This window comes from Cupriavidus sp. SW-Y-13, assembly GCF_009793345.1.
In the GTDB taxonomy this organism is placed as follows: Bacteria; Pseudomonadota; Gammaproteobacteria; order Burkholderiales; family Burkholderiaceae; genus Cupriavidus.
Genome location: NZ_WHLX01000002.1, coordinates 1,553,208 through 1,668,550 on the forward strand (window position 1 = coordinate 1,553,208; position 115,343 = coordinate 1,668,550).

The 115,343-nt window shown below is 64.3% G+C and carries 104 protein-coding genes (2 of these 104 cut by a window edge); 62 read left to right on the forward strand and 42 right to left on the reverse strand.

The window, feature by feature from the left end:
• The 3 genes in view from GA566_RS22510 to GA566_RS22520 are tightly spaced (at most 35 nt apart) and all read right to left on the reverse strand, a layout consistent with a single transcriptional unit that may run on beyond the window.
• Nucleotides 1-956, reverse strand: partial view of a tripartite tricarboxylate transporter substrate binding protein gene (locus GA566_RS22510; protein ID WP_160474064.1) — the 5' portion only. Its footprint begins 64 nt before the window's first position; 956 of the gene's 1,020 nt are visible here — the first part of the coding sequence; it begins with the start codon at nt 954-956; its stop codon lies beyond the left edge, outside the window.
• A gap of 34 nt (nt 957-990) precedes the next feature.
• Nucleotides 991-1,452, reverse strand: coding sequence for a MaoC family dehydratase (locus GA566_RS22515; protein ID WP_160474065.1), 462 nt, complete (start codon nt 1,450-1,452; stop codon nt 991-993).
• 35 nt (nt 1,453-1,487) lie between these two features.
• Entirely contained in the window at nt 1,488-2,657 is a 1,170-nt protein-coding gene (locus tag GA566_RS22520) for a CaiB/BaiF CoA-transferase family protein (RefSeq protein ID WP_160474066.1), read from the reverse strand.
• 109 nt (nt 2,658-2,766) lie between these two features.
• Between GA566_RS22520 and GA566_RS22525 the strand changes: the two genes are divergently transcribed.
• The 15 genes from GA566_RS22525 to GA566_RS22595 all read left to right on the forward strand — a co-directional run bounded on the left by GA566_RS22525 (nt 2,767) and on the right by GA566_RS22595 (nt 15,027).
• Nucleotides 2,767-3,666, forward strand: coding sequence for a LysR family transcriptional regulator (locus GA566_RS22525; protein WP_160474067.1), 900 nt, complete (start codon nt 2,767-2,769; stop codon nt 3,664-3,666).
• A gap of 302 nt (nt 3,667-3,968) precedes the next feature.
• Nucleotides 3,969-4,151, forward strand: coding sequence for a periplasmic nitrate reductase, NapE protein (gene napE / locus GA566_RS22530; RefSeq protein ID WP_137926519.1), 183 nt, complete (start codon nt 3,969-3,971; stop codon nt 4,149-4,151).
• Nucleotides 4,152-4,248: 97 nt separating this feature from the next.
• Entirely contained in the window at nt 4,249-4,575 is a 327-nt protein-coding gene (locus GA566_RS22535) for a chaperone NapD (RefSeq protein WP_160474068.1), read from the forward strand.
• Nucleotides 4,556-7,051: a periplasmic nitrate reductase subunit alpha gene (napA, locus tag GA566_RS22540; RefSeq protein WP_160474069.1), complete on the forward strand. Its 2,496-nt coding sequence runs from the start codon at nt 4,556-4,558 to the stop codon at nt 7,049-7,051. The genes GA566_RS22535 and napA overlap by 20 nt, the downstream gene beginning before the upstream one ends.
• Before the next feature lie 9 nt (nt 7,052-7,060).
• The gene (locus GA566_RS22545; protein ID WP_249359508.1) at nt 7,061-7,612 is read left to right on the forward strand and encodes a nitrate reductase cytochrome c-type subunit; all 552 of its coding nucleotides are present in this window, start codon (nt 7,061-7,063) and stop codon (nt 7,610-7,612) included.
• A gap of 21 nt (nt 7,613-7,633) precedes the next feature.
• Nucleotides 7,634-8,233 (forward strand): NapC/NirT family cytochrome c, encoded by a 600-nt coding sequence (locus tag GA566_RS22550; protein ID WP_137926515.1) that lies wholly within the window; start codon nt 7,634-7,636, stop codon nt 8,231-8,233.
• Nucleotides 8,234-8,237: 4 nt separating this feature from the next.
• Nucleotides 8,238-8,879: a cytochrome c biogenesis heme-transporting ATPase CcmA gene (gene ccmA, locus GA566_RS22555; protein ID WP_137926514.1), complete on the forward strand. Its 642-nt coding sequence runs from the start codon at nt 8,238-8,240 to the stop codon at nt 8,877-8,879.
• A complete protein-coding gene (gene ccmB / locus GA566_RS22560; protein WP_137926513.1) occupies nt 8,876-9,544 on the forward strand; it encodes a heme exporter protein CcmB in 669 nt (222 codons plus the stop codon). Before ccmA ends, ccmB begins: the two co-directional genes overlap by 4 nt.
• A 4-nt stretch (nt 9,545-9,548) precedes the next feature.
• On the forward strand, nt 9,549-10,307 hold the full coding sequence (locus GA566_RS22565) for a heme ABC transporter permease (RefSeq protein ID WP_160474070.1): 759 nt from the start codon (nt 9,549-9,551) through the stop codon (nt 10,305-10,307).
• Complete coding sequence (locus GA566_RS33570; protein WP_160474071.1) at nt 10,304-10,429, forward strand: heme exporter protein CcmD; 126 nt, start codon at nt 10,304-10,306, stop codon at nt 10,427-10,429. Before GA566_RS22565 ends, GA566_RS33570 begins: the two co-directional genes overlap by 4 nt.
• Nucleotides 10,426-10,881, forward strand: coding sequence for a cytochrome c maturation protein CcmE (gene ccmE / locus GA566_RS22575; protein ID WP_137926511.1), 456 nt, complete (start codon nt 10,426-10,428; stop codon nt 10,879-10,881). Before GA566_RS33570 ends, ccmE begins: the two co-directional genes overlap by 4 nt.
• Nucleotides 10,878-12,863 (forward strand): heme lyase CcmF/NrfE family subunit, encoded by a 1,986-nt coding sequence (locus GA566_RS22580; RefSeq protein ID WP_160474072.1) that lies wholly within the window; start codon nt 10,878-10,880, stop codon nt 12,861-12,863. The genes ccmE and GA566_RS22580 overlap by 4 nt, the downstream gene beginning before the upstream one ends.
• Nucleotides 12,860-13,390 (forward strand): DsbE family thiol:disulfide interchange protein, encoded by a 531-nt coding sequence (locus GA566_RS22585; RefSeq protein ID WP_160474073.1) that lies wholly within the window; start codon nt 12,860-12,862, stop codon nt 13,388-13,390. Before GA566_RS22580 ends, GA566_RS22585 begins: the two co-directional genes overlap by 4 nt.
• On the forward strand, nt 13,383-14,483 hold the full coding sequence (locus GA566_RS22590; RefSeq protein ID WP_160474074.1) for a cytochrome c-type biogenesis protein CcmH: 1,101 nt from the start codon (nt 13,383-13,385) through the stop codon (nt 14,481-14,483). Before GA566_RS22585 ends, GA566_RS22590 begins: the two co-directional genes overlap by 8 nt.
• Before the next feature lie 205 nt (nt 14,484-14,688).
• Nucleotides 14,689-15,027, forward strand: coding sequence for a LysR family transcriptional regulator (locus GA566_RS22595; RefSeq protein ID WP_137926507.1), 339 nt, complete (start codon nt 14,689-14,691; stop codon nt 15,025-15,027).
• A 16-nt stretch (nt 15,028-15,043) separates the two neighbouring features.
• On the opposite strand, the gene GA566_RS22600 is transcribed toward GA566_RS22595, so the two are convergent.
• Complete coding sequence (locus tag GA566_RS22600; RefSeq protein WP_160474075.1) at nt 15,044-17,170, reverse strand: TonB-dependent siderophore receptor; 2,127 nt, start codon at nt 17,168-17,170, stop codon at nt 15,044-15,046.
• Between the two features lie 307 nt (nt 17,171-17,477).
• Between GA566_RS22600 and GA566_RS22605 the strand changes: the two genes are divergently transcribed.
• From GA566_RS22605 to GA566_RS22625, 5 genes are all read left to right on the forward strand, one after another.
• Nucleotides 17,478-18,557 carry an AI-2E family transporter gene (locus GA566_RS22605; RefSeq protein WP_160474076.1) on the forward strand — a complete coding sequence of 360 codons (1,080 nt, stop codon included), beginning with the start codon at nt 17,478-17,480 and terminating at the stop codon, nt 18,555-18,557.
• Between the two features lie 10 nt (nt 18,558-18,567).
• A complete protein-coding gene (locus GA566_RS22610; RefSeq protein ID WP_160474077.1) occupies nt 18,568-19,476 on the forward strand; it encodes a LysR family transcriptional regulator in 909 nt (302 codons plus the stop codon).
• A gap of 137 nt (nt 19,477-19,613) precedes the next feature.
• A complete protein-coding gene (locus GA566_RS22615; RefSeq protein WP_160474078.1) occupies nt 19,614-20,225 on the forward strand; it encodes a glutathione S-transferase family protein in 612 nt (203 codons plus the stop codon).
• A 61-nt stretch (nt 20,226-20,286) separates the two neighbouring features.
• Nucleotides 20,287-21,279, forward strand: coding sequence for a pyridoxamine 5'-phosphate oxidase family protein (locus tag GA566_RS22620; protein ID WP_160474079.1), 993 nt, complete (start codon nt 20,287-20,289; stop codon nt 21,277-21,279).
• Between the two features lie 74 nt (nt 21,280-21,353).
• Nucleotides 21,354-22,076 (forward strand): MgtC/SapB family protein, encoded by a 723-nt coding sequence (locus GA566_RS22625; protein ID WP_160474080.1) that lies wholly within the window; start codon nt 21,354-21,356, stop codon nt 22,074-22,076.
• Between the two features lie 195 nt (nt 22,077-22,271).
• Here the strand turns inward: GA566_RS22625 and GA566_RS22630 are convergent, their stop codons facing one another.
• The 3 genes from GA566_RS22630 to GA566_RS22640 are packed head-to-tail and all read right to left on the reverse strand — an operon-like array spanning nt 22,272 to nt 25,619.
• Nucleotides 22,272-22,775 (reverse strand): GAF domain-containing protein, encoded by a 504-nt coding sequence (locus GA566_RS22630; protein ID WP_160474081.1) that lies wholly within the window; start codon nt 22,773-22,775, stop codon nt 22,272-22,274.
• Nucleotides 22,772-23,749 (reverse strand): tripartite tricarboxylate transporter substrate binding protein, encoded by a 978-nt coding sequence (locus GA566_RS22635; protein ID WP_160474082.1) that lies wholly within the window; start codon nt 23,747-23,749, stop codon nt 22,772-22,774. Before GA566_RS22635 ends, GA566_RS22630 begins: the two co-directional genes overlap by 4 nt.
• 40 nt (nt 23,750-23,789) lie before the next feature.
• On the reverse strand, nt 23,790-25,619 hold the full coding sequence (locus tag GA566_RS22640) for a gamma-glutamyltransferase family protein (RefSeq protein WP_160474083.1): 1,830 nt from the start codon (nt 25,617-25,619) through the stop codon (nt 23,790-23,792).
• Between the two features lie 129 nt (nt 25,620-25,748).
• Between GA566_RS22640 and GA566_RS22645 the strand changes: the two genes are divergently transcribed.
• From GA566_RS22645 to GA566_RS33330, 3 genes are all read left to right on the forward strand, one after another.
• On the forward strand, nt 25,749-26,702 hold the full coding sequence (locus GA566_RS22645; RefSeq protein WP_160474084.1) for a LysR family transcriptional regulator: 954 nt from the start codon (nt 25,749-25,751) through the stop codon (nt 26,700-26,702).
• A gap of 204 nt (nt 26,703-26,906) precedes the next feature.
• Nucleotides 26,907-27,224 (forward strand): YnfA family protein, encoded by a 318-nt coding sequence (locus GA566_RS22650; RefSeq protein WP_160474085.1) that lies wholly within the window; start codon nt 26,907-26,909, stop codon nt 27,222-27,224.
• A 260-nt stretch (nt 27,225-27,484) separates the two neighbouring features.
• Nucleotides 27,485-27,940, forward strand: a complete 456-nt coding sequence (locus GA566_RS33330; protein WP_160474086.1) for a pilin — start codon at nt 27,485-27,487, stop codon at nt 27,938-27,940.
• Nucleotides 27,941-28,006: 66 nt separating this feature from the next.
• Here the strand turns inward: GA566_RS33330 and GA566_RS22660 are convergent, their stop codons facing one another.
• Genes GA566_RS22660 through GA566_RS22670 form a run of 3 tightly spaced genes read right to left on the reverse strand, consistent with a single transcriptional unit; the run spans nt 28,007 to nt 31,802 of the window.
• Nucleotides 28,007-29,002 carry a tripartite tricarboxylate transporter substrate-binding protein gene (locus GA566_RS22660; RefSeq protein WP_160474087.1) on the reverse strand — a complete coding sequence of 332 codons (996 nt, stop codon included), beginning with the start codon at nt 29,000-29,002 and terminating at the stop codon, nt 28,007-28,009.
• Nucleotides 29,003-29,060: 58 nt separating this feature from the next.
• Nucleotides 29,061-30,236: an acyl-CoA dehydrogenase family protein gene (locus tag GA566_RS22665; RefSeq protein WP_160474088.1), complete on the reverse strand. Its 1,176-nt coding sequence runs from the start codon at nt 30,234-30,236 to the stop codon at nt 29,061-29,063.
• A 12-nt stretch (nt 30,237-30,248) separates the two neighbouring features.
• Nucleotides 30,249-31,802: an AMP-binding protein gene (locus GA566_RS22670; RefSeq protein WP_160474089.1), complete on the reverse strand. Its 1,554-nt coding sequence runs from the start codon at nt 31,800-31,802 to the stop codon at nt 30,249-30,251.
• A 108-nt stretch (nt 31,803-31,910) separates the two neighbouring features.
• Between GA566_RS22670 and GA566_RS22675 the strand changes: the two genes are divergently transcribed.
• Nucleotides 31,911-32,801 (forward strand): LysR family transcriptional regulator, encoded by an 891-nt coding sequence (locus tag GA566_RS22675; protein ID WP_160474090.1) that lies wholly within the window; start codon nt 31,911-31,913, stop codon nt 32,799-32,801.
• Here the strand turns inward: GA566_RS22675 and GA566_RS22680 are convergent, their stop codons facing one another.
• Nucleotides 32,802-33,143: a cytochrome c family protein gene (locus tag GA566_RS22680; protein WP_370459370.1), complete on the reverse strand. Its 342-nt coding sequence runs from the start codon at nt 33,141-33,143 to the stop codon at nt 32,802-32,804.
• 296 nt (nt 33,144-33,439) lie between these two features.
• Here GA566_RS22680 and GA566_RS22685 point away from each other — a divergent pair, with 296 nt between their 5' ends.
• On the forward strand, nt 33,440-35,866 hold the full coding sequence (locus GA566_RS22685; protein ID WP_160474092.1) for a DUF3772 domain-containing protein: 2,427 nt from the start codon (nt 33,440-33,442) through the stop codon (nt 35,864-35,866).
• A gap of 374 nt (nt 35,867-36,240) precedes the next feature.
• Here GA566_RS22685 and pip read toward each other — a convergent pair whose 3' ends face one another.
• The gene (gene pip / locus GA566_RS22690; protein ID WP_160474093.1) at nt 36,241-37,203 is read right to left on the reverse strand and encodes a prolyl aminopeptidase; all 963 of its coding nucleotides are present in this window, start codon (nt 37,201-37,203) and stop codon (nt 36,241-36,243) included.
• 137 nt (nt 37,204-37,340) lie between these two features.
• On the opposite strand from pip, the gene GA566_RS22695 reads away from it, so the two are divergent.
• Together GA566_RS22695 and GA566_RS22700 are read left to right on the forward strand one after the other, a co-directional pair.
• Nucleotides 37,341-38,072 carry a DUF2076 domain-containing protein gene (locus GA566_RS22695; protein WP_160474094.1) on the forward strand — a complete coding sequence of 244 codons (732 nt, stop codon included), beginning with the start codon at nt 37,341-37,343 and terminating at the stop codon, nt 38,070-38,072.
• A gap of 102 nt (nt 38,073-38,174) precedes the next feature.
• Nucleotides 38,175-39,296, forward strand: a complete 1,122-nt coding sequence (locus GA566_RS22700; protein ID WP_160474095.1) for a putative zinc-binding metallopeptidase — start codon at nt 38,175-38,177, stop codon at nt 39,294-39,296.
• On the opposite strand, the gene GA566_RS22705 is transcribed toward GA566_RS22700, so the two are convergent.
• The gene (locus GA566_RS22705) at nt 39,280-40,521 is read right to left on the reverse strand and encodes an MFS transporter (protein WP_171020355.1); all 1,242 of its coding nucleotides are present in this window, start codon (nt 40,519-40,521) and stop codon (nt 39,280-39,282) included. The genes GA566_RS22700 and GA566_RS22705 overlap by 17 nt on opposite strands.
• A gap of 320 nt (nt 40,522-40,841) precedes the next feature.
• Here GA566_RS22705 and GA566_RS22710 point away from each other — a divergent pair, with 320 nt between their 5' ends.
• The 3 genes from GA566_RS22710 to GA566_RS22720 all read left to right on the forward strand — a co-directional run bounded on the left by GA566_RS22710 (nt 40,842) and on the right by GA566_RS22720 (nt 42,626).
• Complete coding sequence (locus GA566_RS22710) at nt 40,842-41,279, forward strand: hypothetical protein (RefSeq protein WP_137924510.1); 438 nt, start codon at nt 40,842-40,844, stop codon at nt 41,277-41,279.
• Between the two features lie 106 nt (nt 41,280-41,385).
• Complete coding sequence (locus GA566_RS22715; RefSeq protein ID WP_160474096.1) at nt 41,386-41,628, forward strand: DUF3820 family protein; 243 nt, start codon at nt 41,386-41,388, stop codon at nt 41,626-41,628.
• Entirely contained in the window at nt 41,625-42,626 is a 1,002-nt protein-coding gene (locus tag GA566_RS22720) for a 2-dehydropantoate 2-reductase (RefSeq protein ID WP_160474097.1), read from the forward strand. Before GA566_RS22715 ends, GA566_RS22720 begins: the two co-directional genes overlap by 4 nt.
• Nucleotides 42,627-42,634: 8 nt before the next feature.
• On the opposite strand, the gene GA566_RS22725 is transcribed toward GA566_RS22720, so the two are convergent.
• Nucleotides 42,635-44,197, reverse strand: a complete 1,563-nt coding sequence (locus GA566_RS22725; protein ID WP_202126853.1) for a glucan biosynthesis protein G — start codon at nt 44,195-44,197, stop codon at nt 42,635-42,637.
• 271 nt (nt 44,198-44,468) lie between these two features.
• On the opposite strand from GA566_RS22725, the gene bglX reads away from it, so the two are divergent.
• On the forward strand, nt 44,469-46,793 hold the full coding sequence (gene bglX, locus GA566_RS22730) for a beta-glucosidase BglX (RefSeq protein ID WP_202126854.1): 2,325 nt from the start codon (nt 44,469-44,471) through the stop codon (nt 46,791-46,793).
• A gap of 180 nt (nt 46,794-46,973) precedes the next feature.
• Here bglX and GA566_RS22735 read toward each other — a convergent pair whose 3' ends face one another.
• Complete coding sequence (locus GA566_RS22735) at nt 46,974-47,207, reverse strand: hypothetical protein (protein ID WP_160474099.1); 234 nt, start codon at nt 47,205-47,207, stop codon at nt 46,974-46,976.
• Between the two features lie 136 nt (nt 47,208-47,343).
• Between GA566_RS22735 and GA566_RS22740 the strand changes: the two genes are divergently transcribed.
• The 5 genes from GA566_RS22740 to GA566_RS22760 all read left to right on the forward strand — a co-directional run bounded on the left by GA566_RS22740 (nt 47,344) and on the right by GA566_RS22760 (nt 52,877).
• The gene (locus tag GA566_RS22740; protein ID WP_137924515.1) at nt 47,344-48,237 is read left to right on the forward strand and encodes an alpha/beta hydrolase; all 894 of its coding nucleotides are present in this window, start codon (nt 47,344-47,346) and stop codon (nt 48,235-48,237) included.
• 10 nt (nt 48,238-48,247) lie between these two features.
• A complete protein-coding gene (locus GA566_RS22745) occupies nt 48,248-50,296 on the forward strand; it encodes a penicillin-binding protein 1A (RefSeq protein ID WP_370459340.1) in 2,049 nt (682 codons plus the stop codon).
• A gap of 29 nt (nt 50,297-50,325) precedes the next feature.
• On the forward strand, nt 50,326-51,585 hold the full coding sequence (locus tag GA566_RS22750; protein ID WP_160474715.1) for an arsenic transporter: 1,260 nt from the start codon (nt 50,326-50,328) through the stop codon (nt 51,583-51,585).
• 99 nt (nt 51,586-51,684) lie between these two features.
• Nucleotides 51,685-52,407, forward strand: coding sequence for a GTP cyclohydrolase I (folE, locus tag GA566_RS22755; protein WP_137924517.1), 723 nt, complete (start codon nt 51,685-51,687; stop codon nt 52,405-52,407).
• A 26-nt stretch (nt 52,408-52,433) separates the two neighbouring features.
• Complete coding sequence (locus tag GA566_RS22760) at nt 52,434-52,877, forward strand: BLUF domain-containing protein (protein ID WP_137924518.1); 444 nt, start codon at nt 52,434-52,436, stop codon at nt 52,875-52,877.
• Nucleotides 52,878-52,899: 22 nt separating this feature from the next.
• On the opposite strand, the gene GA566_RS22765 is transcribed toward GA566_RS22760, so the two are convergent.
• Complete coding sequence (locus GA566_RS22765) at nt 52,900-53,151, reverse strand: hypothetical protein (protein ID WP_137924519.1); 252 nt, start codon at nt 53,149-53,151, stop codon at nt 52,900-52,902.
• A 498-nt stretch (nt 53,152-53,649) separates the two neighbouring features.
• Between GA566_RS22765 and GA566_RS22770 the strand changes: the two genes are divergently transcribed.
• The 4 genes from GA566_RS22770 (at nt 53,650) to GA566_RS22785 (ending at nt 60,546) form a co-directional block, all read left to right on the forward strand.
• Entirely contained in the window at nt 53,650-54,579 is a 930-nt protein-coding gene (locus GA566_RS22770; RefSeq protein WP_237380590.1) for a hypothetical protein, read from the forward strand.
• Nucleotides 54,580-55,010: 431 nt separating this feature from the next.
• Nucleotides 55,011-55,658, forward strand: coding sequence for a response regulator transcription factor (locus GA566_RS22775; RefSeq protein ID WP_137924520.1), 648 nt, complete (start codon nt 55,011-55,013; stop codon nt 55,656-55,658).
• A 9-nt stretch (nt 55,659-55,667) separates the two neighbouring features.
• Nucleotides 55,668-59,078 carry an ATP-binding protein gene (locus GA566_RS22780; RefSeq protein ID WP_160474101.1) on the forward strand — a complete coding sequence of 1,137 codons (3,411 nt, stop codon included), beginning with the start codon at nt 55,668-55,670 and terminating at the stop codon, nt 59,076-59,078.
• Between the two features lie 103 nt (nt 59,079-59,181).
• Complete coding sequence (locus GA566_RS22785; protein ID WP_160474102.1) at nt 59,182-60,546, forward strand: MFS transporter; 1,365 nt, start codon at nt 59,182-59,184, stop codon at nt 60,544-60,546.
• A 9-nt stretch (nt 60,547-60,555) separates the two neighbouring features.
• On the opposite strand, the gene GA566_RS22790 is transcribed toward GA566_RS22785, so the two are convergent.
• Nucleotides 60,556-60,789, reverse strand: coding sequence for a hypothetical protein (locus tag GA566_RS22790; RefSeq protein ID WP_160474103.1), 234 nt, complete (start codon nt 60,787-60,789; stop codon nt 60,556-60,558).
• A 121-nt stretch (nt 60,790-60,910) separates the two neighbouring features.
• A complete protein-coding gene (locus GA566_RS22795; protein ID WP_137924524.1) occupies nt 60,911-63,616 on the reverse strand; it encodes a glycoside hydrolase family 18 protein in 2,706 nt (901 codons plus the stop codon).
• 11 nt (nt 63,617-63,627) lie between these two features.
• Between GA566_RS22795 and GA566_RS22800 the strand changes: the two genes are divergently transcribed.
• Together GA566_RS22800 and GA566_RS22805 are read left to right on the forward strand one after the other, a co-directional pair.
• Nucleotides 63,628-63,882, forward strand: a complete 255-nt coding sequence (locus tag GA566_RS22800; RefSeq protein ID WP_160474104.1) for a hypothetical protein — start codon at nt 63,628-63,630, stop codon at nt 63,880-63,882.
• 326 nt (nt 63,883-64,208) lie between these two features.
• Nucleotides 64,209-64,970 carry a transcriptional regulator gene (locus GA566_RS22805; protein ID WP_160474105.1) on the forward strand — a complete coding sequence of 254 codons (762 nt, stop codon included), beginning with the start codon at nt 64,209-64,211 and terminating at the stop codon, nt 64,968-64,970.
• Between the two features lie 100 nt (nt 64,971-65,070).
• Here the strand turns inward: GA566_RS22805 and GA566_RS22810 are convergent, their stop codons facing one another.
• Genes GA566_RS22810 through GA566_RS22820 form a run of 3 tightly spaced genes read right to left on the reverse strand, consistent with a single transcriptional unit; the run spans nt 65,071 to nt 67,808 of the window.
• A complete protein-coding gene (locus GA566_RS22810) occupies nt 65,071-66,069 on the reverse strand; it encodes a tripartite tricarboxylate transporter substrate binding protein (protein WP_137924526.1) in 999 nt (332 codons plus the stop codon).
• A 50-nt stretch (nt 66,070-66,119) separates the two neighbouring features.
• Nucleotides 66,120-66,932 carry an SDR family oxidoreductase gene (locus GA566_RS22815; protein ID WP_160474106.1) on the reverse strand — a complete coding sequence of 271 codons (813 nt, stop codon included), beginning with the start codon at nt 66,930-66,932 and terminating at the stop codon, nt 66,120-66,122.
• A gap of 36 nt (nt 66,933-66,968) precedes the next feature.
• Entirely contained in the window at nt 66,969-67,808 is an 840-nt protein-coding gene (locus GA566_RS22820; protein WP_137924527.1) for an IclR family transcriptional regulator, read from the reverse strand.
• 330 nt (nt 67,809-68,138) lie between these two features.
• On the opposite strand from GA566_RS22820, the gene GA566_RS22825 reads away from it, so the two are divergent.
• The 5 genes from GA566_RS22825 (at nt 68,139) to GA566_RS22845 (ending at nt 72,855) form a co-directional block, all read left to right on the forward strand.
• Complete coding sequence (locus tag GA566_RS22825; protein WP_137924528.1) at nt 68,139-69,002, forward strand: branched-chain amino acid ABC transporter permease; 864 nt, start codon at nt 68,139-68,141, stop codon at nt 69,000-69,002.
• An 11-nt stretch (nt 69,003-69,013) separates the two neighbouring features.
• Nucleotides 69,014-70,042, forward strand: a complete 1,029-nt coding sequence (locus GA566_RS22830; RefSeq protein ID WP_137924529.1) for a branched-chain amino acid ABC transporter permease — start codon at nt 69,014-69,016, stop codon at nt 70,040-70,042.
• The gene (locus GA566_RS22835) at nt 70,035-70,799 is read left to right on the forward strand and encodes an ABC transporter ATP-binding protein (protein WP_160474107.1); all 765 of its coding nucleotides are present in this window, start codon (nt 70,035-70,037) and stop codon (nt 70,797-70,799) included. The genes GA566_RS22830 and GA566_RS22835 overlap by 8 nt, the downstream gene beginning before the upstream one ends.
• Nucleotides 70,786-71,493, forward strand: a complete 708-nt coding sequence (locus GA566_RS22840) for an ABC transporter ATP-binding protein (protein WP_160474108.1) — start codon at nt 70,786-70,788, stop codon at nt 71,491-71,493. The genes GA566_RS22835 and GA566_RS22840 overlap by 14 nt, the downstream gene beginning before the upstream one ends.
• Before the next feature lie 189 nt (nt 71,494-71,682).
• Entirely contained in the window at nt 71,683-72,855 is a 1,173-nt protein-coding gene (locus tag GA566_RS22845) for an ABC transporter substrate-binding protein (RefSeq protein WP_160474109.1), read from the forward strand.
• Between the two features lie 191 nt (nt 72,856-73,046).
• Here the strand turns inward: GA566_RS22845 and GA566_RS22850 are convergent, their stop codons facing one another.
• Both GA566_RS22850 and GA566_RS22855 read right to left on the reverse strand, forming a co-directional pair.
• Complete coding sequence (locus tag GA566_RS22850) at nt 73,047-75,485, reverse strand: DUF6600 domain-containing protein (RefSeq protein WP_160474110.1); 2,439 nt, start codon at nt 75,483-75,485, stop codon at nt 73,047-73,049.
• Between the two features lie 274 nt (nt 75,486-75,759).
• Nucleotides 75,760-77,085, reverse strand: coding sequence for a bifunctional diguanylate cyclase/phosphodiesterase (locus GA566_RS22855; RefSeq protein WP_137924573.1), 1,326 nt, complete (start codon nt 77,083-77,085; stop codon nt 75,760-75,762).
• 289 nt (nt 77,086-77,374) lie between these two features.
• On the opposite strand from GA566_RS22855, the gene GA566_RS22860 reads away from it, so the two are divergent.
• The 8 genes from GA566_RS22860 to GA566_RS22895 all read left to right on the forward strand — a co-directional run bounded on the left by GA566_RS22860 (nt 77,375) and on the right by GA566_RS22895 (nt 86,952).
• The gene (locus GA566_RS22860; RefSeq protein WP_212745226.1) at nt 77,375-78,994 is read left to right on the forward strand and encodes a methyl-accepting chemotaxis protein; all 1,620 of its coding nucleotides are present in this window, start codon (nt 77,375-77,377) and stop codon (nt 78,992-78,994) included.
• Between the two features lie 18 nt (nt 78,995-79,012).
• Nucleotides 79,013-79,492, forward strand: a complete 480-nt coding sequence (locus GA566_RS22865; RefSeq protein WP_160474111.1) for a chemotaxis protein CheW — start codon at nt 79,013-79,015, stop codon at nt 79,490-79,492.
• Nucleotides 79,489-80,760, forward strand: coding sequence for a protein-glutamate O-methyltransferase CheR (locus GA566_RS22870; RefSeq protein ID WP_160474112.1), 1,272 nt, complete (start codon nt 79,489-79,491; stop codon nt 80,758-80,760). The genes GA566_RS22865 and GA566_RS22870 overlap by 4 nt, the downstream gene beginning before the upstream one ends.
• Complete coding sequence (locus GA566_RS22875) at nt 80,753-81,451, forward strand: chemotaxis protein CheW (RefSeq protein ID WP_160474113.1); 699 nt, start codon at nt 80,753-80,755, stop codon at nt 81,449-81,451. Before GA566_RS22870 ends, GA566_RS22875 begins: the two co-directional genes overlap by 8 nt.
• Nucleotides 81,448-83,760 carry a hybrid sensor histidine kinase/response regulator gene (locus tag GA566_RS22880; protein ID WP_160474114.1) on the forward strand — a complete coding sequence of 771 codons (2,313 nt, stop codon included), beginning with the start codon at nt 81,448-81,450 and terminating at the stop codon, nt 83,758-83,760. Before GA566_RS22875 ends, GA566_RS22880 begins: the two co-directional genes overlap by 4 nt.
• Nucleotides 83,757-84,791 (forward strand): chemotaxis response regulator protein-glutamate methylesterase, encoded by a 1,035-nt coding sequence (locus tag GA566_RS22885; protein WP_160474115.1) that lies wholly within the window; start codon nt 83,757-83,759, stop codon nt 84,789-84,791. The genes GA566_RS22880 and GA566_RS22885 overlap by 4 nt, the downstream gene beginning before the upstream one ends.
• A gap of 38 nt (nt 84,792-84,829) precedes the next feature.
• The gene (locus GA566_RS22890) at nt 84,830-85,846 is read left to right on the forward strand and encodes a PleD family two-component system response regulator (RefSeq protein WP_160474116.1); all 1,017 of its coding nucleotides are present in this window, start codon (nt 84,830-84,832) and stop codon (nt 85,844-85,846) included.
• 311 nt (nt 85,847-86,157) lie between these two features.
• A complete protein-coding gene (locus GA566_RS22895; RefSeq protein ID WP_137924541.1) occupies nt 86,158-86,952 on the forward strand; it encodes a DUF4397 domain-containing protein in 795 nt (264 codons plus the stop codon).
• 70 nt (nt 86,953-87,022) lie between these two features.
• Here the strand turns inward: GA566_RS22895 and GA566_RS22900 are convergent, their stop codons facing one another.
• From GA566_RS22900 to GA566_RS22915, 4 genes are all read right to left on the reverse strand, one after another.
• Entirely contained in the window at nt 87,023-87,322 is a 300-nt protein-coding gene (locus GA566_RS22900) for a PadR family transcriptional regulator (protein ID WP_137924542.1), read from the reverse strand.
• Between the two features lie 195 nt (nt 87,323-87,517).
• Entirely contained in the window at nt 87,518-89,020 is a 1,503-nt protein-coding gene (locus GA566_RS22905) for a tripartite tricarboxylate transporter permease (RefSeq protein ID WP_137924543.1), read from the reverse strand.
• 13 nt (nt 89,021-89,033) lie between these two features.
• Nucleotides 89,034-89,495, reverse strand: coding sequence for a tripartite tricarboxylate transporter TctB family protein (locus GA566_RS22910; protein ID WP_137924544.1), 462 nt, complete (start codon nt 89,493-89,495; stop codon nt 89,034-89,036).
• A gap of 454 nt (nt 89,496-89,949) precedes the next feature.
• A complete protein-coding gene (locus tag GA566_RS22915; RefSeq protein WP_160474117.1) occupies nt 89,950-91,401 on the reverse strand; it encodes an MATE family efflux transporter in 1,452 nt (483 codons plus the stop codon).
• A gap of 243 nt (nt 91,402-91,644) precedes the next feature.
• Between GA566_RS22915 and GA566_RS22920 the strand changes: the two genes are divergently transcribed.
• A complete protein-coding gene (locus GA566_RS22920) occupies nt 91,645-93,072 on the forward strand; it encodes an NAD-dependent succinate-semialdehyde dehydrogenase (protein WP_137924574.1) in 1,428 nt (475 codons plus the stop codon).
• A 39-nt stretch (nt 93,073-93,111) separates the two neighbouring features.
• On the opposite strand, the gene GA566_RS22925 is transcribed toward GA566_RS22920, so the two are convergent.
• From GA566_RS22925 to GA566_RS22950, 6 genes are all read right to left on the reverse strand, one after another.
• Nucleotides 93,112-93,477 (reverse strand): cytochrome C oxidase subunit IV family protein, encoded by a 366-nt coding sequence (locus GA566_RS22925; RefSeq protein ID WP_160474118.1) that lies wholly within the window; start codon nt 93,475-93,477, stop codon nt 93,112-93,114.
• Between the two features lie 9 nt (nt 93,478-93,486).
• Entirely contained in the window at nt 93,487-94,179 is a 693-nt protein-coding gene (locus GA566_RS22930; protein ID WP_137924547.1) for a heme-copper oxidase subunit III family protein, read from the reverse strand.
• Nucleotides 94,180-94,192: 13 nt separating this feature from the next.
• On the reverse strand, nt 94,193-94,858 hold the full coding sequence (locus GA566_RS22935) for a cytochrome c oxidase subunit 3 (protein ID WP_137924548.1): 666 nt from the start codon (nt 94,856-94,858) through the stop codon (nt 94,193-94,195).
• Nucleotides 94,855-96,618: a cytochrome c oxidase subunit I gene (gene ctaD / locus GA566_RS22940; RefSeq protein WP_160474119.1), complete on the reverse strand. Its 1,764-nt coding sequence runs from the start codon at nt 96,616-96,618 to the stop codon at nt 94,855-94,857. The genes GA566_RS22935 and ctaD overlap by 4 nt, the downstream gene beginning before the upstream one ends.
• A 13-nt stretch (nt 96,619-96,631) precedes the next feature.
• The gene (locus GA566_RS22945; RefSeq protein ID WP_137924550.1) at nt 96,632-97,780 is read right to left on the reverse strand and encodes a cytochrome c oxidase subunit II; all 1,149 of its coding nucleotides are present in this window, start codon (nt 97,778-97,780) and stop codon (nt 96,632-96,634) included.
• Between the two features lie 230 nt (nt 97,781-98,010).
• Nucleotides 98,011-98,514: a hypothetical protein gene (locus tag GA566_RS22950; protein ID WP_137924551.1), complete on the reverse strand. Its 504-nt coding sequence runs from the start codon at nt 98,512-98,514 to the stop codon at nt 98,011-98,013.
• A gap of 259 nt (nt 98,515-98,773) precedes the next feature.
• On the opposite strand from GA566_RS22950, the gene GA566_RS22955 reads away from it, so the two are divergent.
• Nucleotides 98,774-98,956: a hypothetical protein gene (locus GA566_RS22955; protein ID WP_137924552.1), complete on the forward strand. Its 183-nt coding sequence runs from the start codon at nt 98,774-98,776 to the stop codon at nt 98,954-98,956.
• 29 nt (nt 98,957-98,985) lie between these two features.
• Nucleotides 98,986-99,150, forward strand: a complete 165-nt coding sequence (locus GA566_RS32975) for a hypothetical protein (RefSeq protein WP_171020357.1) — start codon at nt 98,986-98,988, stop codon at nt 99,148-99,150.
• Between the two features lies 1 nt (nt 99,151).
• On the opposite strand, the gene GA566_RS22960 is transcribed toward GA566_RS32975, so the two are convergent.
• Both GA566_RS22960 and GA566_RS22965 read right to left on the reverse strand, forming a co-directional pair.
• Nucleotides 99,152-99,337: a rubredoxin gene (locus tag GA566_RS22960; RefSeq protein WP_137924553.1), complete on the reverse strand. Its 186-nt coding sequence runs from the start codon at nt 99,335-99,337 to the stop codon at nt 99,152-99,154.
• Between the two features lie 123 nt (nt 99,338-99,460).
• Nucleotides 99,461-103,417 carry a DUF748 domain-containing protein gene (locus GA566_RS22965; RefSeq protein ID WP_160474120.1) on the reverse strand — a complete coding sequence of 1,319 codons (3,957 nt, stop codon included), beginning with the start codon at nt 103,415-103,417 and terminating at the stop codon, nt 99,461-99,463.
• Nucleotides 103,418-103,729: 312 nt separating this feature from the next.
• Here GA566_RS22965 and GA566_RS22970 point away from each other — a divergent pair, with 312 nt between their 5' ends.
• Nucleotides 103,730-105,040, forward strand: coding sequence for an MFS transporter (locus GA566_RS22970; RefSeq protein WP_160474121.1), 1,311 nt, complete (start codon nt 103,730-103,732; stop codon nt 105,038-105,040).
• Between the two features lie 80 nt (nt 105,041-105,120).
• Here GA566_RS22970 and GA566_RS22975 read toward each other — a convergent pair whose 3' ends face one another.
• The 5 genes from GA566_RS22975 to GA566_RS22995 form a co-directional block, all read right to left on the reverse strand.
• Nucleotides 105,121-106,194, reverse strand: a complete 1,074-nt coding sequence (locus GA566_RS22975; protein ID WP_160474122.1) for a PHB depolymerase family esterase — start codon at nt 106,192-106,194, stop codon at nt 105,121-105,123.
• A 175-nt stretch (nt 106,195-106,369) separates the two neighbouring features.
• Nucleotides 106,370-107,236 (reverse strand): DUF2950 family protein, encoded by an 867-nt coding sequence (locus GA566_RS22980; RefSeq protein ID WP_237380592.1) that lies wholly within the window; start codon nt 107,234-107,236, stop codon nt 106,370-106,372.
• Nucleotides 107,237-107,238: 2 nt separating this feature from the next.
• Entirely contained in the window at nt 107,239-108,597 is a 1,359-nt protein-coding gene (locus GA566_RS22985) for a DUF3300 domain-containing protein (protein WP_160474123.1), read from the reverse strand.
• A 109-nt stretch (nt 108,598-108,706) separates the two neighbouring features.
• Nucleotides 108,707-109,030, reverse strand: a complete 324-nt coding sequence (locus tag GA566_RS22990) for a hypothetical protein (RefSeq protein WP_160474716.1) — start codon at nt 109,028-109,030, stop codon at nt 108,707-108,709.
• Nucleotides 109,031-109,183: 153 nt separating this feature from the next.
• Nucleotides 109,184-109,474: a transposase gene (locus GA566_RS22995; RefSeq protein ID WP_137924558.1), complete on the reverse strand. Its 291-nt coding sequence runs from the start codon at nt 109,472-109,474 to the stop codon at nt 109,184-109,186.
• Nucleotides 109,475-110,303: 829 nt separating this feature from the next.
• On the opposite strand from GA566_RS22995, the gene GA566_RS23000 reads away from it, so the two are divergent.
• The 3 genes from GA566_RS23000 (at nt 110,304) to GA566_RS23010 (ending at nt 113,708) form a co-directional block, all read left to right on the forward strand.
• Entirely contained in the window at nt 110,304-111,257 is a 954-nt protein-coding gene (locus tag GA566_RS23000) for a LysR family transcriptional regulator (RefSeq protein ID WP_160474124.1), read from the forward strand.
• Nucleotides 111,258-111,564: 307 nt separating this feature from the next.
• The gene (locus GA566_RS23005) at nt 111,565-112,227 is read left to right on the forward strand and encodes a response regulator (protein WP_137924560.1); all 663 of its coding nucleotides are present in this window, start codon (nt 111,565-111,567) and stop codon (nt 112,225-112,227) included.
• Between the two features lie 134 nt (nt 112,228-112,361).
• Nucleotides 112,362-113,708, forward strand: coding sequence for a cobyrinate a,c-diamide synthase (locus GA566_RS23010; RefSeq protein ID WP_137924561.1), 1,347 nt, complete (start codon nt 112,362-112,364; stop codon nt 113,706-113,708).
• A 30-nt stretch (nt 113,709-113,738) separates the two neighbouring features.
• On the opposite strand, the gene GA566_RS23015 is transcribed toward GA566_RS23010, so the two are convergent.
• Both GA566_RS23015 and GA566_RS23020 read right to left on the reverse strand, forming a co-directional pair.
• Nucleotides 113,739-114,197 carry a MarR family winged helix-turn-helix transcriptional regulator gene (locus tag GA566_RS23015; protein ID WP_137924562.1) on the reverse strand — a complete coding sequence of 153 codons (459 nt, stop codon included), beginning with the start codon at nt 114,195-114,197 and terminating at the stop codon, nt 113,739-113,741.
• A 52-nt stretch (nt 114,198-114,249) separates the two neighbouring features.
• A protein-coding gene (locus tag GA566_RS23020; protein WP_370459341.1) for an MFS transporter crosses the window boundary here: on the reverse strand, nt 114,250-115,343 show its 3' portion. The gene runs 520 nt beyond the window's last position; the window shows 1,094 of its 1,614 coding nt (coding positions 521-1,614); its start codon lies beyond the right edge, outside the window; the stop codon is at nt 114,250-114,252.

A 115,343-nucleotide genomic window follows, 5' to 3' on the forward strand; every position in this document is an offset into this window, starting at 1 on the left:
TACGTCCCGTAGGCTTCGGGCGACGACCCGCGCGGTTCAGCCCCTTGCGCGGCCAGGCTGGCGCGCACGTCCGACGATGCCAGCGCCTTCAGCACAGCACCGTTGAGCCGACGCACGATATCTGGTGGCGTTTTTGCGGGAACCATCATGCCCTGCCACGCGCCCACCTCGAAGCCCTTCAGACCAGACTCGGCGAGCGTCGGCACATCCGGCAACTGTGCGCTGCGGGCGCTGCTGGTCACTGCCAGCGCCTTCATGCGCTTGTCCCGGATAAACGGCAGCGACGAGTTGATCGTGTCGGTCATGAACTGCACCTGTCCGCTCGCGAGGTCGGTCAGCGCCGGCGCGCTGCCCTTGTACGGCGCGTGCACCGCTTCGATGCCATTGGCCTGCAGGAACAGGAACGCGGCGAGATGGGTCACGTTGCCGTTGCCGGCGGAGCCGTACGTCATCTTGCCGGGGTTGGCCTTGAGCCACGCCACGAACTCGGGCACGGTGTTCGCCTGCACCTGCGCATTGACTTCGAGCACCAACGGCACGTTGGCAGTCAGCGCCACGGGCAGCAGGTCGCGCTTCACGTCGTACGACAGCTTCTTGTAGAGCGCGGGACTGAGCGCGATGGACGACGTGTTGTACAGCACCGTGTAGCCATCGGCCTGCGCCTTGGCCACGATCTCGTTGCCGATGTTGCCGTTCGCGCCGGGACGGTTGTCCACGAGCACCGTCTGGCCCAGATCCTCCGACATCTTCCTGGCGATCACGCGCGAGACGAGATCGGTGGGACCGCCCGGCGGGAACGGCACGACCAGCCGAATAGGACGATCAGGGTAGTCTGCTGCCAACGCGGCTTGCGGCAGTAGGGCTACGGCAACGCCGCACGCGGCCACCGCTCGCAACCATTTGCGGCGCAGCGCGATGGGTTGGGGATGCCTGGCATTCTTGCTCTGTATTGGCATGCTTGTGTCTCCTCCGGGTGAATCCGTTGGCTGCCTAGCGCCCAGCCAGCAGCCGCCGCGCCGTGTACGTCATCACCAGTTCCTGTCGCTGGTTGAACACCTCGATCGATGAATCGACCACTGCACGGCCGCTCTTCGACGTTGGACGAATGCCGGTCACGGTGATGCGGGCATGGATGGTGTCGCCCACCAGTACGGGGCCGAGGATCTTCTGCGTCAGCTCCAGCATCGCCAGCCCCGTGCCCTGAATCATCGTTTGCAGGATGAAGCCTTCGATCAGCGAATACGTCAGCGCCGCCGGTACCGGGCGCCCCTTGATCGCACTCCCCTCGTAGCCTTCCTCGATGAAGATTGCTTCGAGCATGCCTGTCACCGAAATGAAATTGACGAGATCGGTCTCGGTCACGGTGCGGCGGAAGGTCTCGAAAACCTGTCCTTCCTGAATGTCCTGCCAGTAAAACCCCTGCCCCAGTCGTTGCGGCTGCGTGTGACTCATGTCCCCTCCTTGATGGATTCTTGATGGATGCGTGTTCAGCCGCCCAATGCGGCAATCTCTTCGTCACTGAGTCCTACGCCGCCCAGCACTTCGCGCGTGTGTTCGCCAAGCCGCGGCGGCACGCTGGCGCGTGCGCGTTCGCCATCGAATCGCACCGGTGCGCCGGGAAAGCGCAGCGTGCCCATGGCCGGATCGCTTACCTGATCGAAGAATCCGGTGGCACGCAGATGCGGATCGTCCACGAGTTCGTCGAGGCCGTTCACGCGTGCCACCGGTATCTGCAGCGATTCGCAAACGTCGATCCACGCATCGGTGGTCCGCTCGCGCACCAGTTCGCCAGTGATCTCGTAAAGCGTTTCGATATGGCGCGTACGTGCCGCGATATCGGCAAAGCGCGCATCGGTCGCCAGATCGTCGCGGCCTGCGGATTTGAAGAAGTCGCGCCAGTGCGCGTCGGTGTACGGCATCATGCAGACGTAGCCATCGGCGGTCTGATAGGGGCGGCGCAGCGGCGCCAGCACGCGCGGATAGCCGGCCTGCGCGCGTGGCGGCTCGAAGTGCTGGCCGTACAGATGCTCCACGAGGTTGAACGCCACCATCGACTCGAACATCGGCACTTCCACCATGCCGCCCTTGCCGCCATTGCGCTCGCGCCCAGCCAGTGCCGCGCTGATCGACAGTGCCGCCACCAGCCCGCTGGTCTTGTCCGCAGAGATCGTCGGGAAATAGCGCACGGTGCCGGTCTGCGCCGCCATCAGTGCGGCATTGCCGCAGAGTCCCTGGATGATGTCGTCATAGGCGGGCCGGCCCCCGTAGGGCCCCTCTTCCGCGAAACCGAGCAGGCTCACGTAGATCAGTTGGGGATGCCGCGCCATCACGCTCGTCGGGTCGAGATCGAGCTTGCCGAGTTTTTGCGGCCGCATACTGTGCAGGAAGACATCGGCGGTTTCCAGCAGCTTGTGCAGCGCGGCCTGTGCGGCGGGCAGCTTCAGGTTCAGCACCACGCTTTTCTTGCTGCGGTTCACGCCAAGGAAGATCGCCGACATGCCCTCCTCGGTGGCTGGCCCGGTGCGGCGTGTGGAGTCGCCCTCGGGCGTCTCCACCTTGATCACTTCGGCGCCCAGATCGGCCAGCCACTGGCTGGCGTACGGCCCCATCACGACCGTCGAGAGGTCCACTACGCGAATTCCGGCCAGGGGCAACATGCCTGGGTCTCCTTGTTTTTCTACGGGTTCCGAAGACCACAGCCTATGCCCGGCAGTCAATCGTGTCTAATATTAGTTTTTTAGTAACCGATATCCGCTGTATATCACCATGGATCTACGCCAGCTCCAGCAATTTGTCGTCCTCGCCGAAACCGGCAACTTTCACCGCGCGGCAGAACGGCTGCATATGGCGCAGCCGCCGCTGTCGATCTCGATCCGCAAGCTGGAAGCATCGCTGGGCACGCCGCTGTTCGTGCGCACCACACGCGGCGTGCGGCTGACGCAGGCGGGCGAGGCCGCGCTCGACGATGCGCGCCGGGCACTCTTCCACGCCGATCAGGCGCGCGCCGCCGCGCTGTCTGCCGCACATGGCGAACGTGGCGCGCTGCGCATCGGCTTTGTCGGCTCGGCCACTTATGCGCTGCTGCCGCGCCTGATTCCCGCCTTTCGCGACGAACACCCCGGCATCGAGCTGATCCTGCATGAGTCCACCTCGGCGTCGATCCTCGAACGCATCGAACAGGGGCAGCTCGATGCCGGACTCGTGCGCTTTCCCATCCTGAGCAGCGGACCATTTGCACTGATGCCACTGGAGTCCGATACGTTCGTCGCCGCCGTCCCGGCCGAAAGCCGCTTCGCCAGGCAGGATCGCATCGCGCTGAAGGCGCTGGCCAACGAGCCGTTCATCATGCATCCCGGCGCCGATGTGCCCAACCTGCGCGCCGTGGCAATGCTGTTGTGCCAGCAGGCGGGCTTCGTGCCGAAAATCGCGCAGGAAGCCGTGCAGGTACAGACCATCGTCAGCCTGGTGGAGAGCGGCCTTGGCGTGGCACTGGTGCCCGGCGTGGCCGCGCGCTATACCAATCGGCGTGTGCGCTTTCTGCCGCTGTCGAGCCCGCGCCCGGCTGCCGCCATCGGCATCGCGCTGGCCACAAAGGAGGACACCGATGATCGCCACGTGCTGCGCTTTGTTGCTGCGGCGCAGAAGATTGCGAAGGCCGGGGGATAGCGGACATCGCGGGAAAGTGCGTATTCCCCCACAACCGTTCACGACGGCGTTTCCACATTGCTGTTGTCGAATTTATTGATATCGGCGGAAAACTTCTTCACATCACGGCCTGATCCAATCGTCGCGCCGCCGGAGGCTGCGCGCCGCCTGCGAAGTCGCGCAGGCATCGCACGGTCAGTGGCAGAAAAGTCCGCATCTCCGGACGGGTGCATGTCTTGACACTCCTGCTCCGGGTTTCTTTAATGGGTTACGCATCACCGGCGCTCGTGCCGGGTGCGCCTGTTCAAGAGCCGGGGAAACACATGGATTCGGGCAGCGTTCAGGAACCACGGAACCCTCACGACCCACAGCGCAAGAAGGAAGAACTGCGCAGTTTCCTGTTTCTTACCGCCGTGATGGTGCCGGTGTTGTCCGTCATCATCGTGGCCGGCTATGGCTTCATTGTCTGGATGAGCCAACTGATCAGCGGACCGCCCACGCACTGACGTGCATTACCGGTAGCACCCTTGGTCCAAGGGCCAATGGCAAAAAACAGAAAGACTGGAACACTCCAACCAGCAGTCTTGTTTGCGGGGTATCTGCATGCCTGCAAGACGTTCCATCCCCATCACGCCCGTCGCATCGGGCGACGAGTGGCATATCGCCGGCATCATGGTCTATGCCCATCCAGCCAGCCTGGATCGGGTGCAGGCCGCCGTCGCGGCCATGACGGGTGTCGAGATCCATGCGGTCAGCGACATCGGCAAGCTCGTGGTCACGGCCGAGGCCCCTACCTCGCAAGCTATCGTGGCCCAACTCACCTGCCTGCATCAGCTTGAAGGCGTGATCTCCGCGACACTGGTCTACCAGCACAACGAGGATGCCGCAGCCATGTACGAGGAGATCGGCGATGCCAGTCACGCGACGTGAATTCATCAAGCAGACCGCCATTGCGGCCACGGCCTCCGTGGCCGGCATCCCCACGGCTGCCGAAGCGGCCAATTTCGTCACGGACAGCGAAGTCACCAAGCTGAAATGGTCGAAGGCGCCCTGCCGCTTCTGCGGCACTGGCTGCGGCGTGACCGTGGCCGTGCGCGACAACAAGGTGGTGGCCACGCAGGGCGATCCGCAATGCGAGGTCAACAAGGGCCTGAATTGCGTGAAGGGTTACTTCCTGTCGAAGATCATGTATGGCCAGGACCGGCTTACCAAGCCACTGCTGCGCATGAAGAACGGCAAGTACGACAAGAACGGCGAATTCGCACCGGTCAGTTGGGACCGCGCCTTCGACGAGATGGAAAAGCAGTTCAAGCGCGTGCTCAAGGAAAAAGGCCCCACGGCCGTGGGCATGTTCGGCTCCGGCCAGTGGACGGTCTGGGAGGGCTACGCCGCCTCCAAGCTGATGAAGGCCGGATTCCGCACCAACAATATCGATCCCAACGCCCGGCACTGCATGGCATCGGCCGTCACCGGCTTCATGCGCACCTTCGGCATGGACGAGCCGATGGGCTGCTATGACGATTTCGAGAACGCCGATGCCTTCGTGCTGTGGGGTTCGAACATGGCCGAGATGCACCCGATCCTGTGGACGCGCATCACGGACCGGCGCCTGAGCCATCCCAAGACGCGCGTGGCCGTGCTCTCCACCTTCACGCACCGCTCGTTCGACCTCGCGGATGTGCCGATCATCTTCACGCCGCAGACCGATCTGGCGATGCTGAACTTCATCGCGCATCACATCATCAGCACGAACCGCGTCAACAAGGATTTCGTCAACAAGCACACGGTGTTCAAGGAAGGCGTCACCGACATCGGCTACGGCCTGCGGCCCGACAACCCCCTGCAAAAAGCCGCCAAGAATGCGGGCAATGCCACCGACGCCAAGCCCATCACCTTCGACGAGTTCGCGAAGTTCGTCTCGAAGTACGACGTCAACTACGTGAGCAAGCTGTCGGGTGTGCCCAAGGACAAGCTGCTGCAACTGGCCGATCTCTATGCGGACCCCAACATCAAGGTGATGTCGTTGTGGACCATGGGTTTCAACCAGCACACGCGCGGCACGTGGGTCAACAACATGGTCTACAACGTCCACCTGCTGACCGGCAAGATCGCCACGCCCGGCAATAGCCCGTTCTCGCTGACGGGGCAGCCGTCCGCATGCGGCACCGCGCGCGAGGTGGGCACCTTCTCGCACCGGCTGCCCGCCGACATGGTGGTCACGAATCCCAAGCATCGCGAGGAAGCCGAACGCATCTGGAAGCTGCCCGCTGGCACCATCCCCGACAAGCCCGGTTATCACGCGGTATTGCAGAACCGCATGCTCAAGGACGGCAAGCTCAATGCCTACTGGGTGCAGGTCAACAACAACATGCAGGCCGCCGCCAACATGATGGAAGAGGGGCTGCCCGGTTATCGCAACCCCGACAACTTCATCGTCGTGTCGGACGTGTATCCCACCGTGACCGCGCTGTCCGCCGACCTGATCCTGCCCAGCGCGATGTGGGTGGAGAAGGAAGGCGCCTATGGCAACGCCGAGCGCCGCACGCAGTTCTGGCACCAGCTCGTCGATGCTCCCGGTGAATCGCGCTCCGATCTCTGGCAGTTGATGGAGTTTTCCAAGCGCTTCAAGGTAGAGGAAGTCTGGCCCGCCGACCTGATCGCGAAGAAACCCGAACTGCGCGGCAAGACGCTGTTCGACGTGCTCTATCGCAACGGCAACGTCGACAAGTTCCCGCTCAAGGAAGTCAACGCCGAGTACCACAACGCGGAGTCGAAGGAATTCGGCTTCTATGTGCAGAAGGGGCTGTTCGAGGAATACGCCACCTTCGGTCGCGGCCACGGCCATGACCTCGCACCGTTCGATACTTACCATGAGGTGCGCGGGCTGCGTTGGCCTGTGGTCAATGGCAAGGAAACGCGCTGGCGCTATCGCGAAGGCAGCGATCCCTACGTCAAGGCGGGCACGGGCTTTCAGTTCTACGGGCATCCTGACGGCAAGGCCGTGATCTTTGCGCTGCCTTATGAGCCGCCGCCCGAGTCGCCGGACAAGGAATATCCCTTCTGGCTCGCCACGGGTCGCGTACTCGAACACTGGCACTCGGGTTCGATGACGCGCCGGGTGCCGGAACTCTATCGTGCATTTCCGAACGCGGTCTGCTTCATGCATCCCGAGGATGCGCGCGCCATGGGCCTGCGGCGAGGTGTCGAAGTGGAAGTGGTGTCACGGCGCGGCCGGATGCGTACGCGCATCGAGACACGCGGACGCGATACGCCGCCGAAGGGCCTGGTCTTCGTGCCGTGGTTCGATGCGAGCCAACTCATCAACAAGGTGACGCTCGACGCCACCTGCCCGATCTCGCTGCAGACCGATTTCAAGAAGTGCGCGGTGAAGATCGTCAAGGTCTAGGAGGACGCCATCATGCCGACACGTTCCTGGCCCGCCCTGCTGGCCTTTGGCGTCTGGCTGCTGCTGGCGCTGGTCACGCTATGCATCGCCCCGGCCAATGCGCAGGGTCTGGTCGATGCCATGCGCGGCCCCACGCCGGTGGCCAATGAGACCAAGCCGCCGCTGCTCTTCCCGACCGAGAACAAGGACATCCGCCGCACGCGCAACTACACCATGCAGCCGCCGACGATCCCGCACAAGATCGACGGCTACCAGCTGGATCGCGACTTCAACCGGTGCATGTTCTGCCACGCGCGCACCAAGAGCGAGGAAACCGGTTCGATCCCGGTCAGCATCACGCACTACATGGACCGCGACAACAACGTGCTGGCCGAGGTCTCGCCGCGCCGCTACTTCTGCACGCAATGCCATGTGCCGCAGGCCGACACCAAGCCGCTGGTGGGCAACTCGTTTGTGGATGTGGAAACGATGCTCAAGCGCGCGGGCGGCGAGAAAGGCGCGAAGGACGGCAAGGGTGGCAGCGCCAAGGCCGGAACATCCGGTACAACGAGCACCAAATAACGGGATCGAACGGGGCGAGCGATGAAAGGCAGACTCTGGGACCTCCTCGTGCGCTACTGGCGCACCATCAACCGCCCCAGCGCGTATTTCAGCCTGGGCTTCCTGACGCTGGGCGGCTTCATCGCCGGCGTGCTGTTCTGGGGCGCGTTCAACACGGCGCTGGAAGTCACCAATACCGAGAAGTTCTGCACGGGTTGTCACGAGATGCGCGACAACGTCTACCAGGAACTGCAGGGCACCATTCACTTCACCAACCGTAGCGGCGTGCGCGCCAAATGCTCGGACTGTCACGTACCGCATAACTGGACCGACAAGATGGCGCGCAAGATGCAGGCGTCGAAAGAGGTCTGGGCCAAGATCTTCGGCACGGTCAACACGCGCGAGAAATTCCAGGCGCACCGGCTGGAACTCGCCCAGCACGAATGGGCACGCTTCAAGGCCAACGATTCCCTCGAATGCCGCAACTGCCACGACTACCAGTCGATGGACTTCACGCGCCAGAGTCCGCGCGCGCAGGCCATGCACTCCACCTACCTGGCCAACAAGGAAAAGACCTGCATCGACTGCCACAAGGGCATTGCGCACCGCCTGCCCGATGTGGCCGCTGCGCCGGAGAAATAGCGCCATGGCGACCCCGGTGCTCGAAGCCAGCCAGTTGACGGTGCGGCGCATGGGCCGGATCATTTTTCGCGACCTCGACCTGTCGCTGACACCGGGCACGCTCATGCAGGTAGTCGGTCCCAACGGTGCGGGCAAGACCAGTCTGCTGCGTGTGTTGTCGAGCCTCGTTCCGCCTGCCGAAGGACGGTTGCTGTGGCGGGGACGCGTGGTGCGGGCTGGCGATGCCGAATTCCTCGCATCGCTCGCCTATGTGGGTCACACCAACGGTATCGATGTGGACCTCGATGCGGAAACCAATCTGCGCTTTGCGGCGCGCATGGCGGGTCTGTCCGCACCCGATGCCACTGCGATCCGCCACGCGCTGGCGCGACTGGGCCTCGATACCTTGCGCGATGTCCCGGTGCGTGCGCTGTCGCAAGGCCAGCGCCGCCGTGTGTCGCTCGCCCGCCTGGCACTGGCACCGCGCGAACTGTGGCTGCTCGACGAACCGCTGACCTCGCTCGACCTCGATGCATCGGATCGCTTTCATACACTGTTGGCGCAACACCTTGCCGATGGCGGCATGGCCGTGATCGCCACACACCAGGCGATACCGTTGCCGTGTCAGACGCTCACGCTCGGGCCCACGACGAGCGCACGGCGATGATCGCGACACTGGCTTCGCTGATTGCTCATGACCTGTCGATTGCGTGGCAACGGCGCAGCAGCCTGCTGGCGAGCGTGGTGTTCTTCGTGATCGTGTCGAGTCTGTTTCCGCTGGCCATCGGACCCGACCCGCAACAGCTACGCATGCTTGCACCCGGCATCCTGTGGGTAGCGGCGTTGCTGGCGTCGATGCTGTCGCTGTCACGCCTCTTTGCGCAGGAGCATGCCGATGGCAGCCTCGACCAGTTGTTGCTCTCGCCCCATCCGCTGGCCTTGCTGGTACTGGGCAAGATTTGCGCGCACTGGCTATCGAGCGGCCTGCCGCTACTGATCCTGACCCCGCTGCTCGCCCAGCAATACAGCCTGCCGGGCGGTGCCACGCTGTTGCTGACCGCATCGTTGCTGATCGGCACCCCGGCACTGAGCCTGATCGGTGCCGTCGGCGCCGCGCTGACGCTCGGCGTGCGCGGCGGCGCGGTGTTGCTGTGCGTACTGGTACTGCCGCTGTCGATTCCCGTGCTGGTATTCGGCGCCAGTGCCGGCGCTGCCGCCGATGCAGGACTCGATGTGATGCCGCATTTTTCGTTGCTGGGCGCATGCCTGGCGCTTTCGTTGTGCGTGTGCCCGCTGGCGACGGCGGCGGGCCTGCGCATTGCCATGGAATGAGGCGATGAACCGCGATATTCCACTGCAAGACACTTCCGCGCGCAAGCACCACATGGCGCGTAGCCGGTGGACGCGGCTTGCATCGCCCGCTGTGTTCTATCCGCTGGCAGGACGCATGGCGCCGTGGTTCTTTTTGCTTGCTGCTGCGTGGCTGGTCGTCGGTCTCTGGATGGGCTTCGCCGTAGCGCCCACCGATGCACAGCAAGGCGAGGTCTATCGCATCATCTTTATCCACGTTCCTGCCGCGTGGATGTCGATGTTCATCTATCTCGTGATGGCCGGTTACAGCGCGCTCGCGCTGATACTGCGCACGCGGCTGTCGTCGATGATGGCGCTGGCACTCGCCCCCACCGGCGCGATGTTCACGTTCCTCGCACTGTGGACCGGCGCCCTGTGGGGCAAACCCACATGGGGCACATGGTGGGTGTGGGATGCACGGCTCACGTCCGAACTGATCTTGTTGTTCCTGTATCTCGGCTACATTGCGCTCGCTTCCGCCATCGAAGAACCCCGCCGCGCCGAACGTGCCTGTGCAGTGTTATGCCTCGTGGGCGTGGCGAACATCCCGATCATCTACTTCTCCGTGCAGTGGTGGAACACGCTGCATCAAGGCGCATCGGTCAGTCTGACCGCCGCTCCGTCGATGGCGGCGACGATGCTCGCCGGCATGCTGGCGATGACACTGGCGTGCTGGATGTACACCATCGCGGTGGCGCTGGTGCGCGTGCGTTGCCTGCTGCGCGAGCGTGGAGAGGCATCATGAGCGGGCACATTCCCTACCTCGTCGGCGCATTTGGCGTGGCATGCGTCGCCATTGCGCTGGAAATGGTGCTGCTGAGGCGACGCAGTCGCAGGCATGCCGATCACGAGGACGACACACCATGACGCCGCGCCGGCGACGTCTCGGCTTGCTGCTCGCCGCACTGGCCTGTGGTGGCGTGGCACTCGCACTGGTGCTCAATGCGTTCCAGTCGAACCTTGTGTTCTTCTTCAGCCCCAGCCAGATCGCCGCTCACGAAGCGCCGCAGGGACGCGCGTTCCGCGTCGGCGGGTTGGTCGAACCGGGATCGATCCGGCGCGAAGGCGAATCACTGACGATCCACTTCGTGGTCACCGATACCCGGCACACCGTGCCTGTGGTGTATCGCGGCCTGCTGCCCGACCTGTTCCGCGAAGGCAAGGGCGTGGTCGCGCGTGGCGCGCTCGATGCCAACGGTACGTTCGTCGCCAGCGAAGTCTTGGCCAAGCACGACGAGAACTACATGCCGCCCGAAGCCGCCGAAGCCTTGAAACGCGCGGCCAACGATGATGCCGTGAATCGGAAGGTGCAGCGATGAGCGTGGAACTTGGCCACTTTGCATTGATCTGCGCGCTGCTGGCCTCGTTCGTGCAGGCCGTGCTGCCACTGGCCGGTGCCACGCGCGGCTTCGTGCCGTGGATGCTGTGGGCGCGGCGGGCAGCCATTGCGCAATGGCTGCTGGTACTGGGCGCGTATCTCTCGCTGACGTTCGCCTTCGTCGATAACGATTTCAGCGTGCGCTATGTGGCCGGCAACTCCAACAGTGCGCTGCCGCTGATGTATCGCATCGCTGCGGTCTGGGGCGGCCATGAAGGTTCGATGTTGCTGTGGACCTTGATGCTGGCCGGATGGTCGTGCGCGGTGGCGCTGTTCAGCCGGCCCCTGCCGCTGCCGTTCGTGGCGCGCGTGCTCGGCGTGATGGGGGCGATCTCTAGCGGTCTGCTGCTGTTCCTGTTGCTGTCGTCGAATCCGTTCATCCGTCTGCTGCCGCGCGCGATGGAAGGTCGCGACCTCAATCCGCTGCTGCAGGACCCCGGCATGGTGTTCCATCCGCCCTTCCTCTACATGGGCTATGTGGGCTTTGCAGTGGCCTTTTCCTTCGCGCTGGCCGCGCTGCTCGAAGGCCGCCTCGATGCCGCCTGGGCACGGTGGTCCCGGCCATGGACGATCTTCGCGTGGCTGTTTCTGACCATCGGCATCGCACTCGGCAGCATGTGGGCGTACTACGAACTCGGCTGGGGCGGCTGGTGGTTCTGGGACCCCGTGGAAAACGCCTCGTTCATGCCGTGGCTGGCGGGCACCGCATTGATCCACTCGCTGGCCGTGACCGAAAAACGCGGCGCGTTTCGCGCATGGACGGCGCTACTGGCGATCTTCACGTTTTCGCTGAGCCTGCTGGGCACCTTCCTTGTTCGCTCGGGCGTTCTGACATCGGTGCATGCGTTTGCAGTCGATCCCAAACGTGGCATCTTCATCCTGACGCTGCTCGCGCTGGTCACGGGCATCGCCTTGGCGATCTTCGCATGGCGCGCACCGCAACTGACGCGTCGCGCCGATTTCACGCTGGCCTCGCGCGAGACCTTCCTGCTGGCCAACAATGTGCTGCTGGCCGTGGCCGCCGCCGCGGTGTTGCTCGGCACGCTCTATCCGCTGTTGCTCGATGTATTGGGTGCGGGCAAGGTCTCGGTGGGGCCCGCGTACTTCGAGCAGGTGTTCGTGCCGTTGATGGCGCCCGCCGTGCTGCTCATGGGTGCAGCGCCGCTGGCACGCTGGCGACGTGGCGAGTTTCCGCCGATGGTACGGCGGCTGCGTTGGGCGGCGCTCGCCAGCGTGGTGATCGGCATCGGTCTGCTGCTTGTTCTTCGCCACCCGTCGGCGCTGACGGGGCTCGGCCTGACGCTGGCCACCTGGTCGCTGGCCGGAGCAGCGGTAAGCCTTGCAGGCAAGCTGAAACACCGCGACGGTTGGCGCGCGTCGCTACGGCAGTTGCCGGCTGGTTACTGGGGCATGCTGCTGGCCCACGCCGGCGTGGGCGTGTTCATTATCGGCGTGACCATGGTGAACAGCCAGGAGACCATGCGCGAACTGCCGATGCGGGCTGGCGATACGGTCAACGTGGACGGCCATGTGTTCCGCTTCGATGGCGTGGTGCCGGTGGTGGGTCCCAACTACGAGGCGTTGCGCGCCGTGTTCACAGTCAGCCGCAATGGAAAGGCCGTCACCACGCTGGCTTCCGAGCGTCGCATCTACCGCAGCCAGGACATGCCGACCACCGAGGCGGGCATCGACACGGGCTTTGCACGTGATCTCTATGTTGCGATTGGCGAGGCCGCCGGAGAAAAAGTCTGGGCCGTGCGCATCTACGTGAAGCCTTTCGTGAAATGGATTTGGGCCGGTTGCGGCCTGATGGCACTTGGCGGACTGGTTGCCGCGAGCGACCGTCGCTATCGCGTGCGCCGTCCCGTGGCAGATGCCGCGCCAATCGCCACGCCGCTGCCTTCCTTCGACACCCGGCCATGACGCGCTTCCTCCTGCCACTGGCCATCTTCGTCGCCATCGTGCTCGCGCTGGCTGCGGGCCTGCGGCATGATCCGCGCGAACTGCCCTCGGCGCTGGTCGGCAAGCCGGCGCCACAGTTTTCGTTGCCGGTACTGGATGCGCCTTCTTCAGTCAGCGCAGCCGATATGCGAGGCAAGGTGTGGATGCTCAACGTATGGGCGTCGTGGTGCACCGCTTGCCGCAGCGAGCATCCCTTGCTGGTGGACTTCGCGGGCAAATCCACGGTCCCGCTCTATGGACTCAACTACAAGGACACCGTGCCAGCGGCGCGAAGCTGGCTGCAGCAGATGGGCGATCCGTATGTGCAATCGCTGGTCGATGCCGATGGCCGCGTAGGCATCGACTTCGGCGTCTATGGCGTGCCGGAGACCTACATCATCGACCGACGCGGCGTGGTGCGGTATCGGCAGGTGGGTCCGGTGACGAAGGACACGCTGGAGCGGCAGATCAAGCCGCTGCTGCTGCAACTGGAGCGAGAGCATGCGTAAGGCGCTGCTGGGTGTTCTCTTTGTTGCGATGTCGATGCAGGCGAGCGCTGCCACCGACGCCGAACTCGATGCGCGCGTGCATGCACTGGCGCAGCAACTGCGCTGCGTGGTGTGCCAGAACCAGACGCTGGCAGACTCCAATGCACCGCTGGCGATCGATCTGCGCGCGCAGATACGTGCGCAGTTGATGCAGGGGGCGAGCGACGACGCGGTCAAGGGGTATCTCGTCGAACGCTATGGTGAGTTCGTGCTTTACGATCCGCCGTTCAAGGCGTCGACGTGGTTGCTTTGGTTGGGGCCGTTCGGGTTGTTGGTTGTGGTGGTGGCGGTGTTGTGGCAGCGACTGCGCCGTACGCGCACCCGCTCGCGCTCGGTGGTCTCCCCTCTCCCGCTTGCGGGAGAGGGGCGGGGGAGAGGGCTGGCCGATCAAATTGCAACAAATCGGCAAGCAGGAGCTCCCGCCCTCTCCCCCAACCCCTCTCCCGCGCGCGGGAGAGGGGCGCAAACCGGTGGCGCAGCGAGAAGCCGATGGACCACCGCCACCCTATGCGTCGTGCTTCCCCCCGCTGCCGCCATGATCTACCTCCACCTCGGCAATCCCGCCGCGGTGATCCAAGGTGACGATTCGCATAGCCTGTCCGGCGACGCTCACACGCCCACCATCGCGCAGATCGAAACCATGGTCGATCAACTGGCGCGGCGCCTGCAGGCCAATCCCAACGATGCGCAAGGCTGGGCCATGCTGGCGCGCTCTTATACGGTGATGGAACGGTTCGATGATGCGGCCGCCGCATATGGCAAAGCGGTGGCGCTGGAACCCGCGGTGGCTTCGTTACGATCGGACTATGCCGACGTGCTCGCCAGCATCAATGAGGGTTCGCTGCAAGGACCAGCGCTGGTGCAAATCCGGGCCGCGCTCGCCGCAGACCCCGATGACCCGAAGGGGCTGGCGCTGGCTGCCAGTGCGGCGGCTCAACGTGGTGACGCCGCCGAAGCCACAAGGTACTGGGAGCATCTTCTGAAACTGCTGCCGCCCGACTCATCGACGGCAGCACGCGTCGCGGCGAACCTCGCGGCGGCCCGTGGCAAGTGACGAAAACTCCGCGCTACAGCACAGACCGGTATCAGGATGCTGCGTATCGACCTTGCGCGAGCGCAAACGCCATACCCGGGATTAGTCAGACAATGCCTCGCATCCAATCTGACCTTCGAGGCTTATGTGGTCGACTGATTCGTTTCACACGCCGGATGGATCGTCCCAGCCGGACGGTGCTCCCGCTCCTCGTGAGCGGCTTAGCATGGCGTTGCCAGTACGTCCGCCGGAAGATGTCCAGCATCCCAATACTCCAATCCGCCACGTCAATACCGATCACCTGCGCCGGTTTGTATTGCTGATGCAGTTTCGCTCCGCCATTGCAGCGGAGCGGCACAGCGGCATTCGCGCCGCATGCATTCTCTACGCGACGCGCCGCATCGAAGAGCGCCTTGGCGTGGCGCTATTCACGCGCGAATCCACGCAGATGCATCCCACGGCTGCTGCAGTCCGCCTTTATCCGTGCGCGATCCGCCTGCTGAGCATGTGGGACACCCTGATGGCCGACACGCGCGGCCAGGACGAAGCCCCGGCCAGCGCGTGAAGCGGCCCGCCTGCCTTTAGAAGCCCGCGCGGGCCTGGATGTAGACCATGCGCGGCGCACCCACCATGCGGCCAGCGTTGCCGTCGACATTGCGCGTGTAGTAGCGCTTGTCGAACAGGTTGTTCAGGCCGATGGTGATGTCGGTCCGCTTCATCTGCGGTACCTTGAACATCGCCTGAATATTCCACGTACGGAAGCCCGGGATCTTGCCCACATTGGCACTTGGCGATTCCGCCACCGTGTTTGCAGTGTCCGAGTACTGCGAGCTCTGGTGCGTGGTGGACAGGTTGAACGTCCAGTTGCGCCAGTCGTAGCGCGCGCCGATCGTATCGGTGGTACGCGAGTAGAACGGTACGTCCAGGCCCGCCGTCGTGCCCGACTTCTGGATCGCACGCGTGTACGTATAGTTGGCGTACACGTTCAGGCCGCCCAGCATGCTCGCGCGGTCGAACGTGTAGTCGATGGCCGATTCCACACCATCGTGATCGGTTGCGCCGATGTTCTGGAACGTGGCCGGATTGATGCCCGGCACCTGCAGGATCTGGTTGTCGAACTTGATCTTGAACGCAGTCAGCTCGCCCTTGATGCGGCTGTCCGTCCAGCGCGTACCCACTTCAAACGTCTTGGCCACTTCCGGCTGCAGCGGGTTGTTCGGTGTCTGCGAGTTCAACTGGATGTTCTGTACCGGGCCGAACGACGTGCTGTAGTCCGCAAACACGGTCCAGGCATTGTTCACGAGGTACGAAACGTTGACCGACGGCAGCGCCTTGTTGTTCACACTGTCGTACTGCGTCGTGGTGCCGGCCTGCTGGCGGTTGGTGCTGATGTGCTCGAAGCGGACGCCCGGCACGATGCGCCACTGGCCATAGGCGATACGGTCGTCGATGTAGACGGCGTGCGCATCGGTGGCATTGTCGAACGTCGAGTTCGGGGTACGGACGCCTGTGCGGGTGTTGATGGTGATGACGTTGTCATCGCCGCGCTCGCGGATGTAGCGATAGCCGACCGTCACGTCATGCGTGGTCGGGCCCACGCCAAAACGCTGCGTGAAGCGCGGCTCGATACCGAAGGTGTTGTAGTTGCGCGGCTGGAACGAAGCGGTGGTGGCGGTCTGCTGCAGGGTGCTCTGGCGGTAGCTGTCGTTGTACCAGGTACGGATCTCGAACTCCTGGTTCGCCGAGATCGTGTTCAGATAACCCAGGTCGAAACCGTAGCGGTTGCCGCTCCAGTAGTCGTTGGGACGCGTGTTCTGGAACGGATCGGCGTTGTACTGGGCCACGGTCAGGCCGCCCGGCGTTTTCGATTTCACGTCGAAGTACGAGAGCTTGCCGTAGACCTGCTGCGTCGGCGTGATGTCGTACGCGAACTTCACGGCCAGGTCGTTCACGTCGTCGTCGCTGCCCTTGCGCCAGTCGCGGCCGGTCATGCCCGAGTAGAGCAGCGCGATCCCGAGGCCGCTGTCGAGGGTGGTGCCCACGAAGGCGTCGTACTGGGTGTTCTTGCCACCGCCCTCGGTGTAGATGTTCTCGCGCACCGATGCGTCGCCGGTGATGCCCGGGCCGGCCGGAATCGGCTTGGTGGTGAAGTTGATGATGCCGCCCACGTTTTGCGGGCCGTAGCGCACGGCGCCACCGCTGCGCACCACGTCGATCGATTCGATATTGCCGAGGCTCACCGGCGCGAACGACAGTTGCGGCTGGCCGTAAGGCGCCACGGCCATCGGGATACCATCCAGCAGTACTGTCGAGCGCGGCGTGTAGCGGCCCGTCAGGCCACGTACGCCGATGTTGAGCGAAATCGAGCTGCCCGCCGTGCCGGAGTTGTCCGTGGACTGCACGCCCGGGATGCGGCGCATCACATCGCCGATGTTGGTGGCACCGCTCTGCTCGATCTGCTTCTCATCGACGATGGTGCGCGCGCCGGCAAACGTCTTCACGCTGTTCTGCAGGCCCGTACCAAGCCAGTTACCGCTGACCGACACCGTTTCGAGCATTTTCTCGTTGCCGGCAGATTCCCCTGCCCCCTCGGCCTGCTGGGCGAGTGCCCCAAGCGGCGCCATGCAGAGCATCGCGACGGCCACCGCCGTTGCGCACAATGCGGATTGAGGAACGGCGGGCTGCTGGCCGCGGCGGCTCGAATTCATGATCGGTCCTTCCTTGTAACGATAGCAATACGAAAGGGAGGAATGTAAATGATAATTGTTCGCGGAAGTCTGTCTTGAAATAAAAGACGGGGATAATCTTTGCGTCCCAAAACCAACTGTTGCCTGTACACGACGAAATGCTGTTTACCCCTTGCTCGATGGGGTTGTTGACGCGGCAAGCCAGCCGGTTGTCCAGACATTCCATGTGCGCATACCTGCCACAGACATGTAGGCGGCCGACAGACAGAAGCGACGCAGCCGGCATCGTAGAATGGCGCCTGGCTTCGTCCGACATAGGGAATCGCCCATGACCGAATCTTCCGGTCTGCATCACAAAGTCTTCCTGCTGCTCCTGGCGGTGGTATCCATCGCATTTGCGTGGATCCTGCTGCCGTTCTACGGTGCGGTGTTCTGGGGCGCGGTGCTGGCCATCATCTTCGCGCCCCTGCAACGGCGGCTGGTGGTAGCCCTGCGGGGCCGCAACAACGTGGCGGCACTGCTGACCCTGCTACTGGTACTGGTATTGGTGATCCTGCCGATGACACTCATCACGGCCTCGCTGATCCGGGAAGGCGTGAACCTCTACGAGAGCATCCGCTCGGGCGAGATCAACTTCGGCCACTACTTCCAGTCTGCCGCCGACGCCCTGCCACCCTTTGTGCGCGACATCCTCGCGCGAGCCGATCTCGCCAGCATCTCCGACGTCAAGGACAAGCTCAGTGCCAGCGCGCTGCAGGCCAGCCAGACGCTGGCCACGCGGGCACTGAGCATCGGCCAGAACACGGCGCAGTTCATGATCAGCTTCGGCATCATGCTGTACCTGCTGTTCTTCCTGCTGCGCGACGGCCCCACGCTGGCGCGCCGGATCCGGCAGGCCGTACCGCTCAGCGCCGGTCACAAGACCCACTTGATGCAGAAGTTCACGACGGTGGTGCGTGCCACGGTCAAGGGCAATATCGTCGTGGCGCTGGTGCAGGGCATGCTCGGCGGCGGCATCTTTGCGATCCTCGGCATCCAGGGCGCGCTGCTATGGGCCGTGGTGATGGCGTTCCTGTCGTTGCTGCCGGCCGTGGGCGCGGGCCTCATCTGGGCACCCGTGGCCGTCTACTTCCTGCTCACCGGCGCAATCTGGAAAGGCTGCGTGCTGATTGGCTTTGGCGTGCTGGTGATCGGCATGGTGGACAACGTGTTGCGCCCCATCCTGGTCGGCAAGGACACGCAGATGCCGGACTACGTGGTGCTGATTTCCACGCTGGGCGGCATGGCGCTGTTCGGACTCAACGGCTTCGTGATCGGTCCGCTGGTGGCGGCGCTGTTCATCGCCTGCTGGGACCTGAACGGTGCGGACGATCCCACCCGTCCCACGTTCGAAGACCCCCCGCACTGAGGCACGCGGCATGGACCGGCTTCAGGCAATGAAGACCTATGTGGCCGTAGTGGAAAGCGGCGGTTTCACGGCTGCCGCGCGCCGGCTGGATATGTCGTTGAGCGTGGTCAGCCGCGTGATCACGGAGCTGGAAACCCACCTCGGCGTGCGGCTGCTGACGCGCACCACGCGCGTGGTGCGGCCCACCGCTACCGGGGTGGCCTATTTCGAGAACTGTCGGCGCATCCTCGGCGAGATCGACGATGCGGAATTGTCCGCTGCCGGCGCACACACGGCGCCGCGCGGGCAACTGTCGATCACGGCCCCGGTATTGTTCGGCCGGCACTATGTCACGCCGGTGGTGGTGGAGTACCTGAATCGCTATCCCGAGGTGGATGTCGATTGCCTGTTCATCGACCGGGTTGTGAACTTCATCGACGAGGGTATCGACGTGGGCGTGCGCATCGGCCCGCTGCCGAACTCATCGCTGCAGGCCATTCCGGTGGGGTACGTGCGGCGCGTGACCTGCGCCTCGCCGGCCTACCTCGCACGGCATGGTGTCCCGGCTACGCCCGAGGACCTCGCGCAACACACCATCATCCAGACCACCGGTATTTCCACACTGCCCGAGTGGCGGTTCCAGCGCCACGGCGAACCGTTGCCGATACGCGTGGCGCCGCGCATGTCCACGACCACCAATGACTCGGCCATTGCGGCAGCCGTTGCCGGTTTCGGCGTGGTGCGCGTGCTGTCCTACCAGGTGGCCGATGAAGTGCACGACGGCCGGCTGCAGTTGGTGCTGGAGGATGTGGAGCCGGTGCCGCTGCCCATCAACATCATCCACCGCGAAGGCCGCCATGCCATGCACAAGGTGCGCGCCTTTATCGACCTGGCCGTGGATACCCTGCGCAGTTCCCCTGCCCTGAATCCTGCGCGCTGATTTTTCTTGATTCTTCCTGAATCCAGAAGAGTGCCTTCCCGCGCCGACCGTTTTTCCACGGCTGAGGCGCATCTATAGTCGATTCCAACGCGGATCCATACCGGACGCCGCAACAATCGACTCCAGGACGCCTCGCCATGCAACTCTACGGCCACCCCCTCTCCGGACACTCGCACCGCGCCCGCCTGTTCCTGGCGCTGCTTGGCCAGCCCGTCGAACTGATCGACCTCGATCTGGCGGCCCGCGCGCACAAGGCCCCCGAATTTCTCGCGCTCAACCCGTTCGGCCAGTTGCCGGTGCTGGTCGATGGCGAGACCGTGGTCTGCGATTCCAACGCGATCCTGGTCTACCTGAGCAAGAAGCTGGGCCGCACCGACTGGCTGCCAGAATCGCCCGCTGCGGCGGCAGCCGTGCAGCGCTGGCTGTCGGTGGCCGCTGGCGATATCGCCTTCGGACCGGCCACCGCCCGGCTCAAGACGGTTTTCAACGCCCCCGTCGACGCCGACGCGGCCATCGCCCGCGCCCATCTGGTGCTGGGCCGTATGAACGATGCCCTGGCCGCCAATCAGTGGATCGCCGCCGATCATCCGACCATTGCCGACGTGGCGCTGTACAGCTACACGGCACGCGCACCCGAGGGCTTCGTCGATCTCGCTGGCTATCCCAACGTGCGCCAGTGGCTGGCACGTGTGGAAGCGCTGCCCGGCTTCGTGCCGTTCCAGCAAACCCCGGTCGGCCTGGCCGCCTGAATTGCACTGCATCGCACTGCATCGCATAGAAACGCCGCACGTTCCTCGACTGGAGCCTGACATGACCTCGCATTCGAATTCGCACTCGCCATCGCAAGTGGAACGCCAACCGGGCACGCCGTGGCATGCCGGTGAGCGCGTGTTGCAAGCCCACGCAGGCATGGAAGAACGGCTCGCGGAAGTGGGGTCGCGCGTGGTGCGCCCCTTCATGCCCGACCAGCATCGCGATTTTTTCCATCAGTTGCCATCGATCGTGATCGGCACCGTGGCACCCGATGGCCGCCCCTGGGCCACCGTGCGGGCCGCGCATCCGGGCTTCATGCACTCGCCCGATCCGCGCGTGCTCGACATGTCGCTGGTGCGCGATGCCGCCGATCCCGCCGATTCCGGCATGGAGGATGGCGACCCCATCGGAATGCTTGGCATCGAGCCCGCCACGCGTCGGCGCAATCGAATGAATGGCACGGTACGGCGCGACGATGCGCAGCACTTCCGCGTGGAGGTGGGACAGAGCTTCGGCAACTGCCCGCAGTACATCCAGAAGCGCGACTTCACGTTCACGCGCGATCCGGCGGAACCGGCCGATACGCCGTCGCAGGCGATGACTGCGCTCGACGACCACGCCCGCAAGCTGATCCGCGCCTCGGATTCGTTCTTCGTAGCGTCGTACGTGGATCTCGCGGACGGCGAGCGGCAGGTCGATGTCTCGCATCGCGGTGGCAAGCCGGGCTTTGTGCGCGTGGATGACGATGGCGGGCTGACGATTCCCGATTTTCCGGGCAATACGTTCTTCAACACGCTCGGCAACCTGATGGTGAATCCCGTGGCGGGGCTCGTCTTTGTGAACTACGCCACCGGCGAACTGCTGCAGATGACGGGCCGCGCCGAAGTGCTTACCGACTCCCCGGACATCGCCCGGTTCGAGCGCGCGCAGTTACTTTGGCGCTTTCTGCCCGAGACCATCGTGCGACGCGCCCGTGCGCTGCCGCTGCGGTGGGATTTCATCCCGGGTGGCGAGTCGCCGCAGGCGTTGGCGACGGGAAGCTGGGCGTGAAATCGGCGGGTATTTGAACGGACATGCGGCTGTGCCACAATCGCGCCAACTTCTGGCCCGAACGGATACCGCCCATGTCCCTCCAAGCCCTGCAGCACATCAACCCGCAATCGTTGCTCGACACCGCGATCAGCCTGGCCGCCGCGTTCATCCTCGGCGGCATCATCGGTTTCGAGCGCCAGTATCGCCAGCGCACGGCCGGCCTGCGCACCAACGTGCTGGTGGCCGTGGGCGCCGCAATCTTCGTCGATATGGCCAATCACTTAACCGGCCCCGAGGGCGCCGTGCGTGTGGTGGCCTATGTGGTATCGGGCATCGGCTTTCTCGGCGCTGGCGTGATCATGCGTGAGGAAGGGAATGTGCGCGGGCTGAATACGGCGGCCACTTTGTGGGGGTCTGCGGCGGTAGGCGCCTGCGCTGGCGCCGATCTGATCGTCGAAGCCGGCATCGGTGCGCTGTTCGTGCTGGCTGCCAATACACTGCTGCGCCCCGTGGTGGACCGCATCAACCGTCAACCGCTCGATACACCCGCCGTGGAAGTTACGCACACCGTGCATGTGATCACGGCGCGGTCCTATCAGAAGACCGCGATGCGACTGCTCGAAGAAGCGCTGGAAGCCGCGCAATATCCCACGGGAGATCTGGAAGTGCGCGCGTTCGGGGAACAGGACGTGGAGATCGAAGCGGTGCTGGCAGCGACGTCAGTGGACGGGGACGTGCTGGACACGATCGTGGCCCGGTTAGGTGGGACGAGCGTGGTGAGTCAGGCGTTCTGGAGTGCCAGTACGTCGGATTGAACGCCGAAGGCGTTCGCTATGCGCTTGTTGTCTCCCCTCTCCCGCAGATATGCGCTCCCCTCTCCCGCTTGCGGGAGAGGGGTTGGGGGAGAGGGCTGGAGGTTCTGCTTGCCGATGTTGTCGCAATTTTCACCGCTGGCCCTCTCCCCCGCCCCTCTCCCACTGCGCGGGAGAGGGGAGAAAACAAGCGGGTATTCAGCGTCCAGCCACCGCCCCCACCACCATCTGCCCCAGCATCCGCAACGCCGTCAAATCCTCACCCGTCCAAGCGTCCACGCCAGCCAGGTAATTGAACGTCCCGATCACCCGGCCACCATGACACAGCGGCACATTCACCACGCCGTTCAACCCCAGCTCCCGGATGACCGCGATGTCGTCGAAGACGGCAGCCAGCGCCTCGTCGCCCTCACCAACAAAGACCTCGCCACGCACGAGCAACTGACGCGTCCAGGCCGTGTCACCCTTGATCTTCTTGCCGCCGACCGGATAGGCAAGCGGGTCCGACGACCAGAGGCGTTCGATCTCGCCACTGTCCGCATGCCACGCATTGATCGTGAGCAGGCCGGGCCCGACAATCTCCAGCGTGGCCTGTCCCACCGCATCCATCACGGCCTCGGGAGTGGCCGCACCGCGCAGGCGATCGAACAGCGGATGCAGATGCGTCTGCCAATGGCCCAGCGTATCGACGCTTGCCATCATTCCCCCTGGATGCCGAGTTCCTTGATCAGCTTGCCGTAGCGCACGGCATCGTGGCGCAGGATCTTGCCGAATTCCTGCGGCGTCGATGTCGCGGTTTCCACGCCGATGCCATCCATCTTGGCCTTGACCTCGGGCAGCGACATCACGCGGTTGATTTCCGAATTCAGCTTTGCCACCAGCGGTGCGGGCATGTTCTTCGGACCGAACGCGCCGTACCACACGGCCAGTTCATAGCCGGGAATCGTTTCGCCGACGGTCGGCACGTTCGGCAGCAGCGGCGAGCGCTTGGCCTCCGTCACGGCCAGCAGCTTGAGCTTGCCGGCCTTCACGTGCGGCAGCGTCTGCGTGCCCGCCGAGAACAGCAGTTGCGTTTGGCCCGCCACCGTATCCACTACAGCGGGCGCACCGCCCTTGTACGGTACGTGCAGCATCTGCACGCCAGCCATCTTCTCGAACAGCACGGCGCTCAGGTGATTGGTCGAACCAGGACCGGCGCTCGCATAGGCCAGCTTGCCGGGATTGGCCTTGGCGTAGGCGATCAGTTCCTTGACGTTGTTCGCCGGCACCGACGGGTTCACGACCATCGTGTTGGTCACGTAGGCCAGCAGACCCAGCGGCGTGAAATCGTCCACGCCCTTGAACGGCATGTTGGCCATCAGCGCCGGGTTCATTGCGTGCGTGCTCATCGAACCGACGAGCAGCGTGTAGCCATCGGGCTGCGCACGCGCGACCATGGCCGAACCGATGTTGCCCGAGGCACCAGGCTTGTTGTCGACGATCACCGGCTGGCCCAGCGATTTGGTCAGGTGCTCGGACAGCACGCGCGCGAGGATATCGGTGGAGCCGCCAGCCGCCCAGGGCACGATCAGCGTGATGGGCTTGGTTGGATACGCATCGGCCGCGCCGGCGAGGCCGGCGAACGATGCGGACAAAGCAGTCACGCCGCACAGCAGCGCCTTGAATACGGACTTCATGATGCAACTCCCCTTCTGTCTTCAGCGTTGTAGTAATCCTTCAGCGGCCCACGGCATAGCCCTGCATGCCGCGCGCATTGGCACCGGCGCGCAGCACCAGCCGGCCCTTTGCATCGCGCTCGCGCGTGCACGCAGACATGCGGCCTTCGGACCAGTCTTCTCCTACGCGAACTTCGTGCCCGCGTGCGCGCAGCGCATCGATGGTCTGCGCGGGCATGCGGCCTTCGACGGTGATGCGGTTCAGCGTGGTCTGGCGCGGCCAGAACGATTGCGGGAAGTGGTCCACGTGCCAGGCCGGTGCGTCGATGGCTTCCTGCAGGTTCATGCCGTGTACGGCGTGGCGCATGAAGAAAGCCAGCGACCATTGGTCCTGCTGGTCGCCGCCGGGCGTGCCGAACACCATGTACGGTTCGCCATCGCGCAGGCACATCGATGGCGACAACGTGGTGCACGGACGTTTGCCCGGTGCCAGCGTATTGGGCAGACCCGGTTCGAGCCACGTCATCTGCAAGCGCGTATTCAGCGCGAAGCCGAGCGACGGAATCGTCGGGCTCGACGACAGCCAGCCGCCTGACGGCGTGGCCGCCACCATGTTGCCGTGTCGGTCGATCACGTCGATATGGCAGGTATCGCCGACAAAGACTTCACGCTCCGCCCATTCCGCCACCGGTGGCAGCGCGGCGAAGGTGGGCTCTCCAATGCCGAAGCGCGTATCGGCAGCCGCCAGCGTGCGCTCGGCCACGGCAAGATCCGGCATGCGCGGTGCTTTGCCACCCAGCGTGCCGGGCAGCATCGTCGGCATGGCGCGGTCACCGATCAACGCGGCGCGCGACGCCAGATAGTGCGGATTCAGCAGTGCGCCAAGGTGACTGTCTTCGAACAGCGGATCGCCATACCACGCGGCGCGATCGGCCATGGCCAGCTTGGCGGCCTCGGCGATCTTGTGCACGAACTCGGGCGAAGTGGGTGCGTGGGCTTCAAGACCTGCATGGCGCAGCATGCCGAGTTGCTGCAGGAAGACCGGGCCCTGGCTCCAGATATCGCACTTGGCCACGGCGTAGCGGCCGAAGTCGAGCGTGGGCGGCGTTTCCACCACGGGCCGCCAGTTCGCCATGTCGTCATAGCGCAGCAGGCCGGTGTGCTTCTCGCCCGTGGTGTCGCGCACGGGCGTGTCCTTGCAATAGGCGTCGATGGCTTCGGCCACGAAGCCGCGATACCAGCCATCCATCGCGGCATCGATCTGGCCGGTACGGGTATCGCTCTTGGACTGCGCGGTCTCGACGATGCGCGTGTAGGTATCGGCCAGCACCGGCAGCGTGTGCAACGCACCGGGGCGCGGCACCTTGCCATCGGGCAACCAGGTTTGCGCGGAACTGTGCCACTCGTCACGGAACAGCGACTGCACGGCGAGGATGGCTTGCGAGATGCGCGGCACCAGTGGAAAGCCGTCTCGCGCATAGCCGATGGCCGGTGCCAGCACATCGGCCACGGACCACGTGCCGTGATCGCGCAACATCGTCATCCATGCGCCAAACGCGCCAGGCACCGTGGCGGGCATCAGGCCGATGCCGGGCATCATCTCCATGCCCTGCGCGCGCAGTGCTTCCGGATCAGCCAGCGCCGGCGCCGGACCCTGCCCGCAGACCGAGCGCATCGCGCGCTCGCGCTCGTTCCAGAACAGAATCGGCACTTCGCCGCCCGGACCGTTCAGGTGCGGCTCCACCACTTGCAGCACGAAACCAGCCGCCACGGCGGCGTCGAAGGCATTGCCGCCCTTCTCCAGCACACCCATCGCGGTTTGCGTGGCCAACCAGTGCGTGGAGGCAGCAACGCCGAACGTGCCGACGATCTCGGGGCGTGTCGTGAACATGGGTGAATGACTCCTGTTGCAGGCAATTGACTTGTGATTCGAGTATAGGCAGGGAAAATAACTGCCAAGATCGAATAACTTATCGTTGCATTACCATGCGGTTATACGACTTTGCTGATTCGCGCCCCCATGCCCATCGCTACTGACAAGCTGCTGCACCAGATCGTGTCGCGCCTGCGCCTGCGGCATTTGCCGTTGCTGCTGGCGCTGGAGCGTCAACGTTCGATCTCGCGTGTCGCCGCCGAGCTGAACCTGTCGCAGCCCGCCGTGACCAAGGCGTTGCGCGAGATCGAAGACATCTTCATGACGCCGCTGTTCGCGCGCACGCGCAACGGACTGGAGCCGACCGCCACGGGCGACGCGGTTCTCGCCCATGCGCGCACGACATTGGCCGATGCCGATGCATTGGGCCGCCAACTGGCCGTGATCGAGGCGGGCGGGCGCGGACGACTGCGGCTCGGCGTGATTCCCTACACGGCCCGCGCGGTACTCGATGCCGCGCTGGCCTATGGGCTGGGACAGTCGCCGCGTATCTCGGTGCTGGTGCGCGAAGGCACCACCGACGAACTCGTCAACGCGCTGCGCGGACACGAACTCGATTGCGTGATCGCGCGCTCGTTCTACGTGACTGGCGAGGACATCATGCAGCAGCCGCTGTATCGGGAAGAACCCGTGCTCGTGGTACCGTCGCAGGCGCAAGCGCGGCTGACGCGCGCTGGACTCGACTGGAAACGGCTGGCCGAACTCGACTGGATTTTGCCGCCCCCGCACACGCCGGTTCGCCGCACCATCAATACGATGTTCGCTGTTGCCGGCGTGGCACCGCCGCTGCCCATCGTCGAAACCTACTCGATCAAGCCGATGGCTACGCTGTTGCGTAGCCAGCCCGACACCATCACCATAGTGCCGCGTGCCGTGGCGGCGGAACTGGCTGAGTTGGGCGATGCGGCAACGCTGCCGTTTTCGCTGAGCTGGGATTTGCCTTCGGTGGGGGTGATGTGGCGAAGAGAAGCGGAGGTGAATGAAATGGTGGCGGGGATGGTGGCGGCGTTGCGGGGAGTTTCGCTCCCCTCTTCGTCTTAGCTCCCCTCTCCCGCAGGGCGGGAGAGGGGTTGGGGGAGAGGGCTGGAGGTTCTGCTTGCCAACCACACCGAAATTTGCACCGCTGGCCCTCTCCCCCGCCCCTCTCCCGCTCGCGGGAGAGGGGAGAAAACCAAGGGATGCGGGAGAGGGGAGAAAACCAGTGGTCGAATCTGGAATCGCAAAACGCATCAAACATCAACACGCATGAAAACCGTATCCCTCTACTTCCTCACCGCCCTCGCCGAAATCCTCGGCTGTTACCTGCCCTACCTCTGGCTGCGCCAGAACGGCAGCCCATGGCTCTTGCTTCCCGGCGCCGTCTCGCTCGCCGTCTTTGCCTGGCTGCTCACGCTGCATCCCGACGCCTCGGGCCGCGTCTATGCCGCTTACGGCGGTATCTATATAGCGGTCGCCATCGCGTGGCTCTGGCTCGTGGACGGTGTGCGGCCTTCGGTGTGGGATGTGACAGGTGTCACAATCGCCGTCGCCGGCATGGCCGTGATCGTCTTTCAGCCTCGGTAATATCAGATATAAAGGCGATTTACCGATCACTTCCCGCTGACAAAAACCGTCAATTTATGCATCATCCGCCTCACCCCTCGGTCGTGGGGTGACAAATTCCGGCAGATACATTCGCTTACACATGACAAGAAATCTCACATTTCTGTCCTTGAACGCGGCTTGAGCGTCGATTCAGGCGGTTTTTGACCCTGGCACACCTGTTGCTCTATAGATCCCCGACAGCAACACGCTGTTCTCTACAAATTACAGGGGTCAATTCCATGAAAAAAGCACGGATGGGAATCCACCAACGGGTCCAGAAGGGTTTCACGCTGATCGAACTGATGATCGTGGTCGCGATCATCGGTATCCTGGCTGCTATTGCGATTCCGCAATATCAGGATTACGTGGCTAAGTCGCAGCTCAACCGCGCCTTCGGCGAAACGACCGCCTACAAGACGGCAATCGAGGACCAATTGAACCAAGGCAACACGGGCTTCGTTGCGGCCGACATTGGCTATGTTCAATCCTCCTTGTCGACGACTGCGACGACTTTCGTCTACACCGCCGCAACGAATTCCGTTAAGGTCACGGCTACCTTGGATGGCGCCGCCAATTCCGCCATTAAGGGTACGACCATCACTCTGGACCGCACGGGTGCCGGAGCTTGGACGTGTGTCTTGGGCAGCAAGCCGGGGTCGTTCAAGCCGGCTTGGATTCCGGCAGGCTGCACCTAAGCAAATTTTGAGAATAGAGAGAACCCCGGCCTTTCCCCGGGGTTTTTTCTTTTTAGCCCACCACCCTCACCCCACCTCCCCCCGCATCCCAATCCCCTCAATCAACTTCCCATACCGCGCATTCTCAGCCGCCACCATCTGAGCAAACTGCGCCGGCGATTCACTCCTCCTAAGTTCCCCCGCATTCGCCTTCGTCGTCGCATCGAGCTTGCCGCTCGTCTGCAGCGTCGATACCGCATCGAACAGCCGCTTCGTCAGCGCCGCAGGCAATCCAGCCGGTGCAAACAACCCACTCCAGTTATCGAGCACAAACCCAGGCGGGATCGTTTCGCCCAGCGTCGGCACATCCGGAAAGTAGACCGAGCGAGCCGCCGATGACACCGCCAGTGCGCGGATCTGTCCGTTGCGCAGGAACGGCGCCGCCGTCGCCAGCACGGGCATGCCGAACTGGGTCTGGCCGCTGATCATCGCGGTCAGGATTTCGCTGGCGCCCTTGTAGGGGATGTGCACGGCGTTGGTGTGCGTCTGGTGCAGCAGGCTTTCCACGGCGAGGTGCGAGACCGCACCCTTGCCGCCCGAGCCGTAGTTCAGCGCGCCGGGCTTCTGCTTCATCGCATCGATCAGTTCACGGGCCGTCTTGTAAGGCGACGAGGCCGGTACGGCCAGCACCACGGGGCCGCCCGACACCGACGAGATGGCCGTGAAATCCTTGGCCGCGTCGTACGGCGGATCGCGGTACAGGTGGACGTTGATCACGTGCTGGTTGGCCAGCACGCCGAGCGTGTAGCCATCGGGCTCGGCACGCTTCAATGCGCGGGCGCCGATGATGCCGCCTGCGCCGCCGATGTTCTCGACCACCATCGGCTGGCCGAGCATCGGGCCGAGTTCGGCGGTCAGGCTGCGGGCCATCGAATCCGGCGCGGTGCCGGCGATGAACGGCACGATCACGCGGATCGGGCGCGAGGGATAGTTGGCGGAGGGGGCGGCTGCAAAGCCGGTGCGGGATACGATGCCGCCCAGTGCGGCAGCGCCCGTCGTGGCAAGCCACTGACGTCGGTTCATGTCTGGTCTCCTGTTATGGCCGGCGCGCGGTCTGATGCCGCGTCGTCGTGGGTCTTGGTCAGGCCGAAGCGGGGTCGAGGATGGCCTTGGCGATGGTGTTGCGCTGGATCTCGCTGGTACCCGTGAAGATGCGGAACATCCGCAGCTTGCGCCAGGTCTGCTCCACGGGATGGCCGCGCGTCACGCCGAGGTTGCCGTGAATCTGCACCGCCTTGTCGGCCACTTCGAAGCAGCGCTCGGAGACGAACAGCTTGCACGCCGCCGCCTTCATGCGCAGGTCCGCGCCGGCATCGGCCAGCAGCGCGGTCTGGGCGATCATGCTTTCGCACGCCCACAACGCCGCCGCCATATCGGCCAGCATATGCTGGATGGCCTGAAAGCGCGCAATAGGTCCACCGAACTGGCGACGCTGCCCCGCATATTCCACCGATGCCTCGTACGCACGCATCGCCAGCCCCAGCATCGACGGGCAATGCAGCAGCCGGTTCACATTGATGCGCGACATGCCCAGCTTGAACCCCCTGCCCTCGCCGCCGAAGATGTTGGCGCGCGGCACGCGCACGTTCTCGAAATGGATGTCCGCGTCGATATGCTGGCCCGACATCGGCACATACTCGGTGCTCACCGTCACGCCGGGCAAGTCGAGGTCCACCAGCACCGCCGTGATCGATGGCGGCGTGGTCGAGGCATCCGTCACGCACATCACGATGGCGAAGTCTGCAAACGGTGCGCCGCTGATGTAGTGCTTCGTGCCGTTGATGACGAGTTCGTCGCCATCCACCACGGCGCTCGTGCGGATGCTTTGCGCGTCGGAGCCCGAGTGCGGCTCGGTCAGCGCGAAGCACGTGGATTTCTGGCCGCGAATCACGGGTTCGAAGTAACGCGCCACCTGATCGGCCGTGGCGTACTTCAGCATATTGCCCACGCGAGGCGGGCCGCCGAGATCGCCGAGCACATGTGGCGCCAGCGCGGCACCGCTTGCAGCGAGATCGGCTTTGAGCGCGCACTGCTCCGCAATATTGAGGCCGCGCCCGCCCAGTTCCACGGGCAGGCACGATGCATACAGCCCCAGTTCGCTGGAGCGACGCCACACACCGCGCAGCACGTCGCGCGGCCATGCATCTTCGCTGCCGAGGCCGAGTTCGCGTTCCAGCGGACGCAGTTCCTCGTCGATGTAGCGCTGCACGGCGGCGCGGGTTTCGATCAGTACCGGATTGTTCAGATGGTCGAACATGGTGGCGCCTCCTTAGTTCACACGGCGGCTTTCACCGGCCCAGTACTGCTCGCGCACGAGCTTGCGCGCCAGCTTGCCGCTGGCGTTCTTCGGCAACTCGGCCACAAAATCCACACTGCGCGGCGACTTGTAATCGGCAATGCGCGCGCGGCAATGGCCGATCAGGTCCGCAGCACTCGCCTGCCGGCCCGGCCACAGCGCCACCACGGCCTTTACGCTCTCGCCCCATGTTTCATCTGGCACGCTGATCACGCATGCTTCCATCACATCGGGATGCTGGTACAGCGTGGCCTCCACTTCGTTCGGATAGACGTTGAAGCCGCCCGAGATGATCATGTCCTTCTTGCGATCAACCAGGTACACGTAACCTTCCGCATCCACGCGCGCCAGATCCCCCGTGTGCAGCCAGCCATCGATCAACACTTCGCGCGTCAGTTCCGGCGCGCCCCAGTAGCCCTGGAACACGTCGGCACCGCGGATCACCAGTTCGCCGATCTCGTCGCCGCTGACTTCCTCGCCGTGCTCGTTGACCACGCGCACTTCGGTCTCGCCCAGCGCACGGCCGCACGAGGCCAGCCGCTCCGGATGCCGTTCGAGGGCCATGGCGTGGTCGTTCGTGGAAAGCCGCATCACGCCCGATGTGGATTCGCTCGTGCCATAGCCCTGCGACAGGATCGGGCCGATACGCGTCCAGGCTTCGCGGATGCGCGCCGGCGCCATCGGTGCGGCGCCGTAGGCCAGCGTGCGCAGGCTGCTCAGGTCCGCCGTGGCCAGCGTGGGCTCGGCCAGCAGCATGTTGATCATCGCCGGCACCATGAAGACGTGCGTGAGCTTGAGCCGCGCCACATCGGCCAGGAATTGCGCGGGATCGAATTTCTCGAACAGCACCAGCGTGGCACCGAGGAAAAGATAGGGCTGCATCAGCATGCCCGACGCATGCGTGATGGGACCGATCAGCGCGAGGCGATCACCGGGGCGCGCGGGACGATCCATCGTCAGGATCAGCTTGCGCAGCGACGCCAGGCGATTGCCATAGGTCTGCATCGCGGCCTTGATCTTGCCCGTGGAACCCGACGAGAAATGCAACACGGCGAGGTCATCGGGTTGCGGTTCGTAGTCGATGGGTGTGTCGGCGCCCTGCTCGATCAGGCTTTCATAGGCGCCGTAGCCGGCGGTGCTTCCCGCAATCGCGAAATAGTGTTCGATGCTGCCGAAGCCCGGCGTTGCACCCGAGTACCCCGTGTAGCCCAGTCCGGCGATCAGCACGCGCGGCGCGCAGTTCTCGACCACGTCCGAGGCCTCGCTGGCCGTGAAGCGCGGATTCAGTGCCGCCTTGACCAGCCCGGCCTTGTACAGCGCGCATTCGATCTCCACCACCTCGGGGCAATTGCGCGACTGGATCGCCACGCGGTCGCCTTTCCGCAAACCCAGCGCGAGCAGCGCGTTGGCAAGGCGCGTGGATCGCTCGTCCAACTGGCGGAAGGTCAATACGCGGTCGCGGTACAGCACGGCGGGGTTGTCGCCCCAATAACGCGCCGCGCGCCGCAGGAAATAGGCGAATGTCATCGGAAGTCTCCTTGCCTTTGGTTTTTTGTCGTGTGCGCCAAGTCTGTAAGATGGCAGCCATCACTACAATGCCGCATCGGGAATGAAGGCATAACCAACAGGAATGTGATGGAGACTCGGGATCTGGAATATGTGCTCGCGGTGAGCACTCACGGCGGCATTGGGCGGGCGGCGGAGGCGCTGGGTATGACGCAACCGGCACTGACCAAGGCAATCCAGCGTGTGGAAGCGCAATTGGGCGTGCCGCTATTCGAACGCACCACGCTCGGCATGCGCGTGACGCAAGCCGGTACGGTGTTTCTGGAGCGGGCGCGTCGCATCCGGCTCGAATACGAGGACGCGCTCAAGGAGATGCGCGGCATCCAGACCGGCGAACAGGGCCTGCTGCGGCTCGGTTACTCGCCATCGATGCCCACCGGGTTGGTGCTGGGCGCCTGCCAGCAACTGATTCGCGAGCGGCCCGTGGCGCGCCTGCGGCTGACCATGCGCGTGGCACGCGAACTGATGGATCTGGTGCAGGCCGGTGAAGTGGACCTGGCCGTGGCGCCGCTGCCGCGCCAGCCCAATCCCGCGCTGGCTTCGAAGGAACTGTTCACGGACCGGCTGGCCGTGGTGGCCGATGAAGACCATCCGCTGCACCGACGGCAGAACCTGGGACTGGCCGATCTCGTGGGTCAGCACTGGCTGCTGCCCAGTGCGCATGTGCTGGTGCGGCAACAACTCGAAGCGGCGTTTGCGGAACTGGGCTTGCCCGCGCCCATCCTGCGCGTGGAGACCGATTTCGGCAGCACGACGTTGTTCGACCTCGTACGCGGCACCGAGATGCTGTGCATCGCGGGGGCAACGGGCAACAGCACACGGGCAAGCCTGCGGCCGATTGCCCTGCGCGCCGATGCGCTGGACCTCGGCCGCCGCGTCGGCGTGATGTCACGCGCAGGCGCCTACCTGTCGCCGCTGGCGCAGCGCATGATCGACATCCTCGAATCGCACATCGCGTAGTTATTGCAGTGTGCGGAGGTAGGCCAGCAGGTCGTCCAACTGCCGCGCATTGCTCATGCCCCAGAAACGCATCTTGGTGCCGGGCACGACCTTGGCGGGAGATTGCAGGAAAGCGCGCAGGGTGTCATCGGTCCAGACGACTGTCGATGTCTTCATGGCATCGGAGTAGCGGTAGTCATCGGTGCCGCCCGCCTTTCTTCCGATGATCGCGTTGAGTTGCGGGCCAAACGCACCGCGTGCGGAAGGACCGACCTGGTGGCATGAGGCGCAGCGGGTGGTGAAGATGTCACGGCCGGCGGTGAGATCGGCGGCTTGGGATGTTTGAGCGAGCGCGATAAGCATCACCATGACCGCAAACCGACTCCCCTCTCCCGCTTGCGGGAGAGGGGTTGGGGGAGAGGGCTGGCGGTTAATCATCGAACGTGTTGGGGCTTGCTTCATGAAACGATTGTTTTGGATATTTGATGCGCCTGCCCTCTCCCCCGGCCCCTCTTCCGCCTTGCGGGAGAGGGGAGAAAACAAGGGGACAGGGAAAGACGCCGATTATGTAACAGCATGTGAGCCTGTGCAGCCTGAGGCCGAAACCACCTCACCCCGCTGCTTATAATGCCCGGCCGGTCAACCACCGCGCCCCCCTCATGCGTCGTATCTCCTGGCTCGTCATGAGCCTCGTCATCGCTGCGCTGATGCAAGTGCCCGTCGCGTTCTCTGCCGAGTCGGCAGCCCGATCCGCGTCCGAGGCCGAAGCGCAGCAGATTCCCGTTCTCACGCACGCCGAAGCCGTCGCCGAACTCAAGCGCCTGCAATCCGAGCAGGATCGCATCAAGCAGCTGGCCTCCGGCACGTCGGGCGACCTGCGCCTTGGCGATCTCAACGAAACGCTGCGGCAACTCGACGACGATGTCGACAAGCTCAACGCCTCGCTCACACCACAGCGCGCCCAGATACAGGCGCAAGTGGACCTGCTCGGCCCGCCACCCGATGCTGCCACGGCACGCGAAGCGCCCGCCGTGGTGCGCCAGCGCGCCGAACTCAATGCGCGCAAGGCACAACTCGACGATGAACTGAAGCAGGCCGCCGACAGCAAGGACAACATCGCCCATCTGCGCGACCAGTTGGCCAAGCTGCAGCGCAGCCGGCTCAAGGATCAGCTCGCGCTGCGTTCGGACAGCATCCTGAATCCCGCGTTCTGGACGCCGCTGTTCAAGCTGGGCGAAGAAGACCGCATGCGGCTCGGCAACTTCACCGATGAAATCAAGCCGATGCTGCGCGAAGCCTGGGAACCCGGGCAGCGTGGCAAGACCATCCTCCTGCTGGCCGTGGCGCTGGCCGTATGGTCGCTTGGGCGGCGATTGCTGGAGCGCGGCCTGGCGTGGTTCTGCCTGCACCAGTTGCCCGAAACACGCTTGCGGCGCAGCGCACTGGCGCTCGCGACCGCCTTGACCACTGTCGTCACCACGGCCGTCGCCGTGCGCATCGTCTATGCGGCGTTCACGGGCGGTGAAGAATTACCGGCTGGCCTGCAGGACCTGATGGCCGAGATCGCCAAGCTGACGATGACTTCCGCGCTGATCGCCGGACTGGGCCGTGCATTGCTGTGCACGCAGCATCCGTCATGGCGATTGCCTGCGCTGGCCGACCCCGTGGCGCTGGCGATGAAGCCCTTCCCCACCGTACTGGCTGGTCTGCTGCTGCTCGCGGGCACGCTCGAACAGTTCAATCGCATGGCCGATACCAGCGTGCAGGTGACGCTGCTCGGTCGTGGACTGGTGTCGCTGGTGGTGGTGCTGACGATTGGTGCGGCGTTGCTGCGCGCCAATCGCGTGCGCAGCGAACTGGTGGCAGCGGGCGAGCGTCCCGAGGAACGTGCCACGCTGGCCGGGCTGATCCACGCGGCAGTCACACTGATCGTGATCGTGGGGTTCGGTGCGCTGTTGATCGGCTATATCAGCTTTGCGCGCTTCCTGACCTATGAACTGGTCTGGTTCGATATCGTGCTGTGCAGCCTGTACCTGCTCACACAACTGACGCGCGATACGTGCGAGGCGCTGTTCTCGGCGAATCACCGCAGTGGCCGCGTGATCAAGCAGTTGTTCGGCGTGGACGATTCGCACCTGGAGCAGGTCTCGACGGTGCTGTCCGGTATCGGCGCCAGCGCGTTGCTGCTGGTGGCGGTGCTGGCGCTGCTGACCGGTGGGTTCGGCACCACGCCCGCTGACCTGCTCAACACATTGCTGACCGTGCTCGGCGGCGAGAAGCTGCGCAGCATGAACATCATGCCGGACCGCATCCTCAACGCGGTCATCGCGCTGATCGTCGGCGTCTGGTTGCTGCGTTCGGTGCGGCGCTGGCTCGACGCCGAGATGCTGCCCAAGCTCTGCAAGGAGCCAGGGTTACGCGCTTCGCTGATCACGCTGTTCAGCAACGTGGGCTATGTGCTGCTGGTGCTGCTGACGCTGTCGCTGCTGGGCGTGAAATGGGAAAACCTGGCGTGGATCGTCAGTGCGCTGTCCGTGGGTATCGGCTTCGGCCTGCAGGAGATCGTGAAGAACTTCGTGTCGGGGCTGATCCTGTTGACCGAGCGCCCGGTGAAGGTGGGCGACATGGTGAGCCTGGCCGGCGTGGAAGGCGATATCCGCCGCATCAACGTGCGCGCCACGGAGATTCAGCTTGGCGATCGCTCCACGGTCATCGTGCCGAACTCGCAACTGATTTCGCAGAACGTGCGCAACGTCACGATGAGCAACAGCACGCAGGGCGTGGCCACGCTGCAACTCACCTTCCCGCTCAACACCGACCCCGAGGCCGTGCGCGACCTGTTGCTCGATGTCTATCATCAGCACGAGACGATCCTCGACATCCCCGCGCCATCGGTCACGTTCAGCCAGTTGGCGCCGAACGGCATTACGTTGAGCGTGACGGGCTACGTGAGCAGCCCACGCATTGCGGCGGGCATCAAGAGCGACCTGCTGTTCGAAATCCTCAAGCGGCTGCGCGCCGCGAACATCTCGCTCTCGGAGCCGCAAACCCTGCGCGTGGAAAACATGGCGGCGCTTGGCATGTAGTGCCGCGGAAGGCGCCAATACCGCTACCGGCCGGGGCCATCGTGCCCCGTCCAAATATCGGAACCGTCATCGCGCGTGGATAGCGCGATCATTTGCTGGCAGTGCTGGCATCTGTAGACAAAAACCTGCTTCCCGGCGTGCCGCCCATGCGGCAAGCCGTCATCCGTTCGTAACAGTCTTGGGTGTGGCGGAACATAACCCGGACGGCCCAGCAGGCTCTTGCAAAGTTCGCAAGGAACCATGGTGCTCTCCAAATACTGCATTCGGTCGGCGCAACAACAAGGTCTCGAACAATGCAGACATTGGTGCAGCGCAGCAAAAATTCAGTATAGGCGCACGATCGTTCGGTTGCCACGGCGCAAACGGCCAATAGACTAATCCTTCGCCTGCCTGGCGAAACGGTCGGTGGCAGCAAGCAATTGATCCATGATGCCGGGCTCGGTCCACGCATGGCCCGCACCCTCGATCAGGTGGAAATCGGCATCGGGCCACGCCTTGTGCAGCGCGTAGGCGTAGCGCACCGGACATGGCATGTCATAGCGGCCATGCACGATCACGCCGGGGATGCCCGCCAGCTTGTGCGCATCGCGCAGCAGTTGTCCGTCCTCCAGCCAGCCACGATGCGTGAAATAGTGGTTCTCGATGCGCGCAAAGGCCAGCGCAAAATGACCCTCGTCGTGTTTGGCGCTGTTGTCGGGATTCGGCAGCAGCGTGATGGTCTCCCCTTCCCACACACTCCAGGCGCGGGCGGCCTCCACCTGCTTGTCGATATCGTCGCCGGTCAGCAGTTTGCGATAGGCCGCCATCATGTTGCCGCGCTCGGCCTCGGGTACGGGCGCCTGGAAGCGCGCCCACTTCTCCGGAAACATCTCCGACACGCCGAACTGGTAATACCAATCCAGTTCCGCCTGCGACACCGTGTAGACGCCGCGCAGCACCAGTTCGCTCACGCGCTGCGGATGCGTTTGCGCATAGGCCAGCGCCAGCGTGGAACCCCACGAGCCGCCGAACACCAGCCAGCTTTCCACGCCGATTGTCTCGCGGAGCTTCTCGATATCGGCCACCAGATGCCACGTGGTATTGACCTCCAGCGACGCATGCGGCGTGGATTGCCCGCAGCCGCGCTGGTCGAACAGCAGCACGTCGTAGCGCGCCGGATCGAACAGGCGCCGATGATCGGGCGAAATGCCGCCGCCCGGCCCGCCATGCAGGAACACGGCCGGCTTGGCGCCGCGCGTGCCTACGCGTTCGTAATGCAGGACATGGCCGTCGCCCACGTCGAGCGTGCCGGTCTCGTAAGGTTCGATGGCAGGATAGAGCGAGCGCAGTCCGGTCATGGCGGCAGATGGGTAGGCGAATCGGAAAAACAAAGTGTAGCGCGATGAACTGCAGACTTGCGCGGCGTCTTAAGCTTCGTTTAAGTTTCCGGCCCTAGATTGAAGCCGTACCGCAACCGAACCGAAAAGGTGACGCCATGACCCCCCAAGACGCGCAAGCACTGGAATCCTTCCTGAGCCAACTGACCCAAGCGCGTGCCGAAGCCAAGGACCCGCAGGCCGCCGCGCTGATTGCCGACGCCGCCGCGCGCCAGCCCGACACCGCCTACCTGCTGGTGCAGCGTGCCATGCTGCTGGACCGCGCGCTGCAGAATGCGCAGGCGCAGATCCAGACGCTGCAGGGCCAGCTTCAGGCGGCCCAGGCAGGGACTTCGCGAGGCTTTGTCGATAACGACTCGGCATGGGGCGCCAGCGCAGGCCGCGCATCCACCGGATATCCGCAGCAAGGCGCACCGCAATATCAGCAATCGCCGCAGTATCAGCAGCAACCGCAGTATCAGCAACAACCGCCGCAATACCAGGCGCAGCCCGCCCCGGCCGCCGCACCCGCGCGTGGCGGCTTCCTGAGTGGCGGGATGGGTGGCACGCTGGGTTCCATCGCCACCACGGCGGCGGGCGTGGCCGGTGGCGCGATGTTGTTCCAGGGCATCGAGAACCTCTTCCACCATGGCAGTGGCGGTGGCGGCTTCCTGGGCGGCGGCCAATCCTCGCCAAACGAAACCGTCGTCAACAACTTCTATGGGGACGATGGCACGGGGAACAACGGCAGCAACGGGAACAACGACCTGCTGGCCGATAACGGCAACCTGGACAACGGACTCGACGACTATGTCGACGACAACAGCCAGTCCGACGATTCTTTCTTCTGACAAGGCGGTAACGGGCGCCGTGTAGGACGGCGCCCGGTTGCATACCTCTGGCCAAAGCAGGCACCATCTCCGCATTCGGGAACCCCCGTCGGAGCCGGTGCCATGAAGACCTTCCACTGCAATCGCTGCGGCAACCTGGTGTTCTTCGAGAATGTGGTCTGCGAACGCTGCCAGGCCATGCTGGGTTTCATTCCGGCGCTGTCGCAGATCGCGGCGTTCGAAGGCAGTGACGAGACCGGATGGATCAGCCTTCATCCCGACGCCAAGGGGGCCCGCTTCCGCCGTTGCCACAACTATCAGGTGGAAGCGGTCTGCAACTGGATGGTGCCCGCCGAGGACGAAAGTCCGCTGTGCGAAGCCTGCCAGCTCACGCATACCATTCCCAACCTCGACGTTCCGGACAACCGCCTGTTCTGGTATCGGCTGGAAACCGCGAAGCGGCGGCTGCTCTATACGCTGCTGTCGCTGCAATTACCCGTGGTGTCGCGCGACGACGATCCCACGTCCGGCCTGCAGTTCGATTTCCTGGCCGCTACCGAACCGCACGAGGCCGTCCTGACCGGCCACGACAACGGCCGCATCACGATCAACATTGCCGAGGCCGATGACGCGCATCGCGAGCAGACGCGCAACCAGATGGGCGAAGCCTATCGCACCCTGCTCGGCCACTTCCGGCACGAGGTCGGCCATTTCTATTTCAATCGATTGATTGCCGGCACGCGGCGGCTAGAACCGTTCCGCAAGCTGTTCGGCGACGAACAGGCCGATTACTCGGCGGCCTTGAAACGGCATTACGAGGAAGGACCGCCTGCCGACTGGCAGGCGTCATATATCAGCGCCTACGCCACGATGCATCCATGGGAGGACTGGGCCGAGACCTGGGCGCACTACCTCCATATGGTGGATACGCTCGACACAGCCGTGTCATGCGGGCTGGTACTGCAGCCCGACAGTCCGCAGGAACCCACGCTGACCGACCAGACACCGGTGGAGGATGCCAGCTTCCGCAGCCTGATGAATCGGTGGTTTCCGCTGACCTATGTGCTGAACAGCCTGAACCGGAGCCTGGGGGCGCCGGACAGCTATCCGTTCACGCTCTCGCCAGCCGTGGTGGCCAAGCTCGAATTCGTGCATCGTGTGATCGATGCCGCCGCGCGGGAGCATGGCGCTCCCGATGCGGTGGCGACACATGCAGAAGAGAAGGCGATCAAGCCGGCACTGTAAGATCGCAGCGGCGCGTGCTCATCAGCGACCACGCGAAAACGGCCAGACCACCCAGCGCCAGCAACACACCCACCCAGCCCGTGGACGTATAGCCCATGCCGGCCGCGATGGTAATGCCGCCGAGCCACGCGCCGAGGGCATTGGCCAGGTTGAAGGCCGAATGGTTCAGCGCTGCCGCCAGCGTCTGCGCATCGCCCGCCACATCCATCAGGCGGATCTGCAGCGGCGGGCCGAGCGCAACGGCCGTGCCCACCAGCATCACATTGAGCGACGCCAGCCACGGATACGGCGCCGTGAACACGAACGCGCCCAGTACCAGCGCAGACCACACCAGCACGCCGCCTACCGTGGGCATCAGCGCACGGTCCGCCAGCTTGGCGCCGACGAGATTGCCCGCCACCATGCCGACACCGAACAGCGCCAGCACGATGGGGATGCCGCTGGCGGGCATATGCGCCACTTCCAGCATCGTCGGCTTGACGTAGCTGAACACGGCAAACATGCCGCCAAATCCAATCGCACCAATACCGAGCGTGAGCCACACCTGCTTGCGCGCCAGCGCGGAGAGTTCGCGCAGCGGGCTGGCATTCCGGTCCGCCGGGACGAACGGCACCCAGCGCCACACCAGCAGCACGGTCAACGCGCCGATGGCGCCGACAATCACGAACGCAGCACGCCAGCCCAGCCATGTGCCGATGCCCGCCGCGATGGGCACGCCCACCAGCGTGGCCGTGGTCAAGCCGAGCATGACGAGGCCCACCGCCTGTGCGCGACGCTCGCGCGCCACCAGGCTGGCCGCCACCAGTGCGGCCACGCCGAAATAGGTGCCGTGCGGAAAGCCGGTCAGCAGGCGCACGGCAGCCATCGAGACATAATCCGGCGCCATGGCACTGGCAAAGTTGCCGATGGCGAAGAACGCCATCAATGCGATCAGCAGATTGCGGCGCGGCCAGCGTGCGCCAAGCACCGCCAGCAGCGGCGCGCCGATGACCACGCCCAGCGCATAGGCACTGATCAGGTGGCCGGCTTCGGGGATGGTGATCGCCAGGTCTTTCGCCGCATCGGGCAGCAGGCCCATGATGACGAATTCACCGGTGCCGATGGCGAAGCTGCCTACGCCAAGCGCCAGCAATGCGCGGCGGTCCGCGGCGCGGTCACGTGGCGTGTCGGCGTGAGACAAGGCGAGTTCGGGGAGATTGTCGAAATTTCCGGAGGGAGCTGACATGTAAGGGGGCGCGAGACTTGGGTTTTGGCATTGCGCCGCGCGCTGATGGGCGGATCTTGCGTCCGGCCTCGGGGGCTCCAGCGTGTCTCGGGTGCGGCGTAAAGGCGCTATTGTGAAGCAAAACCGCGATTCCTGCCGAGGTCGCCTTCACGTCATCCACGGCGCCATGCGCCCTGCCGGGCGCTCATGTGGGAAAGACCACAGAGCCAAAATCGCGCAAAAGGGCCTCGCCCTATGCTGAAGTCATGCGGCGTCTCCGCACCGTCTTCACAAGAGACGGCGAGCCGGAATGCCGCCCGGACAACGATTGGGGAGACGATATGTTTCGGCGTAGCGCAGTGCTGATAGCAGCCATCGGCATGGCCTGGGTGCTGCCCGCATCCGCCCAGGGATGCCAGTTCGACATGCAATGCAAGGGCGAGCGGATCTGCCATATGGGCATGTGCATGGCGCCCGATGCCGACCCGGCCAGCGCCGACGCGGCATCGCGATCGTCGCCCTCGTCAACCTCATCGGCCACGTCTTCCCCACCCGCACCGTCCGCATCCTCATCTCGAAACGGCGCGGCAGCGGCGCCACCTGCGATGTCGACCGCGAGCCATCTTGCGCCGCAGCCCGCGCCGCGCAGTTGCTGCACCGTAGCCGGCCGGCTCAAGCTGCCACCGCCGCAATCGGGCGATGCACCGCTCGTGGTGGGCGATGCGTGCCAGGGCGTCACCAATTCCGGCAAGCCGGTGCCGGGCACGGCGTGTAACTAGGAAGCGCCGACCGACTGCGTCGCGTGCGGCAGCACATGGGCGGGCTAGGCCACGGCGGGCCAGGCCGGCGCTACAATGCCCGCTCCTTGCCTTGGAAAATCCCGCCATGCTGCCCGACGGCGACGCCCTGCTCCTGCTTGTGACCCGTGAAATGCCATTCGGCAAACATCAGGGCACGGTGATTGCCGACCTGCCCGGCAACTACCTGAACTGGTTTGCACGCGAGGGATTTCCGCCCGGCGAGATTGGCCGCCTGCTGGCCTTGATGCACGAACTCGACCACAACGGGCTATCGCACCTGCTCACGCCGCTGCGCGCACAGGCCCGCATGAACAGGAGTCCCCGATGAAGGTTTGCATTGTCGGCGCTGGCGCCATTGGCGGCTGGATCGGCACGAAACTCGCCGCCTCCGGCGCCGCGCAGGTCAGCGCCCTGGCGCGCCGCGACACACTCACCGCCCTGCGCACGCATGGCTGGCGCATGCTCGAACGCGGCACGCTGGTGCAGGCACCGGTGCATGCCGATGACGATGCGTCACGCCTCGGTGTCCATGACGTGGTCGTCATTGCCGTCAAGGGACCCGCGCTGCAGCAGGTGGCTGCGCAGATCCGTCCGCTGATCGGTCCCCACACGCTGGTGGTGCCCGCGATGAACGGTGTGCCGTGGTGGTTTTGCCATGGACTCGATGGCTTCGGCAGCCGGCCGCTGACCTCGGTCGATCCAGGCGGCCAGATTGCGGCGGCCATCTCCTTCGAACAGGTGATCGGCTGCGTGGTGCATGTGAGCTGCGCGGTGCCCGAGCCCGGGCTTGTCGATCACAAGATGGGGAACCGCCTGATCATCGGCGAACCGTTCGGCGGGAGCGATACGACAGCGCGTGTCCGCCAACTCGGCGCGCTGTTCGCGCAGGCGGGAATCGACGCGGAGATTTCGGAGAATGTGCGCCAGGACATCTGGTTCAAGCTCTGGGGCAACCTCACGATGAACCCGATCTCGGCCTTCACCGGCGCCACCGTCGATCAGATCCTGGCGGACCCGCTGACGCGCGCCTTCTGCACATCGGCCATGGAAGAGGCTGCAGCCATCGGCGCGCGGATCGGATGCCGCATCGACCAGTCTCCCGAGGATCGCCACGCGGTCACCGCGAAGATCGGGGCCTTCCGCACCTCGATGCTGCAGGATGTTGACGCAGGCCGCGCCATCGAACTCGACGCCATCGTCGGCGCCGTGCATGAAATAGGGCGCACGCTCGGCATGCCCTGCCCGAGCATCGACGCCCTGATGGGCCTCACGCGGCTGTTCGGCCGCGTGCATGGCCTGTATCCCGAGGCTTCCGCCCCGGGTTGATGACCTGACTACTTGACCGCCTGCGCCGGCGTGGAATGCGCCGTGCCGGGCGGGATCTGGTAGCTCCAGGTCTCCGAGAGCGGCTTGCCGTTCGACACCAGTGCCTCGCGCAATTCCACCACCTTGTTCGGATCCTTGACCTTGATGCGCAGCGTCACGCGATAACCCTTGGTCACCGGATTCGGCTGCAGCACGTTCTCGATGACCTCGGCGTTATCGCCCACGCTGAACGATGCCTGTACCGCATTGGGCGGCAGGCTGGGCAGCGCACCGCCTTCGAAATCCACCACGAAGCCGAGGCTGCCGTCGAGATGGCGGATCAGGTTGGCCTGCGTGATTTCACCGGCGGTGCGCAGCGTCTGCTTGACCCATGCGAGGTCCTTCGTCACCGTGCCGCGCTCGTCCATGGTCCAGCGGATCGTGTAGTCGGCCTTGATCGGCGTGCCCTTGGGCGGCAACTGGTCAGGCGTCCAGAACGACACGATGTTGTCATTGGTCTCGTCCGGCGTGGGAATCTCCACCAGTTCCACCTTGCCGCGGCCCCAGTCGCCCTGCGGCTCGATCCACGCGCTCGGGCGCAGGTCGTAGCGGTCCTTGAGATCCTCGTACGCAGAGAACTCGCGGCCACGTTGCATCAGGCCAAATCCGCGCGGGTTGTTCACCTGGAACATGCTCAGCGCCACGTACTTGGGATTGTTCAGCGGACGCCAGATCCATTCGTTGTCACCGGTGTGGATCGACAAGCCATTGGAGTCGTGCAGCGCCGGACGGAAATTGTTGGCGTCGCGCATCTGGTTGGGGCCGAACAGGAACATGCTCGTCAGCGGCGCGATACCCAGCTTCTTCACGGGACCGCGCATGAACACGCGCGCCTGCACCTTGAGCACGGCATTGTCGTTGGGATTCAACTCGAAACGGTAGGCGCCGGTAGCACTGGGCGAATCCAGCAGCGCATAGAAAACGAGTTGCTTGTCCTGCGGCTTCGGACGTTCGATCCAGAACTCGCGGAACGCCGGGAATTCCTCAGGCTCGGACAGTCCGGTGTTGATCGCCAGCCCGCGCGCCGACAGGCCGTAGACCTGACCCTTGCCAATCACCCGGAAATAGCTCGCACCCAGCACGCTCATGACTTCGTCGAGCTTGTCGGACCGATTGACCGGGTACATCACGCGGAAGCCTGCATAGCCGAGCTTGTTGGTGGCTTCCTTGTCCAGCTTCAGGTCACCGAAATCGAAGCGGCCCGGCTCGTAGCGGATTTCCTGCACGCGGTTGCCCACCACTTCGCTGATCCGCACGGGCGTGCTGAAATGCATCCCCTGATGGTAGAAGCCAAGCTTGAATGGCGTGGCATCGCCCTTCCACTCCACCTGATCCATCTTCGGCTGGATCTTGATGTAGTCAGCAAACTGCATCTTCGCGAATACGGGCGGCAGGTTGCTCACAGGAGCAGCGTACGGCTGGTCCGCCAGCTTCCTGGCACGCGCCGTGACATCGTCGAGCGAAAACGCGTGGACGGGTGCGGCAGCGCTCACGCAGCCAGCAAACGCAATGCCCCACAAGGCAATTTGCATCCGGTTACGAAACGACGCGGCGCGGCGGGCAACAAAAACGGATAGCACCAATCAATCTCCAGGTTCACATCGGCAAAAAGCCACGAATCAGCCATTCTAAGCACTGTGCAGGCACTGTAAGGCTGTAAACTTGCGGCGCAGTTCAGAAAAATAACCGATTTCGCCCGACGTGCCTGTCAGACGCGCGGCGACAGCCGCGAGCGCGGACCTGCTGCACCATGGCGGGGCCAATCTCCGGCAGTCTGCCCATCAGAGACTACGAATAATGCGAATGCTTTCCTCGCTGGCGCTGGCCGCCAGCCTTGCCTGCGCGCCCATGTTTGCCGGCGCTGCACCTGCCGCTTCATCCGTTGCCGCTACCCCCGCCGCTGTCCGCGCGCCGATGGCCGACAAGCAGGCGTTCGTCGACGACCTCGTGCGACGCATGACGCTCGACGAGAAGATCGGCCAGCTTCGCCTGATCAGCATCGGGCCGGAGATGCCCGCCAAGCAGTTGATGCAGGAGCTAGCTGCTGGCCGCGTGGGCGGCACGTTCAATTCCGTGAACCGCGCCGAGAACCGTCCGCTGCAGGAAGCTGCCATGCGCAGCCGCCTGAAGATCCCGATGTTCTTTGCCTATGACGTGGTGCACGGCCATCGCACTGTCTTCCCGATCAGCCTGGGCCTGGCATCGAGCTGGGACATGGGCGTGGTCGAGAAAGCCGCGCGTGTCTCCGCCGTGGAAGCCTCCGCCGACAGCGTGGACGCGACCTTCGCCCCGATGGTGGATATCTCGCGCGACCCGCGTTGGGGCCGCACCTCCGAGGGCTTTGGCGAAGACCCCTTCCTGGTCTCGCAATGCGCGCGCGCCAGCGTGAAGGGTTTCCAGGGTTCGTCGCCAGCGAATGCCGACAGCGTGATGGCGTTCGTCAAGCATTTCGCGCTGTATGGTGCCGTGGAAGGCGGTCGCGACTACAACACCGTGGACATGAGCCTGCAGCGCATGTACCAGGACTATCTGCCGCCGTATCGTGCCGGCCTCGACGCAGGCGCGGGCGGCGTGATGATCGCGCTGAACTCGGTCAACGGGCAGCCGGCCACGTCCAACAAATGGCTGCTGCGCGATCTGCTGCGCAAGGAGTGGGGCTTCAAGGGCGTGACCGTCAGCGACCATGGCGCCATCGACGAATTGCTGCGCCACGGCGTGGCCCGCGATGGCCGCGAAGCCGCGAAGCTCGCCATCGAGGCTGGCGTGGACATGAGCATGGCCGATTCGCGCTATCTCGAACAACTGCCCTCGCTGGTGAAATCGGGCGAGGTGCCGGTGAGCGTGCTTGATGACGCCGTGCGCGAAGTGCTGGGCGCCAAGTACGACATGGGCCTGTTCGCCGACCCGTTCCGCCGGATCGGCAAGGCCGTGGACGACCCGGCCGACATCGATGCGGAAAGCCGCCTGCATCGCACCGAGGCCCGCGAGATTGCGCGCAAGTCGCTGGTGCTGCTGGAAAACCGCAACCAGACGCTGCCGCTGAAAAAGTCGGGGACGGTGGCGGTGATCGGTCCGCTGGCCGATGCGCCAATCGACATGCTGGGTAGCTGGTCAGCGGGCGGCAAGCCCAAACAGTCGGTCACGCTGCTGCAAGGCATGCGCGACGCGCTGGCCGGCAAGGGCAACGTGGTGCATGCGCGTGGGGCCAATATCACCGACGACGCACGCGTGGTGGGCTACCTGAACTTCCTGAACTGGGATAACCCCGAGGTGGTGCAGGACAAGCGGTCCAGCGGCGACATGATCGAGGAAGCCGTGCGCGTGGCGCGCGGTGCCGACACCATCGTCGTGGCCGTGGGCGAGACGCGCGGCATGTCTCACGAGGCATCGAGCCGCTCCAGCCTGGGCCTGCCGGGTAGCCAGCTGACGCTGCTCAAGGCGTTGAAGAGCACGGGCAAGCCCATGGTGGTGGTGCTGATGAACGGCCGCCCGCTGACGATCAACTGGGAAAAGGAAAACGCCGACGCGATCCTGGAGACCTGGTACGCGGGCACCGAAGGCGGCCACGCCATCGCGGACGTGCTGTTCGGCGACGAGAATCCGTCCGGCAAGCTGCCGCTGACCTTCCCGCGCTCGCTCGGGCAGATCCCGACGTACTACAACGCACCGCGCATCGGCCGCCCATTCACGCCGGGCAAGGCACCGAACTACACCTCGCAATATTTCGAGGAAGACTACGGTCCGCTCTACCCGTTCGGCTACGGACTCAGCTACACCACGTTCAGCATGTCGGACGTGCGGCTATCGGCTCCGAAGCTGGCGCGTGGCGACAAGCTGACGGCCAGCGTCACGGTGAAGAACACCGGCAACCGCGCTGGTGAAACCGTGGTGCAGTTGTATCTGCAGGATGTCGTGGCCTCGACGATTCGCCCGCTGATGGAGCTGAAGGATTTCCGCAAGGTGATGCTGGCCCCGGGCGAAACGCGCGTGGTCGAATTCCCGATCGACGAGGACAAGCTGAAGTTCTACGACGCCAAGCTGAACTACGTGGCCGAGCCAGGGGAGTTCAATGTACGGGTGGGATTCGATTCGGCGGAGGTGAAGGAGGCGAGGTTCAGGTTGGAGTGAGGGTGGCCAATCGCTCCCCTGCCGGTTTTCTCCCCTCTCCCGCAAGGCGGGAGAGGGGTTGGGGGAGAGGGCCGGAGGTTCTGCTTGCCGACCGTGTCGCGATTTGCACCGCTTGCCCTCTCCCCCGCCCCTCTCCCTCGCGGGAGAGGGGAGCAAACCAAGAGAGAAGGAGTCAGGCTTTCACCGCTCCCCATCCAGCAACGCATTCAACACCTCGTCAAACGCCGCCTGCGCATCCTCCAGCATCTGCAATGCGGCGTCGAAGGTTTGAAGCGCCAGCTTCGACGGTTTGCCGCTGCCCTCGGGCGGATACTGGCTCTGCAGCGCGGTAAATGCCACCTGCACCTGGCGCGTGGCATTGACCACCCGCTCCATAATCTGCGCCTCTTCGGCGCGTTTCTGTTCGTCGCTCATTGGAAGGCCCCCCGGTGGCCGCTTTCGATATGCGGCATATCGTACAAGAACTCGCGGCGGTGCTGGGCTGTCCAACGCCGCATTGCCGGATTTTCGGATAGTCTGGGCAAGCTTGCCCATCTGTAGCCCCTAACCCATGTCATCGTCGATATTGCGCAGGACCCTTGCCGCCACGGTCGTCACGGCCAGTGGTTTCGTCTGTTACTGGACCTTTCTCGCCGTCAACCAGGAGCGGCTGCTGTTCGATGCGCGCCGTCGCCCGCCGCGCGACCTGCCCGAAGGCATCGAGGCGTATTCGCACCCGGTGCCCGGTGGCCTGTTCCGCGGCTATACCTACCGCGCCAGCGAGGAAGGCGTGCGGGACCTGCTTTTCTACCTGCCAGGGCGGGGCGAGGACGTGCTGGAAACGCTGCAGTTCATGAAATGGCTGCCGCCCGGCATGGGCTTTGCCACGTTCGACTATCGAGGACTGGGCCACTCGGACGGCATGCCATCGGAGGCCGCCGCCGTGGCCGATGCCAGCCAGTTCCTGCTCCACATCCGCCGTGCGTTCCCCGGCGTGCGCGTCCATGTGGTGGGCCGCTCGTTGGGTACCGGGGTGGCCATCCAGTTGGCGGACCTGCAGGATTTCGAGAGCCTGCAACTGATCACACCCTACGATTCGCTGCTGGAAATCGTGCGCAAGCGCTTTCCGCTGGTGCCGCTGCGCCAATTGATGCGCCACCATTTCGACTCCATCGCCCATTGCAAGAAAGTGGTCCAGAGCACCAAGGTCCTGCTGGCCGAGACCGATGACGTGGTGCCGCACGAATGCTCCGAGCGATTGATGGCGGCGTGGCCCGGCCCCGTGGCGGTCCAGACCATTGCCGGCACGGATCACCATACCATCGTGGAGCGGCCGGAAACCTGGCTCGCACTGTGTGAATTCGCGCGACAGGTGCCGCATCAGCCGCCCCTGCGCATCCGGGCCGAACCGCCCGAAGATGTCACCGATACCGGAGTGCCTTTGCCGCTCGCCGCTGCACGGTAGAATGCGCGCCATGAAAAAAATCGTAGTCAAGGCCGCCGGTGTGATGGCCGGGCTGGCAGCCGCCAGCGTATTGCTGGCCGGTTTTGCCGCCGTCATCAGCCTGCAGCAACTGCCTTCGGTCGATGCATTGCGCGACTACCGCCCCCAGGTGCCCCTGCGTGTCTTCACCCGCGACAACGTGCTGATTGGCGAATTCGGCACGGAGCACCGTGAATTCATCCCCATCGAGCGCATGCCGAAACTGATGTCCGAGGCGCTGCTCGCCGCCGAGGACGACCAGTTCTACAGCCACGTGGGCGTGGACATTCCCGGACTGGTGCGCGCCGCGCTCGCCAATATCGGCGAAGGCTACGCCCAGGGCGCCTCGACCATCACGATGCAGGTGGCACGCAATTTCTACCTCTCGCGCGAGAAGACGCTATCGCGCAAGTGGTATGAAATCCTGCTGGCGTGGCAGATCGACCGCTCGCTGTCCAAGGACCGCATCCTGGAGCTGTACATGAACCAGGTCTACCTGGGCGAGCATGCATACGGCTTCGGCAGCGCCGCGCAGACTTATTTCGGCAAGCCGCTCGATCAACTCTCGCTCGCGGAAACCGCCGTGCTGGCCGGGCTGCCCAAGGCGCCCTCGACGATGAACCCGGTGGTCAACCTGCCGCGTGCCAAGCGCCGCCAGGAATATGTGCTGAGCCGCATGCTGGCGCTTGGCATGATCTCGCAGGACCAGTACCGCGTCGCACGCAATACGCAGATCGTGGTCAATCGCGATGCCAACGGCCGCTTCGACGGCCATGCCGAATACGTGGCCGAACTGGCGCGGCAACTCGCCCATGACCGCTTCGGGGACGAGGCTTATACGCGCGGCCTCAATGTCTACACCACCGTTTCGTCAATGCACCAGACCCTGGCCTACGACGCCGTGCAGGCCGGGCTGGAGCGCTACGGCAAGCGGCACGGCGCAGGGAAGTCCTCCGCAGATGCCCCTGCCCTGCCACAAGCCGCGCTGATTTCGCTCGATGCGGAAACCGGCGCCATCGAGGCCATGGTCGGCGGCGCCGACTTTGCCACCAGCCGCTTCAACCACGCCACGCAAGCCCAGCGGCAGCCGGGCTCCACGTTCAAGCCGTTCGTCTATTCCGCCGCACTGGAGCGCGGCATGTCGCCGGGCACGCTGATCAACGACGCGCCGCTCGACAATTCGCCGCACTGGAACCCGTCTAACGACGACAACCGCTTTGTCGGGCCGATCACGGTACGCAACGCGCTGGCCGAATCGCGCAACCTGCCGGCCATCCGCACGCTGCAGGCCATCGGTATTCCGTACGCGATCGATTTCGCCGGCAAGTTCGGTTTCTCGTCGAAACGGCTGCCACCGTACCTGCCGATGGCGCTTGGCACCGGCACCACATCGCCGCTGCGGCTGGCCGCGGCCTATGGCGTGTTTGCCAACCAGGGCCATCGCATCGAGCCGTACCTGATCGGCAAGATCACGGACGGCGACGGCAACGTGCTGTTCGCCGCCGACGATACCGCCCCGCCGCGCGTGATTTCGGCGCGTAACGCCTTCGTGATGAACAGCCTGCTGCAAAGCGTGGTGGACGAAGGCACGGGCAACGCCGTCAAACGATACCTGCGCCGCGACGATATCGCCGGCAAGACCGGCACCACCAACGACGCCGTGGACGGCTGGTTCGCGGGCTACGCGGGACAGGTGGTGACCGTGGCGTGGATGGGCTTCGACGACAACCGCAGCCTGGGCCGCCACGAATTCGGCGCCACCACGGCGCTGCCGATCTGGGCGTCCTATATGGAAGGGCGGCTTGCCGGCGTGCCTGACGCGAACTTCCCCACCCCGCCGCAGTTGGCGCGCATGAATAACGATTGGGCCTATGCCGAGAACGCCGATGGCGTGCATGGCATCGCATCGCTGGGCTTCCCGCCGCCTGCGGTGGCCGATGTGGCCCCGGATGCGACAGGCCAGGGCAACATGGCCGGCGGTGCGAGCATCACCCCTGCCAACACCGCGCCGACGCCGCCCACCTCCGCCAGCCCGCTCTGACCGATTCTCCGATGCTCGCCGCCACGCATATGTCCGCCTACGCCACGCCGCTGATCTGGGCCGTCGCTGCCCTGGCCACGGCCGGCGTGCTGTTCCGGCCGTTCCGCCTGCCCGAGCCGTTCTGGGCAATGGGCGGCGCGCTGCTGCTCTGCGTGGCCGGATTGCTGCCGTGGCGCGATGCCCTCGATGCCGTGGCGCGCGGCATCGATGTGTACCTGTTTCTCGCGGGCATGATGCTGATCTCCGAACTGGCGCGCAAGACGGGCCTGTTCGATCATGTGGCGGCGCTGGCCGTGCGCAGTGCGCGGGGATCGGCGCGGCGGCTGTTCGTGCTGGTCTACGGCTTCGGCATCGCGGTCACGGCCTTCATGTCGAACGATGCCACCGCCGTGGTACTGACCCCCGCCGTGCTGGCCGCCACCCGCGCGGCGCGCGTCAAGCATCCGCTGCCCTATCTGTACGCCTGCGCCTTCATCGCCAATGCGGCCAGCTTCGTGCTGCCGATCTCCAACCCCGCCAACCTCGTGCTGTTCGGCGAGCGCCTGCCGCCGCTGATGGGCTGGCTGGCCCGCTTCGCATTGCCCTCGGCCGTGGCCATCGTCATGACGTTCGTCGCGCTGTACTGGACGCAGCGCCACGCATTGGCCGAGCGCATCGCGGAAGATGTGGACACCCCCCCGCTGACCCTGCAAGCCTGGATCACCACGGCCGGCATCGTGCTGACCGGCGCCGCGCTGCTCACCGCCTCCCTGCACGGCAAGGACCTGGGATGGCCCACCTTCATCGGCGGCGCCATGACGCTGGCCTGCGTCGTTGCCACGCAACCGGGCCTGCTGCGGCCTGCGCTCACCGAAGTCTCCTGGGGCGTGCTGCCGATGGTGGCCGGGCTGTTCGTCCTGGTGGCAGGCCTCTCCCAGACCGGCTTGACGGATCAACTCGCGCACTGGGTGCGTGAGCTGTCTGCGCGTGAAGGCGGCGCGGCGGTGATGGGTGCGGGCCTGGCCGGTGTGGTGGTGGGTCTGGTCTCGAACATCGTGAACAACCTGCCTGCCGGGCTGTTCGCGGCCTCCGCACTGGCTGCGGGCCATGCTTCGGAAACCGTGACGGCTGCCGTGCTGATCGGCGTGGATCTGGGCCCGAACCTGTCCGTCACTGGCTCGCTGGCCACGCTGCTCTGGCTGACCGCCTTGCGGCGCGAAGGGCACAATATCAGCGCCGGCACCTTTCTGAAAACCGGCGCCATCGTGATGCCGATGGCCCTGCTGCCTGCGCTTGCCGTGCTGCGCTAGGCGGACAGCGGGCCGCGCCAAGTTGTGGCACTGGGCCAACTGCCATATAGTGAAGCACCGCGCACCGCGCCTTTCACCCGCCCGATCCAGCGGTCAGACATGTCACACAAGGACCATCCCGACGGGCCGAAGCACGCCACTGCCACGCCAGTATCGGATCGCATCCGCGCCCGCATCGCCGCTTCCGGCGACCGCTTCCACGCCAACGACAATATCGCCCGCCATATCGAACATGGCGAACTGGATGCCCTCCAGGCCGAAGTCGAGGCACGCATGGAAGAGGTGCTGCGGACCCTGGTCATCGATGTCGACCAGGACCACAACACGCGCGAGACGGCCCGCCGCGTGGCAAAGATGTACCTCAAGGAAATCTTCGCCGGCCGCTACGCCAGGCCGCCCGAAGTCACCGAGTTTCCGAACGTCGAGCAGTTGAACGAGTTGATGATCGTGGGCCCGATGCGCGTGCGCAGCGCCTGCTCGCATCATCTTTGCCCGATCATCGGCAGCCTGTGGGTGGGCGTGATGCCGAACCGCCATTCGAACCTGATCGGGTTGTCCAAGTACGCTCGGCTGGCCGAGTGGATCATGTGCCGGCCGCAGATCCAGGAGGAGGCCGTGGCCCAGGTAGCGGATCTGCTCCAGGAAAAGATGAACCCGGACGGGCTGGCCATCGTCATGGAAGCCGAGCACTTCTGCATGCACTGGCGCGGCGTGCGCGACACGGACGCCAAGATGACCAACAGCGTCATGCGCGGCTCCTTCCTCAAGGACGACAAGCTGCGCCGCGAATTCCTCACGCTGTTGAATTTGAATCGTCGCTAAGCCAGAGAAGGGGAAAGGGGATAACGATGCTAGTTCGCCTGCTCTATGCCAGCCGTGCCGCGGTGCCGCTGACCGCCGAAGTGCTCGACGCGATCCTCGACACAAGCCTCGCACGGAATCCGCCCAACGGCATCACGGGCGTGCTGTGCCACAGCAACAGCGTGTTCCTGCAAGCGCTGGAAGGCAGCCGGGAAGCGGTCTCGCGCCTCTATCTCAACATTGGCCGCGACGCCCGCCACAAGGAAGTGGTGCTGCTGCACTACGAGGAAATTGCCGAACGTGCGTTCTCGGGTTGGTCGATGGGCCGCGTCAATGCCAACAAGATCAACGCCGCCATGCTGCTGAAATACTCGGCGCAGGGCGAACTCGATCCCTACCGCATGCCAGGTGCAGCATCGTTGGCACTCATGAAGGAATTGATCGCGGGCGCGGCCATCGTCGGGCGCAGTCCGGAACGCGCCCGCCACTGATTGCCTTCGGTCTGACGTCCGCTCAGACAGACACCTGGCCGAACAGGCCGCATTCGAGATCGCTCTCGAACTCTTCCACCCAGGCAGTGCCCGGTCCGGCGTCATAGACGCTTTCGGCGCCGGTCTTCTGCCTTCGCACCGTCACCTGGCGTGCCGTGGTGCCGTTGGTATCTGAAAACTCGAACTCCTGAAGCGCAAGACCTACTTGCCGGAAGACGGCTTCGATGTCTTGTTGCTCGTTGGCGGGGAAGTCGGGGAACAGTCGCATTGCCATGGCACACCTCCATGCGGGGGTTGTACGGCGCGGCCCCTGCGTAGAGGGTACGGCGCGACACGAGCATGCCACGAATTCCGCGGCGACGTGATGCGCTGCGAAAGACCATGCCCGCGCTACATGTATTGCGGCGCCAACGCGGCATGGCGGAGGTCTTCCCCGCCCGAACAACCGCCCCGCTGCTGCCATCCCGCGGGCCCATCCAAGCGCCTCGGAATATCGGGATATGCACCCAATCCCAGAAATAAACGAAATAAAATTAAAGAAAATTTAAATCAGAATTTCACTTTATCCACATCCAATCATCATTGGATAGTTAAATAGTATTTCACCTAAATAAAGCCGTTCCCGGCCCTAACGGATGACGATCCCATTCATTTAGCAAGACAAAGCCACGCAAGATATTTTTGAAATCTCTCATTTTTAAGTCCTTGGCGATAGCCCGGCGGGGTATACCCATTTAGTGTCGAGCCTCACCTCTATCAAACAGGACAGACGATGCGCAACAAGTTCTCCAAAGAGCGGAGCGCCAGCGAACGCAGTCAGACGTTGCTCCAGACCGCCCGGGCCCAGGCCAACGCCCTACAAGGAATGTATCGCGATACGCTCGGGACCTTCCTGGATTCTCCCAGCTGCGTGCCGGTACCGCGCGCCGCCCGCGCCCTGTTCTGGCTCGGACGCCTGCGGCAATGGCGTGCCATCGACGTTGGCACGGGCGCATCCGAAGCCAACTGGCTGTCGCTGCATCTTGGCGTCGTCGAATCCGTAGCCGGTACGCATGCCCTGGCCATGCACCGGGACCAATGGAGCGGCCCCAATCGCCGGCATACGTACGAGCGCGACATGTCGTTGCAGATTGCCATGATGCTCGCGCTGGGCTGGAACGAAATGGCGGCGTTTGCCCTGCAAGCGTGGTTCGGGGTGGAGAAGACTGTGGCCGGACAGAGTTGCCTGACAGGGATGACCGGGATGATCGTCGGCGTCGCAGGCGACGCGCTGAAGATAAGCGTGCCGGCAAGCAACTTCCAGCGCAGCGATGCATTGCTCGGACACATACTTGAGAACTGGCAATCCGACGACGCGCAATTCTCGCCCCTCGCAAATTCCCTGGCGGAGCGCCACATGCTGCAGTGCCGCCTCGACACCGATCAATCACTGTTTGACTTCGACCATCCGATCGAACAGGCCATGCCCGTCGAACTGCTGATGCTGCTCAGGCTGCGCGGCAACACCGAGATGCCCGCATGGCTATCTCTCCATGCTGCCCTCGCGCATCCCGCCGCCGTGCTCGTCCAGAGCAGCCCGCCCGTGCAATCGCAGCGATGCGCGGCGTTCATCGAACGCGTCAGCCGGCTGTTACCCCAATATCGCGGCCTTACAGACGCCATGGCGCGACAGGGGAACCTTATCCAGACTGCTGCTGCGTAACGCGCCGCCCACCCGGACAAGGCCCGCCGACAGCGTGATCGGTGGCCTTCACTCGTCACTTTTTCGGCGAATCCAAAGAATCTGCTATTTAATTATCTGACAACCGTGAGCAGAATGTCGCGCTTGTCTCCGTCGGCATCGACGGGTGCCAAAAGCTCATCGCATGTAACTGGAATTCTTCGCATCCTCTCCAACATTTATTGCGACATATCAAAGCGACACCACGCATGCTTCCGGGTCGCCAAGCAAGTACCGCCAATTCCAGTTTGAATCCATCATAATTTGACGATTCACAATCTGATATTCAATCAAATTGTGATTTTCCGTTCATGGTGGAGTATTTTTCCTATGTTCGCGAAAGTACGATTCCTTCGGCGCAGCGTTTCCGATCCGGACGCCGCTACGTTTATGCAAATAAGGACAATTGAGGCATGCCTGCAAAAACCATTCGTGTCGCCCTGGCAGATGATCATCCTCTCGTCGTCACCGCACTGCGCGATTGCCTGCAACGCACGCCCGGTTTCCAGGTGACGTGCGAATGCACCAACGGCAGTGAACTGGTTGGCGCGCTCGCGCAGAATCCGGTCGATGTAGCCGTGACGGACTTCAGCATGGGCTACGGGGACACATCACTGGACGGGTTCAACCTCCTGCGCCGGCTCACACGCCTGTATCCGGAAACGCGCATCGTCATCGTGAGTGCGCAGAACAATGCGGGCGTGGTGACGCGGGCCATGAAACTGGGCGCGCGCGCGTTTGTCAGCAAGGAAGACGAACTCGACGAAATCGTGCGCGCCTGCATCCATGTCACCGTCAGCAGCGGTTACTTCTATTCGCCCTCGATCCGCGCCGTGCTGGATAACGCCGCCACCGTCACGGCACCCACCACGGAACTGACGCTGCGCGAACTTGAGGTGGTGCGGCTCTACGCGCAAGGCTTCCAGCTCAACGATATTGCCAGCAAGCTGGGGCGCTCGGTGAGCACGATATCGAGCCAGAAGACCGTGGCCATGCGCAAGCTCAACGTCCAGACCAATACGGATCTGATCCGCTACGCCTACGAGAATGGATTGATCTGATCGGCCATCATGCAGCAGATCCTTGACCGTACGCAGGAGTCGCTGTCGCAGGCATTCGAGACCCTGGCGGCGAACGCCAGGCGGCAGCAGAAGCTCTATTACGCGACGGTTGCGCTGCTGGTGGCCATCGTGATGGTGGCGGCGCTGCTGCTGGCCGGCCTGGCTGCGGCCCGGCACCTCGACATCCGGCGCGGCCATGTTGCCCAGTACGTGAGCACCATTTCGTTGCAGCTGCAGAGCGAATCCTCGTTCCTGCGCCGCACGGCGCTGACGATCCAGTATTACGCTGCCGCCGCCAGCACGGCCCCGCCCGATCCCACGCTGCTCGCCGACCTGCGGCGCGACGGCATCGCCGTGGCGGCCGACCGGCGCTACGTCATCCTGGTGCCCGCCGCCACCCGCCGCGCACTGGGTAGCCAGTTGCCAGAACGACTGTGGCAACTCCAGCAGATCGCCACCGCCACGCTGACCACCCAGACTGCATTCGGACTCGACCATCTGGCCTATGTGGTGGATGCCGATGCCACCTACGCCATCGTGCTCTCGCCATCGCCGATGACCGATACGGCGCTGGCCCTGCTTGGCGCCGAGCGGCTGGCGGGGCTGCGCGACATTGTTCGCCCCGGGGACAGTGCGCAGCCGCAACCGGACTCGCAACGCTGGCTCGGTCCCATCGACGATCCGATCACCGGACATCGCAGCATGCTGGCCTCCAGCACGGTCTTCACGCACGACGGCAAATCGGTCGTCATGGCCGCGAGTGTGCCCGTGGAGTCGTTCCTGGCAGGGTTGAAACGACCAAGCGACCCGGCGACGCTGCTGCTCGTCGGGCACGATGCCGGGACCATCGACGTCTCGCCGCACATGGTGCCGCAGCAGGCCGAGCGCATCCTGGCACGGGTGCGCCAGGTGCCGGGCGAGTCCATCGACGTGACCGCGCGGGGCCTGCTGCTCAACCAGCCCCTTGGCGACTTCGGGGCACTGGTCTATGCCCTTTCCTACCGCACCCTGCTGGCGGCAATCGTCACGGAACTGCTGATCATCGGTGCCGTGGCCGCCCTGCTGATACTGGCGCTCATCCTGACAGCCCGCTACTGGGACATCCATCTGCTGCGGCGCAGCCATGCGGAAGCGGCCAGGGCGCTCGACAACGAGACCATCAACCACATCCTGGTCAGTGCCACGCCAGTAGGACTCTGCATCGTCCGGCGGCACGACCACCGGATACTGACTTCGAACATGGTGGCGGATACGCTGCTGGGATGCACACAGGACGCGCCCCTGCCTTCTCACATCGCCGATGCCATGCAGGCGCAGCCGGCCATTTCCCAGATCACGGTCCCCGCACACGTGCCCGAGACCGGCCAGTTCCTGTCGATCACGTACGCACCCGTTCGATACCGGGACGAAGACGTGCTGTTCTGCGCCATCCAGGACGTCACGGCGCAGCACCAGCTGGAGCACCAGCTGCGCGCGGCACGCGAGGCAGCCGAATCCATGATGCGCGCGCGCTCCAACTTCTTCGCGTCGATGAGCCACGAGATCCGCACGCCGCTGAACGCGCTGCTCGGCAATCTCGAACTGCTGGCCCGATCCGACGGCATGGCGTCGCAAGCGCCGCGACTGCGCGCGCTCCAGGTAGCCTCGGACGGTCTGCGGCGGATCGTCAACGACATCCTCGACTTCTCGAAGATCGACGCCGGCGAGATGAAGCTCGTCAACGAGCCGTTCCGGCCCATCGACGACCTGGAAAACCTGGCGATGTCCTATGCACCGATGATCGCCAACCGCCCGACGCTTTTCTATGTGCATCTGTCGCCCACGCTCGACACGGCGTTGATTGGTGACCGCACACGCATTGCGCAGATCGTCAGCAACCTGCTCAGCAACGCGTTCAAGTTCACGGCCTGCGGCAAGATCATGCTCAGCGCCGAAGTCGTGACCGATACCGAGGGCCGCAACGTGCTGGTCTGCCGGGTACGGGACTCGGGCATCGGCATGCCGCCAGCGCTCGTGGCGCGGGTCTTCCAGCCCTTTGTGCAGGGCGAGGCCAGTACGTCGGCGCGCTATGGCGGCACGGGGCTGGGCCTGTCGATCTGCGCCCGACTGACCGAGATGATGGGCGGACATATCACGGTCGAAAGCGTCGAAGGCGTGGGCACGGCATTCACCTTCGCGATTCCACTGCCAGCGGCTCCGAACCAGGTGGCCCGGCACGAGTACGAGGTGCATGGCAGCCGTGCCATGATCCTCTGCCAGGAAGCCGAATCGGGCACCATGCTCGGGGCCTGGCTCGAACAGGCCGGATGGCGCGTGCAGACCTTTCACCAACCGGCTGCGGCCCAGGCGTGGCTGCGGAACAATCGCCCTCATATCTTGATGGTGACCGGCGAATACGGTCTGAAGACAGTGGCGGAACTGCGGCAGATCCATCCGGCCCGCGCGGTCTGGATCACGCTCAATGGGCCGGAGCGCGCGGTGAAGCGCCAGGATGGCGTCTTTGAGGTCACGACGTTTTCCCACACGGCCCTGCTCGCCGCGGCAGTCACCGCGCTCGATGACGAGGGCGATGGCGGAGATGAAGACGGCCAGGGCGCCGACGACGACGGCGATATCGCGGAGCGCCCGTTGACCCCGGCGCTTCCCGCCACCGATCTTCATGCCACGCGCCGCACGATACTGGTCGCCGAGGACAACGCGCTGAACCAGACCTTGATCGCGGAACAACTCGAATCGCTGGGCTGGCAACCCACCGTCGTGGGCGACGGCCGGCAGGCGCTTGACACGCTGGCGCAGCACGCCTCGGACATCGACGTCGTACTGACCGACATCCACATGCCCGTGATGGACGGCTATGCGCTGCTCGCGGCCATCCGGGCGAGCTGGCCCGACATGCCGGTACTGGCATTCAGCGCCGTCACGCATAGCGAACAGGCCGGCGAATGGCAGGCGCGCGGATTCACCGGGTATGTGGCAAAGCCGGCCTCGCTCGCCACGCTCGGCGCGGCACTTGGCGCGGTGCGCCCGAAGCAGGCCGCCGTCACCAGCCGGCACGCCGAAGCCGACCCGGACGTTTCCCACGAATCCGCATTGCCGGCCAAGGAGCTGGCCCGATACTGCGGACTCCTGCGTGATCATTTGCAGCAGGACGCGCCTGAACTCGCCAGCATCCTGGTCCGGCGCGACGTGACGGCGCTGCAACACTGGGCCCACCGGTCGGCCGGCGCGTTTCTCGTGGTAGCCGCGCATAGTACGGTGCGCGCGTGCCGCACCGTGGAACGCATTGCCGAAGCGGCAGGCGGAGCCTGGACGCCGGAGCTTGCGGCGGCGGCCGAAACGATGCAGGTGGCCGTCAATCAGTTCCGCGAGGCAGGACACGAGGCGGCACACGACACCTCCGGTGCCACGACGGCCACATAGGGGGGGCGGCGAGTCGGGCGCAGAATCGGCGCCCTCAGGATTTGCGCGCTCAGGCGGGACAGGACGATAATGCGACGCTCAAGCTCCCGCCCCTCCCCGCTTCATGTTGCCTCACCAAGGTCTTCCGCAGCCACAGCGTACCTGGGCCATCCTGACGGTGTTCTGCGGCCTGGTCATGGCCGTACTCGATGGGTCGATTGCCAATATCGCGCTGCCGTCGATCTCCCGCGAACTCCAGTCCGATCCCTCACGAACCATCTGGGTCGTCAACGCCTACCAGTTGACGGTCACCGTATTCCTGCTTCCGCTCTCCTCGCTGGGAGACATTCTTGGCTACAAGCGCGTCTATCGCGTCGGGCTCGCCACGTTCCTGGTGGGGTCGCTGCTGTGCGCGCTGTCCGTCAACCTGCCGATGCTGGTGGCGGCGCGCGTGATCCAGGGGATTGGCGGCGCGGGCATCATGAGCGTCAACACCGCACTGGTGCGCTATATCTACCCGCCGACGAAACTGGGCCGGGGGATCGGCCTCAATGCGCTCATCGTCGGGGTCACCATTGCCATCGGACCGTCGCTCGGCGCCCTGATCCTCGGGTTCGGCAGTTGGCAGTGGCTGTTCGCCGTCAATGTGCCGGTTGCCATCTTCGCGCTGGCCATCTCGAAGCGCGCCCTACCGGAAACACCGGCGGAACCCCACCCGTTCGATTATTCCAGCGCGGTTCTCTCCGCAGTGGTGATCGGCCTGTTCATCCTGGGTCTCGATGGTCTTGGGCACGGCGCGTGGCGGCTGATCGCGGCCGCGAGCCTGGTGTCGTCATTGCTGCTGGGATGGTGGCTGATCCGCCGGCAACGAGGGCGTCCTGCGCCGCTGGTACCGGTTGACCTGTTCAGGAGCCGGGCCTTCGTGCTGGCCGTGGGCACCTCGTTCTGTTCGTTCATGACGCAGATGCTGGCCTTCGTCTCTCTGCCCTTCTACCTCGAATACCAGCTGGGGCGCAGCCTGCAGGAAACCGGGCTGCTGATCACGCCATGGCCGCTGATGGTGGCCCTGATGGCGGCGGTGGCGGGCCGGCTGTCCGATCGGTATCCGGCCAGCATCCTTGCCGGGATGGGACTGGCCATGCTGGCCACGGGTCTTGTTGCGCTATCGCTGCTCGGGCCGGACGCAACGAGCCTCGATATCGCCTGGCGTACCGCACTGTGCGGCATCGGCTTCGGCTTCTTCCAGTCGCCCAACAACCGCGCGATGATCTCGGCCACGCCGCCTGCGCGCAGTGGCGGTGCAAGCGGTGCGCAGGCCACCACTCGCCTGTTGGGACAAACCACGGGCACGGCCGTAGTGGCGCTGCTGTTCAGCCTCGATGCCACGGGCGCGGCGCGCATTGCGCTGTACGTGGCCGCCGCGGTGGCCACCATCGGCGCCGTTGTCAGCCTGAGCCGGCTGCGCATGGCGTCCGCCGGTCAATCCTGACGTCCGCGTTCATCGCGGCGCAGGCGGATTGCCAAGACGCCGCCCACGATGTTCGAGTCTTTCCAGCCGCTCCAGGCGCTGCAGCCAGTGCGCGCCATCGCCTCCGCCATCGGCCCCCTCCGGAAAGGTCAGGCCGCCGTGGCCGCCCGCATCGCTGATGCGGTTATGGTCACCCTCCACGGAAATCACCGTGCACCCCGCCAGCAGGATGCCGGCTGCCGCCATCGTTTGCGCCCATCTCATGGAATACCTCCACGCCCGGGGGCAGGGAAACAAAAACCGGGGAAGGCGCCGCCCTGCCTGGCCGCGTCGTCCCCGGAACCGCTACCGGCTCATCGCCGGTTACTCAGGGTCCCCGTGCCGCTCAGGCCGGACCTTCGTCCAGCCACGGACGGGAGTCGCCGTCATCCACCGTCGAGGTGTACGCGGGATCGCCCGGCTCCTGATCGGCGCCCACCCACCACTTGGCGCGGTACTTGTGCAGTCCCTTGCCCTGGTAGTTGTTGGTCACCTCGGAACCCGCGTCGTAGGCCTGCGGACGCCACGTGCCCTCGCCACCGGAACTACCGCCCGCCAGAATCTGGAGAGTGACGGTATCGGTGTCGTCGTCGCCCGTACCGGCGTCGCCCGTTACCTTCAGCGTGATCTGGATGGTGGTGTCGCGGTCGACGATCGGCGCGTTGGCTGTGACCGAAATCTCGTCGGCGCCGTCGAACGACAGGCCCGGTGCCGTCCACGCATACAGCAGCGGGGCAGGACCGGTGGATTCCACACCAGACAGCTGGATCGGCGCGCCGCTTTCGTACTGCGTGCGGCCCGTGATCTTGGCCACCACGTCGCCCGGTTCGTCCTCGCCCGGCACCACGGTCAGGAAGATGGCGCTCTGGTTGGTCTCGGCGCCATCGTTCACCGTCAGCTTGACCCAGTAGTCGGTCACGGCACTGACGGTCGGCGCGGTGCCTTCCACCAGTTGGGCGGTGCTGTTATGGAACGGCAGGTCCGGCGCGTCCCACAGGTAGGTCAGCGCATGGCCGTCCGGATCGAACGATGCCTCGGCAGACAGCCCGTACGGCGTGCCGGACTCCAGCAGCACCGTGATACGCGAAGTAGGCGGCTGGTTGGTCTTGGTCTTGACCTTGAACGTCTGGCTGGCCGTGGCCGTACGACCCGCTTCGTCCGTGACGGTCAGCGTTACCGTGTAGGTGTGCTCGGGCGGGCCAACGATGCCCTCGGCCACCGGGCCCGTCCAGCCATCGAGGAACTGCAGGCCCGTGGCGCCCCACTTGTACGTCAGGCCGTTGCCGATCGAACGCAGCGCGGAGAACTTGACCGAATCGCCGACAAAGGCTTCCGTGGGACCCTCGATCACGGCCACGGGCGGCTTGTCCTGGTCTTCCACGTTGATGCCGTTGAAGTAGAACGGCTCCATGTCCACCACCTCTTGCGTCGGCGTGGCGCCCAGCCCTTCCCGCGCGGCGTTCAGCAGCACGCCGCTGTCCATGTCGATGGTCCACGTGAACAGCCCGCCCAGGTTGTTCTCCAGTACGTAGCGGCCCTTCTCGCGCACCGAGCGCGGTGTGTCGATCGACAGGAACAACTCGCTCTCGGCGTTGTAGAGGTAGTCGGCGTCGGCCACCGTGTCCGTGTACACGTTGAAGCCGTTGATGCCTGACTTGGCCTCGAGGTCGAGGTAGTTGTACAGGATGTCGTAGAACTCGGTGGCGCCCGATTCGTACGTACCCGTGGTCGTGCCTGCGCCTCGGTCGTAGGTACCCGCCAATGGCGACCATGACGACACCACGGCACCGCGTCCGCTGCGGCTGTAGGCGGCATAGCCCACGAAGATGTTCCGCGACGGCACGCCCTCGCCCAGCAGGTATTGCACCGCGCGGTCGATACTGAAACCTTCCGGATCGTCGAGGTCGAGATCGTACAGGTTGGTGTGGTGGGCCAGCTTCGGCGCCCAGGGGGTGCCGAAGAAATCGTAGGTCATCAGGTTGATGCCCTCGACCCCCGCAGCCAGCATGCCCGGGATGTCGGCCGCGATCAGCGTGGCGTGGGCCGCGCCGGTGGCAATGCTCACGCGCACGTGGGGCAGGCGCTGCTTGATGCCGCGCACCAGATGCTGGAAGTTCGTCGCATCGGCCGGGCCATGCGGATTGCCCGCACCGGGCATGCCGGGGTATTCCCAGTCAAGGTCCACCTCGGTGAACATCGGGAAGCGGTCAAAGATGTACGCCAGGCTCTCGATCAGCGTCTGGCGCCTGGTGGCGTCGGCCGCCACCTCGTGGAACGCGCCGCTCATGGTCCAGCCGCCCAGGCTGAACGACAACTTCAGCTTGGGATTCTGCTTCTTGAGCTTGGCCAGCCCGCCCAGCACGCCCTGCGCCTTGGCCTCGTTGAACAGGTCCTTGTAGTCATTGCTGACCCAGCCCGTAAAACCGACGTTGCGGAACGACGCCACATCGCCCCACGCATCGGTGAAGGTGGCCTCATTGAGTTTCTTGCCGAAGTCCACGGCTGCCTGGTCGATCGTGAAGCGCTTCTCGCCCTGGTCGCCCACGATGCCCGCAAAGCCAATGATCAGGCGGTCGTAGGCCGAAGCGTCCAGCAGCATCAGGTCCGTGCCACGGCCGGCTGCCGAGTTGGCGAAATTGCCATCGAGACGGCCGTCGTATTGCGACCAGTCGGTGTAGTAGCCGAACACTTCGGTGCTGTTCTGCGTCGTGCCGTACTTGTTGTACACGCGCTTGGCCACGCGCGTGGACGTGTACGAGAAGTCGTTGACTTCCGTGGCCGGATCGAAGCTGTTCTGCTGGTAGGTCTTGTCCGACGCGCCTTTCGAAGCCGGAATCGAAGGATCGCCGGGATCGCCGTCGTAGACCAGCTTGCTGTTCGTGCGTCCGCTCTGCAACGCATTGCGGCGGCCCGCGAAACGGCTGCGCACCGGGCGCGCCGGCGCGGGATCGCTGGGATCTCCGCTCCGGAACACGCGCGATGCCAGGCCGACCCGAGGCTGGGTGGCCTGACCTGCCGGCTGCTTGCTGCTGTTACCAGATTTCTTTGTCATGACGTCTGTCCTTGCAGATTGATTTGGCGCCGCCGGTGCGCCACGGCATTTGCTCGAAAGATCGCAGCCGGCGACGGAATGCATCTTTCCGATTTCGCCGCTGCATTGACATGGATACGGCATGGAATATCGACGGTGACAAGTTATCCATCGATCCGCAGGCGGCAATCGACAGCCACGCGTCGGTTATCTCGATTTTCGGCACGCGCCATTTCACGGAATATGGGACACCCCGGATCCATGCGGAAAATGGAAAACGTGGATAGCGGAAAATCCATCGCTACTGCAATGACAGAAACGTCGACATACCCGATTGGGTTATGATGAAGCGCCTTCCGCGCTGACAGTATTCAATTCCGTCAAATCATCATGTTGTGACATTCGGCCAATGCGCGAGGCATTTCTGTTTGCACCAGAGATGACAAGCACCCCGGGCGGTAGATTGTTTCGCGAATGCGGAATATTCCAGGAGAGCCGAGCATTAAGCTGTCACCCGAGCGGGTCAGATACGGACGGAAATATCTTCCATGGGAGCTATTTCTGCGTATCGATACGCTTGTCGTCCATCGATGACGACATGGGGTGAGACGAAATGATCCGGAATGGCGACTCGGTTTTTTTTGATTGGGAAACGGACCGCGTATTACGTGGAGGTGTGGAAGCCAAGATAACGGGACAGCAGAAAAAACTGCTACGGCTGCTGGTGGAAGGAAAAGCGCCCGTTAAATCGCGGGATTATCTCTTGAAAGGAGTATGGGGAAAACGCGCAGCACTGGTTGACGAACTTTATCTCGTGCAACTGGTGTACCGCTTGCGCAAGGCGCTGAGTCCCGTCAGCCTGGATGCCCACATCGTGACCGTGCCGCGTCAGGGCTACCGGTTTCTTCCGGTGGCGTACACCACCACGGTGTCGCCGCCGCCTCCCGATCTGATTGCCGAGCCGGAATCGGGTCTGGAACAGGCGCGCGGCCTGGCGCACGTGCTGGCGCGGCTTGGCATGCCGATTTGCTCATCGCCATCTCTTGCTGCGTTCGCAGATAACGACGACACCATGCATATCGACGAGATGCAGGGCATCGTGTCGTTCAACGGCATTGTCGCCAAGTTGACGCGCTTCGAGTTGCGGCTGCTGATCGTGCTCAAGGATCATGGCGAGGCGGTCATGTCCAGGACGCAGATTATTGCCTCGGTCTGGGGCCCCGAGGCGATGGTCGACGAGAACTGCCTGACGCAACTCGTCTCCAGGCTCCGACGGGCGCTCCATCCATTGGGGCTGGATACCTGTGTGTCCGCAGTACCCAAGATCGGCTACCGCTTTCGTTCCCAGACTGGCTCGGCGGCGCGTACGTTCTGAGTGGTAGCGCGACTGCCTTCGCGCTATTCCGTCCGCATTCCAGCAGATTTCCGCCATGCCGCTCAGCGGTCCGGCGAAAATCCGCTTCATCGTGACGCCACTACTCAGCCTTGGCGCCCGAGTCCTTCACCACCTTGGCCCATTTGGCGATCTCGCTGCGTTGATACTCAGCCAGTTTCTCGGGCGTACCCAGCACGGGGTCAAGCCCGATGGTCTTGAGCTTGGCCTGGACATCGGGCAGCGTGAAAATGCGGTTGAGTTCCGTATTGAGCTTTGCCACGACATCCTTGGGCGTATTGGCTGGCGCAAATACCGCGAACCACGACGTGGCGTCATAGCCAGGCAAGCCCTGCTCGGCAATCGTCGGAATATCCGGCGCCGATGCCGAGCGCTGCGCGCTTGTCACACCCAACGCGCGCAGCTTGCCCTCCTTCACCACCGGCAGTGCCGACGGCAGGTTGTCGAACATCATCGTGATGTGTCCGCCCAGCAGGTCCGGAATGGCCATCGCACGGCCCTTGTATGGCACGTGCGTGATCTTGGTCCCGGCCATCGTATTGAACAGTTCGCCCGCCACATGCAGCGAGGTGCCGACGCCCGGCGTACCAAACGTCAGTTGACCCGGTTTCGACTTGGCCAGCGCAATCAGTTCCTGCACGTTTTTCGCCGGCACCGAAGGATGCACCACCAGCACGTTCGGGGTGGATGCCAGCAGGATGACCGGCACGAAGTCCTTCACCATGTCGTACGGCATCTTGCTGTAGAGCGCGCCGTTGATCGAGTGTGTGCCCACCGTGCCGAGCGCCAGCGTATAGCCATCGGGCGGGGCCTTGGCCACAGCCTCGGCGCCAATGTTGCCGCCAGCGCCGGGCTTGTTGTCCACCACGATGGGCTGGCCGAGGCCGGTCTTCTCGGAGACGATGCGCGCGAGGATGTCCGGCGCCCCGCCGCTCGGAAAGCCCACCACGATGCGCATGGGCTTGTTCGGATAGGCATCGCTGGCCAGCACGGCAGGGGCCCACGTCGATGCAGCCGTAGTGGCTGCCGCAGCGGCCAGCATCCCCAGCACCTGCCGGCGCCGGAACATTCGATCACGCATGGTCTGTCTCCTGAATCTTTCTTATGGATGGGTGAAACCGGTACTACGTGCTACACGACGGTATTGCCGAACTCCTTGGTGACCTGATCCTGCAGACGGCGCATGCCGCGCAGCCAGCGATCATAATCCTGACCCTTGCGGCGATAGTATTCGAGTACCTCGGGATGCGGCAGGATCAGGAAGCTCTCGCTGGCCACGCCTTCCAGCGTCTTCTCGGCAACGTGCTCGGCCGTCACCGATCCGGCCTGCAGGAACCCCTTGCGCTCGCCTTCTTCGCCGAACAGCATCTTGGTCTGCACCCCTTGCGGGCAGATGCAGCTCACCTTGATGCCCTGCTCGCCGTAGGTGATCGACAGCCACTCGGCAAAGCCGATTGCCGCATGCTTGGTTACCGCGTACGGGGCCGAGCCGATCTGCGAAAGCAGCCCCGCCGCAGACACCGTGTTGATGAAGTAGCCGTCGCCGCGCTCCAGCATCTGCGGCAGCACCGCCTTGGCCGCATGGATATGCGCCATCACATTGATTTCCCAGATACGCTGCCAGTCGTCCGCCGTCGCCTCCAGCCCCTTGCGCAGGATGATGCCGGCATTCGAGCAGAAGATGTCCACCTGGCCGAAGCGCCGGGTCGCTACATCCACCAGCCCCTGCACGGCTTCCGCATCGGCCACATCCACCCGTTGCGCAAAGACCCGGCACTCGGGCGCGGCCTCGGCAGCTTCGGCGGCCACGCGGGCAGCGCCCGCTTCGTCCAGGTCGGCCACGGCCACGCCGCTTGCACCCGCGCGTGCAAAGGCCAGCACCAGTGCGCGGCCAATGCCGGTACCGCCCCCGGTCACGATCACTGTCTTGTTGCGAACTTCCATCATCGTCTCCTGTTCATGTTCAAGTTGAGTGTTCGGCTACGCTGGCTGCCATAGCCGCGAGGCCAGCGTGGCCGCCAGCTCGCGGATACGCGGCCCGAGATTGCCTTCCAGAATTTCCGGCGACAGCCGCGTCGAGGCGCCACCTACGTTGACGGCCAGCACTTCCGAGCCGTCGGGCAGGCACACTGGCGCTGCGGCGCCGCTGACCGAGCGATCCCATTCCGCATGCGCCACGCAGAAACCTCGGCGCGCATGCTCGCGCAGCGCACGCTCCACCTTGGTACGCACGCCGGGCCAACGCGAGCCATGCTGCCGCTCCAGTTCCGCGAGCACCGCCGCGCGCCGCACCGCAGGCAAGCCAGCGAGCCATGCGCGGCCCATTGCCGACGTGGCCATCGGCAGACGCGAACCGGGCGTCAACCGCATCACCAGCGCGCCGCGCGGCTGGCACACCTCCAGGTAGAGCATGTCGTGCCGGTCCGGTACGGCCAACGCCACCGTGCATCCGGTGGCAAACGCCAGCGACTGCATCAACGGCTGCGCCACCTGCCGAATGCCGGCGCCGGACAAGTATCGCTGGCCGGGCACCATGGCACCTTGACCTATCCGGTACTTCTCCTGGCTCTCCACGTAAACCAGATAACCGAGCGTGGCCAGCGTGTAGGTGAGCCGCGACACCGTGGGACGGGGAATACCCGTACGCCGCGACAACTCGGCATTCCCAAGATAGTCATCATCGGGGCCGAAGGCGCGCAGAAGATCGAGTCCACGCGCCAGCGCGGTGACGAAATTACGGTCCTCGCCATCCACGGGCACGGCATTGCCCCACGGCAATGCGGCGTTGGCGGGTTGTGGAATCGAGGTCGTCCGTTTCATGAGCGATTGATATCAGTTTCCATGCCCGCCCACGTCCGCTATTCAAGGAAAACATAGGGGTCATAGGCGCTGTAAATATGCGCGCGGACGCGCACCTCCAGACGCGCGATCAGGCCACTTGCACGCTGAAATCAGGGAATACACCGACGATGTACGGTACTTCGCGGTCGCCCTATTTCGCGTATCGGAATAGTACGTCCGATTGCTTGACGCTTGCCAAAACGCTATGCAAAGTCGCCTCAAACGAAAACGAACGACCGTGCGAGAACGACACGGCGACAGAGACCGCAGCGGGTGCCGTCACGGCAACCCCACGCAAGGAGACAGCGCATGGCATTGTTTTTCCAGCAGTTCCTCAATGGCCTCACGCTCGGCGGCGTCTATAGCCTGGTGGCATTGGGGTTGACCCTCGTCTACGGCATCCTGCACGTACCCAACTTCGCGCACGGTGCGTTCTACATGGCGGGCGCCTATGTGTCGTACTACGCAATGACCACGCTCGGCCTCAACTACTGGCTGGCCATGCTGGCCGCCGCCGTGGTGGTGGCCGTGCTGTCGATGCTGGCCGACCGGCTGGTCTTTCATCCGCTGCGCAATGCGCCCGAGGTGCACGACATGATTGCCGCCATCGGCATTCTGCTGTTCCTCGAAGCGGGTGCGCAGGCGCTGTGGGGAGCGGACTTCCACCGCATGCCCACGCCGTACGGCCAGATGGTGGAACTGTTCGGCCTGACCGCGCCGCTGCAGCGTCTGCTGATCATCGTGGCCGCGTTCGGGCTGATGGTGCTGCTGCATCTCTTCCTCACGCGCACGGTCACCGGCTCGACGATCGTTGCCATGGCACAGAACCGTGAAGGTGCCGCGCTCGTCGGCATCGACGCCACGCGCGTCACGCTGCTTGTCTTCGCCATCTCGGGCGCACTGGCCGCGATCGCCGCCACGCTCTACGCACCGATCAACCTGGTCTACCCGAGCATGGGCAACCTGGTCATTACCAAGGCGTTCGTGATCATCATCCTCGGCGGCATGGGCAGCATTCCCGGCGCCATCGTGGGCGGACTGATCATCGGCATGGCCGAGAGTTTTGGCGGGTTCTATATCTCGACCGACTACAAGGACATCATCGCCTTCCTGCTGCTTGTGATCATCCTGTCGGTGCGTCCGCAGGGCCTGTTCGCCAGCAAGGCCGCCTGAGGAGAACACACATGAAAGCCATTCAGGGAAAGGCTGGCTGGATCCTGCTGCTGGCCGCTGCCATCGCGTTTCCGCTACTCGTGCCGAACAGTTACTTCCTGTCGGTGATGACGCTGGCGTTCATCACTGCCATCGCTACGCTCGGACTCAATCTTCTGACCGGCTATACCGGCCAGCTCAACCTCGCGCACGGCGGCTTCATGGCCATTGGCGCCTATACGCTGGGCATCCTTACGGTCGATCACCAGATGCCCTTCTGGCTGGCCTTCGTGCTCGCGCCCATGATCTGCATGGTGCTGGGCTACGTGGTGGGCGTGGTCTCGTTGCGGCTCAAGGGACACTACTTCTCGATCTTCACGCTCTGCGTGGGCTACATCATCTATCTCCTCATCGAGAAATGGGAAAGCCTGACGCACGGCGCCGTGGGCCTGATCGGCATTCCGGTGCCGGCCGCAGTGGGTCCGCTCGTATTCGATAACGTGCAGAGCCAGTACTACCTCGTGCTGTTCTTCCTGGCCGTCGGCACGTTCGTCATGCATCGCATCGTCAGTTCCCTGCTGGGCCGCAGCTTCCTGGCCGTGCGCAACAGCGATGCGCTGGCCGAAGCGCTCGGCATCAACCTGATGCGCACCAAGGTACTGTCGTTCGTGCTGTCGGTGGGCTATGCCGGCCTGGCCGGTGCGCTCTACGCAGGGCAAGTGCGATTTCTCGGGCCCGATATCGCGCGTACCGACTACACGTTCGACATGGTGATGTCGATGCTGGTGGGCGGCACCGGCACGCTGCTCGGCCCGCTGCTTGGCGCGGTGCTCGTACCGTGGGTCACGCAGACGCTGCAGTTCCTGCAGGACTACCGCATGCTGGTGTTCGGCCCGGTGCTGATCCTGCTGATCATCTTCGTGCCCGACGGTATCGTGGGCACCTTCCTCAAACGCCAGGCGCGCCGCGCCGCCGCGCAACGCCGTGGCCAGATGGCGGCTTCGCGCCCCGCGCAGCCCGCGCCCGTCGCCACCACCCGTCCGGGAGCCGAGAATGCTTGAAGTCCGCAACCTGACCCGGAAGTTCGGCGGCCTCACCGCCGTCAACGATGTCTCCATCACGTTCGAGGCTGGCCATATCAACGCGATCATCGGCCCCAACGGTGCCGGCAAGACCACGTTCTTCAACCTGATTGCGGGCACGCATGCGCCGACATCGGGCCAGATCCTGTTCAAGGGCCACGACGTGGCCGGCCTGCGCGCCGACCAGATCGCCCGGCTCGGCGTGGCGCGTACGTTCCAGGCCACGGCGCTGTTCGACCGCGCCACGGTGCTCGACAACCTGATCGTCGGTCATCGCCTGCGCACCACGTCGAACCTGGTCGATGTGCTGTTCAACACGCGACGTCTGCGCGAGGAAGAAAGGCTGTGCCGCGAAAAGGCCGAGGAAGCGCTCGACTTCGTGGGGCTGTCGCACCTGGCCCATGAAGTCGCCGCCGATATCACGCAGGAGGCGCGCAAGCGCGTGGCCTTTGCGCTGGCACTCGCGACCGATCCGGAACTGCTGCTGCTCGATGAGCCCGCAGGTGGCGTGAATCCCGAGGAGACCGTGGGCCTGGCCGAACTGATTCGCAAGATGGTGCGTCACGGCAAGACCGTCTGCCTGATCGAACACAAGATGGACATGATCATGCGGCTGGCCGACAAGATCATGGTGCTCAACTACGGCGAGAAGATTGCCGAAGGCACGCCCGCGCAAGTGCAGCAGGACCCGCGCGTTATCGAAGCCTATCTGGGAGCCGACCATGTTGCAGCTTGAACGCGTCTCGCTGTCGTACGGCAGCTTCCGCGCCCTCGACAATATTTCGCTGCATGCCAAGGCCGGCGAACTGGTGGTGCTGCTCGGCGCCAACGGCGCGGGCAAGAGCTCGATCTTTCTTGCGATGAGCGGCATCCATCGCACCAGCGGCGGTAGCATGCGCTTTGACGGGCGCGAACTGAGCGGCATGAAGCCATCGCAGATCGTGCAGGCGGGACTTGTGCACTGCCCCGAGGGACGCAAGCTGTTCCCGGCCATGACCGTGGAGAAGAACCTGACGCTGGGCGCGTACGTGCATCGCCGCGACAAGAGCGCCATCCGGAGCACGCTCGAAGAGGTCTACGAGATGTTCCCGATCCTGCAGCAGAAGAAGGACGATCCGGCTGGCTCGCTGTCCGGTGGGCAGCAGCAGATGGTGGCACTGGGCCGCGCGCTGATGGGCCGCCCGCGCGCACTGCTGCTCGACGAACCGTCACTGGGTCTGGCACCGCTGGTGGTCAAGCAGATGTTCGAGGTGATCCAGCGCATCAACCGCGCGGGCACCACGGTACTACTGGCCGAACAGAACGCCTACGCTGCACTCGGCATCGCGCACCGCGCATACGTGATCGAAAACGGCCGCATCGTGATGGAGGGTGATCGCGATGCGCTGTTGAAGGATGAGGGGGTGAGGAAGGCGTATATCGGGGGGTAGTTGTTTTCCCTCCGCTTGTGTGACTCCCCTCTCCCGCCAAGCGGGAGAGGGGTTGGGGGAGAGGGCCGGAAGTTCTGCTTGCCGACATTGGCAGTTTGAACTGCTTACCCTCTCCCCCGCCCCTCTCCCGCGTGCGGGAGAGGGGAGAAAGCCATCAGCAAAATACAAAACATCGACAGGAGACAGCACATGCAAACCAAATCACTGGGTCGTTTCTTCACATTGGCCGCATGCGCGGCAGCAGCATTCATCGCATCCTCACCCGCGCTGGCGCAGGAAGTGGTCAAGATCGGCTACACCGGCCCGCTGTCGGGCGGCGCCGCGTTGTATGGCAAGAATGTGCTGTCGGGTATTCAGATGGCCGTTGACGAGATCAACGCCAGCGGCTTGCAAGTGAGTGGCAAGAAGGTGAAGCTCGAAGTGGTGGCGCTCGACGACAAGTACGCGCCGGCCGAGGCTGCCATCAATGCACGCCGACTGGTGCAGCAGCACAAGACGCCGGCTGTCTTCGTGCCGCACTCGGGTGGCATCTTCGCGCTGCAGGCGTTCAACGAGCAGGAGAAATTCCTGGTCATGGCCTATTCGAGCGTGCCGCGCATCACCGACGCCGGCAACAAGCTCACGATCCGTATCCCGCCGGCCTACACGGGCTACATCGAGCCGTTCGTCAAGGCGCAGATGAAGCGCTATGGCAAGAACGTGGCGCTGGTGCCAGCCGACCACGACTACGCCAAGGCCTGGGTCCAGGCATTCGTGCCGGCGTGGGAAGGTGCGGGCGGCAAGGTGGTGGGCAACAATCCGATGTCGTACACCAAGGCTACCGACTTCTACACCGGCGTGTCGCGCGCCATCGCCGACAAACCCGATGTGATGTTCGTGGGCGGCCCGTCGGAGCCGACCGCACTGGTGGTCAAGCAGGCACGTGAACTCGGCTTCAAGGGCGGCTTCATCATCATGGACCAGGCCAAGATGGACGAGATGTCGCGCGTGACCAATGGCCTGGCGTTGCTCGAAGGCTCGATCGGCGTGATGCCGCTGGTCAACGACGCCCGTCCGATGGCACAGGCCTACAACGCGCGCTACAAGAAGCTGCACGATGGCCGCGATGCCACCACGGAGATGTCGCTGAACTACACGATGACGTGGGCGCTGGCCAATGCAATGAAGCTCGCTGGCACCACGACCGATTCGGCTGCCATCCGCGCCAAGATGCCCGACGCGATGAAGGCGCTGCCGAAGGAAGTGAATCCGAACGAAGTGGAGGGTATCGACGCCAAGGGCGGTTCGGTGGCCGACACCGTGGTGGGCTGGGTGCAGAAGGGCAAGATCGAGCCGGTGCGCCTGTCTGAACTGGCGAAGTGATTTGCCAGTGATGCACGGCTGAAGAACAGAGAGGCGGAGGGGGAGATGTACCCTGCTGGCGGGTTAGCCAGTGCAGTAGCAATCGCAACATCAGCAGTGAAAAAATCGTAGTGGAGAGAAACGAAGGGCGTCCGGTACTGATACCGGACGCCCTTTGCCTTTTGTGCCTGCCGATCCGATGCCTGCGGATATCAGCGGCCGTCGTTGTTGCGAGCCTGCTGGTCTCGCCCGCGCTCATGCTGGGCGCGCTGCTGTTGTTGCTGTTGCTGCTGCTGGAACTGGCGTTGCCGGTCCTGCTGCTGGCGCTGCTGTTCCTGGAACTGCCGCTGTTGCTCCTGCGCCTGCCGCTGCTGCTGTTGTTGCTGGTGTTGTTGCTGTTGCTGCTGCTCCTGGAAGCGCCGCTGCTGCTCTTGCGCCTGGCGTTGCTGCTGTTCCATCTGCTGACGCTGAAGCGCATGCTGCCGCTGCTGCTCGAACTGCTGGCGCTGCTGCTCCTGGAACTGCCGCGCCTGCTCCAGTTGCTGGCGTTGCTGTTGTTGCTGCTGCCGCTGTTGCGCCTGCCGCTGCATGTCCTGCTGCTGGCGTTCCTGCTGTTGCCGCTGTTGATCGAACTGCTGCTGCCGCTGCTGCGCCTGCCGCTGCATGTCCTGCTGCTGGCGCTCCTGTTGCTGCCGCTGTTGATCGAACTGCTGGCGGTTCATCGCATCGCGGCGCTGGTCGTCCAGTTGGCGGCGCTGCTCCTGCTCCATCCGCTGCTGATCGAACTGCATCCGGCGCTGCTGCTCGTAGCCCTGCCGCTGCTGGTTCTGCAACTCGCGTTGCTGGTCGTCGCGCTGACGCTGCATCGCCTGTTGCTGTTGCTGCCGGAAATCCGCCGCCTGGCGCTGTTGATCCTGCAACTGACGCTGCTGTTCGAACTGCTGCCGCTGCATGGCCTGCTGCTGGCGTTGGCCGTCGTCGGGCCGCTGGCCGGAGAAGCGTCGATCCGGCGCGGCCTGGCTCATCCTGACATCGGGCTGCCATCCCTGCACCGGCTGCGGGCCGCGCCGCTGCGACCCCGCATCCTGCCGCCTGCCATCGGGCACCGGCCCGCGCCACGCCGGACCCGCGCCCGCCGTGCCACCTTCCCGCGCAAAGCGGCGCGCCAGTTCGTCAGGGCCAATGCGGCCCGGTGGATGCGCGGCAATCGCCTGACGCTCGAAACCGTCACGCGCCATCGGCGGCAATCCGTGCGGCCGCGCGCCACCGATCAGGCTGGTCTTGACCGGCGCCATCGGCGGCGCGCCCCTTCCCTCGCCCGCCGGCAAGTGGCGCCACTCATCGCGATAGCTGCCGCGCGGCACCGGCCGCCCTTCCACGAAATTGCGCGACGGCATGCCGGAGATCGCCCCCGGCACCTCGCGATTGGCCCAGCGCCCGCGATCACGATCGCGATCACCGCCACGTATCCACCCGTTGTTCACCGCGTGATAGTTGATGCGGTTGACGTAGCCCGGACTCGCGCGATAGACCGGACGATAGGCATCGCGCGGCCCCAGCGGATACCACGCCACGCCCGGGCCGGTGCCGATACGGATCGTGGTGCCGGCGCCGCCGATAAACCCGACCACCGCCGGCGCGTAGCAAGGCTGTCCGCCGCGCGGCCCGGGCACCCAACCCCAGCGATTGCCGAAGTGCGCCCAACGGCCATAGTGCGCGGGCGCAAAGCCCCACGGCGCATCATCGATCCACGTCCAACCCCACGGCGCCACCCAGGCCCAGCGCCCGACGCTGTAGGGGGCCCACCCTGCCGGCATCGCGCGGGGGAACCACACCGCGCCGTAGCCCGCGTCCTGCTGCCAGTCGCCATAGTCATCGAGCGCCGTGTAGCCCGTCATGCCGGGCGGCACATAGCGCGCCGAGACCGATGCATCCTCGCGCGCATCGCGCATGGCCGTCCACTGGTCGAAACTGTCGGGCGCCGGATAGCTGCCCGCGCCCGCATCGGCCAGATCGGTGCCCGCAAAGCGCATGCGCTGGCCACGCTCCAGTTCGAGCGAGCGGGTATCGCCGTAGAGCACCGCGCTGCCGTGACGCATGGTCACGAGCGTGGTGGTGCCATCGGGCGAGACGTCGATGCGATAGTCGCCCGGCTCGCGCGGCACGAATGCCAGGTTGGGGGTGTCGATTTCCACCTGCTGGTCCTGCGGCAGCGCCCGCACGCGCAGTTGCAGCGTGCCTTGCGTCAGCTTGACCTGCGTGGTGCGGTCGTCCAGGTTGAGGATCGCCACTGCCGTGCCGCCACCCAGCCGTACCGCCGTGGTGCCGGCGTGCAGTTCGGCCCGGCCACCCGGGTCTACCCAGAGGCGGTCGCCGGTGGTGATCGGCCGGTTCGGCCCCAGCGCGGCCCACTCGTCGGCGCCCGCGGGCGCAAAGCTGAGTCCGCCAGCCATGTCGGTGACCGTGGCGATGCGCGAGGGTGGATCGGCTGCCATGGCCGAAGGGTCGCCCAGCACGTTGGCATCGGACGGGTCCTGCTGCATGTAGCCGGGCGGCACGCCCGGGTTGTAGTCCTGGGCGTGGGCCTGGCCCTGGGCGAGGATCGCAACCAGAGCGAACGGAGCAAGCGCGAAACGATGACGGGATGACATGGTGGTTACCTGGTACGGAACGGCATGGCGCCGCACTACATGGAGGCACCCTATATCGGATAACGTCACCCACACCCGATAGCTGTACCGCAACTTGTAAGCACATATTTCCCGCCCGCCTTGCCCGGGCTTGCGGGACAAAGGCGGATACAAGTCTTGCAGATCAGGGGGAAATTACGCGGGGCGAATGCCGAAACTGGCCGATGGGGCCGGAAGGCCCAGGCGGCGCATGCGGGACTTGCTGTCCCTCAGCGCACCACCTCATGACACCACCTCAGCGCGGCTGGTTGCGCAGGAAATCGGTCAGGCGGTCGGCCGGCATGGGCCGGCCATAGAGATAACCCTGAGCCTCGATGCAGCCGTTGGCCAGCAGGAAATCGCGCTGCTCGGGCGTCTCCACGCCCTCGGCCACCACACCGATCTTCAGGCTCTGGCCCACGTTGATCACAGACCGCGTGATGGCGGCATCGACATTGTCGTGGGTGACATTGCGGATGAAGGACTGGTCGATCTTGAGCCGGTCCACCGGGAACGTCTTCAGGAAACTCAGCGACGCGTAGCCGGTGCCGAAGTCGTCGCAGGTCAGCGTCACGCCATCGCGGCGCAGTGCCTGGAGCTGGTCCGATACCTCATCGCCCTGCTGCAGCGCGATGGTTTCGGTAATCTCGATCTCCAGCCGGTCCGCCGGCAGTTCCAGTGCCCGGAGCACATGCCGCACTTCGGTCAGCAACCGGCTTTCGGCCAGTTGCGCGGCAAACAGGTTGATGGCCACGCGCGGTGCATCGGGAAAGGTCAGCGACCAGGCCCGCGCCTGTGCGCAGGCCGTATGCAGCAACCACATGCCCACGTCGGCAGCCACGCTGCTAGCCGCCAGCGCGTCGATGAACGCCGCCGGCGTCAGCAGGCCCAGGGTGGGATGGCGCCAGCGCATCAGCGCCTCGGCGCCCACCACGCGGCCATCGCGCAGGTCTACTTGTGGCTGATACAGCAATTCAAACTGGCGTTGGGCATATGCCTCGCGCAGGGCCTGCACCAGCGAGAGCCGCGTGGTCACGTCCGTGCGCATCTGCGGCTTGAAGAAGCGGATGGTCCGGCCGCCGTCGTGCTTGGCACGTGCCAGGGCCAGGCTGGCCGCCGCCATGACATCCGATGTGGTTTCGCCGCCGGCCGGCATCACGCAGGCGCCCAGGCTGGCCAGGACATGGTGGCGGTTGCCGTCTCGCTCGAAGGGCGCTGACAGCATCGACAAGATGGCGGCGCTGACGTGGCGCACCAGCGTCGGATCGGAAATCGAGGTGAGCAGCACGCCGAATTCGTCGCCGCCGACGCGGCCAACCACGGCGTCGCGCGGCGAGGCATCGCGCAGGCGGCGGGCCACGTGTTGCAGGATGGCATCGCCTTCCTGGTGGCCGTGCATGTCGTTGAAGGCGCGGAAATCGTCGATGCCCACCAGCAACAAGGCGAAACGGGGCTTCGTCTCGCCTTGCAGACGTGTCTCGATCCGATTCAAGAATGCCTGGCGAGCAACCACGCCGGTCAGCGGATCCAGATCCGCCGGCGGCAAGGCACCAGTCGCCTGCGTCTCCGACTTGGCCACCATCCCTGCCCTATCTGTTGTGATGAACATGTTTCCCGCTCAAGCTATTTGGCAAGTGTGACGAAAACCCCGAAAAAAGCAAGCGATTCAAATTGCCGCCGCGCACCGGTGCAACGGGCCGGGTGGCCGGCGATCCGGCGCCGTTGAAATGCTCCGGACGTTACAGTACCCTACGCCGCAAACGCCCACCACCCGATCGCGGGATACCCCCGCCCAAGGTGCGACGGCGGCCGGCCCGGTAGCGCAAACCTGCCGGACATGGCCGGCCGCCCAACAAGAGATACCGTCGACCGTGAACCACTGGACCCTCCGCACGCGCATCCTGGCAAGCTTCACCTTCATCCTGCTGGTCATGGCGCTCATGGGCGTCGTGGCCTACAACCGGCTCTCGGCCATCGAGCACGAAGCCACGGTCATGCGCACCGACGCCCTGCCGGGGCTGGCCTACAGCACGGGCATGCGTGGCATCTGGGGCGAGTTCTACGTGCTGGCCTGGCAGGCCGTCACCGATGCCGACACCAACCATCGCGCCGGGGTGCTGGCGCAGAACCAGGACGCCACGCGCCGCTTCAACGACCTGGAAGCCCGCTACGAGGCATCCATCGCGCGCGAGGAAGATCGCGTGCGTTTCGCCGCGTTCAAGGCACTTCGCGCCAAATATGACCAGGCGGCGCAGGCGTACCTGGACCCCACGCGCTGGAAGGACACGGCCACCGCCGAGGCCGCGCTACGCGGCAACGTCCACGATATCTGGCTGGACGGGCGCAAGATTCTGCAGGAACTGGTCAACGATAACAACGCAGTCAACGACCGCGCCGCGGCCGGCATCGACCACGCGGTCAACGCGGCCAAGATCGGCATCGAGGTAGCCCTGGCGATTGCGCTGCTGGCCGCCGTGATCTGCGGCTACCTGCTGCTGCGGGCGATCAACGAGCCGATGCGGTCGATCGTGGCGCTGCTGACCACCATGCGCGGTGGCGACCTGCGCCAGCGCATGGCGCTGAATCGCCGCGACGAGTTCCAGGCCGTCGAGGAAGGCTTCAACCAGATGGCCGGCGAGCTGACTTCGCTGGTCGGTCAGGCGCAACGCTCGGCCATCCAGGTGACTACCTCGGTCAACGAGATTGCCGCCACGGCACGCCAGCAGCAGGCCACGGCCACCGAAACGGCAGCCACCACCACACAGATTGGCGCCACCTCGCGCGAGATCTCGGCCACCGCGCGCGATCTGGTCCGCACCATGAGCGAGGTGTCGCACGCCGCCGAGCAGACGGCCGGGCTGGCCGGCACGGGCCAGGTTGGCCTGTCGCGCATGGAAACGACCATGCATCACGTGATGGAGGCGGCCGGATCGGTCAACACTCGCCTGGCCACCCTCAACGAGAAGGCCGGCAATATCAATACCGTGGTCACCACCATCGCCCGCGTGGCGGATCAGACCAACCTGCTCTCGCTCAACGCGGCCATCGAGGCCGAGAAGGCCGGCGAGTATGGCCGTGGCTTCTCCGTGGTGGCCACCGAAATCCGCCGGCTGGCGGACCAGACCGCCGTGGCCACCTACGATATCGAGCAGATCGTGCGCGAGATCCAGTCGGCCGTGGCCGCCGGCGTGATGGGCATGGACAAGTTCTCGGAGGAAGTGCGGCGCGGCATGTCCGAAGTCACCCAGGTAGGAGACCAGCTCTCGCAGATCATCGGCCAGGTGCAGACGCTGGCGCCGCGCGTGCAGATGGTCAACGAGGGCATGCAGGCCCAGGCAGGCGGCGCCGAGCAGATCAACCAGGCGCTGATGCAGCTTTCCGAAGCCGCACAGCAGACTGTGGAATCGCTGCGACAGTCGAGCCAGGCCATCGACGAACTGACGCTGGTTTCAAACGAGTTGCGCAGCGGCGTGTCTCGGTTCAAGGTCTGATGCCCGCCGGCAGCCCCCATGGCGCTTTTCCTGCTCTTCCGTATCGGTTCCGACTACTACGCGCTGGATAGCGTCGAGGTAGCGGAAGTGCTGCCGCTCGGCGCCACCAAGCAGATACCCGGTGCGCCCGCATGGGTCAGCGGCATCATGGTGCGCCATGGCCGCCCCGTGCCGGTCATCGACCTGACCGCGCTCGCCACCGGCCAACCGGCTACGGCACGGACCAGCACACGCACCGTACTGGTGCATTACCGCCGTCCTTCCCACACCGAACTCGATGGTGCGGAGCACCTGCTTGGCCTGCGGCTGGAATACGCCACCGACACGCTGCGCTGCGACCCCAATTCCTTCGTCGACAGCGGCATCGATGCGGGCAGCGCACGATATCTGGGGCCGGTCCGCCATGATGCGCGAGGGCTGATCCAGCGGGTGCACGTGGCGACGCTGCTGCCCGATGACGTCCATGCGCTGCTGTTCCCCAGCGTCGCGCCGACATGAAGGACCCCGCCCTGTCACCCATCGAAGCCCTGCTCAAGGAGCGGATCGGACTCGACGCGGCGGCGATTGGCCCAACCGTCATCGCGCGTGCCGTCGAGGAACGCCGGCTGGCCGTGGGTGCGCACGATGCAACGGCCTATTGGAATACGCTTCACGCTACGCGCGATGAACTGCAGGCCCTGATCGAAGCCGTGGTGGTACCGGAAACCTGGTTCTTCCGCCATCGCGAGGCGCTCCTGGCACTGGGCCGGCTGGCGGCGCATCGCGTGCTGGGCGAGGGCGAGCGGCTGCTGCGCGTGCTAAGCGTGCCCTGCTCCACCGGCGAAGAACCTTATTCGATTGCCATGGCCCTGCTCGATGCCGGCCTGCCGCCCGACCGCTTCCGCGTGGATGCCGTGGACGTCTCCGCCCGCGCCCTGTCGCGCGCACGCGCCGGACTGTATGGCAGCAACGCGTTCCGGGGCCAGCCGCTCGATTTCCGGGAGCGCCACTTCACGCCAGCCCCCGGCGGATACCAACTTGCCGAGAAAGTTCGCGCGCAGGTGCGCCTGCTCTCCGGCAACCTCATGGACCCTGCGCTGCTGGCCGGCGAGGCGCCCTACCCTATGGTGTTCTGCCGCAACCTGCTGATCTATTTCGATCCGGCCACGCAGCGCCACGCCGTGCAGACACTGCGCCGGCTGGTGCGGCCCGACGGCATGATCTTCGTCGGCCCCGCCGAGGCCAGCCTGCTGACGCGCGAGGGCATGCGCAGCGCGGGCATCCCGCTGGCGTTTGCGTTCCATGCCGCGCCAGCGCAGCCCGACGCGGCACCTGCGATGTCCGGCCCGATGCCGGGCTTCGCGCCTGCCTCGCCCGCCTTCCCCTCGCCTCGCCGCTCCGCTCCGGCCCTGTCAGCGCCGCGCGTCGTCGCCCGGCCCGAGGCACGCCCTGCCCCGGTCGCCATGGCCGACGATGCCGCGGCCCTGCAAGCCATTTCCGCCCAGGCGGACCGCGGCGAACTCGACGCCGCCACTGTGGCCTGCCACCACTACCTCGATGGCCATGGCGCGTCGGCCAACGGCTGGTGCCTGCTCGGCGTGCTGCACGATGCAGCGGGCCGCGCCGCCGATGCACATGCCGCCTATCGCAAGGCCGTCTATCTCGACCCCGGACATGAGGAAGCGCTCTATCATCTGGCCGCCCTGCTCGACACGGAAGGCGATACCGCCGGTGCGCATCGCCTGCGTCAGCGTGCCCAACGTCATGCCCGCCTGAGCCATGGCTGATTCCATCGTGCAACCTCACACATCGCAAACCGTATCCGCCCTGAGCGGCACCATCGACGACTGCTGGCGCCGTATCGGCACTGGCGGTGACCGCTCCTGTCCGCTGCTGGCCGAGCATTTCCGTTGCCGCAATTGCCCGGTGTACGCGCGCGCCGCCGTCACCGTGCTCGATTCCCTGGCGCTGGGCAACGCCGGCGATATCGCGGAGCCGCCCACGGAACATGCGCCCCTGGCAGACCGCCGCGACGGGCAGTCGCTGCTGATCTTCCGCATCGGCGACGAATGGCTGGCCTTGCCTGCCGCCGCACTGGGCGAGGTCACCGCGCCGGCCCCTGTACATTCGCTCCCGCATCGGCGGCATGCCGCGCTGCTGGGTGTGGCCGCAGTGCGCGGCACGCTGCTGACCTGCATATCGCTGGCGTTGCTCTTCGGTGACGCGCCGCAGGCGGACGGCAACCCGCCGGCTGCGCGCTTCCTGATTCTCGGACAAGGCCGTAATGCCATTGCGTTGCCCGTGGCCGAAGTGGCCGGGGTGGAAAACGTGCCACGCAGCGCGTTGCTGCCGCTGCCTTCCACACTGGCACGCGCGTCGGCGCGCTACACGCAGGCGATCTTCACGCACGGTCCGCACAGCGTGGGACTGCTCGATGCCGAACTGCTGCGCCACGCGCTGTCGCGGAGCCTGACATGAATCCCGAACAGTTGCGCGATGCTTCGATGCTCGACCTGTTTGCCATGGAGGCGGAGGCGCAGGCCGAGGTACTCAATGCGGGCCTGCTCGCGCTGGAACGCGACCCCACTGCCGCCTCGCATCTTGAAGCCTGCATGCGCGCAGCCCATTCTCTCAAGGGCGCCGCGCGCATCGTCGGTCTCGACGGCGGCGTGCGCGTGGCCCATGTGATGGAAGATTGTCTGGTGGCCGCGCAGCGCGGCGGCATCGTGCTGACGCCCGCGCATATCGACGCGCTACTGTCCGGCACCGACCTGCTGCAGCGCATCGGCCATCCGCCCGGCGGCAACCTCAACTGGCCCGAACTCGATGGCCGCGCCGAGATCGATGCGTGGATCGCCCATGCGAACGCACTGCTCGATGGCACCGGTAGCGCGCCGGCGCCGGTCGTGGCGCCGCCCACGGTTTCGATCGAGGAAGCCGACGGTACATCGAGTTCGCCTTCGTCACTGGCTGAAGCAACCGAGCCACCCGACGCCCCCGTTACGCCGCTGCCAGCCAGTCCGCTTGCCGATACCCAGGAACGCATGCTGCGCGTCAGCGCCGAGCGTCTGGACCGTTTGCTCGCCATGGCGGGCGAGGCCATGGTGGAATCGCACTGGCTGCGCCCGTTCGGCGGCGGCATGCAGCAGATGCGCCGTCAGCAGATGCGCGCGTTGCAGGCCGTGGATCGCGCCCAGACGCTGCTCGACTCCCCCGAAAGCTCGGTACCGCACATGCGTGCGGCGCTGGCGGACCTGCGCCAGCTTCTCGAAGACGGGCAGGAGCAATTGTCGCAGCGCGTGGAGGAACTGGATCAGTACGATCACCGCGCGAGCCGACTGACGCGCCAGCTCTATGACACTGCGCTCTCGTGCCGCATGCGTCCGCTGTCGGACGGCATCACCGGCTACTCGCGGATGGTGCGCGACCTGGGCCGTGCGCTAGGCAAGAGCGTGCATCTGGTGCTGTCCGGGGAACAGACGCAAGTGGACCGCGACATTCTCGAACAACTCGATGCGCCGCTGGCCCATCTGCTGCGCAATGCCGTGGACCACGGCATCGAATCGCCGGAAGCGCGGAGGGATGCAGGCAAGCCCACCGAGGGCCGCATCACGCTTTCCGCACGCCACAGCGCAGGCCGCCTCATCATCGAGATTGCCGACGATGGCGCCGGCGTGGACCTCGAAGCCCTGCGCGCCACGATCATCAGACGCGGCCTGGCGCAGGCGGAAACCGCGGCGCGTCTCTCTCAGCCCGAGTTGCTGGAATTCCTGCTGCTGCCCGGCTTCAGCCTGCGCGAGCAGGTATCCGAAGTCTCGGGACGTGGCGTCGGGCTCGATGCCGTGCAGGACATGGTGCGCGGCGTGCGCGGCAGTCTCAAGCTCTCGCAGCAAACCGGCACCGGGCTGCACTTCATCCTCGAATTGCCGCTCACGCTCTCCGTGGTGCGCGCGCTGCTGGTGGAAGTGGCTGGTGAAGCCTATGCCTTCCCGCTGGGCCACGTGCTGCGCGCCGTAGCCGTGCAGCGCGACGATATCGAACAGACCGAGCAGCATCAGCACTTCCGGCATGACGGGCGACCCGTGGGCCTGGTCAGCGCCGCGCAACTGCTGCAGCGTCCCGAGAAGCGGCAGGATGGCGAGGCCGTGCCCGTGGTGATCATCGGCGAACAAGACCGTGTCTATGGCGTGGCCGTCGATCGCATGCTGGGCGAGCGGATGCTGGTGGTGCAGCCGCTGGCGCAGACTCTAGGCAAGATCAAGGACATCGCCGCAGGCAGCCTGACCGATGACGGCACGCCCGTACTGATCTTCGATGTCGAGGACATGCTGCGCTCGGTGGAGAAGCTGGTGTCCGAAGGCCGCATCGAACGCGTGCGCCAGCGCGGCGCGGATGCAGCGGCCGTGGCACGCAAGCGCGTGCTGGTGATCGACGATTCGCTGACGGTGCGCGAACTCGAACGCAAGCTGCTGGCCAGCCGTGGCTACGATGTTGCCGTGGCCGTGGATGGCATGGATGGCTGGAACGTGCTGCGCGCTGAAGTCTTCGACCTCGTCATCACCGATGTGGATATGCCGCGCATGGATGGTATCGAACTGGTGGGCCGCATCCGTGGCGATACGCGACTATCCCACCTGCCCGTGATGATCGTTTCGTACAAGGACCGCGAGCAGGACCGCGAACGCGGCATGCAGGCCGGAGCGGACTACTATCTGGCCAAGGGCAGTTTCCACGACACCGCACTGCTGGACGCCGTGCGAGACCTGATCGGCGAGGCACGTCCATGAAAATCGGCATCGTCAATGATTCGGCACTGGCGGTTGCGGCATTGCGCCGGGCGCTGGCGCTCGACTCCGACCTTGAAGTGGCCTGGGTCGCCCCCAATGGCGAACAGGGCGTGCAGATGGCGGCGGCGCAGACGCCGGACCTGATCCTGATGGACCTGCTGATGCCGGTCATGGACGGCGTGGAAGCCACGCGGCGCATCATGGCTGCCACCCCATGCGCGATCGTTGTGGTCACCATGGACCTGGGCCGCAACGCCAACCAGGTATTCGATGCGATGGGCCACGGCGCCATCGATGCGGTGGACACACCAACGCTGACCGAATCCGATGCGCGACTTGCAGCGGGTCCGCTGTTGCGCAAGATCCGCAATATCGGCCGGCTCATCGGTGGTCGCATACGCGCGACGCAACCGCTCGCCGTGGCCACATCGGCACCCGCTGCGCTCCGGCTCGTATCGATCGGCGCATCGGCCGGTGGTCCGGCCGCGCTGGCCGCACTGCTGGGCGCCCTGCCCGCCAACTTCAGTGCGGCGGTGGTGGCCGTGCAGCACGTGGACGAAGCCTTTGCGCAAGGCATGGCCGAGTGGCTCGATGCGCAATGTCCGCTGCCGGTACGGATCGCGCGCGCGGGCGAAGCGCCGCAGGCCGGCACCGTGCTGCTGGCCGGCACCAACGATCACCTGCGGCTGGTGGCCGGTGCCCGCATGGCCTATACGGCGGAGCCCGGCGACTACCTGTATCGCCCATCCATCGACGTGTTCTTCGAAAGCGTGGTGGAACACTGGCGCGGCGATGCGATAGGCGTGCTGTTGACCGGCATGGGCCGCGACGGCGCGCAGGGACTTAAGGCAATGCGCGAGCGCGGCTTCCTCACCATCGCGCAGGACCAGGCCACCAGCGCCGTATATGGCATGCCGAAGGCGGCAGCCATGCTCGGCGCCGCCAGCGAGATCCTGCCGCTGCCGCGCATTGCGCCGCGGCTGGTCCGCGCATGCAGCAGCGCAACAGCCGGCCACACCGGCGACCGGTAATGCAAGAACGACGAGAAAGACGCGAACAAGGAATCGACATGACTTCCAGACTCAACCATGGCGCCGACGGCGCAGCCAATGCAAAGACCGAGTACATGGCCATGGTGCTGCTGGTCGATGACCAGGCCATCATTGGCGAGGCCATCCGTCGTGCGCTGGCGGACGAGACCGATATCGATTTCCACTATTGCGCACAACCCGACGAAGCCGTGGCCGTTGCCGAACGCACGCAGCCCACCGTGATCCTCCAGGACCTCGTCATGCCAGGCACGGATGGACTCACGCTGGTGCGCCGCTACCGCGAGAACCCGGGCACGCGCGACATCCCCATCATCGTGCTGTCCACCAAGGAAGAGCCGACGATGAAGAGCGCAGCGTTCGCGGCCGGTGCCAACGACTATCTGGTCAAGCTGCCGGACACCATCGAGCTGGTGGCGCGCATCCGCTACCACTCGCGCTCGTACCTGAACCTGCTGCAACGCGACGAAGCCTATCGCGCACTGCGGCAGAGCCAGCAGCAGTTGCTGGAGACGAACCTCGAACTGCAGCGCCTGACGAACTCCGATGGCCTGACTGGCCTGTCCAACCGCCGCTATTTCGACGAATACCTGGGTGCCGAGTGGCGCCGCGCCCAGCGCGAACAAACGCAGCTTGCGCTGTTGATGATCGATGTCGATGCTTTCAAGGCGTACAACGACACCTACGGCCACGTTGCCGGCGACGAGGTACTGCGCCGCGTGGCCGCGGTGATTCGCGAGAACTGCGCGCGTCCCGCCGATTTGCCGGCCCGCTTCGGCGGCGAGGAGTTCTCGATGATCCTGCCGGCGACCTCGCCCGGTGGTGCGCGTCTGCTTGCGGAGAAGGTGCGCCGTGCGATTGAAACGCTGCAGATCTCGCACTCGGGTTCACCCACCAGCAGCTTCCTCACGGTCAGCATCGGGGGCGCAGTGATCGTGCCCGATGGCGATGCGAACTTCAATCGCCTCGTCGAAGCGGCCGACGCCGGCCTCTACCAGGCCAAGCGCAATGGCCGCAACCAGGTGGTGATGGTGTAGTTTTTTCCACGTTTGCGCGCAACGCGCAAACGCTGCGAGGCGCGTACCGTGCATGACACAAACCGCCTCGCAAGCCCGCCCTGGCGCCAGATCCCAAGCCACGCCTGCGTTTTCAGTAACTGCTTCTTGTATCCGCTACATGCTGCGGACGTACGCGCGTGTGTCAGGTTTGCAACCATTTTGTGGGACTTCTCCGACAGGGATATCGGCGCGCTGCGTCTGTCTGCGTGATCCGGCGATGCCTATCGTTGCATCAGGCAAGCGCAACCAACGCACGCTCCCCTGATCCCCTACGGCAAGAGGTGAAACCCATGACACAAATGAAGCGAAAAATTATTCTGGGCCTGGCACTGGCAACCACGGCTGTTCTGGCAGCGTGCGGTGGCGGCGACGACGGCATCGACGACCGTATCGGCGTGAGCAAGCCGTCGGTGCGCGTGATCCATGCCGTCACGGCTGGTCCCAATGTCGACGTGCTGCAGAACGGCGCACTGACGTCGATGCAGAACATCCCGTACAAGACCGTCTCCGGCTACAACAATGTCGAGACGGGCAACAACCTCTTCGCTCTGAACCTCACTGGCACTTCCACGCAGCTCGGACAAACCACGGTGGACGCCCGCACCGGCCACAAGTACACCATCGTGGCAGTGCCCGGCCTGACCGCGCCTGAACTCGTGCAGATCGACGATCCGTATGGGAAGGGCCTGCTCGATACGTCGGCACGTGTGCGCGCCTTCAATGCATCGGTCAATGCGCAGAACATCGACGTCTACCTGACCCAACCGGCCGTCGATCTCAACTCGGTTTCGCCGAACATGGGTGGCGTGGCATACAAGAATGCCGTGCCGGCTTCGGCCCAGGACTCGCAGTACGTGGATGGCGGCACCTACCGGCTGCGTATCACCACCGCTGGCACGAAGACGGTGATCTTCGACTCGGGCGCACTGACGATCAACAAGAACGACGACTGGCTGATCACGACGATCCCGGTGGACGGCATCGGCGCCGTGGTGCCGAACCGCATCAAGGTCCTGGTGGCACAGAGCAGCACCAGCAACACGACGGCTCAGGAACTGGTGACGACGCAAACCGCTGCGCAGTAATCACGTAGCCTGCAGTCTGCAGCCCGGATGCCATTGCGGCATCCGGGCCTTTTTTCTTGCGCGTGGAGCGTTACTCCGCGCTTGCCTGCACATCGTCCTTCAGCACCGCCAGATGCGTGAGGTACGCATCGAGTTCCGCCCGGCCCTGGTCCGTGATCGTATAGACGCGGCCGTTGCCTTCCACCAGTTCGGCGGTGATCGCGCGCGCCATCATCAGGCTGCGCAGGATCGGGCGCAACGCGCGAATGTTCTTGTCGATGCCGCGCTCGCGCAGGCGTTCCATCAAGTTGAAGACGGTGCTGGGACGCGTCTGCACGATCTTGAGGATGTGGAGCCGGGAAACGATCTTTTCTAGCGATGGTGTTCTCATGGGCGCAGTCGACGCAGCCAATGGTGCGGGAGTCAGTATCATCTTGCGCAGCCCATGACTGCTGCCGCAGTCGGGCATCCTTCAAAAGGTGTTCGAGCCAAAAAAACGGGGTGCGCTAGGGCACCCCGAAAGCTTGCTACAGAGTCACCGGCATGCACGCATGCCGCCGGCGCAGTTCAGGAACGCCACGGAGCGTTATTCTTCCTGGAACGCTTCTTCGCGCTTGGCCTTGATCGACGGCAGGGCCACCACGGCCACCAGCGCAGCGGCTGCAATCAGCAGGCCCAGCGACAGCGGACGGGTGAAGAACACCGAGAACTCGCCACGCGACAGCAGCAGCGTGCGGCGGAAGTTCTCTTCCATCATCGGTCCCAGCACAAAGCCGAGCAGCAGCGGCGCCGGCTCGCACTTCAACTTCAGGAACAGATAGCCGATCACGCCGAAGGCGGCTGCCATGAACACGTCGAACGTCTGGTTGTTCACGGAGTACACGCCGATGCAGCAGAACGTCAGGATGGCCGGATACAGGAAGCGATACGGCACGGTCAGCAGCTTCACCCAGATACCGATCATCGGCAGGTTCAGGATGATCAGCATCAGGTTACCGATCCACATCGAGGCGATCAGGCCCCAGAACAGCGACGGGTTGCTGGTCATGACCTGCGGACCCGGCTGGATGTTGTGGATGGTCATCGCGCCCACCATCAGCGCCATCACGGCGTTGGGCGGAATGCCAAGCGTCAGCAGCGGAATGAACGAGGTCTGTGCCGCGGCGTTGTTCGCCGATTCCGGACCTGCCACGCCTTCGATGGCGCCCTTGCCAAACTCGTGAGCGTACTTCGACGTCTTCTTTTCCAGCGAGTACGCTGCAAACGACGCCAGTGCCGCACCGCCACCCGGGAGAATGCCCAGCGCCGAACCCAGCACCGTGCCACGCAGCACGGCCGGGATCATGCGGCGGAAGTCTTCCTTGGTCGGGAACAGGTTCGTCACCTTGTTCGTGAACGTCTCACGGGCTTCCTTCTGCTCCAGGTTCGCGATGATTTCCGCGAAGCCGAACATACCCATGGCCAGTGCCACGAAGTCGATGCCGTCGGTCAGTTCAGGTACGTCGAACGAGAAGCGCGCAGCGCCCGAGTTCACGTCGGTGCCGATCAGGCCCATCAGCAGGCCCAGCACGATCATCGACACCGCCTTCGGCAGCGAACCCGAAGCCAGCACCACCGCACCGATCAGGCCGAGAATCATCAGCGAGAAGTATTCGGCAGGGCCGAACTTGAACGCGAGTTCCGACAGCGGCGTAGCGAATGCAGCCAGGATCAGCGTGGCCACGCAGCCAGCGAAGAACGAGCCCAGACCGGCAGTGGCCAGCGCCACACCGGCACGACCGCGCCGCGCCATCTGATAGCCGTCGATCGTGGTCACCACCGACGACGATTCGCCCGGCAGGTTCACCAGAATGGCGGTGGTGGAACCACCGTACTGCGCGCCGTAGTAGATACCGGCCAGCATGATCAGCGCAGCCACCGGCGGCAGCGAGTACGTCACCGGCAACAGCATCGCGATGGTAGCCAGAGGTCCCAGGCCGGGCAGCACGCCGATCAGCGTACCGAGCACGCAGCCCAGGAACGCATAGGCGAGGTTCTGCAGCGACAATGCCGTGGAAAACCCCAAGGCAAGGTGTTCGAACAATTCCATTTGATGCGACTCCTTAGCCGGTGATGAAGGCAGGCCAGACCGGCATCTGCAGGTTGATGCCGTACACGAAGGCGCCCATGCTGATCAGCACGAGCACCACGCCGTTAAGCAGCGCGCCCTTCCAGCTGAACTCATGGCTTGCCATCGACGACACCAGCACCAGCACGAACACCGACAGCACCATGCCGAGCGGCTTGAGCAGCAGGCCGAACAGTACGACCGAACCCAGGATCCACAGCAGGATCTTCAGATCCCAGCGGGCCAGATGGTCTGCTTCGCCCTTGGACGACAGCGATCCGATTGCCACGACCGCGCCCAGCAGCGCGAGTACGAGACCGAGCAGGAACGGAAAATATCCCGGTCCCATCTTGGCGGCTGTTCCCATCGAATAGCCGCGCGCGACGAAGGAAAAGCCCAGGCCGACCAGAATGAACATCAGGCCGGAGGCAAAGTCCTTTTGGCTACGTATGCGCAAAACGATTCTCCTCAAAAGTATGAAAGGCGTTACCGCATGGCACGCCGGCTCAGACGTGCCACACGCGAACGCGCGATACGGACGCGTTCGACTCGCGACGCTGCGAAAGATAAGAACGTGATCTTTCAGCGGCCTTTCATTTGTCTGGCATTCAGGGTATTCACCGATCCCCGATACGTATGCGGTTTTTCCAAATACATCACAACATGATATATTTGCGCGAGCGATGCACGTGAGGCGCAAGCCAATTGAAAGGCGAGGCAGTAAGGCGGATGAAAGGGAAGATCGCGCGTGGGCGCAGGATGGCCGTCGCGGAGACGTTTGAAGCTTTCGGCTCGCTTACGGCGTGAGGGCCGGCGCCACCGCAGAGGTCATATGTCCGGTCATGTGAACGCACCGAAGGATGTGTGCAAACACCCTTCGATGCGATTGACCGCTGGATTGACGCGTCGAACTAGCGCACCGGATCGGTGGCCGCGTCTTCGCATGGTGTGCCCATGCTGGTGTCGGCCGCCTGCCCCACAGCTTCGGCATGTGGCATGGTCGGCAGGATATGACTGCTTTTCCAGTTGCCGAAGCGGTAGTACGCAAAGGCCAGCACCACCGACACGATCGATCCAAGCGGGAAACTCCACCAGATCGATTCGGCACCGATGTGCGGCCCCAGCAGCCACGCGAACGGCAGCCGGATGACCCACATGGAGATGAAGAGGATCACCAGCGGTGCCATCACCGCGCCCGTGGCACGCACCGTACCGAACACCACGATGGTGAATCCGAACAGGATGAACGACCACAGCACCACGCGGTTCACGTGCTGCGCGATTTCGATGGCCACGCCATCGTCGCCAAGAAAGAGTCCGAGCGAGTGGCGATTGAAAAGATAGATCAGCGCCACCAGTGCGCCCGTCATCGCCACGTTGAACAGCAGCCCCACCTGCGTGATACGCGAGACGCGCGCCCACAGCCCTGCCCCCACGTTCTGCGCCACCATCGACGACACACTGGCGCCCACGGCCAACGCAGGCATCTGCACGTAGGTCCAGAGTTGCGAAGCCACGCCATACGCCGCCGTGGTCTGCGACCCATAGGCATTGACCAGCGACATCATCACGATGGCCGATGACGAGATCACCACCATCTGCAAGCCCATCGGCAGCCCCTTGGCAACCAGCGCGCGCAGGATGGCCGTGTCGGGTATGAGCAAACCAAGCTGCGTGCGATGCAGCAGCAGGAAGTGCTTGCGGCGATAGAGCGTGACGATCATCGCCGCCAGGCTCGTCAACTGGGCAATCAGCGTGGCCAGCGCGGAGCCGGCAATGCCAAGCGCGGGAATCGGACCCACGCCGAAGATCAGGATCGGATTGAGCACCACATCGAGCACGGCCGACATCAACATGAAGTAGAACGGGGTGCGCGAATCCCCGGCGCCGCGCAGCGTCATCATCACGAAGTTGTAGAAGTACATGAACGGCAGCGCGATGAAGATGATGCGCAGATAGCTCACGGCCAGCGGTGCGGCATCCGCAGGCGTCTGCATGGCAGCCAGGATGTCGGGCGTGAAGATATAGCCGAGTGCCGCCGCCAGGACCGAGAGCGCCACGAAGAACGTGGTGCCCGTACCCACCACGCGCCGGGCCTCGTCGATGTCGCGCGCCCCGATCGCCTGCCCGATCAGGATCGTGTTGGCCATGCTGATGCCGAACACCACCCCGAGCAGGAAGAACAGGATGATGTTGGCATTCGACGTGGCGGTGAGCGCCGCCTCGCCAAGAAAGCGCCCGACCCAGATCGAATTGATCGAGGCATTGAGCGACTGCAGGATGTTGCTGCCCAGCACAGGCAGCGAAAACATCAATAGCGTGCGGCCAATCGGGCCGGTGGTCAGTCTGGCGTCGGGTTTCATCGAAGGTGTGGATTTCCGCGCCGCAACAATTGCTGACTCGCGCGAAGGATTTGGACTCGTCAGTCTAATGAATCGCCCTGCGTACCGCCATTGCCGCCGCGCTGACACACACGGGATGCGCCTCGTCCGATTATCGGCCAGCGATGATCTCTGTGCGCGCGTGGCGCCTAAGCGTTAAGCTTGCGGTTTTCTTCGGTGAGCCCGGTGCGGCGCGCCGTTCCATCCCCTCAGGAGCTACGCATGATGTACCAGGATCTGGCCCTCTACATCGATGGTGAATTCGTATCGGGCGGCGGCCGGCGCGAGCAGGACGTCATCAATCCCGCCACGCAGGAAGTGCTGGGCAAACTGCCGCATGCCACCACCGCCGACCTCGACCGGGCACTGGCTGCCGCACAACGCGCTTTTGAAAGCTGGAAGAAGACGTCGCCGCTGGAGCGCTCCGGCATCCTGCGCCGCGTGGCAGAACTGACCCGCACCCGTGCGCGTGAAATCGGCCGTGATATCACGCTGGACCAGGGCAAGCCGCTGGCCGAAGCCATCGGCGAAGTCACCATCTGCGCCGAGCACGCCGAGTGGCATGCCGAGGAATGCCGCCGCATCTATGGCCGCGTGATTCCGCCGCGCAACCCGGCCGTCCGCCAGATCGTGGTGCGCGAGCCCATCGGCGTCTGTGCTGCCTTCACGCCGTGGAATTTCCCGTTCAACCAGGCCATCCGCAAGATCGTTGCCGCCATCGGCGCCGGTTGCACGCTGATCCTGAAGGGCCCGGAAGATTCCCCGAGCGCCGTCGTGGCGCTGGCCCGACTGTTCCACGATGCAGGACTGCCCCCGGGCGTGCTGAACATCGTCTGGGGCGTGCCGGGCGAAATCTCCACCTACCTGATCGAATCGCCCATCGTGCGCAAGATCTCGTTCACGGGTTCGGTGCCCGTGGGCAAACAACTGGCCGCACTGGCCGGTGCGCACATGAAGCGCGTGACGATGGAACTGGGTGGCCACTCGCCGGTGATCGTGTTCGACGATGCCGATATCGAACCGGCTGCAGAGATGCTCGCGCGTTTCAAGCTGCGCAATGCCGGTCAGGTCTGCGTGTCGCCAACGCGCTTCTACGTCCAGGAAAAGGCGTATGACAAGTTCCTGGCGCGCTTCACCGAAGTCATCGGCTCGATCAAGGTCGGCAATGGCCTCGACGATGGCACGCAGATGGGACCGCTGGCCCATGAGCGCCGTATCGCATCGATGGAGCAGTTCCTCGACAACGCCAGCCAGCGCGGCGGCAAGGTCGTGGCGGGCGGTTCGCGCATTGGCGACAAGGGCTTCTTCTTTGCCCCGACCGTCGTGACCGAACTGCCCGACGATTCGATGCTGATGACCGAAGAGCCGTTCGGTCCGGTGGCGCCGGTCACGCGGTTCAAGGACACCGAGGAAGTGCTGCGCCGCGCCAACAGCCTGCCGTTCGGCCTGGCCTCGTATGTGTTTACGAACTCGCTGAAGACCGCGCACCAGGTATCGAACGGGCTCGAAGCCGGCATGGTCAACATCAACCACTTCGGCATGGCGCTGTCCGAGACGCCGTTCGGCGGCATCAAGGATTCTGGCATCGGCAGCGAAGGCGGCCAGGAAACCTTCGATGGCTACCTCGTAACCAAGTTCATCACGCAGGTCTAAGCCTGTCGCGCTCCTCTCCCACGCGGCGGGGAGCGCGCCTTACTTGAAGAATTCCCCGCGCAGCAGGAATGTGTAGTCCGCCTCTGCGGCCATGAGCCACAGCAACACCAGCAGGCAGAGCGGCGGCAGCAGGATGGCCCACATCAGCGCCATGCGCTCCCATGCCATGTGCATGAACACAGAGATGATGAGCCCCGCCTTCAACGCCATGAAGACGAGGATCAGCGTCCAGCGCAATACGCCGCCCACATGGAAGTAGTCCACCATGTATGACAGCGTGGACAACACGAACAGCAGCACCCACACCTTGAGGTAGAGCCCGATCGGATGCTGCTGGCCTTCGTGACTCGCAGACGCATCGTCGCCGTCGTGTGACGTGGCCGGTATTCCTGGATTGCTCGACATGGCTTGACCTCACCAGAGATAGTAGAGCGCGAAGATAAACACCCAGACCAGATCCACGAAGTGCCAGTACAGCCCGGCGATCTCCACGGCCTGGTAGTTGCCGCTGGCGTGGTAGTGGCCGCGCAGCACCTTGCTCGCTATCACCAGCAGATAGATCACGCCGCAGGTCACGTGGAACCCGTGAAAGCCCGTGATCATGAAAAACGTGGAGCCGAACTGCTCGGCACCCATCGGATTGCCCCAGGGCCGCACGCCTTCCTGTATCAGCTTGGTCCATTCGAATGCCTGCATGCAGACGAAGACCTCGCCCAGCCACGCCGTCGCCAGCATCAGATACGCGCATTGCAGCGGTTGCCGACGGTACGCATAATTGACCGCCATCGCCATGGTGCCGCTGCTTGTGATCAGCACGAACGTCATGATCGCGATCAGGATCAGCGGCACGGGCTGCCCGGCGATGTCGAGCGCGAAGACCTCGCTCGGATTGGGCCACGGCACCGTGGTGGTCATGCGCACGGTCATATAGCCGATCAGGAAGCAGCTGAAGACGAAGGTGTCGGACAGCAGGAATATCCACATCATGGCCTTGCCCCACGACACCTTGAACGCGCGCTGGTCCGAGGACCAGTCCGCCACAAGGCCGCGGAGCCCCGCCGGCGCGTGGCCGGCGGCGTTGGCGTGGGTAGTGACTTGCGAACTCATCGGCGTACCTCCTTCATCCCCTGCCGCAGATAAAGTCCACAAGCTCGGGCGTCAGCCATCCGAGCGTTGCCAGCAGCACCAGCCATACCGCGAGCAGGAAGTGCCAGTAACGCGCGCAGAGCGCGATGCGCGTCTGCGTGCGCACGCCGCTGCCCCGGTCGGATGCCACCACCGTGTAGCCGATCAATCCACCAAGCATGTGCAAGCCATGCATCGCCGTGAGCAGGTAGAAGAAGCTGCCGGCCGGATGGCTCGCAAAGCCCACCTGTATCGCATGCAGCGCACTCCACGCCCACAACTGCGAACCGACGAATGCCGCCGCACCCAGCGCCCCCAGCCGCAACGCACGGCGCGCATCGGCCATGCGTCCGGCGCGTGCTGCGCGCGATGCCACGGCCATGGCCACGCTCGCACCCATCAGCAATGCAGTGGAAAGCCACACCTGCCAAGGCAACGCAATGCGATGCCAGTCCGGACTATCCATCCGCATCACGTACGCCGCGAGAAACAGCGCAAACAGCGACGTGACCACGGCCATGAACACCCACAAGCCGATACTGCCCGGTGCCGGGTGTCCACGTCCCTGCGTGGCATCGCCACCAGGCCCACTGCCCGGCGATTCACGCGAGACACGGAACACGCCGGGATTGCTTTGCGTAGCGGTGGCATCGGGATTCATGCGACGGCCCCCCGGCTCGAATGCGGTTCGGGTTCGGCACCGCCCGCCTCGGGCGGCGCGTTCTGCGCGATGTAGTCATCCTTGGCACCGGGTACGCTGTACGCATAGGCCCAGCGGTACACCACGGGCAGATGCGGTCCCCAGTTGCCATGACCGGGCGGCGTCTCGGCTGTCTGCCATTCGAGCGATGCCGCACGCCACGGATTGGCACCGGCAGGCTCGCCACGCCGCAGGCTCCAGAACAGGTTGAAGACGAACAGCAACTGCGCCGCCGCCACGATGAAAGCCGCGATGGAGATATACATGTTCATCGTATGCGCGGATTCGGGGATGAAGCTGTAGTTGTCCCACGCGTAGTAACGGCGCGGCATGCCGAGCACACCGAGGTAGTGCATCGGAAAGAAAATCGCGTACGTGCCAACGAACGTGACCCAGAAATGGATGCGGCCGAGCGTGTCGTTCAGCATGCGTCCGGTGACTTTCGGATACCAGTGATAGAGCCCGCCAAAGACAACGAGGATCGGCGAGACACCCATCACCATGTGAAAGTGCGCCACCACGAAGTAGGTGTTCGACAGCGGAATGTCCACGCTGACATTGCCGAGGAACAGTCCGGTCAATCCGCCGATCACGAACGTGCTGATAAACGCGATGGCGAACAGCATCGGCACCGTGAAATGGATATCGCCCCGCCATAGCGTGATCACCCAGTTATAGACCTTGATGGCCGTGGGCACGGCAATGATCAGCGTGGTCGTGGCAAAGAAGAAGCCGAAGTACGGATTCATGCCGCTCACGAACATATGGTGCGCCCACACGACCACGGACAACAGGCCAATCGCCAGGATCGCCCAGACCATGGTGCGATACCCGAAGATGCTCTTGCGCGAATGCACGCTGACCAGATCGGAGACGATGCCGAACGCCGGCAGCGCCACGATATAGACTTCCGGATGGCCGAAGAACCAGAACAGGTGCTGGAACAGCAGCGGGCTGCCGCCCTTGTAGTTGAGCTGCTGGCCCATCGACACCACGGCAGGCATGAAGAAGCTCGTACCCAGTGTCTTGTCCAGCAGCATCATCACGCCCGACACGAACAGCGCCGGAAACGCCAGCAGCGCAAGGATCGTCGCCATGAAGATGCCCCACACCGACAGCGGCATGCGCAACAAGGTCATGCCTTCGGTACGCGCCTGCAACACCGTGGTCACATAGTTCAGGCCGCCCATCGTGGCTGCGACGATAAAGATCACCAGCGACGCGAGCATCATGATGATGCCCCAGTCATGCCCCGGTGTGCCGGGCAGGATCGACTGCGGCGGATACAGCGTCCAGCCCGCGCCCGTTGGCCCACCCGGTACGAAGAAGCTCGCCAGCAACACGATGACCGACAGGAAGTAGACCCAGAAACTCAGCATGTTGAGGAACGGGAACACCATGTCTCGCGCGCCCACCATCAGCGGAATCAGGTAGTTGCCGAAACCGCCGAGAAACAGTGCCGTCAGCAGGTAGATCACCATGATCATCCCGTGCATCGTCACGTACTGGTAGTAGCGGTTGGCGTCGATGAAATCGAACTTGCCCGGAAAGCCGAGCTGCATGCGCATGAGATTCGACAGCAGCACGCCCACCAGTCCCACGAAGATCGCAACCAGCGTGTACTGCACCGCAATCACCTTGTGGTCCTGGCTCCAGATATAGCGCGTCCAGAAACTCTGCGGACCGTGATCATGGTGGGTATCGTGATCGGCGTAGGCCATCGTTTCCCTCCTGCTATTTCCCCGCCTGCGAACCCGCAGCGCCACCCAGAGAGCGGATGTACGCGGACAGCGCCGCAACCTCGGCATCGGTGATGGGCACCTTCGGCATCACGGGGCCGAAGCCCTTCACGATGCGTGCGGCTGGATCGGCAATCTCCGTGTGCAGGAACGCATCGTCCACACTGGCGCTGCTGCCATTCGTGAAGGTCTGCGTGCTGCCGTAAAGCCCTTTCCACGATGGCCCCACGCCCGGCGTGCCGTCGACGCTGTGGCACGCCACGCATCCCTTGCTCTGCGCCAGCGCGCGTCCCTGTTCGGCCACGCTGCCCGCTGCGGCGGTGCCCGGCGATGCAGCTACCGGTTGCGCGGCCTTCGCCATCGCCATGGCAAACGTCTGCTGCTTCGCGAGCCACGCGTCGAATGCTGCGCCGTCCTCCACCACCATATGCCCGCGCATGTTGTAGTGCCCCACGCCGCATAGCTGCGCACAGAGGATGTCGTATCGTCCGGCCACCGTGGGCGTGAACCAGAAGGAGGTGACCATGCCCGGCACCATGTTCATCCGTGCACGGATCGGCGGCACATAGAAATCGTGCAGCACATCCTTCGAACGCAGCAGCACCTTGACGGGGCGGTTCAGCGGCAGATGCACTTCGGGACCCACGATGATCACATCGTCCTGCCCGTTCGGATCGTCGGGATTCACGCCCAGCGGATTGGTGCCGTTGACGAACCGCGCATCGCTGGTGCCCAACTGCCCGCCCCTTCCCGGAAAGCGGAACGCCCACTGCCATTGCGATCCCACCACCTCCACAACCATGGCATCGCGTGGTGGTCTCACATAGTCCGCATACACGACCAGGCCCGGCGCCAGCAACGCCATGATGCCTACCGCTGTCAGACCGATCAGCCACAGTTCGAGCTTGCGGTTCTCCGGCTCATAGTGCGCGCGATGGCCGTCGCGATGGCGGTAGCGCCAGACGATCCATCCGATGAACAGGTTGATGACGACGAAGAAGATTCCCGTGATGACGAGAGTAATGGTCAGCGTGTCGTCCATCTGCTTCCAGTTGGACGCGAGGGGCGTGGCCCACCACGGGCTCAGGAAATGGAAGAGCACCGAGGCGACCACCATTACGACGAGTGCGATGGCAATGGCCATGTCCACCCTCCCCGCTCACGCGCGCGGACCATGCGTGCGTCCGCTGAGGCACGTGCCAAACGGCACGTGAGATAAGACTAGTGCATTGGCTCAGGTCACGGCAAGACAACATGGCCGGCACGCCGTGCGGCGGCGCGCACGCGATGCATTGCAACAAAAATGGCGGAGGGGCATTGCGTGCCCGCCCGCCATTTGCGCCCGACGCGATGTCGAACTGCTATCGCATGTCACTAATGCGAGACATCGCGCGACTCCAGCTTCCAGTAGCAGAAGCCGATGGCCATCCCGAAGATGATGTGGCTCGCCACCGTGTGCCAGCCACGCAACTGCACGAACCACGGGAAGGCGGCCGTCATGACGTAGAAGTTGAACAGGTAGACCACCACGCCGAATACAGCACCCACCAGCAGCGACATCCCCAGGCTGGAATCGAGCTGGAACGGGGCGATGATCATTGCCAGGATCATGCCGAGGACGGCACCCAGCGCGAAGTGGATGATCAACGCCGCAGCGGTGGTGCCAATGCTGAACATCGACGTCTGCAAGACGTCCTGTCCCATCACGATGGCGGCGATGATGCGCGTCATCCCCCACGGGTGGCCGTCGGACATCATCGTGGACCAGAACAACTCCATCAGCAACAGCAACGCCCCAGCCACCACGCCGGATACCGCCGCCGCCGACCAATCCGGCAAGCGGCGCACGTAATGGTGCGAATGCATGTGAAGTTCCATAGCGCTTCTCCTTCCACCCGGGCCGCCAATGGCCCCCATGCGTCCAGCATAGGACACCTGCGGAGGCAGTCAGCAACTGCACAGTCTGCACTGCAGCATGGAAGCGCGTGCCAGGTATCGCCGGAGATACTTGCGGTGACGCGGCGATATGTCAGATCTTGATCCAATTCAAACAGCGCGGGAGAACCCTGATGCGCGCGGCCTTGTATTCGCCACACACTGCCTATACTGGAAATACCAAGCAAGACAGGAGACCGCCATGTTTCATCTGCAGGCGCACGATCTTGTATTTCTGATCCCCATGGCACTCGTCGGACTACTGGCGATGGGGGCGATTCCAGTGGCCGCCAAAGCCCTGCGCATCAGCTGCCGCTGTGCGGGCGTCATCATCGGCGTATTGATGGGTGTGCTGGTACTCGAAGCGATACCGCTGCTGATCTAGCACCCTTCGAGAGAGAGAAGGGGGGCGTCATGTCCCTGACCATGCTCGCCGCCGCGATGGCGGCGCTGCTGCTGATCACTATTGCGTCAGCGCTGTGGCGCTGCTCGCATCCGTATCGCATGCGATACCGCCGCTGCGAGACGGCGCGCCGACGCACGGAGCCGTGCCGACGCGCACCCAGGCGCCATACGTAACTCAGAACTCGACCATCGAGAAGTCACCCTTGCTGACGTCGCATTCGGGGCAACGCCAGTCTTCGGGAATGTCTTCCCAGCGCGTGCCGGGGGCGATACCGTCCTCGGGCCAGCCCTGTTCCTCGTCGTACACCCATCCGCAGATCAGGCAAACCCAGGTCTTGTAGGCAATCGCTTCCTGTTCCAACACTCGCTCCCAAGTCATAGATAAAAAGGGTGGATTTCAATCCGGGGCGAATGATACGCGGTTTCGACGGCGCGGCGCGGCGTGGCGTTCGAAGCTTTCATTCAAACGCCACGGCCATTCCGATTACTGGCGGATCGAGAAATCCACGCGATTGGGCGAGCCTTTGTCCTTGATGCCTTCGGCCGTCAGCTTGGGCGCTGTCAGGAAGAGTTTCGCATCGGGCACCTTGCCATCGCGCTCCAACGACTGCTTGACGGCCAGCGCGCGCTGCTCCGCCAGCGCACGCAATCCGGCGTCGGTGACCGGCGCATTCTGCAGCAGCAGTTTCTCCATCTCGGCCGGCGGCAACGACTTGTTCAGGCCAATGAAATTGGTCGGCTTCTTGAACGACTCGCGCTTGTACACGACTTCGAGATACTTCGGGTACTCCTGCTTCGATACCGTCACGCGCGCGCTCTGTTCGCCGCCCTCGCCTTCTTCGGCCTGGTTGCCTTCCTGTGCGGTGCGACGCAGTTCGCGCTCCTTGGCCTGGGCCACGCGTTGATCGAGCCAGACACGGCGCGCACCGTCCGCATCGGTAGCGGGATCGATACGTCCGCTGATTTCCAGCCGCAGCGATGGTCGATCGTTAAGCGCCTTGCCAACGGTCTCGATCTTCTTGCGCGCCTCATCGTTGAGCGTCGATGAACCCGGCGCGAACTCGATATAGCCCAGCTCCTCACCACTGCCACCAAACGCGGAAGCAATCAGCGAGAACGGTGACGTGATCGCCTTGGTCAGCAGATTCACGATCACGCGCATGATCACCCCGCCGATGCTGAACTCGGGGTCGGACAACGATCCCGATACCGGCAGGTTGATGTCGATGACACCATTGCGATCCTTGAGCAGCGACACCGCCAGCAGCACCGGCAGCTTCACCGCGTCAGGGCTGTCGGTCTTCTCACCAAACGTCAGTTGGTCCAGATACAGGTGGTTGCGTGCATCGAGCTTTCCATTCTCGATCTTGTACGCCACATCCACGGTCAGCTTGCCCTTGGTAATGGGGTAGCCCGCATATTTGGCCGCATACGGCGTCAGGCGTGTCAGCTCCACGCCGGCCGCCTTGGCGGCAATGTCGAGATAGAGCTGCTCGCCCAGCGGATTGAGCTTGCCGCTGATCGTGACCGGCGCATCGTCGTCAAGCCGGCCATCGAGCGCGAGATCCGCAGGCGTGGGATCTCCCGTTGACACCTTCGACACCGACCCCTTCATATCGGTCAGGTTCGCCGAGTAGTTCGGCTTGACGAAGAAGTCCGAGAAATTGATGTTGCCCTTGTTGATCGACACCCCACCCAACCGGATCTGCGGCTTCGGCCCCGTCGATGCCTGTGCCGGCGCCGCCTTTGCCGCGCTGACGGCTGGGGGCGCCGCGGCCGGGTTGGCCTGCGTCAGGCTGGTGGACGGAGCGGCCTCGCCCTTCTCCGCACCACCGGCCATCACGTCCTGCAGGTTCAGCCGCCCGTTGGCATTGAGGATCACGCGCGCGTAGAAATCGGACAGCGCCACATTGTTGATGCCAATCTGCATGGGCCCTTTCGTCTCATCCATGCCGAAGTCGATACCGGTCACGGAGAGCGAGCGCCAGCGCAGGAAATCCTCGCCCGAGATGCGGTCCACGGTGCGCACGTTGCCCGCCTGCGCATTGCCGTTGAAGCGCACCACCATCGGCTTGCCGGCCGGCAGGTGATAACCGAGCTTGCCCTTGAGCGACATCGTGCCGCTGCGCAGCGCCGCATTGAAACGGTCAGCCATGTAGGGCTGCATCGGCGCGAGGTCGAGGTCGCGCACATCGAGCTGGAGTTGCGCACCGGGGCCAGTCGGCATGACCTGCCCATCGATATTCATCACGCCCTTGCGGCCACTTTCGGCATGCAGCTTCACCGGCAACGGACTGGGTGACAGCGGCCACGTGACGGCTCCCGTGGTGAGGCCGATATTGCGGAACTGATGGATGACCGGTCTGCCGTTGTTGGCGCCAGCAGGCTCGTAGTCCGCCAGACGCGCTGCGCCGCCATCGACGGCAACCTTGCCGATGCGCACCTTCCACACCGGCGCCTCGGCCTTTCCATTGGCAACCCGTGCGGGCTGGGCGGCCACGCGCTTCTGCGCCGAAACATCCTCCGCAGACTCCTTGGCCCAGATCCGCGCCATCTCCAGCAACTGTCCGCGATGATCGCGTGTGGCGGATATCTGCGGCTGGGTCAATGCCACCTGCCCGGCTTCGAAACTCTGTTTGGCAAGATCGAAATTGATATCGTCCAATACCAGCTTGTCTGCGCGGAGCAGCGGCAGATTGGCGCCTTCCGTATCGGCGGCACGGCTCCCACGCGCAATACGCGCGGTGCGGACGTTCCGGCCTGAGTTTGCCGGTTTCGCCACCGCAGCCTTGCCATCCGTACCCGCCGAAGCCGGCAGCACAACGGACTCGCGCGTGGCGACGTACACCGGCGACAGTTCCAGCCGAGATTTCTGCAGCGTGAACTGGAACACGGGCTGGGTCCACGTCATCGCGTAGTGCAGTTCGGCATTGATGCCGGTCTCACCAAACTGGCTCTGCAGTTCGCGCGGCCACCATGCCGAGAACCCCTGCGGTCGCAGTCCCGCCGTTTCCAGCGTGCCGGTCAGCGTGCCGGCCTTGAGCGCCAGTTCGCCGGTGTGCTTGAGCGTCTGGCCGTTGGCGATGGTGATATTGGCGTCGAGTTTCGCAGGCTTGTCTCCTGCACTGGCCAGATTGGCCACCTCGACATTGACCGGGCCGATATCGAGCTTGCCCGGCCCTGATGGCGCCAGTTCATCGACAAACCCAAGTTTCGCTTCCTTGAGCGTGACGCGATCCACGGCATACGACCACGGCACCTCCTCTGCCTTCGGCGGCGCCTGCACGCCTGCGGCGGCGGGTGCGGAGGCGGGTGCGGGTGCGCTTGCCGCCGATGCAGCCTTCGTCTCTGCATTGGCAGTGGTCACAGGCGCGGCATCCGGCAGGAACGCGGTTGCCAGGTTCAGCGACCCATCTGCCCGCCGGGCGGCCTGCAAACCGAGTCCCTCCAGGTCGATGCTCTTGATATGCGCCTTGTGCGCAAGCGGTTCGATGCGGCCGATATCGACAACCAACCGCCCGGCCTTGACCAGCGGCGCGCCGGCATGCGTCTGCACATCGGCCTCGCGCAGCGTGATGGTGCCGGCGACGAACAGGTCCTGCTTGTCCTTGTCCTGCCGGAAGCCGATATTCAGGCGCGTGTCCACCAGCCCGCCCTTGACCTCGGCATCCTTGAGCTTTGGCGCGAACGCCGTGTACTTCGCCACCTCCAGGCCATCGAGGTTGACGTTGAGGTTGGTTTCGCGCGTATCCGCAAATGGCTGCGCCGTCCCGTTCAACGCCAGTGGCGTACCGTTAATCTTCGCGAACAGCGTCGGCAGCGTGTTGATCGTGGTGTCGTGCGGCAGGTTCGACAGAAACGGCAACGTCAGCGTGAAATTCTCCACGCGCTGCACGGTATCGAGCCGCTTGTCCTCATACAGGAAGCTGGTATTGGTGACCGCGATATTGCTGACCGAGAATTTCGCGGGCTTGCTGTCCGCCGGCTTCGGCGGCTGCGCGGCGAATCGATCCTGGATATCGGCAAAACTCATGCGCCCGTTGGCGTCGCGCACCACATGCACCGACAGCCGGTCTACATGCAGCGTATTGACCACAGGCGCCAGATGCCAGATGGAGGCCGCCGAGGTATCGGCCTCGACCTGCCCAAGCGTCAGCATCGGCGTCTTGCCGTCCGGCTCGAAAATGGTCAGGTCATTCAGCGTGGCGGCCAGCTTGAACGGCTGCACATGCGCGCCGCCCAGCGTCACCTTGCGGCCCAGGGCCTCGGTCGCCTGTTTTTCGACCAGGTACTTGATCAGCGGCGGCCCGCCGAAATAGCCGGCCAGCCCGAAAAGCGCCAGCGCCGCCGCCACGCCGCCCACCACGCGCACCGCCACGCGCCTGCGTGGCGTGGCCATGGCCGCGCCTGACGCAGCCTGGATGGAATCCTTGAAAGCCATGTCACCTCAGTTAGTCTGACCCCACGCCGCACTCGTTTCGGACGCTGTGTGCCCCGGATTTCACTTGCTTTTGTATTATGGAGACGGATTATGGCAGCCCAAAGGGCGATTTAGTATCTGGTTGCGGAAAATCGAAGTAATGGGAAATGCCAATCTGGTATCTTTACGCCTTTGCGAAGCGTACCGTCGTGCCCGCCAGCTATCCGCCGGCCCGGTTCGCCAAGTTCGTGCTGTCACCCTTCGGCCGTCTTCCTCCACGTTATCCGTGTTGCGCGCTTCGCATGTGAAGTCAATATCCATGCGAGTCATTTCATGTCCACCTCCAGCAGTACAGCCGGGGCAATGGGTGCGCAAGGCGGCCACGCCGCCCGCCCGCTGACCGGCCAGGACTACAAGACACTAGCGCTGGCCGCACTCGGCGGCGCGCTTGAGTTCTACGATTTCATCATCTTCGTCTTTTTCGCCAAGGTCATCGGCCAGCTGTTCTTCCCCGCATCCGTGCCGGACTGGCTGCGTCTGCTCCAGACCTTCGGCATCTTTGCGGCAGGCTACCTGGCGCGTCCGCTCGGCGGCATCATCATGGCGCACTTCGGCGACCTGCTCGGCCGCAAGAAGATGTTCACGCTGTCGATCCTGCTGATGTCGGTGCCCACGCTGCTGATGGGCCTGCTGCCCACCTACGCCACGATCGGCCTGCTGGCCCCGATGCTGCTGCTCCTGATGCGTGTCCTGCAAGGCGCCGCCGTCGGTGGCGAAGTGCCAGGCGCATGGGTGTTCGTCTCCGAGCACGTGCCCCCGCGCCACATCGGCTATGCCTGCGGCACGCTGACCGCCGGTCTCACGGCAGGCATCCTGTTGGGTTCACTGGTGGCCACGGGCATCAACGCCGTGTTCACGCCCGAGGAAGTCATCTCGCACGGCTGGCGTCTGCCGTTCATCCTGGGCGGCGTGTTCGGCGTGGGCTCGATGTACCTGCGCCGCTGGCTGCATGAGACGCCGGTGTTCGCCGAACTGCAGCAACGCAAGGCGCTTGCCGCCGAAATGCCGCTCAAGGCCGTGATCCGCGATCATCGCGGCGCCGTGCTGATCTCGGTTCTGCTGACGTGGATGCTGTCCGCCGCCATCGTCGTGGTGATTCTGCTGACGCCCACCTATCTGCAAACCCTGTTCGGCTTCGATCCACGCACCGCCCTTGTCGCCAATAGTGCGGCCACGCTGTGCCTGTCGGTGGGCTGTGTGGTGGCTGGCGTGCTGGCCGACCGCATCGGACCGCGCGTGACGCTGGCCGTCGGCGGCGTATTCCTGGCCGCCACGGCCTATGCGCTCTACACCACGGTGGGCACGCGCCCGGACCTGCTGCTGCCGCTCTATGCGCTGGCCGGTTTCTTCGTCGGCACGATCGGCGCGGTGCCGTACGTTCTGGTCCACGCCTTCCCGGCGCAGGTGCGCTTCTCGGGCCTGTCGTTCTCGTACAACGTCTCGTACGCGATCTTCGGCGGGCTGACCCCGGTGGTGGTCTCGCTGATGCTGAAGACCGACAAGCTCGCTCCTGCGCACTATGTCGTGGCCGTCTGCATCATGGGCATCATCACCGCCCTGTTCATCCGCAAGCGCGCAGTCTGATCGCACCGGCGCCGTCCGGAAGCGATGACGAAAAAGGGGAAGGCCACCAGCCTTCCCCTTTTTTTCTTGCTCATTCCTGGCTAAACCATCCGCCGATGCTGCCGGAAGAACTGCCACATCAACCAGCTTGCGTCGGGCCCCAGGGCACTGTGATACGGCACCGCCGCATCGCCACCGCTCCAGGCGTGCCCCAGCCCCGCCACTTCGACGAGCCTGACGAGATCGCGGCCCCAACGTCCGAAGCGCGCCTCACGGCATTCGCCCTCGCCCACGGGTGGCGCATCGTTGGCGCAATCGAGCCGTTGCCCAAGCTGGTCGCTCAGGCCGTTGTAGGCCAGGAACTGCCGCGCCAGCAGCCGCCCATTGAGTGGATTCACCGCATCGTCGTCCAGACCGTGTAACACGATGGCCGGCATTTCCGGACCGCCAAGCGTCACCCCCGCCGCATCCAGCAGCATCGCCGGCGCTGTCTCGGACCCCTCGCGCATCGCCTTGAGGCCCCCGGCCGGTGTATCGGCCGCGCCGATCACCACACCGGAATGCAGGCCCACTGCGGCCACCTTGCCGGGATAGCGCAGCGCCACCACGGCGGCCATGGCCGCGCCGGCCGACAGGCCGGCCAGATAAATCTCGCCGCTACGCACATCGGGACGCGCAGCCAGTTCATCGATCAGCATGGAGACGGCTTGCGCCTCCCGCCCGCCAACCCCGGCACCCAGATCAAACCACTGCCAGCAACGGTGCACCGAACGGCGTAGCGGCTGCTGCGGATAGGCCACGATAAAGCCTTCGCGCTCGGCCAGCGCATTCATCCGCGTGCCTGCGGCAAGGTTTTCGGGGGTCTGTTGGCAGCCGTGCAGCATCACCATCACGGGCAATGCACCCTTGGCGCGGGACGGAATGTAGAGCCGATAGGAAAGCTGCGGCACCAGTTCGCCAGGCAGCGGCGCCAGCGGAAGCCTGAGCTCCTGCCATGCGCCGGGCAGGTCGTGAGGTGCGGGTTGGCCTGGCGCGGGATGTCGCGCCCGGACAGGGGCCGAAAACGGAAAATCGATCCGTTCCAGCCAGGATCCTGATTTTTGCAAGGCCCGGTACTGCGCTCGGCCCAAGCGGCGCCATTGCGTATCCCAGGCCGGAGACAGGCTTTTCGCCATGTGAAGACTCCTGCTCGTCTGTGAACGTGGCTCCTCCTTATTGTGCGACGCAGCATAACACAGACAAACGGCGCCATCCTCGCCATTGTCTGCAAGAAGCAACATGAGAAAAGGAAACAATTCCGGCCTTTGTCGGGTGCCGATTACACAGCCCCGGCGCAGCGCCTGACACGAACTACCGCTCCGCTACCGGCGTCCAGCCCTCGGTAGAAAGCGAGCGGATGCCGCCCGCCCGGCTTGCGGTGGCGCTACCGAAGTCACGCTGATAAAAATTCCGGTCGCTATCGAGCAGAAAGGTGTGTACGCCGGTTTGGCCATAACGGGCGGGCCACGCAAGCAGTCCATACTTGGCCTTGCTTCCCGCAGGTGCCGCGATCACACGGAAACGATAGCCATAGAACGCCTCGTCAGGCGGCGTCTCGGGCACCATCGCCAGCGCGTCCGGCCCCAGCGGACTGTCGGTATCTATCGAGGCCGATGGCCAATAAAGACCGTTGGTCTTGCCCGGTGTGCTGACCAGTTGCCGGGCATATGCCCCATTGCCAACCTGCTCGGCATAACGCTGCTGTGCGTCGGCCAGCTGCAACAGCGTGTCCATCGCCACAATTTCGTTGCGGCCGATTCGCCGCACCCGGACTTCGCGCTCACCGGCCTGCAGGTCGAACTGCCAGCCTGCTTGACGCTTGACGATGGGAACGGGAAAGGTCCACCCGCTCGGCCCCACCTCGATACTCGCCGCGCCATCGCCCTGGCTGCGGATCGTATGATGCGCAGCCCATGCGCCAAGGAAGTCATAGACATCCTGCTGATCAAGCTGCGGCGGCAGAAGCCTGGTGTACTGGGCACCGAGCACGCGCCGGAGCGCATCCTGGTCGCTGCGTGCCACGCCATCGCCGAGCGCATTCATTGCCGCTTCGGGGGACGGGAACATCTCCTGGGCCATGACCGGTGCGGCAACGCACAGCAAGGCAGCCATCGCCAGCATGCGCAACGGACGCAGCCGCAGCGCACGCCTGGTGTCACTTGTCTGTTCACGCATCATCGTTATCTCCGACCATGACCGAGATGTCCGCCACCACCGCCACCACCGCCACCATGAAAGCCGCCCCCGCCGCCGCCCGAGCGTTGCGGCGCGGAACGCTGCGGCATGGCGTGGTGCGGTGACTGGCCGGCCGTGCGCTGGACACTGTTGTTGCCGCGCTGAACCTGCTGGCGCTGCCGATCTCCATTGCCCGCGTCGCGGAATGCGTTGTCGCGATTGGCATTGCGGGAGCGGTTCCGCGCATCCGCCTGATCGGCACGTTGGCGATCCGCACCGGCTGCGCGTGGGTTCTGTCCCGCCTGTCGATTCACGCCCCGCCCGCCGTGCCCTTCGATCGATTGCCCGGTTCGACCCTGGAACGACTGCGCGGCGCGGTCGCGTGCAGCATCGCGCTGATTCTGCACACCGCCGCCACCCTGCCCCGGACGCTGGGCGCCCAACTGGCCGGTCTGGCCCGGCGGCCGATTCTGCTGTCGATTGGCCAGGCCCTGCTGGCGCTGTGCGTCGAACCGGTTCGACACGTTGGGATTGTTGTACGGGACGTTGCCGCGATTGGCCGGGTTGTGCTGCCAGTTCACGTTGGCGCGGTTCACGTCCAGCCGCTGGTTCACGTTGATGTTGTTGTAGCGATTGACGTTGATATTGACGTCGTGGTTGTTCCAGTTGAATCCGCCCCAGAGCGAATTGACCGCCGCCACGCCGAGACCGAAGCCGATGCCGGCCACGAGCGAGGTGGCAAACACCGATCCCGGCGGCGGCGGATAGTAAGCAGGCGGATAGGCCGGATAAGGCCACGCGCCATAGACCACCGTGGGGTTGTACGCCGGCACGTAGACCACCTGCGGGTTGGCCGGCTCGATCTGGACGATCGTCGTGCCGCCGCTCTGCTGGGTCACCACCTTCTGCTGTTCGGTGGTCTTGAGCGAGCCCGCCTGCTGCGCCTGCACGCGCAGCCGCTGGACGGAATCCATGACATCGTCGGGCTGGGCAAGGAACGCGTCACCCACCGATTGCACCCACTGCGGCTGGCGCCCCATCATGTCCATCACCGATGGAAACGCCACAAGCGATTGCACGCTGGGATCCCAGCCTTCGCTGGCCACGGCCTTTGTTGCCGCGTCGCCGGACAGGCTCGCATTCGCCTTCGACCACTGCGCGGCGGTTGCCACATCGGCCGGATAGGTGGACGCCATCAGTACTTGCGACAGCAACGCATCAGGATAGAGCGCCACAGGCGCCAGCAGCTGATCGAGATGAGGCTTGTCGAGCTTGGCCTGCGCTAGCGCACTGCCTGTGCCGGCCAGCAGCATCATCCCCAGGCAACAGGACCACCGGGCAAGAAATCGTTGCACGCGAAACATGCTCGCTCCAGGTCAATGACGAATGGACTCACGCAACTGCGCACCGCAACCTTCTACTATCGAACTCGCACCTGCTTGCCAACGCTTGCCTGCCGCCCCGTGCCAGAACCTACTTGCGCGCCTGCGCGCACTCCTGCCGATAGGCTTCCTCCAGCCGCTTGCGGTCGGGTGCGCGCTCCAGCGTGGAGTAGGTGCGTCCGTCGGCCGTGGTCACACTGGACTGTCCTTGTGACCATTGAGATCCTGCGGGCAACGCGTTGATCTTGTCGAGCAACTGGCGGCAGTGCTCACGCTGGGAGGTCGAGAGCGTAGCGCCGGAATCGCCCACCGTGGAGGTGGCGGGATCGAGCTCAAGCATGCGCGGCGGCGCGGGCGCTACCATTGGCTCAGGCAGCTTGCCTTGCGCCATCACGTCGACAGGGGCACCGGACATACCGACACATCCCACTGCAGCCAGGGCCACCAAAAACTTTCTCACTGAAAACACTCCACAAATGCGTGGCGATGCCTGCATCGCCACGTAACGACAATCCGGCGGCCATGAACGGAGGATGTCTGACACGACAGAGATCGCGTCATGCGCGCATCAATGGTCGGACTTGCCATGACCACGGCGGCCGGTACGGTTGCGCAGCAGCTCGAGCCGCAGTAGCGCATCCGCAAGCATACTCTTGAGCCGGACGTTTTCTTCCTCGAGCTGGCGCATCCGGCGCAGATCCACGGCTTCGACCTGGCGCGCGCCACCATATCGCGCACGCCAGCCGTAGAACGAGGCATCGCTGAATCCATAGCGCGCACAAAGCTCGCGTACCGGGACGCCACTCGCGGCCTCGGCCAGGTACATGCGAATCTGCTCTTCCGAATAGCGCCTGTTCACCAATGCCTCCGCTCTGCGGTCAGCTCGCACGCGAGCCGATCAGCCTGCCGGCCTGTCCCGTCATCTGCCCGTAAGGTAGCCCACTGCCTGCGCAAACGGAATTCAGTGTCTTCGCGACCCGAGTTAAGCAATTTGGAAGCTTCGGCTCAGTCAATCAGGCGTCGGTCAACGTCCTCATGCCTTGCCACGCGTGCCATGAGGCGGCACCAAATTTCGTGTTTCCAATTTGGAAATTTGCGAAGGCAAAGCAAGCGATTCAAACTTCAGCGGGGCCCTGACGTATCGCCCTGCGGAACAACGCAAACATGGCTGCGCACCGCTGCAAGGGCCAGCCAGCGCGGTTCGCGCGTTTGTATGCTTGTTCAAACAAAGCATCTGCACAAGGTCGGCAGGATTGCCGTATCGAACACCTTTTCTGGCGATTTGCTAAATGTTGTATTAAGATTTCCTCGCAACAACTAAATTTCAAACACCTGCAAAGACGCCTCCCGGCGTTACCAGACAGGTGTCCGGCGGCACTCACCGGCAACGGTGATGACACAGCGAGCCACCGGGTCCGGGCCTGAGGAAGAGGAGCCACTGCCGTAGCACACCCGCGATCGACACAACTGTCGAAGCGATGCGGTGACCGAGGTTGTACGAGAGTGCAACCGACCGGTTGGCAATGCCCGGGCGTATCCAGGATGTCCCCCGCCCTTTTGCAGTTCGAGCTGTTCTGGTCTTCCGTGCTGTCGTGTCTTTTCTTGCGCAGCATCGGCGTTGTTCTCAGGCAGTTGCAGTGCTTCGTCACAAGAAAAAAAATTGAAGTACCGGATCGGGAGAAGTCAGTATGCGCCACGTCAGCACCAAGTTATTGCATGTGTTCGTCCTGCTCATGGAATACCGCGATCTCAGCGCGGTAGCCGCCTGCACTCAGGGGCGGATTCCCACCGTGGCCTATAGCCTCGCCCGGCTGCGCGAAATCACGGGCGATGCATTGTTCGTCAAGCGTAACGGCACGCTGGAGCCCACGCCTCACGCCATGCGGCTCGAACAGACAGCGCGCCAGATCCTCGCCAAATGGACCCAGCTCGTCCAGGCCAATGACCACACCGCGATTGGCGCTGCCCATGGACGACGACTTTCCATCGGCTTTTCGTCCTCGATTGGCGACCCCGTGATCACCGAAATTCTCACGACGTTATGCGAACGCTTTCCGCATGACAGCTTTGTGACGCGGCCCGTGATCGCCGATGCGTCGCTAGGTGACACGCTCGACGCCGGCGAGCTCGACTGCGCGTTCGTAGTCGATGGTGCGCACGTTCCTGACAGCGTGATCCCGCATAGCATCCTGGCCACGCCGCGCCGGCTGGTCAGCGCCAACCGTCATGGCACGAACGACGAGGCCGAAAGCGACTGGATTCTCTTGCAGGAGGATTGCGAGAGCAGCAGCCCGCTGCACGCATTCCTGGCACGCCGGGCCAACACGCCCGGCCATCGTGAGACCGTGGTGCCCTCATGGCATTCGCAGATCACGCTGTTGCACGCCGCGGGCGGCATCTGCCCGATCCTGGATTTCAACGTGCCGCTGGTGACCCGTGATCGCAAGACACGGCTGCTGGCACCGCCGGCCAGCTTCCCTGCCTGGGCCGCGCTGCATTTCTGGACGCCTCAGCACGGCGCAGACCGCACGGCACTGCGCGACATCATGGAGGTAGGTGCCTCGGTACTGCGCGATCCGCTCAAGGCCATCGACGGACGCCGCCACGCCAGCCCACCGGTCCGGCCGCTCGCAGTGGCCTGATACGCCTCCGCATCCCCACTGCCAAACGGCCCCGCGATGGCGACATCGCGGGGCCGTTTCACATTCCTCTGCGATTGCGCACACGAATTCCCCGCATTTTGCGAATCGTCTTACTTCGTTGAGCGCCTCACCGCATTACTCTCATCGTGCATCGCGATAGCGCCGGCTCGCCTCCCCGTTTGATCCGGCCTTGTCGCGAGCACGCAGTAGCTGCGTGTTTGCGCCGCGCGTCAATCCGCGTGCGGCGCCTTTTTCCCCCAATGCGAAACCCATGGCAAATGCCATGTGAACAGGACAGGAGCGATGGATGACGTTGAGGATACTGCTCGCCGATGACCACCCCGTCGTCATGGCGTCTGTCAGAGCCAAGGTGCAGGCGGTGGTCGGGTGGGATGTGTGCGGCGAAGTGGTCAGCGCCACAGAGCTATTGCAGCAGGTCGGACTGCTTCGGCCGGATATCGTTGTCACGGACTACCACATGCCGGGTCCGGCCGAGCTCGATGGCGTGCGGCTGATTTCTGCGCTGCGCCGGCGGTATCCCGATACCTCGGTGGTGGTGTTCACGATGATCACCAACCCGCTGGTGCTGCGGACAATCCTCGATGCCCGCGTGCAGGGACTGCTGCTCAAGGACTGCTCGCTGGACGAAATCCACACGGCAATCAATCGTGCGCAGCGAGGTTTCACCTACATCGGCAAGTCGGCATTGCGCGTGCTCGCGCCGGTGGATCTACGCAGCGTATTGCCCTGCGGTCGCGACGGCATCCAGAGGCTGTCTGCGCGCGAGATGGAAGTGCTGCGGCTCTACCTGACCGGACGGACCGTGACCGAGATCGGCGCCACGCTCTGCCGCAGCGTCAAGACCATCAGCCGCCAGAAGAACTGCGCCCTGCAGAAACTGGGCGTGACAAACGACCGCGAACTTTTCGAATGCGCCGCCCTTTACGGCCTGGTGCTTCCCGTCAACTGAATGCCATGCAAGCCACTCGCTATAATCGCTCCACCCGTCGGCCCGACCACCGACCCAGCCGAAACACGCCCACAGGCCGGGCCCTCGATCCCTGCCTGCAGGCCAGCCTTCCATCTGCCAGCCTTCAAGCGCCCATGTCATCTCCATCCACCGCGCCCCTCGCCGGCAACCCGCTCGCGGTGCCCGCCCTGCTCGTCGCCGCACCGGCGTCGGGACAGGGCAAGACTACCGTCACTGCCGCGCTCGCACGACTGCATGCGCGCCAGGGACGCCGCGTGCGCATCTTCAAGACCGGCCCCGATTTCCTCGATCCCACCTTGCTGGCGGCCGCCAGTGGCGCGCCGGTACACAGCATCGATCTCTGGATGACGGGCGAAGCCGACGCGCGGGCGCGACTGGCTGAAGCGGCCCGCGATGCAGACCTTATCCTTGTGGAAGGGGTTATGGGACTGCACGACGGTACGCCAAGCAGCGCCGATGTGGCGCGACTGTTCGGCCTGCCCGTTCTGGCGGTGATTCAGGCCGGCGCGATGGCACAGACCTTCGGCGCGATTGCGCACGGACTGGCGAACTATGGCGAATCGTTCTGCGCCATGCAGGTGCTTGCCAACGGCGTCGGTACGGAGCGTCATGCCTTGATGCTGGAGGAAAGCCTCCGCGGAAGAATGAAATGGGCCGGTGCGTTGGCCCGCCATGTCGAAGCCAGTCTGCCGGAGCGGCATCTTGGACTGTTCAGCGCCGACGAACTGCCCGACCTCATGACGCGGCTGGACCATCTGGCCGATGCATTGGCCACGCTGCCGGTGGCCGAGCTGCCACTGGCGGTGCCTTTCCGCCATGCGCCGATGGCGGCAGTGCCACCATTGTTGGCCGGAAAACGTGTTGCCATTGCACGCGACGATGCGTTCCGCTTCATCTATCCCGCCAATGTCGATACGCTGCTCGCGCTCGGTGCCGATCTCGTGTGGTTCTCCCCATTGCATGACGCCGCGCTCCCGCAGTGCGATGCCGTATGGCTGCCCGGCGGCTATCCTGAATTGCATGGCGCCGCGCTCGCCAGCAATTTGTCCATGCTGCAGGCACTGCGCGGTGCGCACGCCTCCGGCCTGCCGATGCTCGCAGAGTGCGGCGGCATGATGGCGCTGTTCGAAACGCTTGTGGATCGGGATGGAGCACCGCACGCGATGGCCGGTCTGCTACCGGGCACGGTGACGATGCAACGCAAGCTGGCAGCGATCGGCCACCAGATGGCCTTGCTGCCGTGGACTGGCCTACCGCCGGAAAGCAACGAAATACGTGGGCACACCTTCCACTACTCGACCACGGAATCGACACTGGCACCCGCGATATCGGCGACATCGCCGCGACCAGGCGGGAAAGGTGAGGCGGTGTACCGGGCAGGAAGCCTGACGGCTTCCTATGTCCACTTCTATTTCCCGTCGAATCCGGCGGCAATCGCCGCGCTGCTGCTCGGGACTTAACGGAGGGCCAATCGAGGGATCAAACGCACTTCAGGCGGCGTCGCGTTCGGCGGTGGTGGCCACTGCATCGGCGATGCCGGCCTCAAGCTGGCCGAGGCCCTTCGACAGGTTGTGCATCGTCGTCTCGGACACGTTCGCGAGCACTTCCTGCAGGAATTCGGAGCGGCGTGGCATGGCCTGGTCGACAACTTCCCGGCCAGCCGCGGTCAGCGTGACGTTGGTCATCCGGTTGTCGCGCTCGCTCGTCGTACGCTCGATCCAGCCGAGTTCCTGCAGTGCCTTGAGCTGGCGCGTCAACGCGCCCGGGTCCATCCCCACGCGATCGGCAAGTGGCTTTTGCGCGATGGGGCCTTCGTGGCCATACAGCGCAGACAGAATGCGCCAACGCGGCAAGGGATGCCCGATGCGTTGTTCGAACGCCGAGGCGTAGGCCCGGTATGTGCGTCCGAACTGTTGCAATACGGCCAGGCTTTGTCGCTCCAGTTCCAAAGTCGAATCTCCAGTTGGCGGGGAAGTCGTGTACGGGAAATCGTGGACGTCGTCAGTCCGCAGCCATCGCGGGTTCCTGCGCCCGCTCCAGCTTGATCGGCGGCACACGGCGCGTGCGCCAGATACCGATCAGCGCTGCTATGGCCGCCAGCAACAGACCCAGGTGAATCGCATTGACCAGCGACAGCCGCGCCTGCTCCAGCAGCAAGGCTCCATTGTGCCCTGCCTGTTGCAGGTTGGTCAGCAATTCCGTCTGCGCCGCCTTGTCGATCAGGATCTGCGGATCGGTCATTCGCGCCGCGTAGCTGGATGCATCGGCCGAAGCCAGCGCAGTGGTTACGCCTGACATATAGCTGCGCGTGACCAGCGTGCCAACGAGTGCAGTCCCTACCATCCCGCCGACCATACGCAGCGATTGCAGCATCGCCGTGGCAATACCGAGGTTCGCGCGCCCTGCAGCCTGCTGTGCGAAGACGGTCAGGTTCGGCAGCACAAAACCCAGGCCAAGTCCCGCGCACAACATGATTGCCAACAGCACGTTGTGATGCATGCTTCGCGTGGCTTGGGACAATCCGAGCAACGCCAGCGCCAACATGGCGAATCCCGCATACAGCATGCTATTCGGTTGCGGAATGCGGGTAATAATGCGGCCATTCACGATGCTGCCGATGGTAATGCAGACCACCAGTGGTGTGACGAGCAGCCCCGCTTCCTTCGGGGAATAGCCAAAGCCGCCTTGGAACAGCAGCGGCGCGTAAAGCAGCAGCGCAAACATCGCGAATCCGCCCAGCACGCCGAGCACGAACAGCGGCGCCAATCCGGGATTGCGGAACATCTCGAGCGGCAAGATCGGGAATTCACAGCGGCGCGACCACTGCCATAGCGCCACGAATGCGGCAATCGACAAGGCCATCAAGCCAAGCGCCACCACTGCACCGCGCTCGGGCAACCATTCCACGGACAGTTGCAGGCTACCCAGCCCCACGGCGATCAACAGCGCGCCGAGCCAGTCGATGCGCACCGGCCCCGTGTTCGATTGCTGGCGCAAATGCGGCACATAGCGCCACGCGAAGACCAGCCCGATCAACCCGACCGGGACGTTGATGAAGAACGTGGCACGCCAGCCGAACCATTCGGTCAGGATGC

Coding starts and splice junctions, on each gene's coding strand:
- folE (WP_137924517.1), top strand. CDS start 51,685: ATGTCACACAAGGACCATCCCGACGGGCCGAAGCACGCCACTGCCACG.
- GA566_RS22630 (WP_160474081.1), bottom strand. CDS start 22,775: ATGATGGCAAGCGTCGATACGCTGGGCCATTGGCAGACGCATCTGCAT.
- GA566_RS22620 (WP_160474079.1), top strand. CDS start 20,287: ATGACCTCGCATTCGAATTCGCACTCGCCATCGCAAGTGGAACGCCAA.
- GA566_RS22815 (WP_160474106.1), bottom strand. CDS start 66,932: ATGGAAGTTCGCAACAAGACAGTGATCGTGACCGGGGGCGGTACCGGC.
- GA566_RS22700 (WP_160474095.1), top strand. CDS start 38,175: ATGAAGACCTTCCACTGCAATCGCTGCGGCAACCTGGTGTTCTTCGAG.
- GA566_RS22935 (WP_137924548.1), bottom strand. CDS start 94,858: ATGAATCCCGATGCCACCGCTACGCAAAGCAATCCCGGCGTGTTCCGT.
- GA566_RS22830 (WP_137924529.1), top strand. CDS start 69,014: ATGAAAGCCATTCAGGGAAAGGCTGGCTGGATCCTGCTGCTGGCCGCT.
- GA566_RS22760 (WP_137924518.1), top strand. CDS start 52,434: ATGCTAGTTCGCCTGCTCTATGCCAGCCGTGCCGCGGTGCCGCTGACC.
- GA566_RS22770 (WP_237380590.1), top strand. CDS start 53,650: ATGCGCAACAAGTTCTCCAAAGAGCGGAGCGCCAGCGAACGCAGTCAG.
- GA566_RS33330 (WP_160474086.1), top strand. CDS start 27,485: ATGAAAAAAGCACGGATGGGAATCCACCAACGGGTCCAGAAGGGTTTC.
- GA566_RS22640 (WP_160474083.1), bottom strand. CDS start 25,619: ATGTTCACGACACGCCCCGAGATCGTCGGCACGTTCGGCGTTGCTGCC.
- pip (WP_160474093.1), bottom strand. CDS start 37,203: ATGACCGGACTGCGCTCGCTCTATCCTGCCATCGAACCTTACGAGACC.
- GA566_RS22865 (WP_160474111.1), top strand. CDS start 79,013: ATGGCGCTTTTCCTGCTCTTCCGTATCGGTTCCGACTACTACGCGCTG.
- GA566_RS22790 (WP_160474103.1), bottom strand. CDS start 60,789: ATGAGATGGGCGCAAACGATGGCGGCAGCCGGCATCCTGCTGGCGGGG.
- GA566_RS22805 (WP_160474105.1), top strand. CDS start 64,209: ATGATCCGGAATGGCGACTCGGTTTTTTTTGATTGGGAAACGGACCGC.
- GA566_RS22520 (WP_160474066.1), bottom strand. CDS start 2,657: ATGTTGCCCCTGGCCGGAATTCGCGTAGTGGACCTCTCGACGGTCGTG.
- GA566_RS22920 (WP_137924574.1), top strand. CDS start 91,645: ATGTACCAGGATCTGGCCCTCTACATCGATGGTGAATTCGTATCGGGC.
- GA566_RS22650 (WP_160474085.1), top strand. CDS start 26,907: ATGAAAACCGTATCCCTCTACTTCCTCACCGCCCTCGCCGAAATCCTC.
- GA566_RS22970 (WP_160474121.1), top strand. CDS start 103,730: ATGTCCACCTCCAGCAGTACAGCCGGGGCAATGGGTGCGCAAGGCGGC.
- GA566_RS22750 (WP_160474715.1), top strand. CDS start 50,326: ATGTCCGCCTACGCCACGCCGCTGATCTGGGCCGTCGCTGCCCTGGCC.
- GA566_RS22825 (WP_137924528.1), top strand. CDS start 68,139: ATGGCATTGTTTTTCCAGCAGTTCCTCAATGGCCTCACGCTCGGCGGC.
- GA566_RS22845 (WP_160474109.1), top strand. CDS start 71,683: ATGCAAACCAAATCACTGGGTCGTTTCTTCACATTGGCCGCATGCGCG.
- napE (WP_137926519.1), top strand. CDS start 3,969: ATGGATTCGGGCAGCGTTCAGGAACCACGGAACCCTCACGACCCACAG.
- GA566_RS22950 (WP_137924551.1), bottom strand. CDS start 98,514: ATGGAACTTCACATGCATTCGCACCATTACGTGCGCCGCTTGCCGGAT.
- GA566_RS22965 (WP_160474120.1), bottom strand. CDS start 103,417: ATGGCTTTCAAGGATTCCATCCAGGCTGCGTCAGGCGCGGCCATGGCC.
- GA566_RS22590 (WP_160474074.1), top strand. CDS start 13,383: ATGCGTAAGGCGCTGCTGGGTGTTCTCTTTGTTGCGATGTCGATGCAG.
- GA566_RS22580 (WP_160474072.1), top strand. CDS start 10,878: ATGAGCGTGGAACTTGGCCACTTTGCATTGATCTGCGCGCTGCTGGCC.
- GA566_RS22565 (WP_160474070.1), top strand. CDS start 9,549: ATGAACCGCGATATTCCACTGCAAGACACTTCCGCGCGCAAGCACCAC.
- GA566_RS22810 (WP_137924526.1), bottom strand. CDS start 66,069: ATGCGTGATCGAATGTTCCGGCGCCGGCAGGTGCTGGGGATGCTGGCC.
- GA566_RS22820 (WP_137924527.1), bottom strand. CDS start 67,808: ATGAAACGGACGACCTCGATTCCACAACCCGCCAACGCCGCATTGCCG.
- napA (WP_160474069.1), top strand. CDS start 4,556: ATGCCAGTCACGCGACGTGAATTCATCAAGCAGACCGCCATTGCGGCC.
- GA566_RS22885 (WP_160474115.1), top strand. CDS start 83,757: ATGAAAATCGGCATCGTCAATGATTCGGCACTGGCGGTTGCGGCATTG.
- GA566_RS22840 (WP_160474108.1), top strand. CDS start 70,786: ATGTTGCAGCTTGAACGCGTCTCGCTGTCGTACGGCAGCTTCCGCGCC.
- GA566_RS22625 (WP_160474080.1), top strand. CDS start 21,354: ATGTCCCTCCAAGCCCTGCAGCACATCAACCCGCAATCGTTGCTCGAC.
- GA566_RS22745 (WP_370459340.1), top strand. CDS start 48,248: ATGAAAAAAATCGTAGTCAAGGCCGCCGGTGTGATGGCCGGGCTGGCA.
- GA566_RS22535 (WP_160474068.1), top strand. CDS start 4,249: ATGCCTGCAAGACGTTCCATCCCCATCACGCCCGTCGCATCGGGCGAC.
- GA566_RS22740 (WP_137924515.1), top strand. CDS start 47,344: ATGTCATCGTCGATATTGCGCAGGACCCTTGCCGCCACGGTCGTCACG.
- GA566_RS22680 (WP_370459370.1), bottom strand. CDS start 33,143: ATGCTTATCGCGCTCGCTCAAACATCCCAAGCCGCCGATCTCACCGCC.
- GA566_RS23010 (WP_137924561.1), top strand. CDS start 112,362: ATGTCATCTCCATCCACCGCGCCCCTCGCCGGCAACCCGCTCGCGGTG.
- GA566_RS22605 (WP_160474076.1), top strand. CDS start 17,478: ATGACCGAATCTTCCGGTCTGCATCACAAAGTCTTCCTGCTGCTCCTG.
- GA566_RS22720 (WP_160474097.1), top strand. CDS start 41,625: ATGAAGGTTTGCATTGTCGGCGCTGGCGCCATTGGCGGCTGGATCGGC.
- GA566_RS22930 (WP_137924547.1), bottom strand. CDS start 94,179: ATGAGTTCGCAAGTCACTACCCACGCCAACGCCGCCGGCCACGCGCCG.
- GA566_RS22835 (WP_160474107.1), top strand. CDS start 70,035: ATGCTTGAAGTCCGCAACCTGACCCGGAAGTTCGGCGGCCTCACCGCC.
- GA566_RS22985 (WP_160474123.1), bottom strand. CDS start 108,597: ATGTTTCGCGTGCAACGATTTCTTGCCCGGTGGTCCTGTTGCCTGGGG.
- GA566_RS22955 (WP_137924552.1), top strand. CDS start 98,774: ATGTTTCATCTGCAGGCGCACGATCTTGTATTTCTGATCCCCATGGCA.
- GA566_RS22900 (WP_137924542.1), bottom strand. CDS start 87,322: ATGAGAACACCATCGCTAGAAAAGATCGTTTCCCGGCTCCACATCCTC.
- GA566_RS22615 (WP_160474078.1), top strand. CDS start 19,614: ATGCAACTCTACGGCCACCCCCTCTCCGGACACTCGCACCGCGCCCGC.
- GA566_RS22550 (WP_137926515.1), top strand. CDS start 7,634: ATGAAAGGCAGACTCTGGGACCTCCTCGTGCGCTACTGGCGCACCATC.
- GA566_RS22880 (WP_160474114.1), top strand. CDS start 81,448: ATGAATCCCGAACAGTTGCGCGATGCTTCGATGCTCGACCTGTTTGCC.
- GA566_RS22925 (WP_160474118.1), bottom strand. CDS start 93,477: ATGTCGAGCAATCCAGGAATACCGGCCACGTCACACGACGGCGACGAT.
- GA566_RS22795 (WP_137924524.1), bottom strand. CDS start 63,616: ATGACAAAGAAATCTGGTAACAGCAGCAAGCAGCCGGCAGGTCAGGCC.
- bglX (WP_202126854.1), top strand. CDS start 44,469: ATGCTTTCCTCGCTGGCGCTGGCCGCCAGCCTTGCCTGCGCGCCCATG.
- GA566_RS23005 (WP_137924560.1), top strand. CDS start 111,565: ATGACGTTGAGGATACTGCTCGCCGATGACCACCCCGTCGTCATGGCG.
- GA566_RS22785 (WP_160474102.1), top strand. CDS start 59,182: ATGTTGCCTCACCAAGGTCTTCCGCAGCCACAGCGTACCTGGGCCATC.
- GA566_RS22725 (WP_202126853.1), bottom strand. CDS start 44,197: ATGCAAATTGCCTTGTGGGGCATTGCGTTTGCTGGCTGCGTGAGCGCT.
- GA566_RS22895 (WP_137924541.1), top strand. CDS start 86,158: ATGACACAAATGAAGCGAAAAATTATTCTGGGCCTGGCACTGGCAACC.
- GA566_RS22990 (WP_160474716.1), bottom strand. CDS start 109,030: ATGTCCGGTGCCCCTGTCGACGTGATGGCGCAAGGCAAGCTGCCTGAG.
- GA566_RS22610 (WP_160474077.1), top strand. CDS start 18,568: ATGGACCGGCTTCAGGCAATGAAGACCTATGTGGCCGTAGTGGAAAGC.
- GA566_RS22710 (WP_137924510.1), top strand. CDS start 40,842: ATGTTTCGGCGTAGCGCAGTGCTGATAGCAGCCATCGGCATGGCCTGG.
- GA566_RS22635 (WP_160474082.1), bottom strand. CDS start 23,749: ATGAAGTCCGTATTCAAGGCGCTGCTGTGCGGCGTGACTGCTTTGTCC.
- GA566_RS22675 (WP_160474090.1), top strand. CDS start 31,911: ATGGAGACTCGGGATCTGGAATATGTGCTCGCGGTGAGCACTCACGGC.
- GA566_RS22715 (WP_160474096.1), top strand. CDS start 41,386: ATGCTGCCCGACGGCGACGCCCTGCTCCTGCTTGTGACCCGTGAAATG.
- GA566_RS22705 (WP_171020355.1), bottom strand. CDS start 40,521: ATGTCAGCTCCCTCCGGAAATTTCGACAATCTCCCCGAACTCGCCTTG.
- GA566_RS22685 (WP_160474092.1), top strand. CDS start 33,440: ATGCGTCGTATCTCCTGGCTCGTCATGAGCCTCGTCATCGCTGCGCTG.
- GA566_RS22980 (WP_237380592.1), bottom strand. CDS start 107,236: ATGATGCGTGAACAGACAAGTGACACCAGGCGTGCGCTGCGGCTGCGT.
- ccmB (WP_137926513.1), top strand. CDS start 8,876: ATGATCGCGACACTGGCTTCGCTGATTGCTCATGACCTGTCGATTGCG.
- GA566_RS22775 (WP_137924520.1), top strand. CDS start 55,011: ATGCCTGCAAAAACCATTCGTGTCGCCCTGGCAGATGATCATCCTCTC.
- GA566_RS22870 (WP_160474112.1), top strand. CDS start 79,489: ATGAAGGACCCCGCCCTGTCACCCATCGAAGCCCTGCTCAAGGAGCGG.
- GA566_RS22855 (WP_137924573.1), bottom strand. CDS start 77,085: ATGGTGGCCAAGTCGGAGACGCAGGCGACTGGTGCCTTGCCGCCGGCG.
- GA566_RS22600 (WP_160474075.1), bottom strand. CDS start 17,170: ATGAATTCGAGCCGCCGCGGCCAGCAGCCCGCCGTTCCTCAATCCGCA.
- GA566_RS22670 (WP_160474089.1), bottom strand. CDS start 31,802: ATGACATTCGCCTATTTCCTGCGGCGCGCGGCGCGTTATTGGGGCGAC.
- GA566_RS22665 (WP_160474088.1), bottom strand. CDS start 30,236: ATGTTCGACCATCTGAACAATCCGGTACTGATCGAAACCCGCGCCGCC.
- GA566_RS22850 (WP_160474110.1), bottom strand. CDS start 75,485: ATGTCATCCCGTCATCGTTTCGCGCTTGCTCCGTTCGCTCTGGTTGCG.
- GA566_RS22595 (WP_137926507.1), top strand. CDS start 14,689: ATGGCGTTGCCAGTACGTCCGCCGGAAGATGTCCAGCATCCCAATACT.
- GA566_RS22735 (WP_160474099.1), bottom strand. CDS start 47,207: ATGAGCGACGAACAGAAACGCGCCGAAGAGGCGCAGATTATGGAGCGG.
- GA566_RS22945 (WP_137924550.1), bottom strand. CDS start 97,780: ATGGCCATTGCCATCGCACTCGTCGTAATGGTGGTCGCCTCGGTGCTC.
- GA566_RS22890 (WP_160474116.1), top strand. CDS start 84,830: ATGACTTCCAGACTCAACCATGGCGCCGACGGCGCAGCCAATGCAAAG.
- GA566_RS22875 (WP_160474113.1), top strand. CDS start 80,753: ATGGCTGATTCCATCGTGCAACCTCACACATCGCAAACCGTATCCGCC.
- ccmE (WP_137926511.1), top strand. CDS start 10,426: ATGACGCCGCGCCGGCGACGTCTCGGCTTGCTGCTCGCCGCACTGGCC.
- ccmA (WP_137926514.1), top strand. CDS start 8,238: ATGGCGACCCCGGTGCTCGAAGCCAGCCAGTTGACGGTGCGGCGCATG.
- GA566_RS22645 (WP_160474084.1), top strand. CDS start 25,749: ATGCCCATCGCTACTGACAAGCTGCTGCACCAGATCGTGTCGCGCCTG.
- GA566_RS23000 (WP_160474124.1), top strand. CDS start 110,304: ATGCGCCACGTCAGCACCAAGTTATTGCATGTGTTCGTCCTGCTCATG.
- GA566_RS22915 (WP_160474117.1), bottom strand. CDS start 91,401: ATGAAACCCGACGCCAGACTGACCACCGGCCCGATTGGCCGCACGCTA.
- GA566_RS33570 (WP_160474071.1), top strand. CDS start 10,304: ATGAGCGGGCACATTCCCTACCTCGTCGGCGCATTTGGCGTGGCATGC.
- GA566_RS22905 (WP_137924543.1), bottom strand. CDS start 89,020: ATGGAATTGTTCGAACACCTTGCCTTGGGGTTTTCCACGGCATTGTCG.
- GA566_RS22695 (WP_160474094.1), top strand. CDS start 37,341: ATGACCCCCCAAGACGCGCAAGCACTGGAATCCTTCCTGAGCCAACTG.
- GA566_RS32975 (WP_171020357.1), top strand. CDS start 98,986: ATGTCCCTGACCATGCTCGCCGCCGCGATGGCGGCGCTGCTGCTGATC.
- GA566_RS22780 (WP_160474101.1), top strand. CDS start 55,668: ATGCAGCAGATCCTTGACCGTACGCAGGAGTCGCTGTCGCAGGCATTC.
- GA566_RS22585 (WP_160474073.1), top strand. CDS start 12,860: ATGACGCGCTTCCTCCTGCCACTGGCCATCTTCGTCGCCATCGTGCTC.
- ctaD (WP_160474119.1), bottom strand. CDS start 96,618: ATGGCCTACGCCGATCACGATACCCACCATGATCACGGTCCGCAGAGT.
- GA566_RS22525 (WP_160474067.1), top strand. CDS start 2,767: ATGGATCTACGCCAGCTCCAGCAATTTGTCGTCCTCGCCGAAACCGGC.
- GA566_RS22975 (WP_160474122.1), bottom strand. CDS start 106,194: ATGGCGAAAAGCCTGTCTCCGGCCTGGGATACGCAATGGCGCCGCTTG.
- GA566_RS22660 (WP_160474087.1), bottom strand. CDS start 29,002: ATGAACCGACGTCAGTGGCTTGCCACGACGGGCGCTGCCGCACTGGGC.
- GA566_RS22515 (WP_160474065.1), bottom strand. CDS start 1,452: ATGAGTCACACGCAGCCGCAACGACTGGGGCAGGGGTTTTACTGGCAG.
- GA566_RS22765 (WP_137924519.1), bottom strand. CDS start 53,151: ATGGCAATGCGACTGTTCCCCGACTTCCCCGCCAACGAGCAACAAGAC.